The sequence below is a fragment of the Phycicoccus sp. Root563 genome, assembly GCF_001427915.1.
Taxonomy (GTDB): domain Bacteria; phylum Actinomycetota; class Actinomycetes; order Actinomycetales; family Dermatophilaceae; genus Pedococcus.
In genome coordinates this window covers 2,496,589-2,609,027 of record NZ_LMGM01000001.1, presented here as the reverse complement: position 1 = coordinate 2,609,027, position 112,439 = coordinate 2,496,589, and the positions used below count along the sequence as shown (strand labels likewise).

Genomic DNA, 112,439 nt, shown 5'->3' with positions numbered 1-112,439 from the left:
TGGAACGCACGCCGCGGCAACATCCGTGCGCACGCGGGCAACATGATCGGGACCTACGCCGGGCTGTGGGGCGCCTTCATCGGCGTCGTCGCCGTGCCGAGTCGCTTGGTGCCACAGGCCTTCCAGTCCAACTGGCTGGCGATGTCAGGCCTCACCCTCGCCATCGTGGCGGTGGGCCTGGCCCTCGTCGCGCTGGTGACCCGGCTGCTCGCTCAGGTCGGCGTGCCGTCGACGACGCGCGAGCCCGCGGCGATCTGACGCAACGGCGACAGCCACGCGAACCCCGCCGCCAGCACCCCCACGGACACGAGCGTCACCATCGCCGGCTGCACGGCCGTCGCAGCCGCCAGCGCACCACCGGCGATCGACCCGATGGTCCACCCGACACCCCACGACAGCATCCGGCCGGCGGTGTTGACGCGGCCGAGGAGGTGCTCGGGGGTCACCTGCATGCGGTAGGTCATCGAGGTGATGAGCACCAGCTGGTAGGCGACTCCCCAGACCACCATCCCGACGCAGGCCAGCACCCAGTTCGGGGCGAGCGCGGTCGCGATCCCCGCCACCGCCGACACCGGTATGGCGCTGAGGGTCACCCGCGCGACCCGGTACCGCCGCAGGAGCGGCGGGACGAGGGCAGAGGCGAGGATGCCGCCGAGCCCCCACACGGCGAAGACGAGGCCGAACCGCCACCCCGAGGTGCCGATGTGGAGCACCTGGTCGGCCCACGGCACGAACAGCGCGACGAACCCGGCGCCGCCGATCGACTGGAGCATGCCGACGACGGTCTGCGACCGCACGCCCTCGTGGTGCCAGAGGAACCGGACCCCCTCGCGCACGTCGCGCAGGACCACGGCGGGTCGCAACGGGTCGAGGTGCTCGCGCGCCGAGGACAGGGCCCGCCGGATGGATCGCACCAGCAGGGCCGAGACGGCGAACGTGATGGCGTCGACGACGAGGAGCGTCGACGGGTGGACCACCGCCAGCGCCAGCCCCACTCCGGCCGGGACAGCCAGGTCGAGGACGCCACCGATCCCCCAGATCGCGGCGTTCGCGTCGCCCACGCGCTCGCGACCGACCAGGACCGGCAGGGCACCGAAGTTGGCACCGTCGAAGAACGTGAAGAGGCACTGCGCCACGAACCCCGCCACGAGCACGTGCGGGACGGTGAGGACGTCGAGGAAGTGCGCCACCGGGACCGAGCCGATCACCACGACGTTGGCGAGGTCGGCGGCGACCATGACGCGCTGACGGTTCCAGCGGTCGCTGAGGGCGCCGGCGAACAAGCCGATCAGCAGGTAGGGCAACGCATCCAGCGTCGCCGTGAGGGCGGTCAGGGCAGCCGAACCCGTGAGCCGGTAGACGAGCACCGGCATGACGACGACCGTGATGAGCGACCCGCTGAGGGAGACGATGCGNNCCCCAGCCAGTACCGACGGAAGTCCCGGTCGTCGAGCAACCGCTGTGGCGGGCCTGCGGCTCCGGCCACGTCGTCGGTCATGCGGTGGAGTCTGCCTCAGGTGGCCGACGGCGGCGTCATCGCCGCCACGGGAGCGGGCGCGGAGACGGGGTCCTGCCGGTGCGCGCGCAGGTGCAGCCCGGCATCGAGCGCGGTCTTGAGGGCGATGAGCAGGATGCCCGGCAGCACGGATGGTCCCGCGGCCGCGGTGTCGAGCGGGCTGCCCGGGACCAGGGACACCGACCCATCGGTGGAGAGCGGGCCCATGACCAGGAAGAAACTGCCGATGACGGCGAGGTGCAGCACGAAGATCCGGCCATAGGGCTGCTTCATGGTCGCCATCAACCCGTTCGCCCTGCGCTCACCCCGGGCGAACCAGTGGATCGCGGTCGACAGACCGTGGCTCAGGAACAGCACGAGGAAGACGAGGGTGAAGCTGCGGACACTGCCGCTGATGCCGCTGCGGTGGGCCAGCACGAACGTGAAGACGCCGTGCACGACCGTGAACAGGCCGTAGTGCACGACGAAGAACCCGGCCACGAAGACCCGGGCGACGCTCCCGGCCAGCTGGACCGGGCGGCCGTTGACGTGGGCCGTGACCGTGCGCGGGTCGGTCAGCGCCTGGCCGGCACCGGACCCGGCGACCACGTCGGTCCCCTGGGCCGTCAGGAGCTTGACGACCTGCCAGATCCCCACGGCCACGTTCTCCAGCCAGTAGGTGACCAGCACGTCACCGGCTCCCCAGGCGCCCGTGAGCAGGGCCACGAGCGGGAACAGGTTGGCCCCGACGAGCATCACCAGCGTGAGGACCCGCGCCGTGCGCGCGGGCATGGTCCCGACCAGAACGGCCAGGGCCTGCAGCCCCAGCACCCGCAACAGCACTCCCACGCCAAGCCCCCTCACCCTGTGTCGCCGGGAGGCTAGCGCGGGCACCGTGCCTGCGCCCCCGGTTCCGGCTCAAGCCCATCCGTTCGACCGGGTCGATGTGGGCGCCCGGTTCCCCGGAGGGTTCACGTCGACCCGCGGGGTGGGACGACGGCGACGGGGTCAGCCGACGGCGGCCGCCGCGGCGCGACCTGCGACGCGGCCCGAGAAGATGCACCCACCCAGGAAGGTGCCCTCGAGCGCCCGGTAACCGTGCATCCCCCCGCCACCGAACCCGGCGACCTCGCCGGCGGCATACAGGCCGGGCACGGGCTCACCCGACGCGGACAGGACCCGCGCCGAGAGGTCGGTCTCGAGGCCGCCCAGGGTCTTGCGGGTGAGGATGTTGAGGCGGACCGCGATGAGCGGGCCGGCCTTCAGGTCGAGGATCCTGTGCGGGGCGGCGGTGCGGATCAGCTTGTCCCCACGGTAGTTTCGCGCGCCGTGGATGGCGGTGAGCTGCGCGTCCTTGCTGAAGTCGTTGTCGACCTGGCGGTCGCGGGCGACGACCTGGCGCTCGATGTGAGCGGCGTCGAGGGGGGCGTGGGGGGTGAGGGCGTTCATCCTGGCGACGAGCTCGCCGATCGTGTCGGCAGTGACGAAGTCGGCACCCCGGTCGAGGAACGCCCGAACGGGTGCGGGCATGTCGGCGCGCGCCCTGCCGAGGACGTCCTTCACCGACTTCCCCGTGAGGTCGGGGTTCTGCTCCGAGCCCGAGAGCGCGAACTCCTTGCCGATGATCCGCGCCGTGAGGATGAACCAGCTGTGGTCGTGCCCGGTCTGCCGCAGGTGCGCGAGCGTCCCCAACGTGTCGAACCCGGGGAACAGCGGTGCCGGCAGCCGGTCACCGTTGCCGTCGAACCACAGCGAGCTCGGCCCGGGAAGGATGCGGATGGCGTGGTCCGGCCAGATGGGGTCGAAGTTCTCGATGCCCTCGACGTAGTGCCACATGCGGTCGCGGTTCACCAGGCGCGCGCCGGCCGCCTCCGTGATGGCCAGCATCCGCCCGTCGACGTAGGCCGGGACCCCCGTGAGCATGTGGGCCGGGGGTTCGCCGAGCCGTTCGGGCCAGTTGGCGCGGACGAGGTCGTGGTTGGCGCCGATGCCCCCGCTGGTGACGACGACCGCCTGCGCCGAGAGGGCGAACCCGCCCACGGACTCGCGCGAGGTGGGGCGTCCGCGCTCCGCGCCGTCGTCGGCGAGCAGGGTGCCCCGGACCCCCGTCACGGCGCCGTCGTGCGTGACCAGCTCGTCGACCCGGTGGCGGGGACGCAGCTGCACGCGCCCGCCGGCGACGTGCTCACGTACCCTCCGCTCGAACGGCTCGACGACCCCGGGGCCGGTCCCCCACGTGATGTGGAACCGCGGGACCGAGTTGCCGTGGCCCGTGGCGGTGCCGTCACCGCGCTCGGCCCAGCCGACCACGGGGAACCACCGCATCCCCTGCTGGTGCAGCCACGAGCGCTTCTCCCCCGCGGCGAAGTCGACGTAGGCCTCGGCCCACCGCACCGGCCAGCGGTCCTGGTCCTCGAGCCGGTCGAACCCCGCCGAACCCATCCAGTCCTGCAGCGCGAGGTCGGCGGAGTCCTTGATCCCCATCCGGCGCTGCTCCGGGCTGTCCACGAAGAACAACCCGCCGAACGACCAGAACGCCTGCCCGCCGAGGTTGACCGCACTCTCCTGGTCGACCACCACGACCCGCCGACCGGCATCGGCGAGCTCTGCGGTGGCGACGAGCCCGGCCAGTCCGGCCCCGACCACGATGACGTCAGCGTCCATGCCGGCCAAACTACGCGTCGGTAACGACGCCCGTCACCCGAACGCGTCCCTCGACCACGGCGAACCTCGCGTCGGCCAGCGTCCCGACGACGGCATCGGCGATGAGGTCGGCGGGCGCCGTGGTCGTGGTGACGGCCAGGGTGGCGCAGCCGGCCGCCCGGGCCGCCTCCAGACCGCCGGGGGCGTCCTCGACCACGAGGCAGTCACGCGGGTCGACACCGAGGAGCCGGGCGGCCAGGAGGAACGGATCGGGGTGGGGCTTCCCCTGCCGCACGTCGCTGGCCGTGACGACCACCCTCGGGGCCGGCAGGCCGGTCGCCGCGATGCGGGCATCGGCCAGCGGCCGGGTGCACGAGGTGGCGATGGCGCACAGGTCCGCACCCGTGAGGGTCGCGAGCGCGTCGAGCGTCCCGGGCAGGACGGTGATGCCGTCGGTGTCGGCCGTCTCGATCGCCTCGATCCGGTCCACGGCGGCGTCCACGCGGTCGGCGGGCAGCAGCTTCTCGGCGATCCCCCGGGCCGGGACACCGTGGAACCCGACCAGTCGCGCCGGGTCCACGCCCTCCTCCTCGGCCCAGCGCAGCCAGCTGCGGATGACCACCGGGATCGAGTCGATCAGGGTCCCGTCCATGTCGAACAGCACGGCGGCGAAGTCTCGCCCGTCCAGCGTTCCCAAGGTTCCCGGCATACCGACCAGCGTAGGCAGCGCGTCGTGGCGGCGACGACCCGGTTACGGTGAGGAGGTGAGCCCGCCCGCCGAACGCCCACGACGCAGGCGGCGTGTGCCCCTTCCCCTGCTGCGGACCGGCGGCATCCTGGCGCTCGTCCTGGGTTCGATCCTCGGAGGCGTCGCGGCCACGACGCTGTTCCCCACCTCGGTCGACACGCTCAACTACGGCGCCGACCTGCGGCTGTCGGCCAACCCGGCGGACCTCGGCACGATCCAGTCCCCGACGGTGTTCGGTGACATCCACCTCGACTTCGCCGGCCCCGTCCCCGCCCCCGGGGTCATCGCCGAGGTGCAGGTGAAGGAGCACATCACCGACCTCCTGGCCCGTCCCAACATCTCCATCAGCTCGCTGCAGCCCGGCCCCCTGGAGCTCGAACGCGCCGCACGGGACGCCGGCATCGGGCTGGCCCTGCGCTTCGCCGGCGGAGCCCTCGCGGTCACCCTGCTCGCCCTCGCCGCGTATGCCGCGTGGGCCCGACGGCGCCCGCGCGCCAGTCGGCTCGGGGTCGCCGCGGCGTGCTGGGTGGTCGCCTGCGCGGTGACGTTCGCGAGCATCGGCCTCGGGTACCGGCCCGAGCGGCTCGACCGGTTCACCACCACGGGCATCCTCGGTGCCGTCCAGCGCAACGCCGACCTGCTCGCCGGGGTCGAGACCCGCGCGGAGCAGACGACGCCGTACCTGAAGAACCTGCTGGCGCTCTCGGCCGCCCTCCAGGACAAGTACTCGCCGCAGGTGCTGGGCAAGCCGGTCGCCGCCCGGCTGCTCCTCGTCTCCGACATCCACGGCGCCAACCAGTACCCGCTGATGAAGACGATCGTCGCGGAGGAGGACGTCGACGCGGTCATCGACGCCGGCGACCTCGTCAACTTCGGCACCCTCGCCGAGGCGCAGGCAGCGGGAGTCCTCGACGGCATCCGTTCGCTCGGTGTGCCGTACGTCTTCGTCAAGGGCAACCACGACGCCCGGGCATCCAGCGACATCGAGCTGCTGCGCGCGCTGGCGAAGATCCCGAACGTCGTCCTGCTGGAGCCCGATGACGACAGCTACACGGTCCAGAGCATCGGCGGGGTGCGCATCGCGGGGTTCAACGACCCGCGCTGGTTCGGCGACGACAACCGGGACAACGCCGCCAAGCAGAAGGCGCCGGCGGCTCGCTTCGCGGCCGCCATGCAGGACCTGGCCCCGCCGGACGTGCTCGTCGCCCACGAGCCTGGCGCCGTCGACGCGATCGACCAGAAGTCCGGCGTCAAGGTCCACGGGCACATGCACGTCGACCAGCTCGAGGGCAACACGATCGGGGTCGGCACCTTCACCGGCGGCGGCGCCTTCAGCCACTTCCTCCAGGCGGCCAAGGACGAGGAGCTGACGGGCCAGCCGTCGGCGTTCGACATCGCCGCCTTCGGGGAGGACTGTCGCCTGAACTCCCTGACCCGGTACCAGTTCCGCAACGTCATCGAGGGCCGTCCGGCGTACGACGACGTCACCCTCATCAACGGCTCACGTATCGAGTCGACCCTCCCTCCGGTCCCGACCCCAGTCGGGACGGGCCCCACCTCCACCCCGACGGCGCCACGGACCTGCTCCGCCGACCTCCCGCCGACGACTGAACGGGTCGCGGCTCCCCCGCGTTGACCGGCCATGGCGACCACCGAGAGCATCGTCCCCATCCTGCGCGTGGCCGATGCGGCCGCTGCCCTGCCGTGGTGGGAGCGCCTCGGCTTCGCGCACGTGCACTCGCACCGCTTCGCCGACGGCATGCCGGTGTTCATGACGATCCGTCGCGGCGACCTGCACGTGTTCCTCTCCGAGCACCTCGGGGACGCCGTTCCCGGAGGTCTCGTCTACCTGTGGGTCACGGACGTCGACGCGGTGGCACGGGAGTTCGGCACGCAAGTCGAGGACAACCCGTGGGGACGTGACACCGAGGTCGTCGACCCGGACGGCAACCGGGTCCGCGTGGGGCAGCGCGCCTAGGGTGCGTCGTCCACGCCGGGGATGCGCAGGGCCCCCACGGTGTAGGCGTAGGCCGACGACGGTGCCGACGCCCGGCAGGTCAACCGCTCCGGTGGGCTGACGGTCCGGGCGACGTCGGCCTGCACCAGCACCGGCAGCCGGCCGGTGCCGAGGACGGTGACGCGGAACGACTCGTCGCCGAGCTCCTCGCAGAGGGCGTCACGGACGTCACCCAACCCTGCGGGTCCGTAGTCGGTGAGGACCGCTCCGAGGGCGGCCTGCACCGCGGGTGGGTGGGTGGACACCCCGCGGAAGTGGTGCGGGGTCACGGTTCCCCGCAGGTGCGCCTCCACGACCCGCAGGGCCGACGTGGCGTCGAGGTTGCCGTAGTACGCCCCGTCCGGCAGCAGGAGCACGTTCGGCGCGAAGCGGTCCCCGCCGATGTGCGAGCACTCCCAGGTGCGGTCGGCCCACCGTTGCGCCAGGGCGGCGACGACGGGTCGCCCACGGACCGCGCAGCACAGGTCGTGTCGCCCGTGGGTGCAGACGAGGACCAGGGGCGGCGTCGAGCCCGCCCGGGCGGTCGGCGGCGGCTCGGGACCGGAGCGCATCACCTCGGCCGCGCCGAGGAGGTCCTCCGGATGGCGCCAGCTGCCCCACTGCTGGGTGCCGTCCCGGTCGACGACGACCCAGGAACGCACCTCCCGGTGCGGCCGCCGGCCGGGGCGACGGATGAGCAGCGCCCGCCCCCGGACCGCGAGGGCGGCATCGTGCAGGGCGCGGCCGACCGGCCCCTCGAGCCCCGGGCTGCTGAAGGCCGCCGGGAGCCACGGCCCGTCGTGCTCGACGAGCAGCCACCGCAGTGCCGGTGCCGCGGACGCCGACAGGGAGTCGCCCCTGACCCGGGCCTCGGTGGCGCAGTGCGGGGGCGTCGTCACGCCGGGACGGCGATGCCGGCGATGACCAGCCGACGGGCCAGGTCCACGCCGAGCAGCGACGCCGTCGCCCCACCCTCGTCGAGGAACGCCCGCACCCGGTCGACCTCGCCCGGCTCGATCCGCAGCGTGGCCGCGCGACTGGTCAGCACGGCATACCCCTCATGGAGGGTGAAGTCGGCCTCGAGGTGGGGCCGCATCCGCAGGGCGGTCTGCTCGTCGAGGTCCTGGGCCAGCGCGTGCTGGGCCAGCGGGCCGAGGGGCGCCGCCCGCTGGGCGCCGCGCAGGGTGGCCGACAGCGCGGCGGACAGGTCCGTGGCGTCCAGCTCCGCGACGGCCCGCTGTATGGCGGCTCGCACGAGCTCCACGTCGGCGGCCCGCGCGGCGGGGTCGGCGAGAGGGGTGCCGAGCGGAAGCGACGCGCGGACGGCCGGGTCCTGCGCCGCCCTGGACAGGGCGGCCTTGAGCATCTCGTCGGCGAGGTGGTGACGGGTCCAGGAGTGCACCCCGACGGTCAGGTGGGTGCTCACCCCACCCAGGGCAGTGGCCGAGTGGAGGTAGCCGCGCGGGAGGTAGAGGCAGTCACCGGGTTCGAGCGTGGTCTCGATCATGGGGACCTCGCGCGCGGCCTCCTCGACGGCGGCTCGGCGGTCGGTCCACGGCTGGTGGCGCAGGGGGCTGTCGAGGACGGGCCGGCGGATCCGCCACCGCTTGGTCCCGGAGACCTGCAGGACGAACACGTCGTGGACGTCGTAGTGGTCGCTGAACCCGGTGTTCTGCGGCGGGGTGACGTAGGCGTTGACCTGGGTCGGGTGGCCCAGGTCGGCCGCCAGCTGCTGGGCGAACTCGACGACCGGCCCCCACGTCCGGTGCAACCCCTGCAGCACGAGGGTCGCGCCGTCTGCGAACTGCCGCAGCACGAGGTCGTCGCTGGCCTGGTCGGCGATCGCGGCGCCGGTGCCGCCGCCCCGGGTGAAGGCGCGGTCGTTCAGGGTCGAGCCCTCCTTGGCCATCCGCAGGAACGGCGTCCGCAGACCGCGCGTGGAGATGAGCTCGTCGACCGCAGCCTCGGAGAAGAGGTCGTCGAACGGCAGCGGCAGGTCTCGGGCCCGAGTGAGGAGGGGCTCGGCCCCCCAGTGCTCAGCGGCGAAGGTGTCCGCGTCGATCGCGACGATTCGGCGCAGGGCAGGGTGCCCGCTCGGCGGAGCGGGCACCCTGCTGCTGGTCGTCGCTGTCACAGGTCGAAGTGGCTCGGTGGACCGGGCCGCCTAGCTCGCGCCGCCGTCGGCACCACCGTCCTGGCCACCGGCGTTGGCGCCACCGTCGGCCGGGCCCTCGCCAGCGCCGCCATCGGCACCACCGTCAGCGCCACCGTCGGCACCGCCATCAGCGCCACCGTCGGCGCCACCGTCGTGGCCGCCCGCGTTCGCGCCACCGTCGGCCGGGCCCTCGCCCGCGCCGCCGTCCGCGCCGCCATCGGCACCGCCGTCGTGGCCTCCGGCGTTCGCACCGCCGTCAGCCGGGCCTTCGGTCTCCGTGGGGTCGAGAGGGGTCTCGCTCATCGCTGTTCTCCCTTGTCTGTCGGGGCCGGCCTGGGGCCAGGCCGCGCGGTCGGCGACACTCGCCGCCCTCACCTTCCTATTGCACTTCGCGGGTCGGCGCCACTGCTGGAGCGACATCCGCGCAGGTCAGGGGGTGGTTCGCAGTCCGGCCACCCGGCACAGGGCGGCGAAACCGTCGGACGTTCCGCGCCAGTGACGTCGCAGCTCGTCCAGACCCACGGTCCGGACCACCGAGCGCAGGGTCCACACGACCACGACCACGTCATCGGCATACCCGATGACGGGGAGGAAGTCGGGCACGAGGTCGAACGGCATCGCGAGGTAGGCCAGCAGCAGCCCGAGGCGCACCCGGACACCACGCGGCTGGACCGGGTCGGCGGCGACGTCACGCACCAGGCGCAGGAGGTCGGGCAGCAGTCGCACCGACTCGCCCAGCAACGAACCCCGAGGGCGGACCGCGACGAGCGCGACGAGCAGGGCGAGCCAGGTGACGACCAGGCCCGCCGCGACTCCGACCAGCAGTTCACGCCACACGTCGACGAGTCTGTCAGGGCCGCTCCCCCTGCGCCGAGGGGCCTTTGTCTCGGTCAGAGGGCGGTAAGGAGTTGGCAAGGGTTCAGCGCCGAACCGCCACAAAGCACCCACCCCGCCTACTGTGCGGAGCACCGTTCCAGTGGACCAGGGAGTGTCAATGGCGATGACCCGGACGTTCGGCGCGATCACGGCCCTGGTGGCCGGCACGGCGCTCACGTTGTCAGCAGCACCCGCGAATGCCGCGGGATCCTATGTCGCACTAGGCGACTCGTACTCCTCGGGCACGGGGACCCGCACCTACATCAACGACGGGACCTCGTGCCAGCGGTCGGTCTACGCCTACCCGTCGCTGGTCTCGGCCAGCAAGGGCCTGACGCTGAACTTCCGCGCCTGCTCGGGGGCCACGGTCGCCGACGTCACCAGCACCCAGCTCAGTGCACTCTCCGCGTCCACGACCCAGGTGAGCATCTCGGTGGGCGGCAACGACGCCGGGTTCGCCGACGTCCTGACCGAGTGCGCCCAGCCCGGGTGGGCCAGCGACTGCAACGGCGCGATCGACGGCGCGCAGTCGATCATCAACGGCACCATCCCCAGCCGGCTGGCAACGCTCTACTCCTCGATCCGGTCCAAGGCGCCGAACGCCAAGGTCGTCGTGGTCGGGTACCCGCGCATCTTCATGGGCGAGGACTGCAACGCGTTCACGTGGTTCTCCCCGGCCGAGGAGTCACGGCTCAACTCCACCGCCGACCTGCTCAACAGCAAGATCTCGTCCGCCGCGTCGGCCCGGGGGTTCAGCTTCGTCAACCCCACGAGCCGCTTCACCGGCCACGCCGTCTGCGACTCGGTCGAGTGGCTGAACGGCCTGTCCAACCCCATCAGCGACAGCTACCACCCGAACGTCGCCGGCCACCGCGACGGGTACGCCCCGCTCGTCAGCACTCCTCTGACAGGGAGTGGCCTCAAGGTCTCTGCGGCAGACCTGCGCACTGCCCGGGCGAGTAGCAGCCACCTGGCCGACCAGCAGCGCCGTTACGCCGCAGCCGATTCCACGATCGCGCCCGAGGTCGTCCGCATCCCCGACCTGGGCTCGCCGGCGATCAGGGCTGCAGCGCAGCGCGCCGGGGTCGACCTGTCGAGCCGGGCCAGCATCGACGCAGCGGACCGCGCCTGGTCCGCGCGCCAGGCGAAGGCGTTCGCCGCCCGCTGACCGACCCACGCCGTCCCGACCCGACACAACCGACCCGACCCGACACGGCAAGACGCCGGTTGTGCGGCATCCCGCGGGACGACGACCCGAGGTATGCCGCGCAACCGGCGTCTTGCGTGCAGGCGAGGTTCAGGCGCGACCGTGGGCGGCGCGGCTGCGACGGCTCAGGGAGTCGACGATCACGGCGAGCAGCAGGACGCCACCGGTGATCATGTAGCGCTCCGGCGAACCGAGGTTGACCAGGCTGAGGCCGTTCGAGATCGACTGGATCACGAGGATCCCCAGCAGCGCCGAGTAGGCCGTGCCACGACCACCGAAGAGGCTCGTGCCACCGATGACGGCTGCGGCGATGGCGTTGAGGTTGGTGTCCACACCGCCGCTGCCCTGGTTGGCCGAGGCGAGTCGACCGGCGGCCAGGAGGCCACCCAGCGCGGCCAGCGTCGAGCAGAACACGAACACCGTCACGTAGATCCGGCGCACGTTGATGCCGGCCCGCCGAGCAGCCTCGACGTTGCCGCCGATGGCGAGCACCGAACGGCCCCAACGGGTTCGGCGGATGACGAAGTCGAAGACGACGACCAGCGCGACGAACAGCAGGAACATGTAGGAGACGCCGCGGTCGCGGTTGAGCACGTACACCGGGATGCCGAGCAGCACGAGCAGGGCGACGGCGCGGACGGCCAGGGCGACCACCGGGGTCGTGGACAGGCCGGCAGCGGTCCGGCGCTGGTTGGCGCGCAGCCGCGTCGCGACGTACACGGCGACCACGACGAGGACGAGGACGTAGGCGACGGCGTCCGACAGGAAGCTCGCCTGCGCGAACTTCACGAGCCCGGAGTCGAACGGGATGTTGATCGACCCCTCCTTGCCCAGCACCTTGAGCTGCAGGCCGAGGAAGGCGAGCAGGCCGGCCAGGGTGATGACGAAGCTGGGCACACCGAACCGGGTGTACAGCAGTCCGTACACCGCACCGATGACGGCGCCGGAGGCCAGGGCGGCGAGGATGGCCAGGGGCAGCGACCAGCCGTGGCCGACGAAGCCGACCGCGAGGATCGCCGCGGACAGGCCGCTCATCGAGCCGACGGACAGGTCGATCTCGCCGAGCAGCAGCACGAGCACGATGCCGAGCGCGATGGTCCCGGTGGCTGCACTCTGCTGCGTGAGGTTGACCAGGTTGCGGCTGGAGAGGAAGGCGTCGTTGGCCAGCTGGAACACGCCCCAGATGACGATGAGGCCGACGACGACGGGCAGCGACCCGAGGTCACCGCTGCGCAGCCGGGACAGGAACGCCCGGAGGAATCCGGACACCCCCTGCGAGGCGATGAGGCGCTCGTCCTGCAGGTCCGCGGGAAGGGCCGCGGTCGTGTCGGCGGACTGCGCCTCGGGCGTGGGGGTGGGCGCGCTCATGACTGCTCCTCCGAGGTGGACGGGGTGCCGTCCGGGGTGGTGGCCGGGCTGGACTCGCGGCGGGCGGCCCGCTGGGAGACGGCGTTGGTCGTCGCGCCGGTGATCGCGGCGATGATCTCCTGGCTGGTCGTCTGGCTCACGGCGAAGGTGCCGTTGTTCCGGCCGAGGCGCAGCACGCTGACGCGGTCGGCGACGGCCATGACGTCGGACATGTTGTGGCTGATGAGGATGACGCCGAGACCGTTCTCGCGCAGCCGTTCCACGAGGTTCAGCACCTCTGCGGTCTGGGCGACACCGAGCGCGGCCGTCGGCTCGTCGAGCATGACCACCTTCGGCGCACCGAGCAGCGACCGCGCGATGGCCACGGTCTGTCGTTGGCCACCGGAGAGGCTCGCGACGGGGATGCGGACCGACGGGATCTTCGCGCTGAGCTGGCGCAGCAGCCGCCAGGACTCCTGCTCCATGGTCACCTCGTCGAGGGCGCGGCCCGTGTAGAGCTCGCGGCCGAGGAAGAGGTTGGCCACGACGTCGAGGTTGTCGCAGAGCGCGAGGTCCTGGAACACCGTGGCGATGCCGAGGTGCTGGGCCTCCGCCGGGCTGCTGACCGTGGCCTGCTTCCCGTCGAACGTCATCGTGCCGCCGTCCGGGGTGTACACCCCGGCGATGGTCTTGACGAGGGTGGACTTGCCGGCGCCGTTGTCACCCACGAGGGCGACCACCTCTCCGGCGTGGACGTCGAAGTCGATGTCCTTCAGCGCCTGCACGGCACCGAAGCGCTTGCTGACACCGGTCAGCGACAGCACTGCTGTCGTCGCCGGGGAGAGAGTCGCGGTCATGTCAGTCCTCCGGTGGTTCTCGAGGGGGTCACGGCCCGAGTCTGGGGGGCCGGGTGTGCCTGCGGGTGGGAACGCGCCGGTCGGCGCGTTCCCACCCGTGGACGGAGCTCGTCAGCTGATGCCGGCAGCGGTGCACGCCGCGGCGAACGAACCGGCGCAGATGTCGGCGACCTTGTAGACGTTGTCCTTGACGATGGTGTCCTTGATCGTGTCCTTGGTGACGGCGATCGGGTCGAGGATCGTCGAGGGCACGCCCTCGGTGTCGGTCGTCGAGGCCGGCTTCTGCTTGTTGGCCAGGGCGATCGCGGCCTTGGCGGCAGCCTCGGCCTCCGGCGGGATCGGCTTGTAGATGGTCATGGCCTGGTCACCAGCGAGGATCCGCTGGATGGCGGCGATCTCGGAGTCCTGACCGGTCACGGGCGGCAGGGGCTTCACGCCGCCGGCCTTGAGGGCGGCGATGGCGCCACCGCCGGTGCCGTCGTTGGCCGCGTACACGCCGACGAGGTTGCCCTTGACCGCGGAGATCTGGCCCTCCATCCACGCCTGCGCCTTGTCGGGGCTCCAGTCCGGGGTGTCGTACTCGGCCGCGACCTTGTAGCCGCTGGAGTCGATGACGCTGTGGGCGCCCTTCTTGAAGCTGGCGGCGTTCGGGTCGGTCGGCGAGCCGTTGATCATGACCAGGTCGCCGGAGGTCTTGCCGTCCTTCTTGAGGATGTCGACCAGGGTCTGGGCCTGGAGCTTGCCGACGCTCTCGTTGTCGAAGGAGACGTAGTAGTCGACGCCGGAGATGAAGCGGTCGTAGGCCACGACCGGGACACCCTGGCCCTTGGCGCTGGCGGCGATGGCCGCTGCGGCCTTGCCGTCCACCGGGTCGAGCACGAGGACGTTGGCGCCCTGCGTCAGCGCGGCCTCGGCCTGCTGCTGCTGCTTGCTCGCGTCCTGGTCGGCGTTGCTGTAGATGATCGAGCAGTCGGCGCAGTCCTTCTTGACGGCTGCCTCGAACAGGGGACGGTCGAAGGTCTCGTAGCGCGTGGTCTTGGACTCGGGCAGCAGGAAGGCGATCTTCTTGGCCTTGGCGCCACCGCCGCTCGAGGACGAGCCGCCGGAGGAGTCGTCACCGCTGCCACAGGCAGCGATCGTTGCGAGGCCGAGGCCAGCCACGAGAGCGGCCCCGGCGAGACGAACGGAACGGGTGGGCATAGCTGAACTCCCTTGGTCAGACACCGGCATCCACTCTGGTGCGGGCTTGGGTCGAGTTAAGCGCCGTCACCCGCTTGGCGTCAAGAGTTGAATTCAAGAAATAGACGCGGCACCGACGAGGACACCCTCGTTGGCCGGCAGCAGGGCGGCGGCCGAGACCAGGGCACCGACCACGTCGGCGTCCGTGTCGAGCTCGCCGAGCACGACCTCGACGGACGCTGCGGCACTCGGTATGGCGCACCGCTCGAGGGAGGCGCGCAGGGGTCCGGTGATGATCGTCCCCACCTTCGCCAGCTGCCCGCCGAGCACGACGACCTCGGGGTTGACGAGGTTGACGACGCCAGCCACGGCCACCCCCAGGTGGCGTCCGGCGTCCTCGAGGACGCGCCGGCAGCCGGGGTCGCCGTCGAGCGCCCGGTGGATGACGTCGCGCAGGCTGAGCGGGCCGTGCGAGGCGGCCAGCACCTCGAGCAGGCCCCGCGAACCGATGTAGGTCTCCAAGCAGCCGCGGTTGCCGCAGCGGCACACCGGGCCGTTCTCGTCGATGGTCATGTGGCCGATCTCGCCCGCCGTGCCGGCAGCCCCGCGGAAGATCTCACCGTCGAGGATGAGCCCTGCGCCGACGCCGTGCGAGAGCTTGATGTAGACCGCGTGCTGAACCCCTTGCAGCACACCACACCTCAGCTCACCGAGGGCAGCGAGGTTGGAGGTGTTGTCGACGATCACCGGGGCGTGGAGGCGACCCGCCATCTCGTCGGCGACGGCCACCCCGCGCCAGCCGGGCAGGATGCTCTCGCTGCCCACCTGGCCGGAGATGCGGTCGACCGGAGCGGGGATCCCGATCCCGACGGCGCGCACGTCAGCCATCGTCTTGCCGGCCTTCTCGACCAGGTCGAGCAGCAGGCGGGAGGCCCGCTCCATACCCTCGTCCGCGGCGTGGTCGGCAGGCAGCGGCATGCGCTGGCGGCCCACGATGTCGCGCGGCCCGGTGCCGATCGCCACCCGCACGTCACGGTCGCCGAAGGCGATCGCGGCGAGCAGGGTGTTGCCGGTGGCCAGCGACACGAGGACCGCCCGCCGGCCGTTGCGGATGCTCGGCTCGAGCTCGACCGCCCCCGCCGTGTCGAGGTCCCGCACGAGGTTGGACACGGTGGCCGGGCTGAGGCCGGTGAACCCCGCGATCTCGACCTGCGTCATCGCCCCCTGGTCGCGCAGCGCCTCGAGGACACGCAGACGGTTGGCTTCACGCAGGGACGCCTGCGAGCCGGGAGCCGCCTGTGATGGATTCACGGCTTAAACATAAAGGGACAGATGCTCGAATGGGTAGACCCGAACCGACCCCGGGGTTCAGGCCGTCCTGACGGTGTCGTCGACAGCATCGGTCGTGTCGGTGACACCAGCGCCGACACCAGCGCCGACAGCGGCGGCGGCGCCGACCGTGAGGCCGTGGCCGAACGCGAAGAGCGGGTCCTCGAACCCGGGCACGTCCTCGCCGTGCCGGCGGACGTCCTCCATCGAGCGCGGGAGGTCGAACGGGAGCCGGCCCTGCGGGGCCACGGCCCCGGTCAGGGCGTCGAGCAGGGCGGTGTCGCTCGAGCCGTAGCTGCCGACCACCGCCGCCGCGAACGGCAGCAGCGGCGTGACGATGGCCGGCCGGTCCAGGATGACGTCCACGACCAGCGGGCAGTGGGCCGCGATGCGCGCCAGCCGGGCGACCAGACCGGGCGGGAACTCCAGCGAGCCCTGGTGGAACCACGACTCCAGGAACAGGTCGCTGCGCGCGTCGAACGGCGCGTGCAGCCGCACGACCGCGACGTCGGCGCCCTCAGGACTGGCCGCGGGCACCCCGACGGCCTCGATGGCCGTGGTGGACACGTTCTCGGCGTAGATGCGCGCGCCGGTGGCCAGCGGGAGCGGTGCCTCGAGGGCGTCCGTGCCGTTCTGGAGGACGGTGACCGACCGCGCCTGGGCGGCGTGCCCGGCGGCCCGGAAGTCGGCTCGGCCCACGGTGCGGGCAGCCAGCTCCTCGTCGACGTAGGGGTCGTCGAACAGGCCGAGCCGGAACTTCACGGCGAGCAGGCGGCGGGCCGACTCGTCGATGCGCTCCTCGGTCACCCGGCCCTCCTTGACGAGGTCGAGGAGGAGGTCGACGCACTCCTCGCCACCGAACTGGTCCGCCCCCGCGTGGAGGATGAGCTCCATCCGGCCGTGGGGGTCGAGGTGCTCGACACCCCAGGCGCGCGCCGGCAGGACCTGGTCACCGACGTGGTTGTCGTTGACGAGCTCCCAGTCGGTGACGACGACGCCGTCGTAACCGAGCTTCTCGCGCAGCAGGCCGGTGACGATCTGGCGGTTGTAGCCGAAGCCGACCTCCTCGATCTGCTCGCCGTCGATCTCGAGCCCGACGGGCATGCCGTAGTAGGGCATGATCCCGGCGGTGCCCGCCTCGATCATCGGCGGGAACGGCTTGAGGTGGTCGGCGAAGCGACCGCCCGGGTAGACCTGCTCGCGGCCGTAGGGGAAGTGCGCGTCCTCGCCGTCCTTCTGCGGGCCGCCGCCGGGGAAGTGCTTGCTGGTGCAGGCGATGCTGTCGGGACCCAACGAATCCCCTTGAAAGCCAAGGAGGTACGCGACGCCCAGCTCGGTCACCAGGTCAGGGTCCTGGCCGAACGTGCCGGCCTGCCGGGCCCAGCGCGGCTCGGTCGCGAGGTCGAGCGTCGGGTGCAGGGCGGCCCTGATCCCGACCGCGCGGTACTCCTGCCGGGCGACGTCGCCGAACTCGCGCACGGCGTCGACGTCGCGCAGCGCCGCGAGCCCGAGCGGCTCCGGCCACTGGGAGAACGCCTTGGCGCTGAAGGAGACCCCGGAGTTCTCGATGAAGGCGTGGCGCGGGTCCGTGGAGACCGTCACGGGTATGCCGTGCGGCGTCTGCTCGGCCAGGGCCTGGAGTGCGTTGTGCCACCGGGCCGCCAGGCGCGCGTCCTCGAGGTGGTGCACGTTGAAGTGCGTGAGGTGCTTGGTCAGCACGACCTCGCTCGTGGGGGACTTGCTGATCGCCCCGGGCGATTCGAGGACCGTGCCGTCGGCACCGGCCTCGATCACCGTCTGGAACATCAGGCCCACCTTCTCCTGCAGGGACAGCCTGCCGAGCAGGTCCTCCACCCGCTGCTCGACGGGGAGACGGGGGTCCTCGAAGGGGTCCATCCGGCCGTTGCCGTTGAGGTCGCGGTACTCGACACCATCGGGTGAGGTCTGGCGGGCCGGCTGCATGGAGGGTCCTCTCGAGGGGTCTGCGTCGTGTTCGTGGAGGGGGTGCGTGGCCGGGGCGGGGGGAACCCCGACCACGCACGTCTCTGGGGTGGTGCCGGTCAGGCGATGCCGGCGCCGAACTCCTCCGCGCCGATGACCGGGCGCAGTCGGCGCTCGACGTCACGGGTGCTGAACGCACGACGGATCACGTTGTCCGCCAACACGTTGCCGATGGCACCCATGATCATCGCCTGGTCGAGCGAGAGGTACCGGCGGGCGATCGTGCCGGAGTGCACGGCGACGGCGTCGAAGAAGCCGCCCTTGCCGTAGGCCTTGAGCTCGTCCTCGATCTTAGCGAGGTTGGTGAACGCCTGCCGGGGCTCGTGCATCATCGCGAGGAACGAGGCGTGCGGCGTGACGACACCGTCGCCGAACTTCGGCGTGGGGTTGGTCCCGGCGCGGCACTCGCCGAAGCCGACGTCGACGTTGGTCTTCTCCTTGTCGGAGAAGTAGCCCTCGGGGTTCATGCCGAGCCGGTCGACGCCGTACTCGCGGTACCCGGCGAAGGGGTCGCTGGCGGGCGAGAAGCCCCAGTAGCCGTAGCCGGCCTCGTCGAGGCCGTGCTCGCGCTGGGCGCGCACGTGCAACGGGTGGTTGAGGCCCCAGCTGCGCGGGGCCCAGCTCGCCTCGGGGACGAAGACGTCGGGCATGAGCTCCTCGAACATCGAGCCACCCCAGCCGGGGACGATGTGCATCCCGCGGTAGGTGTAGGCGCCCTCGTAGACGTCGACACCGAGGTAGGTGCGGTTCTCGCCGACCGGCTGCGACTCGGGCCAGGCCCAGTCGCAGGTCGCCGGGAAGGTGCGCCACATCGCGAAGTAGTGGTTGGCCGGGACCTGCCCCGTGAGGATGCCGAGGTAGCTCGTGATGCGGGTCTCGGACACGGTCGTGTCGTAGTGGTGGTTCGTCAGCCAGACGTCGGGGCCGACGCCGATGTGGTTGCCGTAGAAGCCGTCGGTCCGGTTCGGGGGCTGCACGACGAAGAACCCGCCGTGCATCAGGCCCGGCTTCCGTGAGGCGTTGGTGTCGTAGAAGCTGTCCCAGCGCATCCGACCGAAGAGCTTCTTCGCCAGGGGCGCGGAGCCGGGGTCGGCGGTCATGACGACCTTGAGCGCGGCACCGAGCCAGCCGTTGTCGACGCTCGAGAGGAACGGGTCCACCCGGTCGCCCGTGCCGGGCCAGGACGTCAGCTTGGCGCCGGTCGCCTCGTCGTACCAGTTGTAGTACATGCCACTCGGCTCGTGGTGCTCCATGCGGAGCAGGGTCGACAGCGTCTGGCGCAGCCGACGGGTGCACTCGCCGCGCGAGATGATGCCGAGGTCGCGGGCCACGACGGCCGACCACAGGTAGCCACCGATGTTCGTCGGCGACGTGTAGCCGGAGCGGTCAGCGGCGGTGAGGCCCTCGTTGATGTTGTCGGCCGGGAGGCCGGTCTTCGGGTCGGTCATGGCCACGAGGCTGTGCCAGGTGTCCTTGGCCCAGCGCCGGACGCGGTCCTTCTGCACGCCGGCGCCGGCAGCGCCACCGAGCACCACGGGTGCGGCGGCTGCAGCAGCCGGAGCGGCCGAGGCGCGCTGGGTGGTCAGGCCCACGGCCGCGGCGGCGGTCGCGCCGACGAGCAGCTGGCGACGGCTGGGTGCGACGCGGCCGGCGGCGGAGAGGGCGGAGGCCGCCGAGTCCGGTATGACGAGCGGTGACTGGGTGGGTACGTGGAGCTGGGGCATGGGTGAGACTCCTTTGTCGGGATCGGTCACGTGGTGCCGTGCTGGTGGCGCGGTGGCGCCGGGATCACTTGATGCCGGTGGTGGCGATGCCCTCGATGAACTTGCGCTGGAAGGCGAGGAACACCGCGAGGACGGGGATGACGACCACGGTCGCGCCGGCGAGGAGCAGGCCGTAGTTCGTGCTGTTCTGGCCCTTGGAGTAGAGCGCCAGCGCGACGGGAAGGGTGTAGGTCTTCTCGGACTGCGCCACCACCAGCGGCCACAGGAAGTTGTTCCAGCTGCCGAGGAAGGTGAGGATCCCGAGGGTCGCGAGGGCCGGTCCGCACAGGGGCAGGATGATCCGCGCGAAGATGCGCAGCTCACCGGCACCGTCCACGCGCCCGGCGTCGAGCAGGTCACGCGGGAGCCCCGAGATGAACTGCCGCATGAGGAACACGCCGAACGGGCTGACGAGGAAGGGCAGGATCAGGCCGGGCAGCGTGTCGATGAGGCCGGCGTTCGCCACGAGGACGAACAACGGCACGAACGTCACGACGCCGGGGATCATCAGCGTCGCCATGACGATGCTGAACAGCGCCTTCTTGCCCTTGAAGTCGAGCATGGCGAGGGCGTAGCCGAGCATCGAGCAGAACAGCAGGTTGCCGGCGGTGACCGCCACGGCCACGACGATGGAGTTGGTGAAGTACGTGCCGAAGTCGAGTCGGGAGAACAGCTGCGTGTAGTTGTCCAGGGACGCGGAGTGCGGCCACCAGGTCGGGGGCGTCTGGCGCAGCTCACCCTCGCTCTTGAAGCTGCCGAGCACCATCCAGGCGAACGGTGCGACGACGGCGACGAGGCAGAGGCTGAGGATGCCGTAGAGCCACCAGCGGCTGGACTGCTTGCTGCCCGCCATCGTCGCGTTGGTGCCGACGGGTTCGGTGGGCCGCGGGGTACGGCCGAACCGGCCGCGGGTGGACTTCGGGGCGGGGACCGGCGTCGTGGCCTTGTCCGTGGTCGTGGTCATGGCGATCAGTCCTTCTCGCGCAGCAGTCGGAACTGGATGGCGGTGACGACCGCGATGACGATGAAGATGATGTAGCTCAGCGACGCGGCATACCCGTAGTTGCCGAAGCCGAACTGCTTGTAGGTGTACATCGACATCGAGATCGTGCTGTTCAGCGGGCCACCGTTGGTCATCACGAAGGGCTCCTCGAAGAACTGGAGGTAGCCGATGCCCGTGGTGACGGAGACGAACAGGATGGTGGGTCGAAGCATCGGGAGCGTGATGTGCCGGAACCGCTGCCACGCACCGGCGCCGTCGATCGCGGCTGCCTCGTGCAGCATCCACGGCACGGCCTGGAGGCCGGCCAGGAAGATGATCATCGCGGTGCCGAAGTTGCGCCACGACGCCATGAGGATCAGGGCGGGCATCGACCAGTTCGGGTCACCGAGCCAGTTCGGGCCGTTGATGCCGAACCAGCCGAGCACGGTGTTGATCAGCCCGGAGTCCTCCTGCAGCAGGAAGCGCCAGACCACGGCCACGGCGACGATCGAGGTGATGACCGGGAGGTAGAAGCCGAGGCGGAAGACCGAGCGCAGCTTGGTGATCCCGCGGTCGAGGACCACGGCGGCGGCCAGCGCCATCGTCAGGGTCAGGGGGACCCCGACGAGGACGAAGTAGGCGGTGTTGCGGGCGGCCTGGAGGAACTGGTCGTCCGAGAGCGCCTTGGTGAAGTTGTCCAGGCCCACGATGTCGACGGCGAACGGGGTCTTGAGGTCCCGGGCCCGCGTGTCCGTGATGCTCATGAACAGGGACTGGATGACCGGCCACACCGTGAAGGTGAGGAACAGGAGGCAGAACGGCAGGGCGAGGATCCAGGCGGCCCGGCCCTCACCGAACGCGCCACCCCTGCGCGACTTCGCGGTCCCCCCGCGGGGCGGCCGACCGGTCGGGTCGGCCTCCCCGCGAGTGGTGACCTCTGATGTGGCGGCCATGACTACTGACCGGTCCCGATGGACTCAGCCTGCGACTGGACGGACTTCAGCGAGGCGCTGGTGTCGGCGTCCTGCTTGGTGATCTTCTCGAGCTCGGTGTCGAACTGTGCGACGACCTGCTCCCACGTCGCGAACGACGGCGGGGCCTGGGCGGTCTTGAGCTGCTCACCGAAGACGGCCAGCTTCTTGTCGGCGGCGATGGACGGGTCCTGCCACGCGCTCTGCACGGACGGCAGGTCGGTCGACTGGGTGTACCACTTGGCCTGGGTCTTCGGGTCGGCCAGGAACTGGGTGAACTTCCAGGCGGTGTCGCGCTGCTTGGAGTTCTTGAAGACGACGAAGTCCGAGCCGCCGACGAAGGACGAGGAGGTCTTCTTCGTGGGCATGGGGGCCACGGCGTACTTGTCCTTGAAGCCGGCGCCGCCGACCTTCTCGACCGCGGACATCATCCACGGGCCGGAGATGAACATCGGGACCTTGCCGCTGGCGAAGTCGGGCTCGGTGGTCGGGGTCGCCGGGGCGGCCTTGTCCGAGATGCCCTCGTCGAAGTAGCTCTTGTAGTAGTCGACGGCTTCCTTGATCTCCGGGGAGTCGAAGTTGTAGCCCTTGCCGCCGTCCTTGGTGAGGTCGGCGCCGTTGGACCAGGCGAACGGCATCACGGTCTGCCAGGAGCCGGTGCCGCCGGCCTGCAGGCCGATGCCCCACTTGGCGCCGGCCTTGGTCTGCATGCCCTTGGCCATCGCCTTGAGCTCTTCCCAGGTCTTGGGGGCCTCGGTGAAGCCGGCCTTCTTGGCGAGGTCGGTGCGGTAGTAGACCAGGCGCGTCTCGACGTACCACGGGATGCCGTACGAGGTGTCGCCCACCTTGGTGGTGTTCTGGGCACCCTCGAAGAACTGCGAGGTGTCGATCGACTTGGGCGTCGGGTCGAGCGCCCCGAGACCGGCGAACTCACCCATCCACGTGGTGCCGACCATGGCTGCGTCGGGCGTCTTGCCCGCCGTGATGGCGGTGGTGAACTTGTCGTGCGCCGCGTCCCACGGGATGGCGGTGACGTTGACCTTGGCGCCCGGGTTGGCGGCCTCGAAGTCCTTGGCCAGGGCCGGGAGCTTCTCGCCCTCGGCGCCCATGGCCCAGACCGTGATCGTGCCCGTGGCCTTGCCGGAGCTGATGTCCTTGCCGGTCTCGGCGGCGGCGCTGCCGCCGCTGTCACGGCCGCACGCGGTCAGCGTGAGGGCGGCGGCGGTCATGGTGGCGACCGCGATCGCAGAGGTGCGTCTCATCGGGGTGTCTCTCTTTCATCGGGGTGAGGGGGACGGACGGGAAGGCAGTGGCGTGCGCCGATGGGGCGTCACGCGGGGCGCCCTAGGGCTGGGCGCGGACGGCCACCGGAGGCGGCGGGCAGCCGCAGGAGGCGCGGATGACCAGGTGGGTCGGGATGATCTGGGCGCCGCGGGGGGCGGCCGAGCCGGTGATGCGCTCGTGGAGGAGGTCGGAGGCGCGGGCGCCGAGCTCGCGCACCGGCTGGCGGACCGTCGTGAGCCCGGGCTCGACGTAGCGAGCGGTCATCACGTCGTCCCAGCCCACGACCGCGACGTCCTCAGGGACGCGCAGCACGCTGCCGCGCAGCCGCACCATGACGGCGAGGGCGAGCTCGTCGTTGGCACAGACGAGGGCATCGGCCTCGAGGTCACCGCGCAGCAGGCGGTCGGCGAGGGCGGTGCCGTCGTCCTCGCGCAGCGCCACGGGCACGGCCTCCGCCGCCACGATCCCGGCCGCGGCGTGGGCGGCGACGAACCCGGCATACCGGTCGCGGATGTCGGGACCGGACGCGGGGTCACCGACGAACAGGACGCGACGGCGACCGTGGCGCAGGACGTGCTCGGTGATCTCGCGGGCGCTGGAGGTGTTCTCCGAGCGGACCGTGTCGACGTCGGCGCTCTCGTCACCGGCGATGAGGACGACCGGCTTGCTGCCACCGAGGGCCGTCACCGTCTCGTCGGGGATCGCGGACGAGCCGAGCATCGCGAGGCCGTCGACGCGGGTCGCCAGCTTCCGCACGGCTCGGGGCAGGTCGGCCTTGCCCTCGGCGAGCATCAGGACGACGCTCTGCCCGAGCTCGGCGGCACGGTACTCGAAGCCCATGAGGAGCTCGGAGTAGTAGGGACCGGAGAGCTCGGGGAGGACGAGGCCATGGGCCTCGTGGTGCCGCACGGCGAGGCTCCGGGCGGCAGCCAGTGGCACGTAGCGCAGCTCCTCGGCGGCCTCGAGCACCCGCTTGCGGGTCTTCTCGGAGACGGCCTGGGAGCCCTGCAGCACGCGGGACACCGAGGCGATCGAGACGCCGGCGCGCTCGGCGACGGAGTAGATCGTCGCCCCCGCGGGGTGTCTCGTCGGGTGTCCCGAACTGGTGGCCATCAGGCTGCCTTCCTCGTTGAAAGCGCTTACAAATCTGTTTCGACCATGCCAGAGGACAGGGCGACTGCGCAAGGCCCCGGGCGTGTCGGGACGCCCTGACGGCCCGGCGCCGACCTCGCCTCCTGAGCAGCTGGGGACGCGGAGGTCAGTCGGCCAGGAGGCTGTCGGCGAGCTCGTGGTCGACGACGAGGCCCTGGACGAGGCGGCCCTCGAGGGCGGCCCGGACCGCGGCGCCCTTGGCCCGGCCGGAGGCCACCGCGATGACCTCCGGTATGCCGCTCAGGGCTTCCGCGTCGATGGTGATCAGGCGCGCAGCGACCTTGGGGCGCAAGGGTTTTCCGTCTGCATCGAAGAAGATGCCGGCCAGCTCGCCGACCACCCCGCGACTCGCGAGGTCGAGCTGCTCGGCAGCGTCGAGCAGGTCGTGGATGGTGGACCCGCCAGCGCTCCAGTGCCCGATCCCGACGACCGCCTTGGTCACCGCCGAGGCCCGCGCCAAACCCTCCGCGACGGCGGGTTGGCGGCGCAGGGCGTCGGCGCTGGCCTTGGTGTCGAGGACGAACGGCGCGTAGAAGACACGGGCTTTCCCACCCCCGAGACGAGCCGCCCGCCGCACGATGTCGACGGCGCTGCTGTCGAAGTCCGGCAGCGCGATCGCCCCCGTCAGCTGCACCACCTCGACCCGCGGCAGTGACGTCAGGGCGCCCACCATGGCGTGCACGTTGCGCGACCACGGCAGCCCCAGGACGTCGTCCTCGACGAGCACCTCCGACAGGAGGTCGGCCGCGGCCTTTCCCAGCTGCTGCCGGACCGCGCCCGGGTCGGCGTCGGCGGTGTCCACGACGACGGCGTGGGCGAGGCCGAAGCGCTCCTGCAGGCGGGCGGAGGCATCCACGTCGAGCGAGCCCTGGCGGACGATCTCGATCCGCACCAGGCCGCGGTCGCGGGCCGACTCGAGCAGCCGGGCGACCTTGAAGCGACTGATCCCGAGCTCGTCGGCGATCTCCACCTTCGACCGGTGGTGCAGGTAGTGGCGGCGGGCCACGGCAGCGAGCAGCACCAGCTCGGCGGGTCCGTCCTGCGCCATGTCGCCCATCCTCACCGTTGACAGGTACCGGGTGCGTCGATTTACTCAAGGTACTCGTTTGGGCATCATTGCGCTCATATGAGCGCGAGTCAAACGAGAGCCGTCAAAGGCGACGGAGGAGGACGCGTGCGTAGTCGAAACTCCCGGGCCGCGCTGGTCGCATCAGCGATCGGCCTGGCCCTCAGCCTCTCGGCGTGTGCCGGGTGGGGCGGCGGCGGAGTCGGCGGCGGTGGGGCGGACAGCATCAACGTGCTGATGGTCAACAACCCGCAGATGGTCGACCTGCAGAAGCTCACCGCCGACAACTTCACGAAGAAGACCGGGATCCGGGTCAACTACACCGTGCTCCCCGAGAACGACGTCCGCGACAAGATCAGCCAGGAGTTCTCCAGCCAGGCCGGCCAGTACGACGTCGCCTCCCTGAGCAACTTCGAGATCCCGATCTACGCCAAGGCCAAGTGGATCGCGCCCCTGGACGAGTACCTCGCCAAGGACACGGCCTTCGACCAGGGCGACATCCTCAAGCCGATGACCACCTCGTTGTCCAGCGACGGCAAGGTCTACGGCGAGCCCTTCTACGGCGAGTCGTCCTTCCTCATGTACCGCAAGGACGTGTTGGAGAAGAAGGGCATCACCATGCCGGCCAAACCGACCTGGCAGGAGGTCGCCGACATCGCCGCCAAGGTCGACGGCGCCGAGCCGGGCATGAAGGGCATCTGCCTGCGCGGGCAGCCCGGCTGGGGCCAGATCTTCGCTCCCCTCACCACGGTGGTCAACACCTTCGGCGGGACGTGGTTCGAGAAGAACTGGACCCCCGGTGTGAGCTCCCCCGAGTTCAAGCAGGCCGTCCAGTTCTACGTCGACCTCGTCCGCGCCCACGGGGAGAAGGGCGCGCCGCAGGCGGGCTTCACCGAGTGCCTCAACAACCTCGTCCAGGGCAACGTGGCCATGTGGTACGACGCCACCTCGGCCGCCGGCTCCCTCGAGGCGGACGACTCGCCCACCAAGGGCAAGTTCGGCTACGCCCCCGCCCCCGTGGTCAAGACCGACAGCGCCGGGTGGCTCTACGCCTGGTCGTGGTCCATCCAGCAGGCCAGCACCAAGAAGGACAACGCCTGGAAGTTCATCTCCTGGGCGAGCAGCAAGGAGTACGAGGAGCTCGTGGGCTCCCAGCTCGGCTGGACCAAGGTGCCTGCCGGCAAGCGGGCCTCCACCTACGAGAACGCCGACTACCTCAAGGTCGCGTCGGCCTTCGCCGAGCCGACCAGGTCCGCCATCGAGGCCGCCGACCCGGAGAACCCGGGAGCCCAGCCGCGACCGGCGATCGGGATCCAGTTCGTCGACATACCCGAGTTCCCGGACCTCGGCACGCAGGTCAGCCAGGACGTGAGCTCGGCGATCGCCGGAAAGATCACCGTCAACGAGGCCCTCGACAAGGGCCAACAGCTCGCCGAGGACGTCGCCGAGCGCTACCAGTCGAGGGGGCAGTGATGTCGTCGAGCACCGCAACGAGACCGCCGACCGAGCAGGTCCGCAACCCCGAGCCCAGCAAGGCCCTGCGCCGTTCGGGCGACTGGGCGCGCAGGGCGCCACTGCTGCCGGCCCTGATCTTCGTGATCGTCATGACGCAGCTGCCCTTCGTGGCGACCCTGGTCATCTCGTTCATGAACTGGAACGCCTACTACCCGGACGAGCGCGGCTTCACCGGGTTCGACAACTTCGCCCGCGTCTTCACCGACACCAACACGCGCCAGGCCGTGTTCGTCACGATCCTGCTCACCGTCTCCGTCGTTCTGGTCAGCCTGGTGCTGGGACTCGGCATCGCGCTCCTGCTGGACCGCAAGTTCCGGGGCCAGGGCATCGTCCGCACGATGATGATCACGCCGTTCCTCATCGTCCCCGTGGCCGCGGCACTGCTGTGGAAGCACGCGCTCTACAACCCGGAGTACGGACTGTTCAACGGGCTGCTCAAGACCGTGTTCGGGGACAACGCCCCCCAGCCGGACTGGATCACCAACAACCCGCTCATCGCGATCATCGCGGCGCTCGTCTGGCAGTGGACGCCGTTCATGATGCTCATCCTGCTCGCCGGCCTGCAGAGCCGGCCGCTGGACGTCGTCGAGGCCGCCCGCATCGACGGCGCGGGAGCCTGGCAGATCTTCCGCTCGATGACCCTGCCGCACCTGCGCCAGTACATCGAGCTGTCGGGTCTGCTCGGCGCCATCTACGTGGTGCAGAACTTCGACCACGTCTTCACCATCACCAGCGGTGGTCTGGGCACGGCCAACCTGCCGTACTTCATCTACCAGACCTTCTACACCGCCCAGGACTACGGGCGGGCCTCCGCGGCCGGCGTCGTCGTGGTGATCGGCACGATCCTCATCGCGACCGCAGCCCTGCGCACCGCGTTCAGCCTGTTCAAGGAGGAGTCCTGATGAGCACCACCACCTCGAGCACCGGGACCTCGGACCCGGGGACGTCCTCCGGCACGCCGCGCCATACCGAGGTCCGGCACGCGAAGCCGCCACGCTCCGGGATCCTGCTGTCCGGCGCAGCCTGGGTGATCGGGTTCCTGTTCGCCCTCCCCGTCCTGTGGATGGTCCTCACGTCGTTCCACAACGAGAACGACGCCGCCAAGAACCCCCCTGACGTGTTCGCGCCGTTGTCCCTCGACGGTTACCGCTCCTTCTTCGACGCAGGACCCTGGCCGCCCCTGCTCAACTCCCTCACGGCGAGCATCCTGTCGACGGCGCTGGTGCTCCTGCTCGCCTTCCCGGCGGCCTACGCCCTGTCGATCCGTCCGGTGAAGAAGTGGACGGACGTGCTGTTCTTCTTCCTCTCCACCAAGATGCTGCCGATCGTGGCCGGCATCCTCCCGCTCTACCTCTTCGCGCAGAAGGTGGGCCTGCTCGACAACATCTGGTGGCTGATCCTGCTCTACACCTCGATGAACCTGCCGATCGCGATCTGGATGCTGCGCTCGTTCCTCGCCGAGGTGCCGGTGGAGATGCTCGAGGCGGCCTCGGTCGACGGGGCGTCCCTCACCCGGACGCTCAAGGACATCGTCGCCCCGGTGGTCATGCCGGGGATCGCCTCGGCAGCACTGATCTGCTTCATCTTCAGCTGGAACGAGCTGCTCCTGGCCCGCGTGCTGACCAGCACGGTGGCGGGAACGGCGCCGGTGTTCTTGACTGGGTTCGTGACCAGTCAGGGCCTGTTCCTCGCCAAGGTCTGCGCAGCGTCGTTCGTGGTGTCGCTCCCGGTGCTGGCCGCCGGGTTCGCCGCGCAGGACAAGCTCGTGCAGGGCCTGTCGATGGGGGCCGTCAAGTAATGGGGACCACGCCCGTCCGGCTCGCCGAGGCCCACCTCGGCGAGCTGGACCCCCGGGTGGCCCGCCCGGCCTACGACCGGTCGCAGGTGACGGCGGGCATCGTCCACTTCGGCGTGGGCGGGTTCCACCGCGCCCACCAGGCGATGTACCTCGACGCCCTGATGAACGACGGCGAGGCCCTGGACTGGGGGTTGTGCGGGGTTGGGGCGCTCCCCCACGACCGCCGCATCATCGACACGCTCAAGGCCCAGGACGGCCTCTACACGCTCGTCGTCAAGCACCCGGACGGTCGGCGCGAGCCCCGGGTCATCGGGTCGGTGGTGGAGCTCCTGTTCGCCCCCGACGACCCGCAGGCCGTGGTCGACCGGCTCGTCGACGAACGCACCCGAATCGTGTCGCTGACCATCACGGAGGGCGGCTACCTCGTCAACCAGGTGACGGGGGAGTTCGACGCCGATGACCCGTCGATCCAGGCCGACCTGGTCGACGGCGCCGTCCCCAGCACGGTCTTCGGCTACCTCACGGCTGCCCTCGCCCGGCGCCGGGACGAGGGGCGCGCGCCGTTCACCGTGATGAGCTGCGACAACCTCCCCGACAACGGCGACGTGGCCCGGCGGATGATCTGCGCGTTCGCGCGGCTCAAGGACCCGGGCCTCGCCGACTGGATGGAGACCGAGGTCGCTTTCCCCAACTGCATGGTCGACCGGATCACGCCGGTCACCGCTCCCGAGGACATCGAGCGGCTGCGCGAGGAGTTCGGCGTCCAGGACGACTGGCCCGTCGTGTGCGAGCCCTTCACCCAGTGGGCGCTCGAGGACCGGTTCGGGCAGGGGCGCCCCCCGTTCGAGGACGCCGGCGTGCAGATGGTCGAGGACGTCGTGCCGTACGAGCTGATGAAGCTGCGGCTGCTCAACGCCAGCCACCAGGCGCTGTGCTACCTCGGCCACCTCGCCGGCTACCGCTACGCCCACGAGGTCTGCCAGGACCCGTTGTTCGCCGGCTTCCTGCTCGCCTACATGGAGCGCGAGGGCAGCCCGACCCTGCCGCCGGTGCCCGACGTCGACCTCGACGCCTACCGCCACGAGCTCGTCGCGCGGTTCGCCAACCCCGAGGTGCGCGACACGCTGGCGAGGCTCTGCGCGGAGTCCTCCGACCGCATACCGAAGTGGCTCGTGCCGGTCATCCGGGCGAACCTGCGCGACGGCGGCGAAATCGAGAGGTCCGCGCTCGTGGTGGCGTCGTGGGCGAGGTACGCCGAGGGGCGCGACGAGCAGGGGAAGCCGATCGAGGTCGTGGACCGGCTCAAGGACCGCGTCATGGCCGCGGCCGCGAGACAGGGCGAGGACCCGCTGGCGTTCATCCGGGACCGCGACCTGTTCGGGGACCTCGCCGAGGACGAACGCTTCGCCACGGCGTACACCGCTGCGCTGGAACGCTTGCACGACGTCGGCGCACGGGCAACGCTGGAGGCCCGAGCGGGCGACGACGCCCGACCGGTTCCCACCGCGTGACCTGTCTCGACACCCTCGAACCGACGTTGGAGAACTCCTGATGCGTGCTGCCGTCCTCAACCGTCCCGGCGTGGTCGAGGTGGTGCAGCGACCCGACCCGACCCCTGCGGCGGACGAGGTCCTGGTGCGCGTCCACGCGGTCGGCGTCTGCGGGTCCGACACCCACTACTTCGACCACGGCCGGATCGGGCGGTTCGTCGTGGAGTCACCGCTCGTCCTCGGCCACGAGACGTCCGGTGTGGTCGAGGCGGTCGGTGCCGACGTGGACCCCTCACGGGTCGGCCAGCGGGTCTCCCTCGAGCCCGGGGTGCCGTGCCGGGCGTGCGAGCAGTGCCTCGCCGGGCGCTACAACCTGTGCCCCGACATGGTCTTCCACGCCACTCCCCCGGTCGACGGGTCGCTGGCGGAGCTGGTGGCGATCCACCACGCCTTCGCCCACCCTGTCCCGGACCACGTGAGCGACGAGGCCGCAGCCCTGCTCGAACCGCTGTCCGTCGGCGTCTGGGCCTGCCTCAAGGGCGGGGTCGGTCCGGGTTCCCGCGTCCTGGTCACCGGGGCCGGCCCGATCGGCCTGGTCTGCGTCCAGGTGGCCAGGGCGTCCGGCGCGAGCGAGATCGTCGTCGCCGACCTCAACCCGGACCGCCTCGCGGTCGCGAGGCAGCTGGGTGCCACCCGCACCATCAGCTCGGGGTCGGAGTCCGTCGCCGACGGGTATGCCGCGGGGCCGGCTCCCGAGGTCCTGCTCGAGTGCTCGGGGCACCCCGGCGCCACGGCGGACGGCATCCGCGCCCTGGCCCCCGCGGGCCGTGCGGTCCTCGTCGGCATGGGCGGCGACGAGATCACCCTGCCGCTGTCGACGATCCAGGAGCGCGAGCTCGTCGTGACCGGGACGTTCCGCTACGCCGGCACCTGGCCGACCGCCATCGCCTTGGCAGCCTCCGGGCAGGTGGACCTCGAACGCCTCGTCACCGGCAGGTTCGCGCTCGAGGACACCGCTGCCGCCCTGACCGCCGCCCGCGACACCGCGGGTGCCATCAAGTCGGTCATCGACCCGCGGCCGACGGCCCGGTCCGCCGCCGACCCCGCCGAGGCCGCAGGTGGCCCGCGTGGCTGACGGCGGACGCACCCTCGTCGCCGGGGTCGACTCCTCGACGCAGTCCACCAAGGTCGTCGTCTGCGACGCCGCGACCGGGGAAATCGTCCGCTCCGGGCGTGCACCCCACCCGGACGGGACCTCCATCCACCCCGACCGGTGGTGGGAGGCCTTCACGGCCGCCACGGCCGACGGGCTGCTGGACGACGTGGCGGCGATCGCCGTCGGGGGTCAGCAGCACGGCATGTGCGCACTCGACGAGTCGGGGGCAGTGGTGCGAGATGCGTTGCTGTGGAACGACACCCGCTCGGCCCAGGCTGCTCGAGACCTCACCGACGAGCTGGGCGGGGCGCAGGAGTGGGTGCGACGCACCGGCTTGGCCCTGGTGCCCAGCTTCACCGTGACCAAGGTCCGCTGGCTGGCCGACAACGAACCGGAGAACGCCGCACGCGTCCACGACGTCGTCCTCCCGCACGACTGGCTGACCGCCCAGATCCTCAAGCAGGGCAACGGTTTCGAGCGCTACACCACCGACCGCGGGGACGCGTCCGGCACCGGCTACTTCTCCAGCACCTCCGACTCGTACCTGTCCGACCTGCAGGAGCTCGCCCTCGGACGGGTCTTCGGTGTCCCGGCGGTGCTGGGTCCGCACGAGGTCGCGGGTCGCACCGACAGCGGGATGGTGGTCGGTCCCGGCACGGGCGACAACGCCGGCGCGGCCCTGGGCCTGGGCCTGCGCACGGGTGACGTCGTGGTGTCGCTCGGCACGAGCGGAGCGGTCTTCGCGGACGCCGACCGGCCGGTGGCCGACCCCAACGGGCTCATCGCCTCCTTCGCGAGCGCCTCGGGCGGCCACCTGCCCCTGATGGCCACGCTCAACGCGGCCCGGGTGCTCACGGCCGCCGCCCAGCTGCTCGACACCGACCTGCAGGGCCTGGATCGGCTTGCCCTCGCCGCCGAGCCGGGGGCGGGGGGCCTGACCCTGCTGCCGTACCTCGACGGCGAGCGCAGCCCGAGCCTCCCGGACGCCACCGGCACCCTGGCCGGTCTGACCCGCTCGAACGCCACCCCCGAGAACCTCGCCCGGGCCGCTGTCGAGGGCATGCTCGCCAACCTCGTCGCCGGGGTGTCCGACGTGCGCAGGCTCGGCCTGCCGGTCGAGCGCATCGTGCTGATCGGTGGCGCCTCGGCCTCCGGCGCCGTCCGGGCGGTGGCCCCCGGCCTGTTCGGGGTGCCGGTGGCCATCCCCGAGCCGGGCGAGTACGTCGGCCTCGGCGCCGCCCGTCAGGCTGCGTGGGTGCTCGCGGGTAGGGAGCGTCCCCCCGCCTGGGAGGTCCGGTACGAGACGACGCTCGAGCCGCCGGCCGGTGACGAAGGAGCCGCGGTCCTGGAGCGCTACGCCGCGCTGCTGGCGACGGTGCACGGCGCCTGAGCCGTCGCGCCCTGCTCGCCGGTCCCGCGGTGCAGGCCGGCACCGCGGCCACGGGTCCTGCGCGCCAGCTGCTCGGCAGCGACGAGCACCACGAGCGCTCCGACGGTCAGGGCCGCCCCGTCCCAGAGGGTGGAGGTGTAGCCCAGCCCTGCGGTGATGGTCACGCCGCCCAGCCAGGCACCGGCGGCGTTCCCCACGTTGAAGGCCGCGATGTTGGCCCCGCTGGCCAGGGTCGGTGCCGAGCCGGCATACGTCATGATCCGCATCTGCAGCCCCGGGACGGTGGCGAACCCGAACGTGCCCATGAGCACCAGGCTGACCACGGCCATGACCGGGGACGACGCGGTCGCGGCGAACACGCCCATGACGAGGGCGAGCGCCCCGAGCACCACGGTGAGGGTGACCGGGACCGACCTGTCGGCCGCGCGGCCACCGGCCCAGTTGCCGGCGAACAGCCCCAGCCCGAACAGGACCAGCAACCACGGCACGGTCGCCGAGGCGAACCCGCTGACCTGCGTGAGCGTGTAGGCGATGTAGGTGAACGCCCCGAACATCCCACCGAACCCGAGGACGGTCACCAGCAGCGACAGCCAGACCTGCCCGGACCGGAACGCCCCGAGCTCGTGGCGCAGGCCGGGCTCGTCGGCGGAGACCGGCTGGGAGGGGACGAGCGTCGCCATGCCGACCAGGGCGATGACACCGATCACGGTGATGGCCCAGAACGTCGAGCGCCACCCCAGCTGCTGTCCGAGCAGGGTGCCGAGCGGGACGCCCAGGACGTTGGCGGTCGTCAGGCCCGCGAACATCATCGCGATCGCACCGGCCTTCTTCTCCGGCGCGACGAGACCGGCGGCGACGACCGCACCGATGCCGAAGAAGGCGCCGTGGGTCAGGGCGGCCAGGATGCGGCCGAGCAGCATCACCTCGTAGGTTCCCGCGAGCGCGGAGACGAGGTTGCCGGCGATGAACAGCACCATCAGGGCGGTGAGCACGTGCTTGCGGTTGAAGCGGGTGACGGCGGCGGTGAGGCCGATCGCGCCGACCGCGACGGACAGGGCGTAGCCGGAGATGAGCCAGCCGGCGGTGGCCTCGTCGACGGCGAAGTCGGTTGCCACCTCCGGGAGCAGCCCGGCGATGACGAACTCGGTGAGTCCGATGCCGAAGCCGCCGAGGGCGAGGGCCAGGAGGGCGATGGGCATGGGTGCGGGTCCTTTGGGTCGGGGAGAGGGCGTGCCATGGCGGTGCTGACATCGCGGACTGGTATGCCGCGTGTGCAACTACCAGCGCATGCACCAAGTTAGTTGCACACGCGCGTTATTGCAAAAGCGGGTTACGATGGACGCATGGGAATCGCCGACGACGCCGTCGAGGTCCGCGCCCAGGGCTGGCGCACGCTGGCCGCCCTGCACGGCCACATCGAGGGCGCCCTGGAGCGGGAGCTGACCACGACGCACGCGCTGTCCGTCGTGGAGTTCACCGTGCTCGACGCGCTGTCGCGCCAGGACGGGTGGCACATGCGGATGTCGCAGCTGGCCCGAGCCGCAGCACTGTCCAACAGCGCCACCACCCGCCTCGTCAACCGCCTCGAGGACCGCGGGCTGATCACGCGCATCCTGTGCGCCGACGACCGACGGGGGATCTACACCGAGCTCACCCCGGCCGGGTCCGCCCTGTTGGACGACGCCCGGCCGACGCACCACCGGGTGCTCGAGCAGGCCCTGGAGTCGGCCGCCGAGGTGCCCGAGCTCGCTCCGCTCGTCGACTCGCTCCACCGCCTGCCCAGCACCGTCGGCGCCTGAGCAGCCAAACCCCTTGCCGCGTCGCGCGGCACGCGGTGAGGATGGCGGCCATGAGCTACCCACCCCCGCTCTACGACGGCGAGACCGGTGAGGTCAGTGCGACCGTGCGCGCGACGGACTCCGGGCCGGAGCTGACCTACCCCAACGGCAACCGCGTGCACTACCTCTCGACGGGGGCGTCCACCGGCGGGCTCTTCGGGCTCTACCGCTGGGAGTTCGCGCCCGGGGGCAGCGGACCCGGTGCCCACTTCCACCGCACCCTGACCGAGTCCTTCTACATCCTCTCCGGCGAGGTGACGATCTACGACGGGACCGCCTGGCGGGTCACCCGCCCCGGCGACTACCTCCACGTCCCGGCGGGTGGGTTGCACGGCTTCCGGAACGAGTCCGGCGCCGAGGCGTCGATGCTGCTGCACTTCGCGCCCGGAGCCCCGCGCGAGGCCTACTTCGAGGGCCTGGCCCGGGTCGCGGCCGGCGAGACGATGACCGAGGCCGAGCGGGACGAGTTCATGCGCCACCACGACAACCACTGGGTCGAGGACTGACCGACCCGGTCAGGCCGACGAAGGCGCCTCGAGCAGGGCGGACAGCTGCAGCCGCAGGGCCAGCCGCACGACCGGGTCGTCGAGGTCGAGCCCGGCGAGGTCGGCGATGCGGTTCATCCGGTAGCGCAGCGTGTTGGGGTGCACGTGGATCGACCGGGCGGCCCGTCCCGGCGCCCCCGGGTGGTCCAGCCATGCGGCGAGCGTCAGCAGGTGGTCGCTGGAGTGCTCACGGTCATGGTCCGCGAGCACCGCGAGCGGCCCGAGGACGTCGCCGTCCCTCAGCGACGCGCAGGCCCGGGCCACGGTCACCCGGGCCCAGACGTCCTCGTGGACCGTCGACGCCGTGGCCGCGTCGGTCGAGGGACCGACGACTCGCTCGACCTCCAGGGCCTCGGCCTTGGAGCGCTCGAGCTCCGCGACGGCGTGCGCCGGCCGGCCCGCTCGGGCCGTCAGCTCCAGGGACTCCCCCCGGGCCCGGTCGACCACGGCCGTGAGCCACCCCCAGGTCCCCGGCACCAGGGGGTCGTCGCTGTCGCGCACCACGGCATACGCCCGGCCGTCGAGGTCGGCGAGCAGCGGCTGGTTCCAGGCGTGCCGACGGGACACCGACTCCCAGAGGTCGAGCAGGCGCGCAGCGCCGCCCTCACCGCCGAGGCAGACCACCCGCCACGGACCCGGAGGCAGCCACGAGTCGGCGCCCACGGTGCTGCCGGACAGGACGCCGCGCAGGCGGTCGGCCGCGACCCGACGGGAGAGGTCCGCCTGCGCCCGCAGGCGCAGGAGGTGGAGGGCGACCACCGACGACGTCTGGACCAGCTCGGCGACGAGGTCGGCCGGGGGGCGCTCCTCGACCACGGCCCAGATCGACCCCAACCACTCACCACCGGCACGGACGGGCACGACGAGCCGGGGCAGCAGTCCGTTCGGGTCGGCAGGCACGAAGACGGGCTCGTCCGAGCGGGCGAGCCGGCGGAAGACACCGCGGGCCCGCAGGCTCGCCAGCACCTCGTCGGGCACCCGGCGCCCGACGATCGTGGAGACGCGGGCGGGGTCGGTCATGTCCTGGCGCGAGGAGTAGGCCAGGACCCGGGACTGGGCGTCCTCGATGGTCACGGGGGCGTCGACCAGGGCCGCGGCGGCGTCGGCGAGTGCGAAGAGGTCGTCCTGCACCGGCGCGTCCCCGCGGCGGTCGCCCGCAGTGGTCGAGGCCCGGTCGATGACGCCCCGGAGCAACCACACGACGTGCGCCCACGACGCCTGCTCGGCCAGCCCCACGAGCGCCAGGCCGGCACGCCGCGCCCGGTCACGGACCTGACGGCGGGCGGCGAGGTTGCGGCGCAGGACGAGGCCGCCCGCCCCGGCCGCCGACGCGGCGTCGACCAGCGCGACCGCCGCCTCCACCGTCTCGACCCCCACGCCGAGCACCAGGTCGCCGGGCTGGCCGACGACCCCGTGCCCGGGCTCGGCGATGGTGAGGTCGTCCACCTCGCCATGGGAGGGGTCGACCCCCAGGGTGAGGAGACCGGCCAGCGTGGCGGTGAGGTCGGCGATGCTGAGCACGCCTCCACTGTCCCATGCCGTTGTGCCCGCAGCACAAGATCGGCCCAAGGATCTGTGCCGCTCACCCAGTGCGAGGGCACCCCGCCGGCACGAGCATCGATGCATGGCCTCCTCTCGCCCCGTCACCGCAGCCGGTCTCCCCGTCCCCCAGCGCGTCGCCGTCGTCGGCGCGGGCATGGTCGGCCTGTCCACCGCCTGGTTCCTCCAGGAGCACGGCGTGGAGGTGACCGTCCTCGACCGCGAGGGTGTTGCCGCCGGGTCGTCGTGGGGCAACGCCGGCTGGCTGACGCCGGGCATCGCGACGCCGCTGCCCGAGCCCGCGGTCCTCAAGTACGGCATCCGCGCCGTCCTGTCGCCGTCCTCGCCGGTCTACGTGCCGCCGAGCGCCGACCCCAAGTTCCTCAAGTTCGTCACCGGCTTCACGAAGAACTCGACGATGAAGGCCTGGAAGAAGGCCATGGGCTCGCTCGTGCCTGTCAACGACCTGTCGCTGGAGAGCTTCGACCTGCTCAAGGCCGGCGGCGTGCAGGCCGACACCCGCGAGGCGAAGTCCTTCCTCGCGTCGTACCGCACCGAGGCCGAGCGGGTGACCCTGCTCGAGGAGATCGAGCACATCCACGCAGCGGGTCAGGCCATCGAGTTCGAGGCGCTCACCGGCGACCAGGCCCGTGCCATCGAGCCAAGCCTCTCCGACGAGATCGGCGCGGCCATCCTGCTCAAGGGCCAGCGCTTCGTCGACCCCGGTTCCTACGTCCACGCGCTCGCCGACTCGGTGCGGGCCCGCGGCGGCAAGATCATGGACGCCGCCACGGTCGCCGACATCCGCGACACGGGCAACGGCGTCGTCGTGACGACGGCCGAGGGCTCGGTCGAGGAGTTCGACGCAGCGGTCCTGGCGACCGGCGCGTGGCTCGGCAAGCTCGCCCGCAAGTTCGGCGTCAAGAACGTCGTCCAGGCCGGCCGCGGGTACTCCTTCTCCGTCGAGATCGACCACGTTCCCAACGGCCCGGTCTACTTCCCGGCCCAGCGCGTCGCCTGCACGCCCATCGGCGACCGCCTGCGCGTCGCGGGGATGATGGAGTTCCGCAAGCCCGAGGCCGCCCTCGACCAGCGCCGCATCCAGGCCATCGCCGACGCTGCCCGCCCGCTGCTGCGCGGCGCCAACCTCGACGACCGCCAGGACGAGTGGGTCGGCTCGCGCCCCTGCACCGTCGACGGCCTGCCGCTCATCGGCGCCACCAAGTCGCCGCGCGTCTTCGCCGCCGGCGGCCACGGCATGTGGGGCATCACCCTGGGCCCGGTCACCGGCCGCCTGCTCGCCCAGGCCATGGTCACCGGCAAGCAGGTCGACCAGCTCCGCCCGTTCGACCCCATGCGCTGAGTCCCGGCCACGCACCACCCACGCTTCCGCGAAACGCCGGTTGCGCGGCACACCTCGGGTTGTCGTCCCGCGGATTGCCCCGCAACCGGCGTTTCGTCGTGTCGGGCCGAGCCCGTGGGAGCATGTGGCCCGTTGCAGAAATACCATAGGGGGGTATGGTGTGGGGCATGAGCATGAGCGACGGTCACCCGGGCTACCACTCCGAGAAGGCGAACCACCTCAAGCGGTTGCGCCGCATCGAGGGACAGGTCCGAGGGCTCCAGCGCATGGTCGAGGAGGACCAGTACTGCATCGACATCCTCACCCAGGTGTCGGCGGCCACGAAGGCGCTGCAGTCGTTCTCGCTCGAGCTGCTCGAGGAGCACCTGTCGCACTGCGTCGTCGACGCCGCCAGGAAGGGCGGGCCGGAGGCGCAGGAGAAGGTGCGCGAGGCGTCCGACGCCATCGCCCGCCTCGTCCGCTCCTGACCCCAGCGCGGCCCCGCGCCGCCCATCCCCACCCCATCCCGATCCCGAGGAGAACCCCATGAGCACCCAGACCTTCGACGTCGTCGGCATGACCTGCGGCCACTGCGCCAGCGCCGTCACCGAGGAGCTCAAGGCCCTCGACGGGGTCAACGACGTGCAGGTCGCCCTCGTCGCCGGCGGGACGTCCGCAGTGACGGTCGCGGCCGACCGCGAGCTCACCCCGGCTGAGGTGACGTCCGCCCTCGACGAGGCGGGCGACTACAGCCTGGCGCAGTGAACACGGCGACCCGGGTCGGCGCGTTCGGCGCGGGACTCGCGATCGTGTTCGCGGCGGCACTGGGCGCCGGTCGCCTCGTCGGCCCGTTCGACACCGCCACCGCGCCGGCGGCCCACGCCGACATGGCGGGCGACCACGGGACCGACGACCATGGCAGCGAACACGGCTCGTCGACGACCGCGGTGACGCCGGTCGGGTTGAGCGCCACCGACCGGGGGTACCGCCTCGTCCCGGATGCCACGACCGTCGCGCCCACCACGAACGCCCGGGTGACCTTCCGGATCCTCGGCCCCGACGGGCAGCCGGTCACCCACTTCACCACCGCGCACGAGAAGCAGCTCCACCTCATCGTCGTGCGCCGCGACCTGTCCGGGTTCCAGCACGTGCACCCGACGATGGCCGCCGACGGCACCTGGTCGGTCACCGTCGACCTGAGCCGGCCGGGACAGTGGCGCCTGCTCGCCGACTTCGACCCCGCGGGCGTCACCCCCGGCCTCGTGCTGGGCACCGACCTCGCCGTCCCCGGCCGCTACGCACCGGTGGCCCTCCCCGAGCCGGCCCCGACGACCTCGGTGGGCGACTTCACGCTGCGGACCGTGGGCAACCTCTCCCCGGGCAGGAGCCAGCCGGTGGCCTTCACGATCGCGCGGACCGCCGGTGGGCCGCTCGCGCTCGAGCCGTACCTGGGTGCCGGTGGGCACCTCGTGGTGCTGCGCGAGGGCGACCTCGCCTACGCGCACGCCCACGCGTCCACCGACCCCACCCCGGTGGCCGGTGGCGCTGCCGCGCTCGGCTTCCAGGTCGAGGCACCCGGGCCGGGCCGCTACCGGATGTTCCTTGACTTCAAGGTCGCTGGCGCCGTCCACACCGCCGCCTTCACCCTCGACGCCGCAGGAGCGACACCGTGACCGACACGACCAACGCCCCCACGAGCGCCGTCGACCTCGTCATCGGCGGTATGACGTGCGCCTCCTGCGCGACGCGGATCGAGAAGAAGCTCAACAAGATCGACGGCGTCACGGCCACCGTCAACTACAGCACCGAGAAGGCCAGGGTCACCTTCCCCGACACCGTCACCGCGGCCGACCTCGTCGCCACCGTCGAGAAGACCGGCTACACCGCCGAGCTCCCCCCGGAGCCGACGGTCGGGGCCGAGGCGGGCGACCCGCCACACCCCGACGTCGATCAGACCGCGGCGCTGAGGCAACGCCTGCTCGTGTCGGTGCTCCTGGCGGTGCCGGTCGTCGCGCTGGCGATGGTGCCGGCGTGGCAGTTCCGCTACTGGCAGTGGGCCTCCCTCGTGCTCGCTGCCCCCGTCGTCGTGTGGGGCGGGCTCCCCTTCCACCGCGCGGCCTGGACCAACCTGCGTCACGGCGCGACCACGATGGACACCCTCGTCTCGGTCGGGACGATGGCCGCGTTCGGGTGGTCGCTGTACGCGTTGTTCCTCGGGACCGCGGGCGAGCCGGGCATGACGCACCCGTTCAGCTTCGCCATCGAACGCACCGACGGCGCGGGCAACATCTACCTCGAGGCGGCGGCGGGTGTGACCGCGTTCCTCCTCGCCGGACGGTATGCGGAGGCGCGCGCCAAGCGTCGCTCCGGCGCTGCCCTGCGGGCGCTGCTGGAGATGGGCGCCAAGGACGTCTCGGTGCTCCGCGGTCAGGGCCAGGCGGCCACCGAGGTGCGGGTCCCGGTGTCGGAGCTCGTGGTCGGGACGCGGTTCGTCGTGCGCCCCGGCGAGAAGGTCGCCACCGACGGCGAGGTCGAGGAGGGCACCTCCGCCGTCGACGCGTCGATGGTCACCGGCGAGTCCGTACCCGTGGAGGTCGGGCCGGGCAGCCGCGTGGTCGGCGCCACCGTCAACGCCGGCGGACGGCTCGTCGTCCGGGCGACCCGCGTCGGTGCCGACACCCAGCTGGCCCAGATGGCTCGTCTCGTCGAGGACGCCCAGAACGGCAAGGCCCAGGTGCAGCGGCTCGCCGACCGGGTGTCCGGGGTGTTCGTCCCGGTCGTCATCGTGCTGGCCGTCGCGACACTGGGTTTCTGGGTGGGGACCGGGGCGGGGTGGAGCGCTGCCTTCACGGCCGCGGTCGCCGTCCTCATCATCGCCTGCCCGTGCGCCCTCGGGCTGGCGACGCCGACCGCCCTCATGGTCGGCACGGGCCGCGGCGCCCAGCTCGGCATCCTCATCAAGGGACCCGAGGTGCTGGAGTCCACCCGTCGCGTCGACACGGTCGTGCTCGACAAGACGGGCACCGTGACCACCGGGCGCATGACGCTCGACGAGGTCGTTCCCGCGACCGGCGAGGACGCAGCCGAGGTGCTGCGCCTGGCCGGCGCGCTCGAGGACGCCTCCGAGCACCCGGTGGCACGAGCCGTGGCCGCCGCGGCCCGGCAGGTCCTCGACGCGACGGGCGGGGCGTTGCCCGGCGTCGAGGACTTCGCCAACGAGCAGGGGCTCGGGGTCCGGGGCCAGGTCGAGGGCCGGGTGGTCCTCGTGGGCCGTCCGCGGCTGCTGGCCGACTGGTCGGTGGCGGTGCCCACCGAGCTCACCGACGCCCTGGCCGCGGCCCACGCCCGGGGGGCGACGGCGGTCGTCGTCGCCTGGGACGGCCGGGCCCGGGGAGTGGTCACGGTCGCCGACACCGTCAAGGAGGGTTCGGTCGAAGCGGTGGCCGAGCTGCGCCGGCTCGGGCTCACCCCGGTCCTGCTCACCGGCGACAACGAGGGCGCGGCCAGGCACGTCGCCGAGCTGGTCGGCATCGACGACGTGCACGCCGAGGTCCTGCCCCAGGACAAGGTCGAGGTCGTCAGGGGGTTGCAGGACCAGGGTCGCGTCGTGGCCATGGTCGGCGACGGCGTCAACGACGCGGCTGCCCTGGCCCAGGCCGACCTCGGGCTGGCGATGGGTACCGGTACCGACGTGGCGATCGAGGCGAGCGACCTCACCCTCGTGCGGGGAGACCTGCGGGTCGCCGCCGACGCGATCCGCCTGGCCCGGCGGACGTTGTCGACGATCCGCGGCAACCTCTTCTGGGCGTTCGCCTACAACGTCGCCGCGATCCCGTTGGCGGCTGCCGGACTGCTCAGCCCGATGTTCGCGGGTGGGGCGATGGCGCTGTCGTCGGTCTTCGTCGTCACGAACAGCCTGCGCCTGCGCACCTTCCGCTGACCGGTCACCGCGTGGTGGCGTGGGCGACGCAGGTGCGGGCCGTCGGGCGCGCCTCGAGCCGGGCCTGCGGTATGGCGTCGCCGCACCGCTCGCAGATGCCGTACGTCCCGTCGTCGAGGCGGGCCTCGGCTGCAGCGATCTCGCGCAGGTGCGCCACCGCGGACGCGGCGAGGGCACTGGTCTGGGCCCGTTCGAACGCGATGGTCGCCCCCTCGGGGTCGTGCTCGTCGTCGGCGTTCGACCCCTCCGAGGCCTCGACGATGAGGGCGACGTCGGCCTCGAGGTCGCCGAGCCGGGCGAGCGTCGACTCCCGGTCGGCGGCGAGCAGCATGCGCGTCGTCGCGGCGCGAGCGTCGGAGGTCATCGCCCCAGCCTAGGAACCCCGTCCGACAACCCTGCCCACGACGGTGCACCCTGCCCGTGGAACGGCGTGGGCAGGGTGCACCTTCGTGGGCTGGGCGCGGCGGCCGGTCAGGCGGCGAGGGCGGACCGGCGACGCAGCGACCAGGCCAGCATCGACAGCCCGCCCACGGGGATCTCCATGCCGAACGTGAACGCCCGGTAGAGCAGCACGCCCGCGGCGGACATCGTCGGGTCGACCCCGAGCGTCACGAGCACCCCGGTCATCCCGATCTCGACCACCCCGGTGGCGCCGGGAGTGATGACGACCATAGACAGGATCCGCTCGACCGCGAACGCCGCCAGCACCACGGCCGGGCTCACCGCCGTGCCGAGCACCCGCAGGGACAGCCACAGCAACCCGGCCTGCAGCACCGCATAACCGACCTTGCCCAGCGCCATCCGCCACCATCCCGAGGCGACGAGTGCGGCACTGTCACGGCGGAAGGCGGCGGCCCGGACGGCATACCCCTCGGTCGGAGGGGTGAGGAACCGGACCCGGGCGCTCACCCGGTCGGCCAGCCGCCCGAGGAACGTCACGGCACGGTCGTCCCGCGCCAGCAGCCAGAGGGCGACGACGACGGCGGTGAGCAGCCCGAGGCCCACGTAGGCCGCTGTGCCCACCGCCCCGCCGGTCTCCACGCCTGCGGCGGCGAGCCAGAGGAGGGCGACGCCGGGGAGGGCGAGCTTGAGGGCCGTGTCGAAGAGATTGGTGACCAGGGCCCAGCGGGCGAACACCGGGGAGGCGAACCCCCACGAGCGGGCCATCCGCCAGTTGGCGACGGTGCCGGCGGCCCCGCCCAGGGGCAGGAGGTTGGAGACGAAGCTGCCGGTGAGGTTGAGCAGCAGGGCCCGGCGGTGCGAGAGGCCCGGCATGGCCGCCGTGAGGGCGGGCGTGTGCACCCAGAGGCCGACCAGCCAGACCACGGTGAGGAGCAGCAGGTGGGCCAGGGACAGCGACGCGAGCGCGTGGGCGATGTCGGCCCACTCGGCACCGGCCACCTTGGGGAGCGCCAGCGCGAGGATCCCGGTCGNCCCCCCCGCCGCGACCGCCCCCCGGCGCACGGCGGGCGGTCTGGTCCCGCGGGGTCGCACGCCGCACGGGGGCGGTCGTCGCCGGCGGCGGGAGCAGTCCGAGGTGGAGGGCCATGGCTGGACTCTGGCGGTCCGGGGGGTGGCGCCGCATCGGGGCTCGTACCCAGATCGACCCCCACTGTGACCAGCCCACTCAGGGTCGACCCCGAGTCGACGACAGGCCCGGTCGGGCTAGTGCACGTGGTCCATCCAGTCGGGGGGGACGGCGCCGGCCGGTCCGGGCACGGGCTGCTCGAGCGGGTGGTGCTGGGGGTCCGCGAGCTGCGGGCCGGTGAACCCTGCCTCGGAGCGGAAGTCCCAGAACCAGTCCTCGCCCGGTTCGAACGACCGGATCACCGGGTGGCCGGTGGCCGCGAAGTGGTGGCTGGCGTGCTGGCTCGGTGAGCTGTCGCAGCACCCGATGTGGCCGCACCCGGCACAGCGACGCAGGTGCACCCACCAACCGCCGGCGGCCAGGCACTCGACACAGCCGGTGCCGCTCGGGGTGGCAGCGGGATCGATCCCGTCGGGCGCGGAACCGTCGGGGGACGTCTCGTCGGGGGTGGGTGCCATCGAAGACCTCCTGGCCGGGCCGGGTGGGTCGCGGTCACGGCCCGTCCGTCACGCTACTGCGGCCCGCCGCACTCGGCAGGGTGGTGGGGTCGCCGACGACCTACCGTTGAGGGCATGTCCCCGTTCAGCGGCCACCCCGAGCCCGATCCGGTCGGCCCCGGCCAGGAGTCCGTCTGGGCCTACCCCCGTCCGCCGCGCGTCGAGCCGTCCTCCGAGTCGGTCGAGGTGTGGGTCGGTGGCGAGCGCATCGCGCTCGCGACGCGGTCGTGGCGGGTCCTGGAGACGAGCCATCCACCGACGTACTACCTGCCGCGCGAGGCCTTCGTCGACGGCGCCCTGCGTCCGGCCGAGGGGTCGTCGTACTGCGAGTGGAAGGGCATGGCGTCCTACCTGGACCTCCTCGGCGGTGGCCGGGTCGCGCCCCGCGCGGGGTGGTTCTACCCGACCCCGACCCGGGGGTTCGAGGTGCTCGCGGGGGCGGTGGCCGTGATGCCCGGGGCGGTCGACCGCTGCGTCGTCGACGACGAGGTCGTCCGCCCCCAGGAGGGGGGCTTCTACGGCGGTTGGATCACCGACCGTGTCGTCGGTCCGTTCAAGGGACGGCCGGGCAGCTGGGGCTGGTGACCACGCGACCAGCGCGGGTGCTGCCTCAGCCGTCGATCCTCGCCCGGAGCCGGTCGACCGCCTCCTGAGCCGTATGGCGCGCCGCCTCGGCCGCCTTGCGGGCCCGCACCGCGTCGGTCACGGCCTCGAGCGCGCGCTCGTCGGCCTCTCGCGCCTTGGCCAGCTGGCGTTCGACGACGGCGATGCGGTCCCTCGTGTCGTCGGCGTGCTCGCGGGCGCGTGCCACCGCGTCCTCGGCCGCGGCGTGGGCCGCACCGGCCGCCTCCAGCTCTGCCTCGGCCCGCGCCAACGACTCGGCCGCGCCGGCACCGTCCTCGGTCTCGTCGTCGGCCTCGCCGCTCGCATCGGTGTCCCCGGCGGCGGTGGTGTCCTCGCCGTCCGGGCCGGTTCCACGCCCGGCGGTGGCACCGGCGCCGGGGGCGTTGCGCACCACCGACAAGATCGATCCGGAGGAGGTGCGCACGACCGCCTCGGACAGGTCGACCTCGCCGAACCCGCTGTAGGACAACGCCCTCGTGAGCTGCCCCGACGTCACGGCAGCGGAGGCCTCCTCGTCCGCGAGGGCGGCGATGACCGTGCCACGGACGTCGTCCTGGGCCGCTGCCGACAACGTCCGTCCGGCGTCCGACACGAGGGCGGCCGCCGCCGCGACGAAGCCGGTGACGACACGGTCGCGCTCGGGTCGCAGGGAGGTCAGGGTCGCGGTGTCGAGGCGGGCCTGCGCCCCCCTCATGCGGACCCCGAGGTCGACGAGCTCCTCGACGAGGTCGGGGTCCTCCCGGGCGAGCAGGTTGACCGCCCACGCAGCCATGCTCGGCTTGCGCAGCGCGCCGATCGCCTTGGCCCCCACGGTGTCCCCGTCGGCCCTGGCCGCGGCGGTGAGCTCTTTCCGGACGGCCATGAAGTCCGTGGGGCTGGCGGCGTAGACCGAGCGCAAGGCCGCCGCGAGGTGCGCGGAGGCGTCCTCGGTGAGGTCGTCGGAGGAGTGCGAGTCGGGCACGACGGTGACGCTACGCCATACCTCCGGACGCCGGCCGGGCACGACGACGCCGGCGGGCACGACGACGCCGGCGGGCACGACGTCGAGGCAGATCGCCCGCGGCGGACCGATGACTTCCGCCGCCCTCGCCGGTCCAATGGTCGAGGGCGGGCACCGGGCCTGCCGGGACACCAGGAGCCAGCCATGCCTCGCCAGTACCCGTGCCTGTGGTTCGACACCGACGCCGAAGCCGCCGCCGAGTTCTACACCTCGGTCTTCCCGAACTCGCGGGTCGGCACCATCGCCCGCTACCCGGCCGGCTCCGGCGAGCGCGAGGGACAGGTGCTCACCGTCGCCTTCGAGCTCGACGGCGTCCCCTACCTCGCCCTCAACGGCGGCCCCGAGTTCACGTTCAGCGAGGCCATCTCGATCACCATCGAGGTCAAGGACCAGCAGGAGCTCGACCGCTACTGGGAGGCGTTGCTCGCCGACGGTGGCGAGGAGAGCATGTGCGGCTGGCTCAAGGACAGGTTCGGGTTGTCGTGGCAGGTGGTCCCGGAGAACTGGGACGAGATCGCCAGCGGTGACCCCGAGCGCGCCGGCAAGGTGTTCGGCGCGATGATGACGATGAAGCGGCTGGACATCGCCGCGCTCGAGGCGGCCGGCAACAGCTGATCCCGGCGCGCGCACCCCCGCGACCCACGCCACCAGCGGACCGCGGATGGCGGACGGCGGATGGCGGACGGCGGACGGCGCTAGTCGGCCGTGCTCAGGTGGACCATGGCGTCGTAGAGCTGCGCGTCCGTCATCGGCGGTTCGGGCAGGGGGTGGGCGCGATCGGCGCGGTAGGCGTCGAGCATGAGGTGGAGGTGTCGTCGCCACGCCTGCGGAGCGGTCGTCCGCGTGGCGTCGATCATCCGGCCGTTCGACCAGATCAGGTTGACGATGTCGGCCTGCGTGATGTCGGGGCGCGCCTCACCCGCGTCCTGGGCGCGGGTGAGCACGTCCTCGATGTGCTGGCACATCTCGTCGTGGATGCGCTCGGTCTCGGCGTTGCCGGGGAAGCGGCGCGAGAGGAAGTCGTTGAACCCCCGGTCACCGGCCTGCACCCGGAACAGGTTCTCCAGGTAGTAGGCGAACCCGTCCCAGGGGTCGTCGATCTCCAGGGCCGCGGTGGCACCGTCGAGGAACTCCCGGAGCCGGGGCTCGAGCGCCGCCATGAGCAGGTCCAGCCGCGTGGGGAAGTGGCGGTACAGCGTGCCGATGGCGACGCCGGCGTCCCGGGCGATCTGTTCCAGGGAGGCGTCCACGCCACGCTCGGCGAACTCGCGACGGGCGGCGGCGATGAGGCGGTCGTGACTCTCCTGGGCGTCGCGACGTCGGGCCGGACGCGCCTGGTCGACGTCGGTGGAGCTCACGTGGCCAACGTACCCCGGAATAACCTGAGGCACCCCTCCGGTTGTAGCCCATAACCGGAGGGGTGCCTCAGCTTGGCGCTCCGACGGACCACGGATCCGGACCCACCAAGGAGCACCACGACATGACCAGCATCAGCATCATCGGCTCGGGCAACATGGCCGCCGCGATCGGCACGCGCGCGGCGAGGCACGGACACACCGTCGAGATCATGGCCCGCGACAGCGCCAGGGCACAGGCCCTCGCAGAGCAGATCGGCAACGGGGCCACCGTCGGCTCGTATGGCGCACGACCGGCCGGTGACATCGTCGTCGTCGCCGTCCTCTTCGCCGGAGCGGTGGACGTGGTCCGGCACTACGGCGAGGCGCTGGCCGGCAAGGTCCTCGTCGACATCACGAACCCCTTCAACGCCGACGCGAGCGGGCTGGCGACCACGGCCGGCCACTCGGTGTCCGAGCAGATGGCCGCCGTCGCCCCCGAGGGCGCGCACGTGGTCAAGGCCTTCAACACCATCTTCGGCGGGGTCCTGGCCGCCGACGAGCCGGTGGACCTGCTGTTCGCCGGGGACGGCGCCGAGGCCAGGAGCGCCGTCGCCGCCTTCCTCGAGAGCCTGGGACTGCGACCCCGCGATGCAGGGGAGCTCGACATGGCGCACGCCCTCGAGTGGGCCGGCCTCATGCTGGTGGGAGTCGCCCGCAACGGTGGCGGCTTCGACATCGCCCTCGGGGCCGGCACGCCCTGAGCTCCTCGCGGACGCGCCGCCTCGACCTCCCCGCAGAGGGAGTCCTAGGCGGCGCGGCCGGCGCCTAGCTCGCGGGTGATGCCCTCGACCGTCTCGTCGCCGAGCTTCTCGAACACCCGCTGCATCAAGGGCTCGGCCAGCTTGGCGATGCCGTTGAAGACGATGTGGGCGTGGTAGGTGACCTTGGAGCCTGACCCGTCGGGCTCGACGGTGATGTCGTCGGTGGAGGTTGCCGTCTTGTTCGTCCCCTTGAGGACCACGTGGTCGGGCTCGAGGGTGGTCAGCACGTAGTCGAGCTCGGTCTCGCGGCCCAGGACCTTCGAGGTGTTCTTCCACGTCGACCCGACCTGCACCGGCCCGCTGCCGACCCGCTCGCACCGCACCGTCCCGGGGTCCCAGGCGACGGCGTTGGAGAAGTCGCTGAGGTAGGCCACGACCTCCTGGGGAGAACGGGGGACGGAGAACATGCGGATGACATCGACCATGGTTCGACGCTAACCCGGATGAAACCCCGGTGCCCTGTCGAAGCCCCGCCGCTACGGTGGCGAAGATGGACGCAGCGCCCCGGTCGACCCACCTGGCCGAGCGGATCCGCCGCGAGTTCGGCGTGGACGTGGACCGGCTGGTGCCCGTCGGTCTGGGCGGCGACACCGGCGCCGACCTCGTGCGCGTGGTGGCCACCGACGGCAGCGAGTACGCGGCGAAGACCAGTCGCGGCCCCCAGCCCGGGCTCGCGGTCGCGGCCCTCCTCGCGGGTCGCGGCGTGCCCGGCGTCCCGGGCCCGGTGCCCACCCGGGACGGCACCCTGGTCTCGGTCGCGCACGACGACGGATCGAGGCTCAGCCTCGTGCCCTGGGTGCACGGCCGCCGGGTCCTCGACACCGGTATGGCGCCGCGCGAGTGGGTGCTCCTCGGCGAGCTCCTCGGCCGGCTGCACACCGTCCCCCTGTCCCCGAGCGCACCAGGACCCGGGTCGGCGCTCGCCAGCGTGCCGGTCGAGGACCATGACCCGCGTCGGGTGGTGGCGCAGGCCACGGGCTTCGGCGAAGTGGTCCGCCGCGCTGCGCTCGACGGTCCCGGCGACCCGGTCGTCGTCGAGGTTGTCGAGCTCTGGGACACCCACGGTCCGCGGGTCCTGGCCGTCGCCCACAGGGCCACCGAGCTGGCCGCCTCCCCCGCGTGGACCAACGCCCTCCGCGTCCTCTGCCACGGCGACCCGCACCACGGCAACCTGCTCGTCGACGGGAGCGGCCAGGTCCACCTGGTCGACTGGGACGACGCGGTGCTCGCGCCGAGGGAGGCGGACCTGATGTTCGTCGTGGGCGGCGTCTTCTCCCACGCGCCCATCACCGACGAACAGGTCCGGTGGTTCTTCCAGGGGTACTCACCCGTGACGGGGACCGTACCCGGCGACCTGGACGGTGACCTGTTGACCTACCTGCGCTGCGTGCGCAGCCTGGTCGACGTCCTCGACCTGCTCGAGCACGCCCTGGCCGTCGGCACCCATCCCGTGCCTGATCGGCAGGAGTCCGTCCGGTACGCCCGGGGAACCCTCGGGCCGGGCGGACTCCTGCCGCTCGCCCTGGGCTGACTCCGGAGCGGCCGGGGTCGCCGCGCGAGGGACGACCCTGCCGCTCTGGGACGATGGGCGGGTGAAATCCCACGACCAGCTCACCGACCTCCCGCCGGACTGGTCGACGCGGGTGCCCTCCTCCACCGACGTCCCTGCACTGGTGCGCCTCGTCGCCCGCCACCACGAGGCGACACGGGGGGCCAGCTCGGTGGACGAGACCACCGTGGCCCTCGAGGTCGCCGGTCACGCCTCGTGGACCCGGCGCCAGCTGCTGGTCGTCGACGAGCAGGGCGAGGTGCGCGCCTGGGTCCGGGTGCACGACCGGGCTGCCGGACGCACCGTCGTCGACCTCACGGTGGACCCAGGGGTCGAGGAACGCCACGCGGTGGCGGCCGCATTGTTCGCGTGGTCGGAGCAGACGGCCCTCGACATCGCCGGCCAACGGGGCCTCGCCGGCACGCAGCTGGACTCCGGCCGCCACGTCGGCGACGACGACCAGGCACGCTGGCTGGCCGCGGCGGCATACACGAAGGTCCGGACCTGGCTGCAGATGTCGCGGCCCGTCGCGGCGGCGGAGGCCGGGGAGGGCGTCCTGTCCGCGCCGAAGGAGGGGGTGACGGTGCGACGCGTCGCCACCCACGAGAACGGCCTGCCCGTGGCAGGGGACCTGCAGACGGTGCACCAGATGCTCGAGGAGTCGTTCGCCGACCACTTCAACTCCTACCGCGAGAGCTTCCCCGAGTTCGTCCAGCGGCTCCGCGAGGACCCCGGGCACCGCTGGGACCACTGGTGGATCGCGGAGGTGGAGACGGACGGGGTCGTCCTGCCCGGTGGGGCGATCGTCAGCTCGGTGCTGTCGGCCGACGCGAGTGGCGTGGAGGGGAGCTACATCGACTACATCGGGGTGCATCGTCGGTCCCGAGGGCGCGGGGTGGCGAAGGCGTTGCTGCACACCGTGATCCGCGATGCTGCCGAACGTGGGCGCAACCGCGTCAACCTCGAGGTGGATGCGGACTCCCCCACCGGGGCCGACGGGCTCTACGTCTCGATGGGCTGGGAGACGAGCTACCGCACGGAGTCCTGGCACCGCGACGTCACGCTTGCCGACTGACCCACCGTCGACGAGGTCGGAGGGAGGCGCGCAGTCAGGCAGCCAGCCCCATGAGACGGGCCCCGTTGTGCCACAACACCTTGCGCATCCAGTCGTCCCCGAACCCGAGACGGTCCAACGCCTCGATCTGGTGCGCGTACGGGTACGGGATCTGGGGGAAGTCCGAGCCCAGGACGACCTTGTCGCCCAGGGCGGCAAGGCGGGGCAGGTAGTCGTCCGGCATCGGGGCGAAGCGGTTGGTGAAGTCTGTGCCGACCATCGTCGTGTCGAGGTGGACCCGGTCGTGGTTCTCGGCGAGGTCGGCGAACGCGTGGTACTCCGACATGCCCAGGTGCGCGATGACCAGCGCGAGGTCCGGGTGCCTGCGCAGGAGCTCGGCCACGGCCCCCGGACCGGTGAACTCCCCTGCCAGGGGGGCCGACCCGGCGTGGAGCACGATCGGGACACCCGCCTCGGCGAGCACGCCCCAGGCGTCGTCGAGGAGCGGGTCGAGCGGGCTGAACCGGCCGACCTGCACGTGCAGCTTGAACAGCCTCGCACCGGCCGCCAGGGCAGACCGCACCTCGTCCGCCGCACCCGGCTCGGGGAAGAAGGTCGCGCTGTGGACGGCGTCCGGGACCCGCTCGGCGAACTCCGTGCCCCACGCGTTGAGCCACGCCGCCATCCCGGTCCTGTGGGCATAGTTGAGGGCCGGGATCCCCTTCAGCCCCAGGGAACGCAGGGCCTGCAGTCGGCCCGGCTCGTCCTGGCGGTAGGTGATCGGCCACGGCGTGCCGTAGTGCTCCTCGGCGTGGTCGAAGTAGTCCCAGACCTTGCGCAGCATGGGGTCCGGCATGAAGTGCACGTGGATGTCGGCCAGACCGGGCAGGCCCAGCGCGCGCCAGTAGGCAGGGACGTCCTCGTCACGGGTGGGCGCGGTGGGGGCCTCGGTCACCCGCCCACCGTACGAGCCGCCGGCGGCAGCAGCGCGGCGTCCCCCTCGGACCAGCGCCGGGGGTCGGGGCCGAGCGCCTCGAGCAGGCGCAGCTGCCGAGCACACCACGGCGACACGGCGCGCAGGCCGAACCGCACCTCCTCGCAGACCTCGTGCCACCCCACCCACGTGGCCTCGTGCACCTCGCTCGCATCGAGCCGCAACCGCTCTCCGGGTGCCAGCCACGCGGCATACACGGGGCAGAGCTCGTGCTCGACGACACCATCCATCTCCGCGCGGTAGCCGAACCCGGGCAGCACGAGACGGACACCGGTGACGATGGCACCGAGCTCCTGGAGCGCGCGACGGCGCACCGCTTCGGCGAGGTCCTCGCCGGGCGCCGGGTGACCGCAGACGGAGTTCGTCCAGATGCCGGGGAAGGTGGGCTTGTCGAGGGCGCGCCGGGTCAGCAGGAGGTGCCCGTCGCTGCCGAAGACGTAGGCGGAGAAGGCCAGGTGCAGGGGCGTGTCGGCGGTGTGGACGGTGGCCTTCGGGGCGGTCCCGACGGCCCGGCCCTCGTCGTCCAGCAGGACGACGAGCTCCTCCATCGTCGAGTCCGTGGTCGACGTCGGTCGGGACGCGCCCGTGGTCATCGCACCCTCCCGAGCTCGTGCACGGCCCCGACGAAGACCGGCCGCAGCGCCGCGGCGGCAGGGACGATCGCCCGCCGCACCCAGGCCGGACGCGTCGCCTGGACGAGTCCCTGCGTGAGCACCGTGTAGCGCCAGCTCGCTCGTCGCCAGCCGCGTTCGTACTGCTGCGGGTCCCTCGCGCAGACGGCGGCCACCGCTTCGGCCGCCTGGGCGATGCCCAACGAGATCCCTTCTCCCGTCAGGGCGTCCACGTAGCCGCTCGCGTCCCCCACGAGGAGCACGCGGCCCGCGACGCGTCGGCGGGACCGCTGGCGCAGGGGGCCGGCACCGCGCAGGTCGCTGCCGTAGCCGGTGGCGCCGCCGAGGCGTTCCAAGAGGGCGGGGAACTGCTCGAGGAGCGCGTCGTACCCGGCTCGGCTGCGGGTCAGCAGCGCGACCCCGACCAGGTCCGGCGCCACCGGGGTGACGTACGCCTCGGCCGTCGGCCCCCAGTGCACCTCGACGTGGTCGGACCACGGGGCGATGGCGTGGTGGCGGCGCAGCCCGAACCTCGCCGGTCCACGTGCCGGGGCGTCGAGACCGAGGGCGCGACGCACCGGTGAGTGCAGCCCGTCCGCCGCGAGGACGTATGCCGCCCGGACCGGCTCCCCCGCACGGCCCCCCTCGCGGGTGGCGACGGTGACCGCGTCGCCGTCCTGGGCGAGGTCGCCAGCGGCCACCCGTCGGACCTCGACCCCGGCCTCGTGCACGGCGTCGTCGAGGGCGGCGTGGAGCGTCGTCCGGCGGACGCCACGACCCGCGCCGTCACGGAAGTCGGCCTGGGCCTGGCGTTTACCTGCGAGGTAGCGGATCCCCGTGAGCGGCAGCCCCTGCGGGTCCACCCCGAGCGAGGCGAGCGCGGCGACCGCACCCGGCATCAGCCCCTCGCCGCAGGCCTTGTCGATGGGTCCGCAACGGGGCTCCAGCACCATGACGGACCGTCCGTGACGAGCCGCCTGGAGGGCTGCCGCGAGCCCCACGGGGCCGCCCCCGATGACGGCGACGTCGACCTCGGCCGTCATGGCGTGCCCACCGCCACGTCGAGGTCCGCGAGGGCGCGCTCCTCGGCGCGCAACCGCACGGTCAGCAACGCTGCGTTGGCGATCGTGAACACGACTGCCGTGACCCAGGCCGTGTGGACCAGCGGCAGCGCGACTCCCTCGACGACGACGGCGACGTAGTTGGGGTGGGAGAAGAAGCGGTACGGACCGCCCGTCACCCGCCCGGCGCCCGGCACGACGATGACGCGGGTGTTCCACTGGTGGCCGAGGGTCCGGATGCACCACCACCGCAACGCCTGGCAGGCGGCGACCACCACGAGCATCGGCCAGCCCAGGGCGGCGTGGAACGGGCGGTCCGCGACGAGCACCTCGACCAGGGCCCCCACGAGCAGCGCCGAGTGCAGCACCACCATGACCGGGTAGTGGCCGAACCCGGTCTCCCGCCCGCCGCGGGCGAAGGCCCAGGCGGCGTTCCGCTTGGAGACGACCAGCTCGGCGAGCCGCTCGAGGCTGACGACGAGGACGAGTGCGACGAAGAGGGCGACGGACACCGGTCAGGCCCCCGGGGCGTGCAGGAGGACCATCTCGAGGCAGAACCCCGGGCCCATCGCGAGCAGCAGCCCATGGGTGCCGGGCGCGGGCGGACGGTCGCGCAGCGTGTCGGCGAGCACGTGCAGGACCGACGCCGACGAGAGGTTGCCGATGCGGGCCAGGCTGTCCCACGTCATCCCGAGCGCGTCGCGGTCGACCTCCAGGGCCTCCTGCATCGCCTCGAGCACCTTGGGCCCACCCGGGTGGGCCACCCACCAGCCGATGTCCGCACGGGTCAACCCCTGGTCGGCGAGGAACCCGTCGACGTCCTCGCGCAGGTTCTCCCTGACGAGGTCGGGCACCTCGACACCCAGGACGATGCGCAGACCGCTGGCCCCGACGTCCCACCCCATGGCGCGCTCGGTGTCGGCATACATCCGGCTGCGGGTGGCGAGCACCCGCGGTCCGGACGCGGACCCGTGGTCGGCGCCCACCATGACCACGGCCGCGGCCCCGTCGCCGAACAGGCCGCTCGCCACGAGGTTGGCCATCGAGGTGTCGTCGCGCTGGACGGTGAGGCTGCAGAGCTCCGTGGACACGAGGACGGCCACCTCGCCGGGGTGGCCCAGCAGGTAGTCGTGGACCCGTGCGACCCCGGCAGCCCCGGCGACGCAGCCCAAACCCACCAGGGGGACGCGCTTGACGTCGGCCCGCAGCCCGATGCGCGCGGCGATCCGCGCCTCGACCGAGGGGACGGCCAACCCGGTGATGGTCGCGGAGACCACCAGGTCGACGTCCCGCACGGTGAGACCCGCCGCCGCCAGCGCCTCCTCGACCGCCTCCGAACCCAGGTCGACGGCGACGCGGATGAACTCGTCGTTGGAGGCGCCGAAGTCCTTGAGCTCGGGGTAGCGCTCCAGCGGGAGGGCCAGGTGCCGGAACTCGACGCCTGCGTTGCCGTGGACCCGTTGCAGGAGAGGCAGGTTCGGCTTGTGGGGAGCAAGGACCTCGGCGAAGACCTCGGTGACCTCGCTCTGGGGGTAGCGGTGCTCCGGGAGCGTGCCGCGGACGGAGAGGAGGTGGCTCACCTCCACAGCCTAGGCACGGCCGGCCCGGGAGCGCGCCCTCGGCGCCATACCGCTCCTCGCACCTACGCTGCGGGGTATGGGTGAGGGCACCGACGGACCGGCGGCACCGTCCGCCGCGCGGCCCCGACCGGGCCCGCACCGCCTGCTCGCGATCCTCGCGGCGGCCCACCCCGCACCCGCCCTCGCGGTCACCGTCCTGACCGCCCTGCTCGCCGTGGCTGCCGGGCACTCCTTCGGCTCCGGCCTCCTCGTCGTGGCCGCGGTCGCGACCGGGCAGCTCGGGATCGGGTGGTCCAACGACCTCATCGACGCCGACCGCGACCGCCGGGTCGGCCGGACGGACAAGCCCGTCGCCACCGGCGCCGCGTCGGAGGCCGTGGTTCGCAGCGCCATCGCGGTGTCCCTCGTCGCGTGCGTGGTGCTCTCCCTCGCGTGCGGCTGGCGTTCGGGGTCGGTGCACCTGGCGCTCGGGGTCGCCTCCGGGTGGGCCTACAACCTCGGCCTCAAGCGCACGGCCTGGTCGGCGGTCCCGTATGCGGTCGCCTTCGGCGCGCTGCCCGCGGTCGTCAGCCTCGCCCTCCCAACCCCGTCCTGGCCACCGGCCTGGATGGTCGCCACCGGCGCAGTCCTGGGGGTGGGCGCGCACCTGCTCAACGCCCTCCCCGACCTCGCGGACGACGCGGCGACCGGTGTGCGAGGGCTCCCCCAGCGGCTGGGGGCAGGCGTCGTGCGGGTCGTGGCACCGCTGGTGCTGCTCGCAGGCTCCGCGGTCGCCGTGCTCGGCCCGCCGGGTCCGGTGCCACTGTCCGCAGCCGTCGCCGGAGGGCTCTGCGTCGCGCTGGCCGCGGTCGCAGTGGGCGGACGGGGACGGGTCCCGTTCCTCGCCTCGATCGCCATCGCGCTCGTCGACGTCGTCAGCCTCGTCCTGCGCGCCTGACGGCGCGGCCTCAGATGGGTTCGAGCAGCCGCTGGAGGAAGGTCTTGGTCCGGGGGTGCTGGGGGTTCGCGATGACGTCCTGCGGCGGACCCTGCTCCACGATCAGGCCGCCGTCGATGAAGAGCACCTGGTCGGCGACCTGCTGCGCGAACCTCAGCTCGTGCGTCACCACCACCATGGTCAGGCCCTCTCCGGCGAGGGCCTTCATCACGCCGAGGACGTCGCCGACGAGCTCGGGGTCGAGCGCGGAGGTGGGTTCGTCGAAGAGCACGAGGTCGGGCCGCATCGCCAGTGCCCGGGCGATCCCGACGCGCTGCTGCTGACCGCCCGAGAGCTGGAAGGGGTACTTGTCGGCGTGGTCGGCCAAGCCCACCTTGTCGAGGAGCCGGCGAGCCCGCTCCGTCGCCTCGGCGCCGGGTTCGTGCTGGACGACGACCGGGCCCTCGGTGACGTTCTCGAGCGCGGTCTTGTGCGGGAAGAGGTGGTGGGCCTGGAAGACCATGCCGCTGTGGCGACGCAGCGCCATGAGCTCGGCCCGCTGCGCTCGGGGCAGGCGGCCGCGGGCACCGGGGTTGATGCCGGCGAAGTCGACGGTGGTGTCGCCGATCCGGACGATCCCCTTGTCGGGCACCTCGAGGGCGTTCAGGGCGCGCAGCAGCGTGGTCTTGCCGGAGCCGGACGGTCCGATGACGCAGGTGACGGTGCCCGGGTCGACGGTGAACGACACGTCCTCGATGACGACGTTGTCGCCGAAGGACTTGCGCAGGTGCTCGACCTCGACGAGGTGGGTGCTGGGAGAGGTGCTCATGCGGCCACGAACCTGTTCAGTCGGGTCTCGGTGCGGGACTGGACGAAGGACAGCACGAGGCAGATGACCCAGTAGTAGACAGCCGCCATGCCGAACAGTGCGAGGAACTCGAAGCTCGGGGCCGCCGCGAGCCGGGCCTGCTGGAACAGCTCGGTCACGAGGATGACCGCGGCGAGCGAGGTGTCCTTGACCAACGAGATCAGGGTGTTGGACAACGGCGGGACCGCAGTCCTCGCAGCCTGCGGCAGGATGATCCGCCGCAGGGTGGTGGCGTAGTCCATGCCGACGGTGGACGCAGCCTCCCACTGCCCCTTGGGCAGGCTCTCGACGGAGGAGCGGACGATCTCCGCGGCATACCCACCGACGTTGACGCTGAAGGCGATCACCGCTGCGAGGAACGGCTCGATCTTCACCCCGAGCTGGGGCAGGGCGTAGAAGATGAGGAAGAGCTGCACCAGCAGCGGCGTCCCGCGGATGAACGAGATGTAGAGCCGGGCGATCCCCGACACCACGGGCTGCTTGGACATCCGCATCAGGCCGACCGCCAGCGCGATCACCATGCCGATGGCGAAGCTGATCGCGGTGAGCGGGATGGTCTTGGTGAGGGCCGCGCGCGCCATCGGCCAGGCGTTGTCCTTCATCACCTGCAGGGTGCTGGTCTGCTTGCGCTCGGCACCGAAGTACTTGGCGTAGATCTTGTCGAGCGTGCCGTCGGCCTTGAGGTCGGCGATGGCCTTGTTGAGCTGGGGAAGGTAGCCCGAGCCCTTCCTCGCCGCGAGGACCGACCTGCTGACGTCGTCGGTCTCGGCGACGACCTTCACCCCCGCGTCCTTCTTGGTGGCGAGGTAGTTGCGGATGGCCAGCTTGTCGTTGACCAGGGCATCGACGCGCCCCTGCTCGAGGTTGTCGATCGCGAGCGCCATGTCGTCGACCGGCACGACCGTCGCCCCGGCCTTCTTGGCGACCTCGGCCCAGTTGCTCGTGATGTTCTGCGCCGACCGCTTCCCCTTGAGGTCGGCGATGGTCTTGATCCGGGTCTCGTCCTTGCGGACGACCAGGACGCCGGTGGTCTCGACGTAGGGGTCGCTGAGGTCGTACCGCGCGTTGCGTTCCTCGTTGAAGGTGATCTGGTTGGCGACGACGTCGAACCGGCCGGCCTCCAGGGCCGCGAACATCGAGGTGAAGGGTGTCTCGACGTACTCGACCTTCACCCCGAGGTGCTTGCCGATGGCGTTCATGACGTCGACGTCGTAGCCGGTCAGGCCGCTGCCCGTCCCGCCGTGGTAGCTGAACGGTGGGTAGACGCCCTCCGTCCCGACCTTGATGGTCGGCGGGAGCCCAGCCGCCCGGGCGGCACCGAGTGGGTCCATCTCGCCACCCGTGCTGGTGCTCGAGGCCGGGGCTGCGGACGACGGCACCGCCACGCAGAGCAGTCCCAGCAGGACCACGAACAGGGCGGAGGCGGCGCGTTTCACCCTGTCACCGTATCCACGCACCGGAGTAGCGTCGCGCCATGGCGCCGTTCGAGACGGTCGAGGCCTACCTCTCCGCGCTGTCCGGGCCGAGCCGGGACGCGGTGGAGCGGCTGCGCGCCACGATCCTGGCGGAGCTCCCGGGTGCCGAGGAGAGGATCAGCTACGGCATCCCCGCCTTCTTCGTGGACGGTCGGGTCGCGATGTACGTCGCCGGGTGGAAGGGACACGTGAGCGTCTACCCGATCCCCGAGGGTGACGAGGCGTATGCCGCCGAGACCGCCCCCTACGTCGCGGGGCGGGGCACGCTGAAGTTCCCGTTGTCGGCCCCGCTGCCGCTCGAGCTCGTCGCACGGACGGCCCGGCTGCACCTCAACCGCGTCCGAGGGACGGGGCAGCCTGCAGGGTGACGCGGTGGCCGGTCATCCACTCCTGGGACCTGTCGGTGACCGCGTACCTGAAGACGACCCGCATCATCGCCTCGAGGGGCACGCGACCCACCCGACCGGAGATCTTCGCGCTGCTGGACCGCGCCCCGACCTTGACGATCTTCTCGACGCGGGCCCTGCGCCGGGCCTCGAAGCGGGCGAACCCCTCCGGCACCGAACCGGCATCCCGCAACGATGCGGCGAGCTCGACGGCATCCTCCAGGGCCATCGAGGCACCCTGACCGGAGCTGGGCGACGGCGCGTGCAGGGCGTCCCCCACCAGGGCGATCCGTCCGCGGTGCCACGTGGGCACGTGCGGCAGGTCGTAGGTGTTGTCACCGGCGAGCTCCAGCTCTCCTGCCTCGATCAGGGCCCGCGCCGGGCCTGCGTCGTCCTCCGCGAGCCGGGCCAGCCGGTCCCGCCACTCCTCGGGGGTGGTGCCGGCCCGCTCGGCGGGCGCGATCTCCGGCCGGGGCACGTTGACGAACCACACGACGTCGCCCGCCGGTGTCGGGTGCGCCCCGAAGAACGACCGCCGCCCGAACACGAAGTGCCACGACTCCGGAGCCAGCTCGGACGCGAGCGCGGTGCCGCGGGTGATGCCCCCGAAGTTGGTGAGTCCGACGTACCGTGCGCCCGGCGCCCCTGGGTCGACGGCTCGGCGCACGGTGGAGTGCACGCCGTCGGCGCCGACCACGAGGTCGGCCGACAGCTCGCTCCCGTCGGCCAGGGTGGCGACCGCGGCGCCTGCATCCGTGGCCACGGAGACGACCCTGGCGCCCTGACGTACCTCGATCCCCCGCGACCGGGCCTCGTCACCCAGCAGCCGGCCGAGGTGCGAACGCTTCATGGTCAGGGCGGGCGTGCCGTCGGCCAGCGGCGTGCCGGCGGTGACGCGGCCCAGCAGCTTCCCCGTCGCGCCGAACATGAGGTTGGTGCGGGTGCTGCTGCCGATGCCCCGCGCGAGCTCCAGGGTGCCGATCGCCTCCAGGGCGCTGAGTCCGTTGGGAGCGACCGTGAAGTACGAACCCACCTGGTCGCCCGCCCCGCGGGACTCCAGGTGGGACTCCAGGACGAGCGCGTCGATGCCGACCTGCTGCAGGGCCAGGGCGGTGGCGGGTCCGGCGATGCCGCCACCGACGACGAGAGCCTTCACGGTGATAGCCTTTCTTACGACAATCAGATAGTTCGATAATCGAAAGGATTGCACGCATGGCACGACGACGTCAACAGGTCGTGGACGACCTCGGTCGGGCGATGCAGCACTACCAGCGCAGCGTCGCGGCCTTCGACGACGCCGTCGGGCGGCAGCTCGGGCTCGGCCCGGCCGACCTGCGCTGCCTCGACGTGCTCGTGGAGGGACCTCGGACCGCGGGCGAGCTCAGCGTGGCGACAGGGCTCAAGCCGGCGGCCACCACGGCGCTGCTCGATCGGCTGGCCGCCAAGGGGTACGTGCAGCGAGAGCCGAGCCCGACCGACCGACGCAAGATCCTCGTGGCGATGACCGAGGAAGGGATGCGTCGCACCTGGGCGGCCTACGGGCCCATGGTCGAGGAGGGTCAGCAGGGGTTGGCGAGCTTCACGGTGGCCGAGCTGGAGCGGCTGCGCGCCCTGCTCGACGGCTTCACCGAGGTGACCGATCGCCACCGGGAGCGGGTCGCTGCGACCGCACCGCCCGCGGGAGCCACAGCGCGCACGCCGTCCGCATCGGCGAGCGGACCCCGGTCAGGCGCCTGAGTCCTCGCCACCCGCGGCGCCCGGGTCCTCGCCACCGGCCGAGCCGGCGATGTTGACCATCCACGCCGTCCCGAAGCGGTCGGTGAGCATGCCGAACTCGTCGCCCCACATCTGCTTCGCGAGCGGCATCGTCACGGTGCCGCCGTCGCTGAGCTTGTCCCAGTAGCCACGCAGCTCGTCGGCGTCGTCGCCGCTGATGCTGACCGTGATCGACGAGCCCGAGTCGCGCTCCATCCCCTCGGGCACGTCGCTGGCCATCAGCGTGAAGCCGGCGTCGGTCACGAGCTGGGCGTGCATGATCTTGTCCTTGTCGGGGCCGTCCGCCGCGCCGTACTCGCCGAAGGTGTTCATCGTCAGGGTGCCGCCGAAGGCGTCGTGGTAGAACTCCATCGCCTCACGGGCGCGGTTGTCGAAGCCGAGGTAGGGGTTGAGCGTCGAGGCCATCAGGTGCTCCCAGGGGTGGTCGGGACCGGCCGACCGGCGCGGCCGAGGGTGATGCCCCGGACGATAGACCCGGGCGCCGACAGCGTCATCACCCTTTCTGCGGGCCTCCCGCACCCTTTCTGCGGGCCTCCGCACCCTTTCTGCGGGCCTCCCGCGCGCCCCCGACTCAGGCGCGCAGCTTGTCCAGACGAGCCCGCAGCGACGCCTCCCGGTGGGCGTTGCCGTGCAGCCCGAGGTAACGGGCGCCGAACACCGCGAGCAGGGCGTCGTCCAGCCGACGCACGGCCCCGGCCGGGTAGCGGTAGCCCATCCGCGCGTCGATGGCCGGTGCGTCGATCGACTGGAGCAGCCCGGCGAGCTCCTCGAGCGAGGTGATCCCGAGCTCGAGCAGCAACCCGGAGATCCAGGCGTAGTGGTCGGTGCGTGACCAGCCGGCATCGGTGAACTGGCCGCCGAGGAAGGTCGCGAGGTCGGAGGCGCTGATGCGCGGGTCGCTGTCGTCGGCCGGGAGGGCGTGCTCACCCATGGTCGCCTGCAACCGGTGCCGGATCTCGGAGAACTCACGGTCGGCGAGCTCGAGCAGGCCCGCGGCCAGGGTGAACCGTCGGTCGAGGTCGCTGACGTGCTCCTCGGGGATGGTGCCCTTGTAGCGGATGTCGTGCTCGAACTCGGCCCAGGCGTGCTGGAGGATCGTCCGCACCTGCACGGACGCGCTGAACCCCTTCAGCGAGTCGTACTGCGCCGGCGCACCCTTGATCCGGTCGATCGCCACGAGCAGGTGCCGGCTCGCGTAGCCGAACCGTCCCTGTCGCGCCGTCTCCTGCCCGAGGTCGCGGTCGTCGAGGACGCTGAGCTGGTCGGAGAGCAGGTCGGCGACGGCAGTGACGTCGTCACGCAGGTAGGTCACCACCCGGACCCCCACCTGGTCGGTGATCTGCTCGATCGGGTCCCCGTAGAGCGGGTCGCCGTCGGGGCCCGTGCGGGCCGCCTTGCCCGCGAACGAGGCGACGCTCTTGGCCCGGCCGGTCACCGACACGTAGTTGATGCCGGCGTCGTCGAGCAGCGCCGTCACCATGGCGACGTACCCGTCACTGGCCTCCTGCACCTGACCGTGCACGGCGGCATACCGCTGCACGGCGTCACGGATGCGCTCCTGGTCCTCACTCACGGACCCCACCCTGCCGTATGCCGCGCTGCGGCGGGCTCAGTGACCGGTGCGGCCGTCGATCCGCTCACGCAGCAGGTCGGCGTGGCCGCAGTGCCGCGCGTACTCCTCGATGAGGTGCACGAGCAGCTCCCGCAGGGAGATGGGGTCGCGGGTCGGGTGGGTGCTCATGAGCTCGAGCGAGGCGGCCTGCGCGACGAACTCCTCGGCGTGGGCGACCTCCCGTCGCCAGCACTCCCACGCCTCGGCCACGACCTCGGGATCGGCGACCGCGCCGTCGAAGTCGGCGTCGACGACCTCGCTGGTGCCGTAGAGGCGCGGGATCTCGTTGCCCTCCATGGTGATCCGGAACCAGATGTGCTCGACCTTTGCGAGGTGCCGCAGCAGACCGAGGAGCGACAAGGAGGACGGTTCTACCGAACGGGTCGCCAGCTGCTCCGCCGTCAGGTCTTCGCACAGTCGCGCGAAGGTGAGCCGGAAGTGGCCGAGGTACTCCACGAGCACCTCCCGCTCACTGGCGGGCGCGGGGCTCTGGGAGTCGTTCGACGGGGAGGTCATGGCGCAGAGCATGCCAAAGCCGGAATCAACGGGGTCGCCAGACGGTTGACGCGGGCATGACGACATGGGGTTTCATCGGCAGTGGCAACATCGGCAGCACCGTCGCACGGCTGGCCCTCGCGGCCGGCCACGAGGTCGTGATGAGCAACAGCCGCGGGCCGGAGACGCTCGCCGACCTCGTCACCGAGCTCGGCCCGGGTGCACGGGCCGCGACGGCGGCAGAGGCTGCGAAGGCCGGGGACGTGGTCGTCGTGACCATCCCCCTCAAGAACTACCGCGACATCCCGGTCGACGAGCTCGCCGGCAAGGTCGTCATCGACACCCTCAACTACTACCCGCAGCGTGACGGGCAGGTCGCCGAGCTCGAAGACGAGTCGACCACGACGTCCGAGCTGGTCCAGGCGCACTTGCCCACGTCCCACGTGGTCAAGGGTTTCAACAACATCTACTTCGAGCACCTCCGGGCCCTGGCCCGCCCCGCCGGCTCCCTTGAGCGCAGCGCCCTCGCGATCGCCGGGGACGACGCCGACGCCAAGGCCACCGTGACGCGGCTGTTCGACGAGATCGGCTACGACACCCTGGACCTCGGCCCCCTCGCCGAGGGCTGGCGCACGCAGCGCGACACCGCGGCCTACGCCGTGATGTATGCCGCGGACCCCACCGACTGGTCGAAGGGGCCGGCGCCCGTGGACGCCTCCGTGCTCGCCGACCGTGCAGCTGCGGCGAAGCGGTACCGCGACAGCTGACCCGGTCCGGCCGACGGGCCGGCGGCTACCCTCGGTGAGCGTGCGCCCCACCCTCGCGATCGTCGTCGCCGGCCTGCTGCTGGCTGCCTGCTCCTCGCAGCCACCCGGCCGCGCGGCCGGCACGGGCTCCGCCGCCTCCTCGGGGGCCACCACCGCCACGTCACCGGGGACCACCGCGGCCAGCCCGACCACGTCCACGACCGCCGCGACCAAGCGACCCTCGACCGCCACGGCCACGAAGACCGCGCGGTCCACTCCCTCGACCCCCGAGGCCGCCACGCCGACGCCGTCGCGTTCCACGGCCGGCGGCCCCGCCAGACCCGCGGGCCTGGTGGGCGACACCCGCAACGCCCTGGCGTTCGCCCCGCTGTCCGATCCGGGCGACGTCACCGTCGAGGGCTCGGTCCCGAGCTGGAAGGCCTGGTCGACGTCCAAGGTGCTGGTCGTGGCGGCCTTCCTCGACACGGTCTGCGACGGCGACCCCGGCAGGGCCACCGCCCAGCAGCGCCGATGGATCTCTGCCGCCCTGACCGCCTCCGACGCGGACGCGGTCGTGGCGCTGCGCAACGAGATCCCCGGCAGCCCCGGCGCCGCGATCACCGGCGTCCTGCGCTCGGTCGGCGACACCCGCACCGTCGCCCCGGACACCTCGCAGGGCGGGATGCAGTGGACGATCCGTGAGCAGGTGCGGTTCATGGCCGCGCTGGCGAACGGCCGTGTGGTGTCCCGCGCCTCGAGCAGCTACCTGCTCTCGTCCATGCGTCCGATCAGCGCGCACCGGTGGGGGCTGGGCACCATCGGCGCGGGGGCGTTCAAGGGTGGCTGGCTCCGCCCCGACACCGTGACCCGCCAGATGGGGATCTACGACGGTTATGCCGTCGCGATCATCACCGACCACGTGGGCCCGGCGGTGGTCCAGACCGATGGCGACTCCGCGCACGTGCAGCAGATGAACCGGCTGGCGACCATCCTCAAGGCCCGTCTCGCCCGGGAGTAGCGAGAGCTGGCGCCGGCGACCGCGGCCGGCGCGACGTCAGGCCCGCGCGAACCAGGCGTCGAGGCCGTCGAGCAGGCGGGCGACGTCGTCGTCGTCCGTGTACGACGCCAACCCGATCCGCAGCGCACCCGCGTCCCCGAGGCCCAGGGCCCGGGACGCCTCTAGGGCGTAGAAGTTGCTGGCCGGGACGTTCACCCCGCGGTCGGCGAGGAAGCGATAGATCGCGGAGCTGTCGTGCCCGTCGAACCCCACCAGCAGGGTCGGGGTGCGGTGGGCGGCACGGGAGTAGAGGGTGGCTCCGGGCAGCTCGGCCAGGGCGGCCTCGATGCGCCCGCGCAGCTCGAGCTCGTGCGCCTCGACCGCGGCCAGGGAGCGCACCAGCCGTTCCCGGCGGGAGGCGTCGGACCCGGTGCCCGGCACCAGGTCGGCCATGAAGTCGATCGCAGCGGCGGTGCCGGCCATGAGCTCGTAGGGCAGCGTCCCCAGCTCGAACCGTTCGGGCACCGCGTCGGACGACGGCGCGAGCTTGTCGGGCTGCAGGGTCTCGAGGAACGCCGGGTCGGCCGCGAACGCCCCGCAGTGCGGCCCGAAGAACTTGTAGGGCGAGCAGGCCACGACGTCGGCACCGGACCCGACGAGGTCGACGCTCGCGTGGGCGGCGAGATGGACGGCGTCGACGAACAGCAGCGCACCGTGGTCGTGGGCGATCCCGGCGATCGCGGGCAGGTCCGGGCGGGTGCCGATGAGGTTGGAGGCACCGGTCACCGCGACCAGCCTGGTCCGGTCCGTCACCACGTCCGCGAACGCCTGCGGGTCCAGCTCGCCGGTCTCCGGGTCGAACTCCGCCCACCGGACCGTCGCGCCGACAGCCTGGGCGGCGAGCACCCACGGACGGATGTTCGCGTCGTGGTCGAGCCGGCTGACGACGACCTCGTCGCCCGGCCCCCAGTCCTTGGCCAGCGTGCGCGACAGGTCGAACGTCAGTGCCGTCATGCTCCGCCCGAACACCACCCCACCGGGCTGGGCCCCCAGCAGGTCCGCGAGCGCGGAGCGGGCGGCGAGCACGTGGGAGTCGGAGTTCTGCTCCGCCCTCGTGACGCTGCCACGGGTCGACATCGGGGCGGTCATCGTCGACGCCACGGCTTCGGCCACGACCGTCGGGATCTGAGAGCCACCGGGGCCGTCGAAGTGCGCGGCGCCACCGTCCAGGGCCGGGAACTGGGCGCGGAGGGCGACGACGTCGAGGACGGCGGGGGCAACGGCGGGTGCGGTCGGCGGCATACCCAGCACTGTGCCATCCCCGCGCGGGCAGGGTCGCGTCAGACCGTCCACGCGCGCCGGGCGTCGGAGTCCCAGCGCCGCAGTGACACGGCCTCGCCCACCAGCTCCGGCACCCCACCACGCTCGCGACCCAACGTCCCCAGCGCGGTCGCCACCTCCTCGGCGGGTATGCCGCGGGCGAGCGTCACGTGCGGCACCCACCTCCCCGGGACGGTGTGGGGCGAGGGGTCGGCGGCACCGGCGACCGCGGACCATACGGCGGTGTGGAGGTCCAGCAGGGCGCGGTCGGTGACGACGAGGCGGGCCAGCACGACGCGGCGGCCACCGAACAGCACCGGCGCGCCGAGCCGCACGGGGACCGGGATCCCCGCCGCCACTGCGGTCAGGAGCTCCTCCGCCGCACCGGGGAACGCGCCGGCGACGGCGACGGAGACGTGCGGCGCGTTGGTCTCGCCGCGGTGGTCGGCCTGGCTGGGCAGCCCCGCCGTGGACAGGGCCGCCCACTCGGCGCGGACCGCGGCATCGGTGGCCGGGTCCAGGAGGAGCTCGACGGACTGCACGACCCCATCCTCGCCGCCGGGGTGACGTACGGCACGCCCGCAGCACGGACTGGCGCCTGTCGCCGCGAGTTCACCGTGCGGCGGGAATCAGTCGCCGGTCACCACGGTTGCCGTCTTTGTTGAACTTTTGACGATCGACTTCGAGGAGATTGCATGTCCAAGGCATTCGAGAACGCCCAGGTCGGCCCGTGGACGCTGCCGCAGCGCTTCGTGATGGCTCCGCTCACCCGCAACCGTGCCGGTGAGGGTGGCGTTCCCACCGACCTCAACGTCGAGTACTACCGCCAGCGCGCCAGCGCCGGCCTCATCATCACCGAGGGCACCCAGCCCTCCGCCGTCGGCCAGGGCTACCTCGACACCCCCGGCATCCACAGCGACGAGCAGGTCGCCGGCTGGGCCAAGGTGACCGAGGCCGTGCACGCCGAGGGCGGTCGCATCTTCATCCAGCTCATGCACGTCGGACGCATCGCCCACCCCGACAACAAGGGTGGCCTCGAGTCCGTGGCCCCGAGCGCGATCGCGGCGCCCGGGAAGATGGTCACCGCCACCGGCCAGGTCGACCAGCCGACGCCTCGGGCCCTGGAGACCGACGAGATCCCCGGGATCGTCGCCGACTTCGTGCACGCGGCCCGCCAGGCCGTGGCCGCCGGCGCCGACGGTGTCGAGGTCCACTCGGCCAACGGCTACCTGCTCCACCAGTTCCTCGCGCCGAGCAGCAACACCCGCACCGACGGGTACGGCGGCTCCCCCGAGAACCGTGCGCGCCTGTCGATCGAGGTCACCCGCGCCGTCGCCGAGGCGATCGGCGCCGAGCGCGTCGGGATCCGGATCTCCCCGGCGCACAACATCCAGGGTGTCCTCGAGGAGGACGCGGCCGACACCACGGCGACGTACGACGCGCTCGTCTCGGGCATCGCCGACCTGGGTCTGGCCTACCTGAGCATCCTGGCCGCCCCCGACTCCGACCTGCTGCGTGACCTGCGCAAGCGGTTCGACGGCCCGGTCATGATCAACACCGGTTTCGGTGACGTGACGACGCTGGACTCCGTCGAGGGCCTGCTGGAGCGCGACCTCGGTGACCTCGTCGCCGTGGGCCGCCCGTTCCTGGCCAACCCCGACCTGCCCAAGCGCTGGCGCGAGGGCATCGAGCTCAACGAGCCGAACCCCGACACCTTCTACGGCGGCGGCGCCGAGGGCTACACCGACTACCCGGCCGCCTGACCTCCGGCGCCACCGACCCGGCGCCGGACCAGGGCCTGCTCCGCCGTCCAGCGAGCTGTGCCCACCGGAGTGCGCCCTGCCCATGACGTTCCATGGGCAGGGCGCACTTTCATGGGCGCAGTGGATCCCTAGGGTGGGCGGATGGCGCTCGCACGGTTCAAGGACCTCTGCCTCGACGTGCAGGACGAGGCCCGGCAGGTCGCGTTCTGGACGGCGGCCCTCGGCCTGCGGCGCCGGGCCGACCGGACGGACCCGACGGTCCTGCTCGGCGAGACGGCGCACCACAGCCTGTGGCTCAACACCGTGCCCGAGCCGAAGACCGTCAAGAACCGCGTGCACCTCGACGTCGACACCGAGTCCGTGGCCGCGCTCGAGGCCCTGGGTGCGACCGTCCTGGTCCCGGCCACCCGGGAGCAGGGCTGGACGATCATGGCCGACCCGGAGGGTGGTGAGTTCTGCGCGTTCGTCCGGACCCCGGAGCGACTGAGCGGCTACCGCCTGTACGAGGTCGTGGTGGACTGCGCGGATCCCGGCCGGATGGCGCGCTGGTGGGGTGAGGTCCTCGGGCTCCCCGTCGGCAGCGACCAGGAGCACGACTGGTGGTGGCTCGACGCGGGGCCGGACGCCGCCCTGCCGTTCGAGAGCCTGGTGTTCGTGCCGGTGCCCGAGCCGCGGACGGGCAAGAACCGCGTGCACTGGGACGTCGACACCCCCAGCATCGAGGCCCTCGTCGCCGCCGGGGCGCGGGTCCTCGAGGAGCGTCCCGACTGGACGGTCCTGGCCGACCCCGAGGGAAACGTGTTCTGCGCGTTCGTCGAGCCGCCGCCGAACGCGTCGGGCGGCCGCGGGCCACGGGTCACCAGTCCCTGAGCAGGACGCCCCCACGGGTGTCGGTCGCGCAGGGCCGGACGTAGCGTGGAGCAATGACCCAGACCGAACGCCCCGGCACCCTCGGCGAGCTCGTCGCCACCGGCTACACCCACCGCAGCGTGAAGGCGGAGCTCCGCGAGAACCTGCTGGAGCGACTGCGTTCCGGGGAGACTGCGTTCCCGGGCATCGTCGGCTTCGACGACACCGTCCTGCCCGAGCTGGAGAGCGCCCTGCTGGCCGGCCACGACCTCGTCCTGCTCGGCGAGCGCGGCCAGGGCAAGACCCGGCTGATGCGCACCCTCGGCCAGCTGCTCGACGAGTGGGCCCCCGAGGTCGCGGGCTGCGAGATCCACGACGACCCGACCGTTCCGGTGTGCACCCGCTGCCTCAACCTCAAGGCCGACCTCGGGGACGACCTCCCGGTGGTGTGGCGGCACCGGGACGAGCGCTACACCGAGAAGCTGGCCACGCCCGACACCAGCGTCGGGGACCTCGTCGGCGACGTCGACCCGGTCAAGGTCGCCCAGGGCCGCACCCTCGGTGACCCCGAGACGGTCCACTACGGCCTCGTCCCCCGTGCCAACCGCGGCATCTTCGGCCTCAACGAGCTGCCCGACCTCGCCGAACGCATCCAGGTGGCCATGTTCAACGTCCTCGAGGAGCGGGACATCCAGATCCGCGGGTACTCCCTGCGCCTGCCCCTCGACCTGCTGCTCGTGGCCACCGCCAACCCCGAGGACTACACGAACCGCGGACGCATCATCACCCCGCTCAAGGACCGCTTCGGGGCCGAGATCCGCACGCACTACCAGGAGGAGGTCGCCGACGAGGTCCGCCTGATCCAGCAGGAGGCCGAGACCGTCGCCGACGTGCCCGAGCACCTCGTCGAGGTGCTGGCGCGGTTCACCCGCGGGTTGCGTGAGTCCTCGGCGGTCGACCAGCGGTCGGGCGTCTCGGCGCGCTTCTCGATCGCGGCGGCCGAGAGCGTGAGCGCCTCGGCCCTGCGGCGCGCGGCTCGCTCCGGCGAGTCCGAGGCCGTGGCCCGGATCTGCGACGTGCCCACCGTGGTGCCGACGCTGCTCGGCAAGGTGGAGTTCGAGATGGGCGAGGAGGGACGCGAGCGCGACGTGCTCGACCACCTCCTGCGGCTCGCGACAGCCGAGACGTTCCGGGCACGGCTGCAGGGCCTGGACCTGTCGGGGTTCACCGAGCGGTTCGCCGAGGGCGAGGTCGTCGAGACCGGCGAGCTCGTCCCCGCGGCCGACCTGCTCGCCCAGATCGGGACCACCCCGGGCCTGTCCAAGGTGCTCGACCGGCTCGGCCACGGCGACGACGCCGGCCCGGGCCAGGTCGCTGCCGCTGTCGAGTTCGTCCTCGAGGGACTGCACCTCACCCGGCGCCTCGACAAGGACACCGTGGCCGGCCGCACGGTCTACGGGGCCTGATCGTGCCCGGCAGCGGTCACCACGGCGACCGGTTCCGCTACGGCCCGTGGCAGGGTGGGGCCGATCCGCTGGCCCCGCCGTTCGACGTGCGGGAGGCCCTCGACGAGATCGGCCGCGACGTCCTCGCGGGGGGCTCCGCCCGAGAGGCCCTGCGCGACCTGCTGCGGCGCGGGATGGACGGGCGACGCGGGCTCGACGAGCTCGCCGACCGCATACGGCGGGCTCGGGACGCGGCCCGGCGCAAGGGTGACCTGTCAGGCACGCTCGACCAGGTCCGGGCGGCCCTCGACCAGGCCCTCGCTGCCGAGCGCGACACCCTCGCCGGGCAGGACACCGACGACGCGCGCCTCGCCGAGATGGACCTCGCCACGCTGCCCGACGACGCGGCCGGTCAGGTGCGGGCGCTCGCCTCGCACGAGTGGCACTCCCCCGAGGCGAAGGCGATCTACGACTCGATCGCCCAGATGCTGCAGCGCGAGGTGATGGACGCGCAGTTCGCCGGGATGGCGCGGGCGCTGTCCGACCCGGACCCGGAGGCGATGGCGGCGGTCCGGGACATGCTCGCCGACCTCAACCGGCTGCTCGCCTCGCACGCCCGGGGCGAGGACACGACCGACGCGTTCCGGCAGTTCATGGACAAGCACGGCGAGCTGTTCCCTGAGGACCCGCAGGACGTCGACGAGCTGATCGACGCCCTCGCCCGGCGACAGGCCGCTGCGGCCCGGATGATGGCCTCGCTCACCCCGGAGCAGCGCGAGCAGCTCGGCCAGCTCATGAGCGACGCCCTCGCCGACGCCGACCTGGCCTCGGAGATGGCACAGCTGGGCGACAACCTGCGCGCCCTGCGACCCGGGCTCGACCGCGGCAGCCCCGTCGGGATGCGCCCCGGTGGTGAGCCCCTGGGCTACAGCGCGGCCGTCGAGGCGGTCGCCGAGCTCGCCGACCTCGAGTCACTCATGGAGCAGATCGGCCAGGGCTACGGCGGGTCGAGCCTGGACGACATCGACGTCGAACGCCTCGAGCAGCACCTCGGCGCCGATGCCGCCCGCGACCTCGAGGCGTTGCGGCAGCTGGAGCGCGAGCTCGAGCGCCAGGGGTACGTCAGCCAGGGCGACGACGGTCTGCGGCTCACCCCGCGCGCCGTGCGTCGGCTCGGGGAGACGGCGTTGAAGAAGGTGTTCGAGGGGCTGTCCGCCGACGGCCACGGCGACCACGACGACCGCCGCACCGGCCACGCCGACGAACCCACCGGCCTGACGAGGGCCTGGGAGTTCGGCGACGAGCAGCCGCTCGACGTCCCGCGCACGGTCGCGAACGCCTTGCGCCGCACCGGTATCCAGCCGGGCCAGGTGAGCCTCGACGTGGCCGACTTCGAGGTGGTCGAGACCGAGCGCCGCACCACGGCGGCGGTCGCCCTCTGCGTGGACATGTCGTTCTCGATGGTCAACGAAGGCCGTTGGGGGCCGATGAAGCAAACGGCGCTGGCGTTGTCGCACCTGGTGCAGACGCGGTTCCGGCAGGACGCGCTGCAGATCATCGGGTTCAACATCGCCGCCAGGCGCCTCACCCCCGTTCAGCTCGCCGATGCCGAGCCGGAGTGGGTGCAGGGCACCAACCTCCAGCACGCACTCATGCTCGCCTCCCGTCACCTGCGCCGGCACCCGCAGGCGCAACCGGTGGTGCTCGTCGTCACCGACGGCGAGCCGACGGCGCACCTCGGGGACGGCGGCATACCGGAGTTCCAGTGGCCGACGACGAACGCGACCCTGCGCGCCACGGTCGCCCAGGTCGACGAGCTGCGGCGGGCCGGGGCCGCGCTCAACGTGTTCATGCTCGGCGAGGACCCGGGGCTGGCGCGGTTCGTCGACGCCATCGCGCGGCGAGCCGGCGGGCGGGTGTTCACCCCCAGCGTCGACCGGCTCGGCGAGTACGTCGTCAGCGACTACCTCCAGGCCCGCAAGGGGCGTCGCGCTGCCGGCTGACTGGCCCGGGAACAACCACACCTCGCCGTGCGCTGGCACGGTGAGCAGCACCCCGCCCCACCCGCCCCCCCGCCCGACCCACACGAGAGGCCACGCATGAGCCGCTGGACCGCTGACCAGATGCCCGACCTCACCGGACGGCGCGCCCTCGTCACCGGCGCCAACTCCGGGATCGGGCTGGTCGAGGCGCGCGAGCTGGCCCGCCACGGCGCCGACGTCGTCATGGCAGTCCGCAACACGTCCTCCGGCGAGGAGGGCGCCCGACGGATCCGCGCCACCGGGGCGAGGGGGCGCGTCACCGTCGAGTCGCTCGACCTGGCCTCCCAGGCGTCGGTCCACGCGTTCGCCGACCGGTTCGACGGGCCGCTCGACCTGCTCGTCAACAACGCCGGAGTCATGGCCCCGCCGCGGCGACGGGAGACCGAGGACGGCTTCGAGCTGCAGTTCGGCACCAACCACCTGGGCCACTTCGCCCTGACCGGCCTGCTCCTGCCGCACCTCCTCGAGTCCTCGGCCCCGCGGGTCACGACGGTCTCGTCGATCGCGCACCACGCCGGCGACGGCATGGTCTGCGAGGGCAACCCCAGCGAGGGCTACGACCCGCAGTCGTCGTACGGCCGCTCCAAGCTCGCCAACCTGCTCTTCGCGACCGAGCTGCAGCGGCGCGCCACGGCGGCCGGGTCGACGCTCACCTCCACGGCTGCGCACCCCGGCGTCTCCGCCACCAACCTCGTGGCCAGCAAGGACGGCATGGGCGCCATACCGGTGGTCGGCACGATCGCCCAGTGGGGCGTGAAGCTCGCGTTCCCCGGTCCGGACAAGGGCGCCGAAGGGATCCTCTACGCGGCGACCGTGGCCGGGCCAGGGTCCTACTCGGGCCCGACCGGGTTCCGCGAGACCCGCGGCCCGGTGGGTGAGGCCCGGCGCAGCCAGTGGGCGCGCGACGAGACGCTGTCCGGCCTGCTGTGGGGGCGCAGCGAGGAGCTCACGGGCGTGCGGTTCACCTTCTGAGCGGCTCGGCGGCTCGGCAGCTCGGCCCGGCGGCTCGGACCGGGCACGTCCCCGCGCCCACACCCACGCTCCACTCTCGATGAGCGCGAAGTGTCGGAATGCTCCGTCTGTTCCGACAGTTCGCGCTCACTCAGGTATGGCGCCCGCATCGGAACCCGTCGCGGTGGGCGGGCGTTGGCTGTCGAGAGGCCGATGTCGCCGCCCGTGGGTAGCGTCGGGACGGCCCAGCCGACCCCACCACCGGGGCTGACGACGAGAGCGAGCCGATGGCCCAGCGACACCGCGACCACCTGCCCGAGGACTTCAGCGAGCGCAGCCTGAGCGAGGACGTCCGCTCCGGGTTGACCAGCAGCCCCAAGACGCTGCCGCCGAAATGGTTCTACGACAAGGTCGGCAGCGAGCTCTACGAGGAGATCACCCGGCTGCCGGAGTACTACCCCTTCGCCGTGGAGCGGGAGATCCTCATGGCCCGCGCCCCGGAGATCGTGTCCGCTGCGGGGAGCCACCACCTCATCGAGCTGGGCTCCGGCTCCTCGGAGAAGACGCGGGCCCTCATCGAGGCCGTGCTGGCCTCCACCCCGGACGGCGAGCAGGCGGCATACCGGGCGATCGACGTCAGCGAGAGCGCCCTGCGCGCCGCTGCCGAGGACCTGGCCCTGCGGTACCCCGCGCTCGAGCTCGAGTCGGTGAGGGCCGACTTCGAGCACGGCCTGGCCGAGGCCCTGGCCGTCGACGAGGGCGACCGCACCGGTGGCCGCTTGGTGATCTTCCTGGGTGGCACCATCGGCAACCAGAACCCGCAGCAGCGGCAACGGTTCCTCGCCACCCTGCACGGGGCGCTGGAGCCGGGCGACGCGTTCCTGCTCGGTGCCGACCTGGTGAAGTCGCCCGACGTGCTCGTGCCGGCGTACGACGACGCCGCCGGGGTGACGGCGGCGTTCAACCTCAACGTCCTCGAGGTGGTCAACGGTCGCCTCGGCGCCGACTTCGACCCCCGGGACTTCCGCCACGTCGCCGTGTGGGATGCCGAGAACGCCTGGATCGAGATGCGTCTCGAGGCAGTGCGCGACGTGCACGTCCGGATCGCCGACCTCGACCTCGAGGTGGACTTCGCGGCAGGCGAGCAGCTGCGCACCGAGATCTCGGCCAAGTTCACCCGCGAGCGCCTGGCTGCGGAGTTCGAGGCGGCCGGGTTCGACGCCGCCGGGTGGTGGACGGACGACGCCGGCCGGTTCAGCGTGTCGCTCTGGACGGTCGCGGCGCGGGCGCTGACGTGACCGACCGCATCGTCGAGCTCATCAACCAGATCGGTGAGCTGGGGGTCGGCCTGCTGATCCTGCTCGAGACCGTCATCCCCCCGATCCCGTCCGAGGTCGTGCTGCCGTTCGCCGGGTTCGCCGCCGCGGCGGGTCATCTCAACCCCTACCTCGCGTGGGCTGCCGCCACCGTCGGGTCGCTGCTCGGCGCCTACGTCCTCTACTGGCTCGGCGTAGCCCTGAGCTACGAACGCCTGCACCACCTCGCGGGCAGGCCGTGGTTCCTCCTCTTCGGCCAGCGCGACCTCGACCGCGGTCAACGGTTCTTCGAGGCACGCGGCGAGGTCGTCGTGCTCGTGGGCCGCTGCATCCCCTTCGTCCGCTCGGTGGTCTCGGTGCCGGCCGGGCTCACGCGGATGTCGTTCCTGCGGTTCAGCCTGCTCACCGCCCTCGGCAGCGGGGTCTGGAACGCCGTCTTCATCTACGCGGGCTACCGCCTCGGCGACGACTACGCGGCCGTGGAGCGCTACCTCGCCCCCGTGAGCAAGGCCGTCGTCGCGATCGTCCTCGTCGTCCTCGTCTGGCTCGTGGCCCGCCGCCTGCGCGAGCGCCGTATGGCGCGTGCGCGAGAGACCGTGGGTGCCGGCTCCCGCGAGGCCGGCTGAGACGACGGGCACCGCGCGCTCGGCAGGGGTCGCTACCCTCGCCGGTGTGGGGGACCTCCAGATCGACCGGGCGCAGGCGCGTCGGATCGCCGTGCGCGCCCAGATGCTCGACCTCCCCCGACCCGGTGACCTCGTCGAGGTCGTGCAGCAGCTGAGCCTCCTGCAGATCGACCCCGCGGCACCGATCGCCCCGAGTGCCGAGCTCGTGCTCTGGAGCCGGCTCGGGGCGGCCTACCGCTCGGCGGACCTGCAGCAGGCGCTCGAGACGCGGACGCTGGTGGAGTTCAACGGCATGGTCCGCCCTGTCGAGGACCTGCCCGCGCACCTCGCCGGCGCCGAGGACTGGCCACGGGACTGGGAACAGGCCCGGGGATGGCTGCGGGCCAACGACCCGTTCCGGCAGGACGTGCTCAACCGGCTCGAGGACCACGGGCCCCTGCTGTCCAAGGAGATCCCCGACACGAGCCTGGTGTCGTGGCCGTCGTCGGGGTGGACCAACGACCGCAACGTGACGCAGATGCTGGAGTTCCTCGTCATGCGGGCCGAGGTGGCGGTCAGCGGCCGGAGGGGACGGCAGCGGGTCTTCGACCTCGCTGAGCGCGTCTACCCGGACCAGCCGGCGATGACCGTGGACGAGGCGAGGCGCCATCGAGACGAGCGCCGCCTGACCTCCCTCGGCATCGCGAGGGCCAAGGGGACGAAGATGCCCAGCGAGCCGGTCGACGTCGGTGAGGCGGGTCTCGCCGTGACGGTCGACGGAGTCGACGGACGGTGGCGGGTCGACCCCGTGGCGCTGGAACGCGACGAGACGACGCCGTTCCGTGGACGGGCGGCCCTGCTGTCGCCGTACGACCGACTGGTCTACGACCGGTCGAGGGCGCAGGACCTGTTCGGCTTCGAGTACGTCCTCGAGGTCTACAAGCCGGCCTCGAAGCGGCGTTGGGGCTACTACGCGCTGCCGATCCTGTTCGGGGACAGGCTGATCGGCAAGCTCGACGCCAAGGCCGAACGCAAGGAAGGCATCCTCGAGGTGCACGCGGTCCACCAGGACGTGACGTTCACCGACGAGATGACGACGGCGGTGGAGGCCGAGATCGACGCCCTCGCCGACTGGCTCGGGCTGGCGAGGCTGCGATGACGAACCGGGACGAGGCGCGCCGCCTGGCCGACCAGCTGCTCGAGCAGGCCGGGGCGCTACGGGACGGCGTCGCCATCGGCGACGAATCCCGGGTGGCCGCCGCCCTCGCCGCCACGGGGTCCTCGTTGCAGCGCCTCGCTCGACACCTCGGCGTGGAGCTCGCTCCTCCCGCAGACGATGCTGCCCCGGTCGCACCACCCACGGGGCCGACCCCGTTGCCACCACTGGAGGTCACCGTCCCGGTCCTGGGCGTCGACGCCTGCACGGCCGGGTGGGTCGGCGCGATCCTCGAGCCGGGCGCGCCCCGTCCCCGCATCGCGGTCGCCGGGACGATCGCTGGTCTCGTCGAGACGGTGCGGCAGTCGCTGGGCATCCAGGTCGTCGGCATCGACATCCCCATCGGGTTGCCCGACGACAGCACCCGTCAGGCTGATGCGTTGGCCCGCAAGGTGTTGAAGGGCAAGGCCTCCTCGGTGTTCACCACGCTGACCAGGGCCGCCTACGCGGCCGGGTCGCGATCCGAGGCCGACACGGTGAACCGGTCGCTGTCCGGCCAGGGTGTGGGCGCGCAGGCCTTCGCGCTGCGGCCCAAGATCCTCGAGGTCGACACCTGGCTCCGCAGCCGACCCACCGTCATGGTGCTCGAGGTCCATCCGGAGCTGTCCTACGCGACGATGGCGGGAGCCCCCCTGCTCGACAACAAGAAGACCGACGAGGGACGCCGGGCCCGGCTCGCCGCCCTGTCCGCGGCCGGGCTCGCCTCGCCCTCGGTCCTGTCCGGACCCGGGTATGCCGCCGACGACGTCCTCGACGCCTGCGCCGTCGCGTGGACCGCAGCGCGTAGGGCCGCGAACCTGGCCACCCCGCTCCCGGACCCGCCCGAGGTCTTCAGCGACGGCATACCGGCAGCGATCTGGGCCTGACCCGGCACCCGGACCGGGCGCCGCAAGGCCTCCCCAGAACGGGGGCTTGACCTTGACGCAGCGTCAGGGTTGCACCCTCGTGGCATGACCACGACACACGCCATCGAGATCGTGGGGCTCACCAAGTCCTACGGCGACCACGACGTGCTCAACGGCGTCGACCTCCGGGTCGGTGCCGGGAGCATCCACGCCCTCCTCGGTTCCAACGGGGCTGGCAAGACCACCGCGGTGAAGATCCTCTCCACCCTCCTGCGCCCGGACGGCGGGACCGCCACCGTCAACGGGTACGACGTGGCAGCGCAGCCCCAGGAGGTCCGCGCCTCGATCAGCCTCACCGGGCAGTTCGCGGCCGTCGACGAGGTCCTCACCGGTCGGGAGAACCTCGTCCTCATCGCCGAGCTGCGGCGGCAGCCTGCACCGGGCGCCGTCGCCGACGGCCTGCTCGCGAGGTTCGACCTGACCGACGCGGGCGGGAAGCGGGTGGCCACGTACTCGGGCGGCATGCGGCGACGCCTCGACATCGCGATGAGCCTCATCGGTGACCCGCCGGTGCTGTTCCTCGACGAACCGACCACCGGCCTCGACCCCCAGTCGCGGCTCGAGGTCTGGGCGACCGTCCGCGAGCTCGCAGGGCGGGGCACGACCGTGCTGCTGACCACCCAGTACCTGGACGAGGCCGAGCAGCTCGCGGACCGCATCGCGGTGCTGCACGAGGGCCGCATCATCGCCGACGGCACGCTCGCCGACCTCAAGCAGCTGCTCCCGCCGACCACGGTCGAGTACGTCGAGAAGCAGCCCACCCTCGAAGACATCTTCCTCGCGATCGTCGGCCACGGCGGCGCCCACCACGAAGGAGCCACCCGATGACCACCGTCGGCCACGACACGACCGTGCTGCTCAAGCGGTCCCTGCGCCACGTCCTGCGCAGCCCAGACACCATCATCACGACGGCGATCACCCCGATCGCGATGCTGCTGCTGTTCGTCTACGTCTTCGGCGGTGCGATCGACGTCGGCGACCAGAGCTACGTCGACTACCTCCTGCCGGGCATCCTGCTCGTCACCGTCGCGTCAGGGATCGCGTACACCGCGTTCCGCCTGTTCACCGACGTGTCGGGCGGGATCGTCGAGCGCTTCCAGTCCATGCCGATCGCGCGGTCGGCCGTGCTGTGGAGCCACGTGCTCACCTCCGTGGTGGCGAACCTGACCTCGCTCGTGCTCGTCGTCGCCGTCGCCCTCGTGATGGGATTCCGTTCCGGCGCAGGGGTTCTCGCCTGGCTCGGCGTGCTCGCCATCATGGTCCTGTTCACCCTGGCCCTGACCTGGCTCGCCGTGATCCCCGGCCTCACGGCCAGGTCGGTCGACGGGGTGAGCGGGTTCTCCTACCCGCTGATCTTCCTGCCCTTCATCAGCTCTGCCTTCGTCCCCACCGCCGGGATGCCGGGACCGGTGCGCTGGTTCGCCGAGCACCAGCCGGTCACCTCGATCGTGGACACGATCCGTCGCCTGTTCGCCGAGCAGCCGGTGGGCAGCGACGTGTGGGTCGCGCTGGCCTGGTGCGTCGGGCTGCTCGTCGTCGCGTACCTGCTCGCCATGCGCACCTACCGCGCCAAGGTCGCCTGACCACGCCAAGGTCGCCTGACCACGCGCCATACCGGGAGGGAAGCCCGCGTGAGCACCTGCGAACCTCGCACAATGAACCCATGCTGACCATCAGCCAGATCGCGTCGTACGCCGGGGTGTCCGTGCGCACGGTCCGTCACTACCACGCCAAGGGGCTGCTCCCCGAGCCCGAACGCGACCACTCCGGCTACCGCCGGTACGACGCGGCGGCGGTCGTCGAGCTCGTGCGGATCCGCACGCTCGCCGAGGCCGGGGTACCGCTGTCACGGGTGCACGAGCTGCTCGACGCCGGGGAGTCGGAGTTCGCGGCGGCGGTCGAGGACATCGACCGCCGCCTGCGCGCCGAGATCCGCGAGCGCCAGCACCATCGTGAGCGGATCGCCAAGCTCGCGGCCGGCGACAGCCTGGCGCTCCCGCCGGAGGTCGTCGCGTACCTGGACCGGCTCCGCGGCGTGGGCGTCTCCGAGCTCATGGTGGAGGCCGAGCGGGACGCCTGGATCCTCGTGGCTGCCCAGCTGCCGGACCGAATGCCTTACTACATGGACGTCAAGAGCCAGCAGCTCGAGGACCCGAACGTCACCCAGCTGTACCGCGAGCTCGCCGAGATCGTGCAGTGGCCCGCCGACGACCCTCGGCTGGACACCGTCGGGGACCGCCTCGCCGCCCAGTTCGAGGCGGTGCCGGCGACCAGCTGGGACGAGGAGGCCCTGCCCGCCGACCTGGCCAGCCTGCTGGACGCGGTCTTCCTGTCCTCCGTCCCCGGCGCCCGGCGGATCCTCGACCGGCTCGAGCACCACGGGTGGACCGGCTGGACCAACATCCACCGCATCGAACCGCTGGACTGACACCCACCGCCGAGCGGTGGTCCCTGCGTGAACACGCAGGGCCCACCGCGGAGGACGACCTCCGCCGGCGGTCAGGTCAGACGGCGGGCCGCGGAGCCTCGGGACCCGCGCCGTAGAAGCCGGCCGGGGTGGAACCCTTCGGCGACGGCCCGTGCTCGTTGTCCGGGACGCTGTCCTTGACGAGGAAGACGATCAGGACGACGGCACCGATGAGCGGGATCAGGCCGATGAGGATCCACCAACCGCTGCGGCCGCCGTCGTGCAGGCGACGGACGGTCACGGCCAGCGACGGGAGGAACAGGCCGAGGGCCACGATGAGGGCGATCGGTCCGGTCGACCCGCTCTTGGTGTCGAACAGCCCCGAGTCGAGCAGCCGGGCTACCGCCGAGACGATCACCTCGAACAGGACGTACCACCAGTACTCGCTGCGACGGGCGCGCCCGCTGAACACCACGTACTTGCGAAGCACGGTGCTGACAGAGGTCTTGAAGTCCATGGTTCCCCCACTGGTGACGTGTGCCCGGCCCCCTGGCGGGGCCGGCCCCTGCACGGTCCGGAGCATCCGGCTCCCGTGGCGCTCGACCACGTGACCGCGGTCAGTATGGCGCGTCGAAGGCGTCCGCGGACGGCACTCGCCCAACACCTCGGCACCCGGACAGCCTCGGCGCCCCGCCCGCGGACCGGCCGCCGACCGCCGGCTGACCTCGCCGCGAACGCGTCGACGACGGTCGTGCCACGACCGGATGGTCACGCACCGGTCTCCCGCCGGTCACGTGAGGATCTCAGCGGACACGAACCGTCATCGGTCCGGTCACGTCCCGATAACCACCACTGCCGCGCGGACCCTGCCCTCCTACCTTCGGTCCCACGCACATCCGGGGGACGACGCAGGGGGAACACCATGGGAGCAACGAAGCACCGCAGGCACTACTCGTATGCTGCCGCGGCGGCACTGGTCGCCCTGACCGTGACCGCCTGCGGGGGCGGCGGCGGGAGCGACCGGAGCGGCGTCCAGTCGGTCCAACCCGGCCCGAACGGAGCCCGCGAGTCCCAGACGGGGCAGCCGCTCCCCCTCCCGGACATGGCGCCCAGCCACGACTTCCGGATGACCGACCCGGCGACCGACGCGCTGTCCACGTTCGCGCTCGACATCGACACCGGGTCGTACACCCGCTTCCGCGACGCGGTGAACCAGGGCAGCCGGGTGGTCCCCGGCGAGGTGCGCACCGAGGAGTTCGTGAACTACTTCCAGCAGGGCTACGAAGCGCCTCGCGACGGACTCGGCATCAGCATCGACGCCGCCGCGCTGCCGTTCCGCGACGGCCACCGCCTCGTCCGGGTCGGGATCAGCAGCCCTCGCCCCGAATCACGCCCGGACGTTGACCTCGTCCTCGTCGTGGACTGCTCCGGATCGATGGACGAGGCGGGCAAGATGGAGACGACGAAGGTCGTCCTGAGGACCGCCACCGCGGCACTGGGAGCCACGGATCGCGTTGCCATGGTGTGCTATTCGACCCGGGCTGCCGTTGCCCTCGCTCCGACACCCGCCTCCAACCGGGACGCCATCGACCGGGCCATCGATGGGCTGTACCCCGACGCCAGCACCAACGCGGCGGCCGGGCTCACGCTGGGGTACGACCTGGCCCGCTCGATGCACACCGAGGGCCGGATGTCCCGCGTCGTCCTCGTCAGTGACGGCGTGGCCAACGTCGGCGACACCAGCGCCAGCGGGATCCTCGAGCGCATCAGCACGCAGGCACGCGCCGGCACCAGCCTCATCTCGGTCGGGGTCGGCATCCAGGACTACAACGACCAGCTGCTCGAGCAGCTCGCCGATCGCGGTGACGGCTGGCACGTCTACGTGGACACGGCCGCCGAGGCGCAACGGGTGTTCGCCACCGGCCTGACCGGATCGCTCGTGGTCGCGGCCAAGAACGCGAAGGCCCAGGTCGAGTTCGACCCGCAGGCGGTCAAGGGGTACCGGCTGCTGGGATACGAGAACCGCGCCGTCGCTGACGAGAACTTCCGCAACGACGCGGTCGACGGCGGCGAGGTGTTCGCCGGCCACACCACCACGGCGTTGTACGACGTGGAGCTGCGCGGCGGCGTGCGGAACGCGGCGTTCGTCAAGGCGACGGTCCGGTACCTCGACGCGAGCGAGCGACCTGTCGAGCGCACCGGGTCCCTGCGCGACAGCGAGTGCGCCGACACCGTCGACCAGGCTTCTCTCCGGCTGCGGCAGGACCTCGTCGTCGCGCTGCTGACGGACCGGCTCATGGAGGGCCCGTGGTCGCAGTGGACCTCCGCCTCCGACCTGCGTGAGCTCGCGGCGACGCTGCCCGCCGCGGTGGACGAGGACCGTGACGTCGCCGAGCTGGCGCGCCTGGTCGACAAGGTCACCACCTGAGTCATCACCGGACCGGCCGTCACCGTCGCAGTCGCGGAAGGTGACGGCCGGCCGTGCCGGCTACGTGATCCAGCGGATGCGCGAATGCGGTCGATCCGGTTTGCTGGAACAGCGCGGGTGACAGGGGGATGGACGTTGGGTGCTCGCAGGGGACCAGGGTGACGGGGTCGGTCGACCACGGGTCCGCGCTGGGCGAGTACCGCCTCAAGCCGAACTGGCTGGCGGTCTCGGCGGCCCTCGGAGTGTTCACCGCCGGCATCTCGATCGCCACGGGAATCAGGACCGACAACCGGTTCTCCGTGATCGCGTGGTCGCTGTCCGGCGTGTTCTGGATCGGGCTCTTCTTCGTCGCTCGTCGCAACCAGACCGTGGTGGACACGGACGGTGTGCGCGCCTGGCGCGCCTACCGCTGGGTCGGAGTCTCCTGGGAGCAGCTCGAGCGCATGTCCACGGGGAAGTCCTTGCCCCTGCAGCCGCGCGTGGTGCACATCCACTGGGCCAGGGACCGGTCCCTCGCCACGGACGTTCCCGTAGAGCTTCTGGGCGTTCTCGAGGCGTATGCCGCCGAGCGGAACGAGTCGTCAGCATGAGCTTGGCCGAACGCCGCGACGCCGTCGGGACGCACCAGCTGCCTCGACGCGTGCTGCAGATCGCCCTGACCCTCCTCTGCGTCTCGGCCATCGTTCTCGCGGCCGGAGCGGCCTGGGGTTTTCACCGGGGCGGCCACCCCTGGTGGCTGCTCGCCGAGATGCTGGCCGTGCTGACCTGGATGCTCCTGTTCACCTCGCTCCTGCACTCACGAACCGTCGTCGAGGCGTCGGGGCTCAGGATCCGCTCCGGATGGCGGTGGCGCCAGGTCTCCTGGGGAGAGATCGACTCGTTCGCCAGCACCACCGGCGGGCTGGCGTCCCCCGAGATCGTGACCCTCCGCACCACCAGCGGCAGGAAGGTCATGACGCAGATCCCGTCCCGGTTGCTGCCCGAGCTCGAGAGCTATGCAACGGAACACGGCTTCCACGGGAGCTGAGTCCACCCACCGTCGGCCGCGGAGCCGCGGACGAGCGGCGCCGCACGCGGGTGACCCGTGGCGCCATACCGCGACGGGCCCGGACGCACGCCACAGGAAGCGGTGCGTCCGAGCCCGTCATGGGTTCGAGGTGGGTTCTGGGTGGAGAGGTCAGGCAGCGATCGCGGAGATGTCGAACTCCAGCGCGACCTTCTCCGAGACGAGGACGCCACCGGTCTCGAGGGCGGCGTTGAAGGACAGGCCCCAGTCGGAGCGGTTGATCGTGGTCGAGCCCTCGAAGCCCACGCGCACGTTGCCGTAGGGGTCCTTGGCCGAGCCGGTCTCCTCGAAGACGATGGTGACGGGGCGCGTCACGTCGTTGATCGTGAGGTCGCCGGTGATGGACCACTCGGCGCCGTCACGGGCGACGTCGGTGCTGGTGAACGTGAGGTTCTCGTGCTTCTCGACGTCGAAGAAGTCGGCCGTCTTGAGGTGACCGTCGCGCTGCTCCTGGCCGGTGGTGACGCTGGCGGCCTTGATCGTGACGTCGACCTTGGAGTTGGCCGGGACGGCGGTGTCGATGACCGCAGTGCCCTCGAACTGGTCGAACTGGCCGCGGACCTTGGTGACCATGGCGTGGCGGGCGGAGAAGCCGATCCGGCTGTGGGTGGGGTCCAGGGCGTACGCGCCGGAGATGTCGTCGAGCAGCTGCGAGTCGGGGGTGGAGGCGGCGGGGGCGTCGATGACGGCGGTGGAGGACTTGCGGGAGAACAGGGCCATGGGAGGTTCCTTCGGGGGTGGTGATGTAGGTTGTTGAATGTTCAACCACACCTCACCGCGGTTCATTCCCGCCGACCGCGGGTCCCGCCGAGGACTAGAAGTTCTGGGCCATGTTGGCGAACCGGGCGTAGTGACCCTGGAACGCCAGCACCATGTCCTTGGTCGGACCGTTTCGGTGCTTGGCCACGATCACGTCGACCTCGCCCTCACGGCCCTCGAGCTTGGGCTCGCGGTGCAGCAGGATGACCATGTCGGCGTCCTGCTCGATGGAGCCGGACTCACGCAGGTCCGACATCGCGGGCCGCTTGTCGGCGCGCTGCTCCGAACCACGGTTCAGCTGCGAGATCGCGATCACCGGGACCTCGAGCTCCTTCGCGAGCAGCTTGAGCGCACGGGAGAACTCGGAGACCTCCTGCTGACGCGACTCGACCTTCTTGCCCGAGCTCATCAGCTGGAGGTAGTCGATCACGACTAGCTTGAGGTTGTGCTGCTGCTTGAGCCGGCGGCACTTCGCGCGGATCTCCATGAGCGACATGTTGGGTGAGTCGTCGATGAACAGCGGCGAGTCGGAGATCTGGCCCATGATGCGTGCCAGCTTCTTCCAGCCGGCGTCGCCGATGGTGCCCTTGCGCAGGTCCTGCAGCTGGATCTGCGCCTCGGCCGACAGGCAGCGCATGGTGATCTCGCTGCGGCTCATCTCCAGGGAGAAGATGGCGGTGGCCTGCTTGTGCTTGATGGCAGCCGAGCGCGCGATGTCCAGGCCCATCGTCGACTTTCCGACGGCGGGTCGGGCGGCCAGGACGATCATCTGGCCCGGGTGCAGGCCGTGGGTCAGCTCGTCGAGCTCGATGAACCCGGTGGGCACGCCGATCATCTCGCTGGCGTCGCGCCCGGCGGCGACCTCGATCTCGTTGAGGGTGTCCTCGAGGACGTCACCGAGGGCGACGTAGTCCTCACCGCCACGCTTGTCGGCCACGGCGTAGACCTCGGCCTGCGCGGCGTTGACGATGTCCTCGACGTCGCCGTTGCCCTGCTGGTACCCGAGCTGCACGATCCGCGTGCCCGCTTCGACCAGCCGGCGCAGCACCGCCCGCTCGCTGACGATCTCGGCGTAGTAGCCGGCGTTGGCGGCGGTGGGGACGGCCTGGATCAGGGTGTGCAGGTAGGCCTGCCCGCCGATCCGCTGCAGGTCGCCGCGCTTGGTCAGCTCGTCGGAGACGGTGATGGCGTCGGCCGGCTCACCCCGGCCGTAGAGGTCGAGGATCGCGTCGTAGATCAGCTCGTGGGCGGGACGGTAGAAGTCCGTGCCGCGGAGCCCCTCGACGCAGTCGGCGATGGCGTCCTTGGACAGGAGCATGCCGCCGAGGACCGACTGCTCGGCGTGCAGGTCCTGCGGGGGCACCCGGTCGTCGGACTGCGGTGGCCCGTCGCCGCCTGCGCTGAAGGCGCTGGTGCTCAGCTCCGCAAGAGACACTCTGCCAACTCCCTGAACCACGAACGAGAACGAAGAACACCGGTGTGGTTCGAGTAGACCACGGGCCGCCGACAACACCTGCCGACGCGCTCGACGGACCCTTCCGGACCGCGACCGCCTCACCGTAGGGTGGCGTTCACCGCACACTCAAACCGGCCCTGTGGAGAGGGTGTGGACAACGTGTGCGCAACTCCCGGGGTGCTTGTGCACAGTCGGGGGATAACCCTGTGGATTTCCGCGACGCAGCGTTTCGCACACGCCCCTGACCTGCACGGACGTCGTCCACGGGGTGTGGACCGCAGAAACTTCCGGGCGTGTCCGTCAGATGTCCGGCAGGTGCACAGGGCTTGACTTCCGCGCCACCGGACCCGTCCGGGGGCTGCGCTCCGCGGCATGCCGGACGTAGCCTGCCGCCATGTGCCGAAACATCCGCCAGCTGCACAACTTCGAGCCCCCGGCGACGTCCGACGAGGTCCGCGCCGCGGCCCTCCAGTACGTCCGCAAGGTGAGCGGCAGCACCAAACCCAGCCAGGCCAACCAGGCCGCGTTCGACGAGGCCGTGGAGGAGATCGCGCACGCCACCGCGCACCTGCTCCAGCACCTCACCACGACGGCGCCGCCCAAGGACCGCGAGACCGAGGCCGTCAAGGCGCGGGCCCGGGCCCAGGCGAGGTATGGCGCGGCCTGACCGCCTGAGTGAGGGCCCGTCCACGCCCTGACTGACCCGGTGGCGACACGGGGGTTTGCCCGGCACACCCGGCAGGAATAACCACTGGGGCGCCGAGCAACCGCCGTCCTATCGTGGCGCGATGAGTTCTGGGGAGCACTCCGGTCTACCCCCACGAACCCAGCGACCACGACGGAACACGAAGGACCTCCCATGACTGAAGCCACCGCCCTGAGCGGCCCGGACACCACCGTCGAGCCCGGCGGCCGACCAGCCGTCAACACCACCGCGGTCCTGCGGATCCTCGTGCTCGCGACGTTCATCGTCATCCTCAACGAGACGATCATGGTCAACGCGATCCCCCGCCTGATGCGCGACTTCGCGGTCCCGGCGACGAGCGCGCAGTGGTTGTCCACGGCGTTCATGCTGACCATGGCCGTCGTCATCCCGGTCACCGGCTGGTTCCTCCAGCGGGTCACCACGCGCAGCGCCTACACGCTGGCGATGGGCCTGTTCCTCACCGGGACCGCGCTCGCCGCGGTGGCACCGACGTTCTCGATCCTGTTGGGCGCCAGGGTGATCCAGGCCAGCGGCACCGCCGTGATGATGCCGCTGCTCATGACGACGATGCTGACCCTCGTGGCCCCCCAGGACCGCGGCAAGGTCATGGGCAACGTCACCCTCGTCATGTCGGTCGCGCCGGCCCTCGGCCCGGCCGTGTCGGGCGTCCTGCTGCAGCTCGGGTCGTGGCGGCTCATCTTCGCCGTCGTCCTGCCGGTCGCCGGCCTCATCACCGTCCTCGGGCTGCGCGAGCTCGTCAACATCGCCGAGCCGCAGCCGTCCCGCATCGACGGCCTGAGCGTGGCCCTGTCCGCCGTGGGCTTCGGCGCCCTGGTCTACGGCCTGAGTGGCCTCGGCGAGGGGTCGCACAGCACCGCGGCGATCCCGCCCGCGCTCACCACGGCGATCGGCGTCGTCTCCCTGGCCGCGTTCGCCCGACGCCAGGTGCGCCTGCAGCGGGGCCCCGGGCCGCTGCTCGACCTGCGCACCCTGACCTTCGCCCCGTTCGCCATCGCCCTCGGCCTGATGTGCGTGTCCTTCATGGCCCTCATGGGCGCGATGATCCTGCTGCCGCTCTACCTCCAGGACGTCAAGGGCCTCTCGACGCTGACCACCGGCCTGCTCCTCATGCCCGGCGGGCTGACGATGGGCCTGCTCGGTCCGGTGGTCGGTCGGGCCTACGACCGTTACGGCGCAACGCGCCTCGTCGTCCCCGGCACCGTCGTCATGGCGCTCTGCCTCGTGGCGTTGACGCAGGTCGGTGTCGACACCCCCGCCGTCCTCGTGCTCGCGGACCACGTGGTGCTGAGCGCGGCCCTGGCGATGATCTTCACGCCGGTGTTCACCTCCGGGCTGTCGGTCCTCCCGCCCCACCTGTACGCCCACGGCAGCGCGGTGCTGGGCTCGCTCCAGCAGGTCGCCGCGGCTGCCGGCACCGCGGTGGTCATCAGCGTGATGGCCGGCCGCACCGCCGCCGCGGCTGCCGACGGCGCCTCCGGGACGACGGCCCTGGCCACCGGCGCGCAGTGGGGGTTCGGTGTCGGGGCCGTGCTCGCGGTGGTCGCGGTCGTCATCGCGTTCTTCGTCCGCACCCCCGCCACCGAGGTCCACGGGGGCGGCGACGCCCACTCCCCCGAGCTGTCCGAGGTCGCGCCTACCGTGGAGCGGTGACCACCGCCCCCGTCGTCGCGGCGGTGCGGTCCGAGCTCGCCCGGGCGGGTGACCCCGGCCGCGCCGCCGCGCAGCAGGCCTACATGAAGTCGGCGATGCCCTACCGCGGCATCACCGCGCCGGAGCTCAAGGCCCTGCTGCGTCCCCTGCTCGCCGACCCGGCCCTCCAGCTCCCCGACCGGAGGGAGTGGGAGGCCGCGGTCCGCGAGCTCTGGGACGGCGCCACCCACCGCGAGGAGCGGTATGCCGCGACGGCCCTCACCGGCCACCGCGCCTACCGCCGGTGGCAGGACCCGGACACCCTCGAGCTCTACCGCCACCTCGTCACCACGGGCGCCTGGTGGGACCACGTCGACGAGGTCGCCAGCCAGCGGGTCGGGCCGATCCTGCTGTCCCACCGCGAGGAGGTCACCCCGGTGGTCCTGGACTGGTCGCAGGACGACGACCTGTGGCTGCGCCGCACCGCGGTCATCAGCCAGCTGACGTTCCGGGAGAAGACCGACCTCGGCCTGCTGCGTGCGGTGATCGAGGCCAACCTCGACGACACCAGCTTCTGGCTCCGCAAGGCGATCGGCTGGGCACTGCGCCAGCACGCGCGCACGGACCCGGACTGGGTGCGGGCCGTGGTCGACGAGTACGGCGAGCGCCTTTCTGCTCTCAGCCGGCGTGAGGCCCTGAAGCACCTCTGACCGACACGGCCCGGGCTCCCGGGTCTGCGGCCACCCCCCGCAGGAGCGGGACCGCCACCGCGAGGGCGGCCAGGGACGCGGCGGCCGCGACGAGGAAGGCGGCGCCGATCGATCCGCCGTCCGAGAGCGCTCCGGCGGCGAACGCACCGACCGAGCTGCCTGCCAGGAACGCACTGATCAACCACGCGAACGCCTCGGTCGTCGTACCGGCCGGGGCGAGCCGGTCGACGACCTGGAAGACGCAGGTGAGGGTGAGGGGCAGACCCAGTCCGCTGAGGACGGTGAGCACCGCCATCACCGGCGGCTCCCCGGGCTTCCAGGCCAGGGCGGCATACGTCACGACGAGGGTGAGCAGCCCGAGCGGGAGGTCTCGCAACGGATCCCGGTGCGGGGCCCGGCCGCTGTAGGCGAGGCCGCCGGCGAGGGCGCCGAGGGCGTTCGCCGCGACCAGCCACGACGCCCAGCCGGGCGCCGAGACCGACTCGGCGTAGGCGACGAGCGCGACGGCGGGGACACCGATGGTGAGACCGACGAGGAGCACCGCGACGTAGAGGACGCACAACCGTGGCGACCGCAGCGGCCCCAGCCAGTGCCGCTCCTCGCGGACCGGGACCCACTCGCGGGAGACCCGGGACGCGGTGAACCACACGGTGCCGGCGACACCGACCACGGCCGCGGCGAGCAAACCACCGCCAGCACCGAACCCCTGGGCGAGCAGGACGACGAGCGGGCCCAGGACGAACACGAGCTCCTGGGCGGCGGCATCGACGGCGAAGGCCGCCGGCACCTCACGGGCGGGGAGCACCGAGGGCCACAGGGTGCGCAGCGCCGGTTCGAGCGGCGGGGTCATCAGCCCGGCCACGAGCGCGACCAGGAGGCCGAGCGAGCCTGGAGCGAACGGCACCACCGCCAGCGCCACCGACGAGACGACGCCGCCGAGCACGAGGGTGCCGCGCTGCCCTCGCACGTCCATCACGCGCGACAGCACGGGACCTCCGACGCAGGCGCCGAGCGAGTAGGCGGCGGTGAGCAGCCCGGCCCGGGCGAAGTCGGCGCCGCTCTCGCGGGTGAACAGGACGAGGGCCAGCGGCACCATGCCGGTGGGCAGCCGTCCGGCCAGGGCGGAGAAGAGCAGGCGCGAGACGTGCGGGCGGCCGAGCAGCTGGGTCGGACCCACGCGGTGGCGCGGGTCAGCCACCGAAGGGCCAGCCCGGCTGCATACCGGGCTCACGCCCCGGCTCGATGTAGTGCTCGAACCCGAAGAAGGCCAGGAAGTACTCCTCGGGCATGCCGAGCATGCCCTCGATGTCGGTCGCCTGGCTGGCGTGCGCCTCGAGCGCGGCCCGCCGCTCGGCGAGGAAGTCGGTCACGTCGACGCGCCAGTGGATCTCGGCCTCGGGGGTGCCGAGCGGGTTGCCGTCGTCCATGTCGCTGTCCGGGTCGAAGCTCTTGTCGCCCTGACCGGCGGCGACGGCGGCCTGGTGGAAGGAGCGCATCTGGTCACGGTTCATCGTGGACTCGAGCAGGCGCGGCCTGCTGGCCGCGAGCTCGGCGGCGCGGTGGACGACGGCGTGGACGCGGACGTGGTCGGGGTGGCCGTAGCCGCCGTGCCAGTCGTAGCCGACGAGGATGTCGGCGCCCTCCTCGTCGAGGATGGCGGCCAGCCGTCCGGCAGCCTCGTCGAGGTCGGCGGAGTGGAACGCACCGTCGTGGGTGTTCTGCTCCCAGCCGGTCATGCCGGAGTCGCGGTAGCCCAGCCAGGCGACCCGCTGCACGCCGAGGACCGCAGCCGACGCCTCGGCCTCGCGGCGGCGCCAGTCGGTGAGCGTCTCGCCGTCGGGCAGCCCCGCCTTCGGCAGCTCGCCGTGCTCACCCCCGGTCGCGAAGACCGCGACGACGCGACTGCCCTCCGCGCTCGCGCGGGCCATGGCTCCCGAGGTCTGGGACGCCTCGTCGTCGGGGTGGGCGTGGAGGAACACGATCGTCGGCACGGGACCATCCTGCCCTCCGGGACCGACATCCACGGACGTTCGCGACCACCTCTCGACAGCGCGCCGATCCCGTGAAATAGTTAAATGCAACTATTTGGCCGAGCGCTCAAGGAAGAGTGACCACCCATGACCACCACCTCCGCCCCCAGCACGGGCCGCGACGACGCGGCATACCTCGAGCTCGTGGGCCGGCTCGACCTGGCCACCAAGGTGCGCCTGCTCACCGGCGCCACGTCGTTCACCCTGCACGGTGAGGAGTCGATCGGGCTGGCCCCGATGGCGTTCTCCGACGGGCCGACCGGGGTGCGTGGGCTGAAGTTCACCGGTGGCGACCACGTCGCCCTGTTCCCGAGCGCCACGGTCCTCGCCAGTGCGTGGAGCGAGGAGACGGCGCACGAGGTGGGCGAGATGCTCGCCGAGGAGGCGGAGCGCCAGCAGATCCACGTCGTCCTCGGGCCGACGATCAACCTGCACCGGACCCCGCTCGGCGGACGCCTCTTCGAGGCCTACTCCGAGGACCCGCTGCTCACCGGCAGGCTCGCGGCCGCCTACGTGCGCGGTATGCAGGGGCGTGGGATCGGCGCGTGCCTCAAGCACCTCGTGGCCAACGAGTCCGAGACCCTGCGCAACTACATGAACTCCGTAGTCAGCGAGACGGCCCTGCGCGAGGTCTACCTGCTGCCGTTCGAGATCGCGGTCCAGGACGCCGACGCCTGGTCGATCATGGCGGCCTACAACGACGTCAACGGAGTCGCCGCCACCGAGCAGGACCACGTCAACAACGCCGTCGTCAAGGGCGAGTGGGGCTGGGACGGGCTGCTCATGTCCGACTGGTTCGCCACGAAGACCTCCGCGCCTGCGGCGCTGGGCGGGCTCGACCTCGTCATGCCCGGTCCCGACGGCCCCTGGGGCGAGGCGCTGGTCGCCGACGTCGAGTCCGGCGCCGTCGACGAGTCCGTCATCGACGCGCACGTCGTGCGCCTGCTGCGCCTCGCCGAGCGCGTCGGAGCCCTCGGGTCGCCGGACGAGCGGCGGGTGTGGCCGGCCGAGTCGCTGGCCCCGGACGCGCCCGCACGGCGTGAGCAGCTACGCCGGCTGGCGACCGACGGCATGGTCGTGCTGCGCAACGAGGACGGCGTCCTGCCGCTCGCAGCAACGGGATCCGTCGCCCTCATCGGCCGGCACGGCGTCGACACAATCTGCATGGGCGGCGGTTCGGCGACGGTCAACCCGCCGTACCAGGTGTCCATCGCCGACGGCCTCGAGGCCGCGATCGGCGACCGCCTGACGGTCGTCGACGGGGTCGAGGTGCGCGACCGCGCCGTGGTCGCCGAGGCGAACGCCATCACCGACCCCGAGACCGGCCAGCCCGGTCTGCGGGTCGCCTACCTCGACGCCGACGGGGTCGTCATGTCGAGCGAGCACAGCAGCGTCTCGTCCGTCGTCACGGGCTGGGACGACGTCCTGCCCCGCCCCACCGACAAGGTCGTGCTGACAGCCCGGCTGACGGGTTCGGGTCCGGTGCGCCTCGGGGTCCTCGGCAGCGGCACCTGGACGGTCGACCTCGACGGTGAGCGGGTCGGCTCCGTGGACCTGGTCGCCGAGGGGTTCGACCCCGGCGAGTCGATGCTCAAGCCGCCGGTGTGGACCGTCGACACCGACGCGACCACGACCGTGGATGACGAGGGTTCGCGCGAGGGCGCGCTCGTCACGGCCACCGTGACGGTCGTGCGGTCCGAGCCGCAGCCCGGCCCGGACGGCAAGCTCAGCACCCTGTCCCACATCATCGCCTCGGGCATGGGCATGAAGGGCCTGGTCGTCTCGCCGGTCCCGGCCGACGCGTCCGAGGTGCTCGAGTCCGCCACCACCGCGGCAGCCGATGCCGACCTGGCCGTCGTGGTCGTCGGCCTCACCGAGGAGCAGGAGACCGAGGCGACCGACAAGTCGACCCTCGCCCTGCCCGGCGAGCAGGACGCGATGGTCTCCGCCGTCGCCGCTGCCGCCCGGCGGACCGTCGTCGTCGTGAACGCCTCCACGCCGGTCCTCATGCCGTGGTTCGACGAGGTCGACGCCGTGCTGGTCGTCGGCCTGCCCGGGCAGGAGGGTGGTCACGCGGTCGCCGACGCCCTGCTCGGGGTGCGCGAGCCCGCCGGTCGCCTGGTCACCTCCTGGCCGGCCGCCGACGAGGCGGCCCCGGCGTGGGAGGTCGTCCCCGACGGACTGACCCTGGAGTACACCGACGGCACCTTCGTCGGCTACCGCGGGTTCGCCGCCGGCCACGCCCCTGCCCCGGCCCACTGGCTCGGCGCCGGCCACGGGTATGGCGCGTGGACCTACCCGTCCGCCCGCCTGGTCGACGGCGGGTCCGGGGCGGCTCCCTCCGTCGAGGTGACGGTGGCGAACAGCTCGGTCCACGACTCCCGCGAGGTGGTTCAGGTCTACCTGCGTCCCGACACCGACGACCAGCCGGTGCGCCTCGTCGGGTTCGCGCCGGTGCAGGTCGCCGCCGGGGCAGAGGCCACCGTCACGGTCGGCACCGACGCCCGGCTGTGGCGCCGCTGGGACGAGTCGGCGAACGCCTGGGGCGAGCCGCTCAGCGGCGGCACCCTGCTCGTCGCGCGCGGTCTCGGCGACGTGCAGGCCGAGCTGCCCCTGGCCTGACGGCCGCCAGCCGCCGGGTCGATGTGGACACGCCGGGATTCCCCGGCGCGGACACATCGACCCGGCGGTGGGTGGTGGGCGGTGCTCAGGAGCAGGGGAAGGAGGAGGAGCGGGTGAGCACACGGCATACAGTCGGGGGCATGTCAGCCACGTCGGACCGGGCCGCCCCCCGCCGCGGCCGGGGCCGTCCGCGGGGCACCGGCACCGGGCAGACTCGCGAGCGCATCGTGGCGGCAGCGGCAGAGCTGTTCGCCGAGCGCGGGTTCCACGCGACGCCGATGACGAGCATCGCCGAAGCAGCCGGGTTGAGCCAGACCGGGCTGCTGCACCACTTCCCCGCGAAGGAGGAGCTGCTCGCAGCGGTCCTGGAGCAGCGCGACCTGCGCGACCTGGAGACGCTCGCCGCGACGCACGACCGTCCGCCGCGCGGCTGGCAGGTGTGGGACGACATGGTCACCCTCGTCGGGCTCAACAGCGAGCGCGAGGGGTTCGTGCGGTTGTTCACCAGCCTGGCCGGCGAAGCGGTGGACCCCGCGCACCCCGGTCACGGCTGGCTCGGCGCGCACCACGGCGCCGCGGTCGAGGCGCTCGCCCACGCCCTGCGCGAGGCGGCGCACGACGGCGCGGCCGACGAGGACATCCCTGCGGAGCAGCTCGCCCGTCAGGCGGTGGCCCTGATGGACGGCCTGCAGCTGCAGTGGTTGATGCGCCCGGACGAGGTGGACATGGCCGCCGACTTCGCGGGCTGGGTCGAGACCGTCCGGCACCGCTGGGCCCGCTAGGGCGCAGGGGCGAGGACCCAGAGGACCTCGCAGGCCTCCTCGGCCGAGGCGTTGCGCCAGGTGTGCGGCGCCCTGCCCGGGAAGGTCATCGTGTCGCCCGGGCCGAGGTCCTCCTCGCCGGTCTCGAGGACGACGGTGAGGTGGCCGGCGACGACGTACGCGCACTCGACCTCGCAGTCGAGCGTGTAGAGGTCGGCGCCACCGTTGCCGCCGGGGTCGATCCGGGCGTGGATGATCTCAAGCGCCTGCTGGGTGCCGGGTGTGATGAGCTCCTCGTGGGCACCGGTGCCACCGAAGTTGATCGGGCGCCCCTGCCCCGCCCGGATCACCGCGGACTCCGGCGGGTCGAACAGCTCGCCGACGCGCAGGCCCAGGACGTCGCACACGGTGACGAGGGACGCGACCGACGGCGAGACGTCGTCGCGTTCCAACCGGCTGACGAACCCCTTGGTCAGCCCGGCCGACTCGGCGACCTGGGCGATGGTGAGGCTGCGCGCCTGACGGGCCGCGCGCAGCCGCGCGCCGATGCGGACCTGGGTGTCCGGTCGCTCGCGGGGAGCGCGGGACACCGGCGTCCGAGTCGTCATGGCGCCAGTTCTACAGCAACCGCCCTGACCGGTGCCCCGTCGGCTGCCTCGAGCCGGATGGGCAGCACGGAGACGAACGGGTCGTCGAAGTCGATGTCGCCGAGGCCGCGGAGGTTCTCGATGATCACGCCGCCGAGGTCGGCGATGAGGTGGTGGCAGGGGAACCCCACGCCCGGGTGCTCGTCGTCCGGGGTCTCGTCGAGGTTGAGGGCGTCGAGCCCGATGGTGCGCACCCCGAGGTCGAGCAGCCGGCGGCAGGCGTCGGCGTCGAGGTAGGGGTTCTCGAAGTACTTCGGCGTGCCGTAGTGCTCGTCCCAGCCCGTGTGCAGGAGCACGATCGAGCCCGGTCGGATGAGGTCGGCCACCGGCGCGACGTGGTCCCACGTCACGACCCCGCGCGGACCGACACCGGTGGCGTCGACGACGACCCCGGGACCGGCGAAGAGGGTGAGGTCGAGCTCGTCGATGCGCAGGCCCTTCTCCTCGAAGTGGTACGGCGCGTCGACGTGGGTGCCGGTCTGCGACCCGAGGTGGACGTCGAGCAGGTTGAAGCCGTCGCGCTCGATCGTGCTGTGCACGGTCAGGGCCGGCTCCGGGTCACCGGGGTAGATCACCGTCCCGGGACCGACGGGCACCGACAGGTCGACGATCCGGAGAACTCTCATGGTGAACAACTATTGCATTGCAGTAAACCCCGGCGCTAGCGTTCCCGCCGATGCCCCACCCCTCGGGAGCACCCCGGAGTCCTGGAAGGGATCGCCGCATGAGCACCACGAACGCCCCCACCGCACCCACACCGCGTCCGAAGGTCACCGACGTCGAGCAGCACGGGATCGACACGATCCCCGACGCCGACCGCACCTCGCGCCCGCTCGACCTGTTCCGGATCCAGTTCGGCGGCGCCAACACCTTCGCCACCGTCCTGCTCGGCACCTTCCCGATCGCCCTCGGCCTGTCCTTCTGGCAGGCGGTCGGAGCCACCCTCGCCGGCGTCGTGGTCGGCGCCCTGTTCCTCATGCCGATGGGCCTGTTCGGGCCGCTGACCGGCACGAACAACGCCGTCTCCTCCGGCGCCCACTTCGGCGTGCGCGGCCGGATCGTCGGCTCGTTCCTGTCGCTGCTCACCGCCATCGCGTTCTACTCGATCTCGGTGTGGGTCAGCGGCGACGCGCTCGTCGGCGCCCTGGGACGGCTCTTCGGCGTCCCCGACTCGGACCTCCTGCGCGGCACGGTCTACGCGATCCTCGGCGCGATCGTCATCGTGGTCGTCGTCTACGGGTTCCAGTTCATGTTGCTGGTCAACAAGATCGTGGTCGTCGGCAACACGGTGCTGATCCTCCTGGCGGTCTTTGCGTACGCCTCGGTGTTCGACCCGTCGTTCGACCCCGGCCCCAGCGCCTACGCCCTCGGCTCGTTCTGGCCGACCTTCGTCCTGTCCGCGCTGATCGTCATGGGCAACCCCGTGTCGTTCGGGGCGTTCCTCGGGGACTGGTCGCGCTACATACCGGCGGCGACGTCACGCAAGTCGTTGCTGGGAGCCACGTTCGGCGCGCAGCTGATGACCCTCATCCCCTTCATCTTCGGTGTCGCGACCGCGACCCTCGTGGCCGGCGAGACCGACTACATCGTGGCGCTGATCAAGATCTCCCCGATCTGGTACGCCGTGCTCCTCATGGTGGTCGCGTTCCTCGGTGGGCTCTCGACCGGCGTCACCTCGCTGTACGGCACGGGCCTGGACTTCTCGTCGGTCTTCCCGCGGCTGAGCCGGGTGCAGGCGTCGCTGTTCATCGGCGTGATCGCGTTCGTCTTCATCCTCGTGGGGCGCCTGGCCTTCGACCTCATCGCCAGCGTCAACGCCTTCATCGGCGCGATCGTCATCTGCACGACGCCGTGGATGGTCATCATGACGATCGGGTTCGTCGTGCGCCGTGGCCACTACCGGCCCGCCGACGTCCAGGTGTTCAACCTCGGCATGCGTGGTGGCGCCTACTGGTTCCACGGCGGGGTGAACTGGCGTGGCATGGTCGCGTGGATCCCGGGCGCGGTCGCCGGCCTGATGTTCGCCAACTACCCGCCGCTGATCGAGGGCCCGTTCCGCAACGCCGTCGGGGGTGGGATCGACATCAGCCTCCCGGTCGCGATCGGTGTGGCCGCCGTGATCTACGTCGTCCTCCTGTATGTCGTGCCGGAACCCCGCTACGTCTTCGGCCCGCAGGGTCCGCGCTGGGTCCCCGCTGCCGAGGGTGCCGAGCCGCCGGTGGTCGCCGACGAGTCCGCCTCTCAGCACCGCAAGGCCCGTCGCGGCCACACCATGGACGAGTCCGTCGCGGCCGAGCTGGAGGCGCGCGTCGATGGCTGACCAGTCCCACCAGCAGGCGCTCCCCCGGATCACCGACGGCGGCCGGGTCGGCCAGGTCGACGCCACCGTGGTCCCGAGGTTCGCCGGTCCGGCGACCTTCGCGCGGCTCCCCCGCATCGACGAGGTGTCCGACGTCGACGTCGCGGTGCTCGGTGTCCCGTTCGACGCGGGGGTGTCCTACCGGCCGGGGGCGCGCTTCGGACCGGCGCACATCCGTGAGTCCTCGCGGCTGCTGCGGCCCTACAACCCGGCCCAGGACGTCTCACCCTTCGCGGCCCAGCAGGTGGTCGACGCCGGCGACCTCGGGGTCAACCCGTTCTCGATCGAGGAGGCCGTCGACACGATCGAGGCCGGCGCCAGGTCGGTCCTGGAGCGGGCCGGACGGGTTCTCACCCTCGGGGGCGACCACACGATCACGCTGCCGCTGCTGCGTGCGCACGCGGCAGCCCACGGCCCGATCGCCGTGGTGCACTTCGACGCCCACCTCGACACCTGGGACACCTACTTCGGCGCCCGCTACACCCACGGGACACCGTTCCGCCGAGCGTCCGAGGAGGGCCTGCTCGACAAGGAGGCCTGCCTGCACGTGGGCTCACGAGGGCCGCTGTACTCCGCCCAGGACCTCGACGACGACGCCACCCTCGGCTTCGCCATCGTGCCCAGCGTCGAGATGGACGACCTCGGCGCCCGGGGCGTCATCGAGCGCATCCGCGACCGGGTCGGGGACCGGCCCGTCTACGCCTCCATCGACATCGACGTCCTCGACCCCGGGTTCGCCCCGGGCACCGGCACCCCGGAGACCGGTGGCCTCACCGGGCGCGAGCTGCTGGCCATCCTGCGCAGCTTCTCCGGGCTCAACCTCGTCGGTGCCGATGTCGTCGAGGTCGCCCCCGCCTACGACCACGCCGAGGTCACCGGCATCGCCGCGTCGCACGTCGCCTACGAGCTGCTCAGCGCCATGGCTCCCCGGACGACACCCACCACCTCAAGCACCGACGAAGGGCCCGCCCGATGAGCACCACCCCCGGACTCGCGCAGGAGGTCGAGCGCGAGGTCCTCGCGGCGGCCGACGCCCTGGTGCGGGCGTTCGCCAGCGGCGACAGCGCCGCATACTTCGCGTGCTTCGCGCCCGACGCGACATTCGTCTTCCACACGACGCCGCAGCGGCTCGGGTCGCGCGCGGCGTACGAGGCCCTCTGGGAGCAGTGGGTCACCGAGGACGGGTTCACGGTCGTGTCCTGCGCCTCGACGAACCCGGTCGTGCAGGTGCTGGGCGCCGACGCCGCGGTCTTCGCCCACGACGTGGCCACCGTGCTCGAGGTCGGCGGCGGCCGCGAGGAGCTGGCCGAGCGCGAGACCATCGTGTTCACGCGGCGCGACGAGGTCTGGATGGCGGTCCACGAACACCTCTCCCCCGTGCCTTTGGTCCAATAGGCCGGGTGAGCAGGGATCGCGCGGCCTCGGGAGGGAGCGTCGGCGACCCCGCCCAGGGCCGCGAGATCCTGCGCCTGGCCGTCCCGGCGTTCCTCGCGCTCGTCGCCGAACCCATGTTCCTGCTCGCTGACTCGGCGATCATCGGGCACCTCGGCACGGCGCAGCTGGCCGGCCTCGGGGTCGCCAGCGCGACCCTGCTGACCGCGGCGAACCTCTTCGTGTTCCTCGCCTACGGCACCACCTCGATCGTCGCGCGCCAGCTCGGTGCGGGCAGCGAGCGGGGCGCGCTGGAGGCCGGGATCGACGGCACCTGGCTCGCCATCGGCCTCGGTGCGCTGACGTCGCTCGCCGTGGCGCTGGGGGCCGAACCCCTGTGTCGGCTCTTCGGCGCCTCCGACGCGGCCGTGGGTTTCGCCACCACGTACCTGCGCATCTCGGCCCTGGGCATCCCGGCGATGCTCGTCGCCCTCGCTGCGACCGGTGTCCTCCGCGGGCTGCAGGACACCAGGACCCCCCTGGTGGCCTCGGCGGTGGGATTCAGCGTCAACATCGCGCTCAACCTGCTGTTCGTCTACGGGTTCGGCTGGGGCATCGCCGGGTCCGCGTGGGGCACCGTCCTCGCCCAGACCGGTATGGCGCTGGGCCTGGTCACCGTGATGGTGCGCCACGCGCGTCGTGCCGGGGCCGTGCTGCACGCCCATCCCGGTCGGGTGCTGCGGGCCGCCGTGACCGGGGTGCCATTGCTGGTGCGCACCCTGGCGCTGCGTTCCATCCTGCTCGTGACGACGTGGGTGGCAGCCGGTCTCGGCGACGTCCCCCTGGCCGCCCACCAGGTCGCTGCGACCGTCTGGTCGTTCCTCGTGTTCGCCCTCGACGCCCTCGCGATCGCCGCACAGGCGCTGACGGGGAAGGCCCTCGGAGCGGGTGACGTCCGAGGCGCGCGGGCCGCGACCTCGACCATGATCCGGTGGGGCGTCTGGGGTGGAGTGGTCCTCGGGGTCGCCCTGCTGTGCGTGCACACCGTCGTGCCGGCTGCCTTCACGTCGGACCCTGCGGTCCGCTCGGCCCTCGCCGCAGCCCTGGTCGTCGTCGCGATCGGCCAGCCCCTGTCCGGGTACGTGTTCGTCATCGACGGGGTCCTCATCGGCGCCGGCGACGGTCGGTGGCTGGCCCGGGCGATGGTGGCGACCCTGGTGCTCTACCTGCCGCTGATCCTGGCGGTCCACCTCGGCGGCGACCGACTGCTCCAACGCGGTGTGCCGTTCGCCCTGGGGGCGCTGTGGGTCGCGTTCACGGGGTTCATGGCCATCCGCGCGGTGTTCTTCAGGTACCGGATCCGCAGCGACGCCTGGATGGTGACCGGCGCGGCCCGCTGAGGATCGACGCAGATCCGCGCCCGGCGCCATACCCCTGCGCCGGTCGAGGTATTCGGCTACCCGGATAGGGCCGCCGAATACCTCGAACCGGGGCTGCCGCGGCGGATGGGCAGCGGTCAGCCGATGCGGGTCGCGGCCTCGCGGCGGGGGTCGCCGGCCGCGACGAGGTCGCCGTCGGCACCCCGGGCCGCCGCACCCACCCCACCGAAGAACATCGAGAGCGGACCGTGCGCGAATGCGGGCAGCCCCATGGCCTGCACGGCGGCACTGATGGCGGCGTCGTCCTCGTGGTCGACGCGGGTGCTGCCGTCGTCGAGGATGCGGACGTGCGCGCGCGGGGCGTCGATGGCCTCCTGGAGCGAGTCGCCGTGGTGGCAGTACCGTCCGAGCACCTGCATGAGCGCGGTCGTGATCCGGTCGGCGCCCGGGCTGCCGATCGCCAGCGCCGCGCCAGCCCCCGAGCGTGCCACGGAAGGCGCCATGTTGGACGCGAGCCTCGTGCCCGGGGTGAGGGCGTGCAGGCCCAGGCGGTTGAGCTCGGGTTCGCCGAGGCAGTTGTTGAGCATCATCCCAGTGCCGGGAACCGTTGCGCCCGAACCGTATCCGCTCGAGGCCGTGATCGCGCAGACGGTCCCGTCGCTGTCGACGGCCGAGACGTTCGCCGTCGACGAGGAGGTGGGCAGGCCGGCGAGCCCATGGCGTTCGACCAGGTCGAGCAGCGCGTACCCGTCCTCCTCGAGGTCCGTCGACAGGTCGTGCACCGAGTGTCGGTAGGCGAGCACCCGGCGCTGCACGTCGATGACCTGCTCCCAGTCCCAACGGTCGGCGCCCAGCTCGCGCAGCATCACCGCGAGCATCGGGCCACCGACGGACGGTGGTGGGTTCGTGGCGACGTCCCAGTCACCCAGCCGCATCCGCAGCGGCGCACGGACCACGGCCCGGTAGGCCGCGAGGTCGGCTGCCGTGACGAGGCCACCGCGCGCCGCGCTGTCGTCGGCGATCCGTGCGGCCAGCCCCCCGGTGTAGAGGTCGGACGGACCGCGCTCGCCGATCAGCTCCAGCGTGGCGGCGAGGTCGGGGTTGGTGACGATCTCGCCTGCCGCGAACGGAGACCCGTCAGCCCGCTTGACCAGGGGTGCGGTGTGCTCGTCCCAGCCGAAGACGCTGTCCCCGGTGATCGCGAGGTAGCTCGCCGCCGCGCCACCGATGGCGTACCCGTCGCGGGCGGTGGCCACGCTCGGTGCGAGGACGTCCGCCCAGCGCGCCCGCCCGTGGCGCTCGTGCGCCATACCGAGGGCGGCGAAGGCCCCGGGCGTCGCCACGGAACCGTGGCCGGCGTAGAGGGTGAGGCCACCGCCGTAGGAGGTGGAGATCTCGCGCAGGCCGGTGCCGAACCGCTCGGTGGGCAGGCCGCGGCCGGGCATCTCGACGTTCCCGTCGATGACCTCGGGCTCGCCACCGGCCGGCCAGATGCTCACGAACGCGCCACCGAGCATCGAGACGATCCCCGGCTCGGTCGACATGGCGGCGACGATCGCGGCGATCGCGGCGTCGACGGCGTTGCCGCCGGCGCGGACGGCGGCCACCCCCGCCTCGGCCGACACCGGTCCGGTGCCTGCGACCGCCACACGCCTGTCCATGCGCCCGATTCTGCCCCGCCGCCGCACCCCACGCGCGATCTGACCACGTCCCGGCCCGGTCGTCGTGGACGCGTCGACGGGGACCCGTGCGCCGCCCGTTAGGGTCCGAGGGTGATCGAGGCGCTGCTGCTCGTCGTCGCGGCCCTCGTGGTCGGCTACTCGAAGACCTCGATCGGCGGCCTGGGGAGCATCGCCATCGCGATCTTCGCGAACGTCATGCCGGCCCGCGAGTCGACGGCCGCCATCCTGCTGCTGCTCATCACCGGCGATGTGGTCGCCGTCTGGAAGTACCGCCAGCACGCGGACTGGGCGCTGCTGCGCCGGCTGGTCCCGAGCGTGCTGCCGGGCCTGGCCCTCGGGGCGGCCTTCCTCGCGGTGGTCGACGACACGGTGCTGCGACGGTCCATCGGCGTCCTGCTGCTCGCGATGGCGGCGCTGCAGCTCCTGCTCCAGTGGCGCTCGCCCGACACCTCCGTCATCGCCCGTTCGCGACCCGCGGCGCTCGGCACCGGCCTGGCGGCCGGCTTCACGACGATGACGGCCAACGCGGCCGGCTCGGTGATGACGCTCTACCTCGTGGCGCGCGGCGTGGAGAAGAGCCGGTTCCTCGGGACGGGGGCGCTGTTCTTCTTCGGGGTCAACCTCTGCAAGATCCCGTTCAGCGCCGGGCTCGGTCTCTTCAGCGTGGGCACGCTGCAGCGGACGGCGCTGCTCATCCCGTTCGTCCTGCTCGGGACCTGGGCGGGGCTGCACACCGCCCGACGACTGAGCCAGGCGAGGTTCGAGCAGGCCGTGCTGGCCGCGACCGTGGTGTCGGCGATCGCCCTCGTCGTGCGCTGAACCTCACTCCCCCTGCGGCCCGACCAGGGGGCGTTGCCGCTTCTTGTGCTCCACGTATGCCGCGTGGGCCTCCTGCGTCGAGGCCAGGTCGGACTCGGCGCTGACCGGGACGTCCCACCAGCTCTCGCTGCTGGGTGAGTGCACGGTGGGGTCGGTCTCGACGTGGATCACGACCGGGCCACCGTGCGCGGGGGCAGCCTTGGCCTCCTTGACCGCCTGCTCGAGCTCGGCACGCGAGTGCACCTCGATGACGTGGGCGCCCAGGCTACGGGCGCTCGCGGCGAGGTCCACGGGCAGCGGGGCACCGTCGAGCCGTCCCGAGCCCTCGTCCCGGTAGCGGTAGCTCGTGCCGTACCGCTGGGACCCGAGCGACTCCGACAGTGAGCCGATGGAGTGGAAGCCGTGGTTCTGCACGAGCACGACGACCACCTTGACGCGCTCCTGGACCGCGGTCACCAGCTCGGTCGGCATCATCAGGTAGCCACCGTCCCCGACCATGGCGAAGACGTCGCGGGTCGGGTCGGCCAGTCGGATACCGATGGAGGCAGGTACCTCGTAGCCCATGCAGGAGTAGCCGTACTCGACGTGGTAGCCCTTGCGGTCGCGCACCCGCCACAGCTTGTGCAGGTCGCCGGGCAAGGACCCGGCCGCGCACAGCACCACGTCGCGCGGGTCGGTCTGCTCGTTGACCACACCGAGCACCTCGGACTGGGTGAGCAGCCCCGGCTCCAGGGCGTCGGTCACCTCGGCCGGAGGGGCGTATGCGGCGGAGACCTGCTCGTCCCACGCCTGCCAGAGCGTGGCCTGGCGTTCGCGGTAGGCGGCGTCCACGGCATACCCGTCCAGGGCCGCGGTCAGGGCGGTCAGGGCCTCACGCGCGTCGGCGACCACCGGCAGTCCGGACTGCTTGCCGGCGTCGAACCGTGCCACGTTGATGTTGACGAACCGGACTCCCTCGTCCTGGAACGCCGTTCGCGAAGCGGTGGTGAAGTCGCTCCAGCGGGTGCCGATCCCGATGACGACGTCGGCCTCTGCCGCAAGGGCGTTGGCCGCCGTCGTCCCGGTGGACCCGATGGCACCCATGAGCTGCGGGTGCCCGTGCACGAGGGAACCCTTCCCGGCCTGGGTCTCCCCCACGGGGATGCCGGTGGCGTCGCAGAAGGCGCGCAGCGCGTCCTCCGCCCCCGAGTAGTGCACGCCGCCGCCGGCGACGACGAACGGCCTTGCCGCAGAACGGATTAGCGCGACCGCGTCGGCGACGTCCACCGCTTCGGGGAGGGGTCGGGCGACCCGCCAGACGCGTTCGGCGAAGAGCTCCTCGGGCCAGTCGAACGCCTCGGCCTGAACGTCCTGCGGCAGGGCGATCGTGACCGCCCCGGTCGCCGAGGGGTCGGTCAGCACCCGCATGGCCGCGAGCAGCGCGGACGGCAGCTGTTCGGGACGGTTGACCCGGTCGAAGAAGGCCGAGAGGGGCCGGAACGCGTCGTTGACGGTGACGTCCGCGGCATACGGCTGCTCGAGCTCCTGCAGCACCGGGGCCGACACCCGTGTCGCGAAGGTGCCCGACGGCAGCAGCAGCACCGGGATCCGGTTGATCGTCGCCAGCGCCGCGCCCGTGAGCATGTTGGTCGAGCCAGGTCCGACGGAGGCGGTGCAGGCCCAGGTCTGGAGCCGGTCCTTCTGGCGGGCGTAGCCGACGGCCGTGTGCACCATCGCCTGCTCGTTGCGGGCCAGGACGTAGGGCAGGTGCTGGTCGTGCTCGGCGGAGTCGTCGCCGAGCTCGCCCTGCAGGAGCGCCTGCCCGATCCCTGCGACGTTGCCGTGCCCGAAGATCCCGAAGCAGCCGGCGAACAGCTTCTGCCGCTCACCGTCACGCTCGCTCCACTGCTGGCCGAGGAACCGCACCACGGCCTGGGCGACGGTCAGCTGGATGGTGGCGCTCATCGGGTCCCTCCCAAGGGCAGTCGCGGGTCGACGTCCAGACCTTCCCAGGTCTGGCGCACCCAGCCGTGGGCCGGGTCGTCACAGATCAGCCAGGCGCGCTCGTCGCCGGGTCCGGCCATGACGTTCAGGTAGTAGAGGTCGTAGCCAGGAGCCGCCATCGCCGGGCCGTGCCAGCCGTGGGGCACGAGGACGACGTCACCGGTCCGGACCTCGGCGAGCACGTCGATCGGGCGCTCGTCGGTGCCGTAGACCCGTTGGTAGCCAACAGGATCGGCGCCCTCGGTAGCTGGGGAGCCGGCGGCCACCTGCACCTCGAAGTAGTAGATCTCCTCGAGCTCGGTCTCGACGCCCTCGCGCTCCTCGTCGTGCTTGTGCGGCGGGTACGAGCTCCAGTTGCCTGCCGGGGTGATGACCTCGCACGCGATGATCGAGTCGGCGTCGAGGACGCCGGGGATCCCGAAGTTGCGCACCTCGCGGCTCGCCGTGCCTGCTCCCCGGAGCTCGACCGGAACGTCGGCTGCCGGGACGTGCCGGAACGACGAGGTCGGCTCTCCCGACGCGCGCGCAGCGCAGACCGCCACCCGGGCGGGACCGTCGTGGGCGAGGACCGTCAGGCCCCGGCCGCGGGCGACGTAGGCGACGTCGGTGGGGCCGGCGAAGACCGAGGCCCTGCCGGAGAGGACCGCCTCGTCCTGCTCCGACGAGACGGTGACCGTTCCCGACAGTGGGACCACCACGTGCTCCCACTCGTCGGGCGCGACCTCGCGACGTTCCCCTGCAGCCAGCCGCCCGGCATAGAGACCGGTGTGCTGCCAGCCGTCGACCGCCTCGTCGACGGCGACCTCCCAGCCGCGGTCCGCGATGGTGCCGAGGGGGTGCACCCAGCGGGCGTTGTCGTTCACTGGCCCACCCCGTGTACGAGCTCCGCGGCGATGTCCACGGCAGCGGCCACGTCGCCGTCCGGGGGGTAGAGCAGGGCGCGCCCGACGACGAGCCCGCGCACCGGGGGCAGGTCGAGGGCCCTGCCCCACGCGGCGTACGTGTCGTGGGGGTCCCCGACGGGGTCGCCGCCCAGCAGCAGCGTCGGCAGGGTGGTCGCGTCCATGACGCGCGGCAGGTCGTCGACGACCGGGAGCTTGAGCCAGGTGTGCGCGCTCGACGCGCCCAGGGCCGAGGCGACGTGGATGGACGTGATCACCGAGTCGGGGTCGAGGAGGTTGACGACGCGACCGTCCCGGCGCTGTGACAGGAACGGCTCCACCATGGCCATCAGCCCCAGCTCGGCCAGCTCGGTCACCGCGCGGGCACTGGACTCCAGGGTGGCCACCGTGCCCGGGTCGTCGAACGCGATCCGCGTGAGCATCTTGCCGCCGTCGAGCCCGAGCGCGGCCAGGTCGCTGGCGCGGTAGGCGGTGAAGCGGTCGTCCAGCTCGAAGGAGGAGCCCTGCAGGCCACCGCGATTCATCGAGCCGACGACGACCTTGCCCTCCAGGGCGCCGAGGAGGAGCAGGTCGTCGAGGATGTCGGGCGTACCGAGGACGCCGTCGACACCGGGTCGCGACAACGCGGTGACGAGTCGTTCGAGCAGGTCCGTCCGGCTGGCCATGGCCCGGGGCTGGTCACGCACCCCGAGGGCGGCGCGCGCAGGGTGGTCGGCGGCGACGAGCAGCATCCGGCCGTCCCGGCGGACGACCTGGCGCAGGCGACGGTTCTCCCACTCCTCACCGATGCGGTGCGGCTCGCGAGCCCTCACCTCGGTGAGGTCGGCGACGTTGATCCGGGACCTGGTCACGACCGGCTCCCCGCTTCGGCACGGGTGCCGGGCCCGGAGTTCGCACGTTCGGGTGCGGAGCGCGCACCCGCGAGGAGCGCCTCGACCTCGGCCGTCGTGGGCATGGCCGTGGAGCACTCCAGCTTGGACGCGACCACGGCACCGGCGACGTTCGCGAACTCCAGGACCCGTCGCAGGTCCCAGCCCTCCAGCAGCCCGAGGCACAGGGCGCCTCCGAAGGCGTCCCCGGCACCGAGCCCGTTGACCACCTCGACGGGGAACGGTGGCACCTCGACGCGTTCCTCCCGTGTCGCCGCGAGGACGCCCTTGGGTCCCTGCTTCACCACGGCGAGCTCGACACCGCGCTCGAGCAGGGCGTCCGCCGCGCGCTGCGGGTCGGTCTCCCCGACGGCGACCTCGCACTCCTCGCGGTTGCCGACGGCCACGGTGACGTGGTCGAGGGCGCGCGCCACCTCGGCGCTGGCCTCCTCGGGACGCGGCCAGAACATCGGCCGGTAGTCGAGGTCCAGGACCGTGTGCCGGCGTCGACCGCGGGCGGCCCAGGCGGCGAAGTGCGCCTCGCGGCTCGGCTCCTGCGACAACCCCGTCACCGTCGCCCAGAACACGCGGGCGTCCCGGATCGCCTGCAGGGGCAGCTCGTCGGCCTGGATCATCAGGTCGGGCGCCGTCGGGTAACGGTAGAAGTAGAGCGGGAAGTCGTCCGGCGGGTGCACCTCGCAGAACGTCACCGGGGTCGGCGGTCCGGTCACGGCCGAGACGAACCTGTCGTCCACGCCGAACTCCCGCAGCGCCCTGTGGATGTAGCTCCCGAACGGGTCGCTGCCGGTGCGGGTCAGCAGGGCGGTGCGCAGCCCGTGCCGTGCCGTGGCCACCGAGACGTTGGTGGCACTCCCACCGAGGAACTTCTGGAACGTCTCGACGTCCTCGAGCCCCACGCCGTGCTGCAGCGGATAGATGTCCACCCCCGTGCGGCCCACCGCCACGACGTCGTATGGCGTGTGGTCACCGGCGTCGGCCCCGCCGCCACCGGTCACCGGACCGTCCACCGCCATCTCAGGCTCCTTCCTCGGGGGCGAACGCCTCGGCCACCTCGAGCAGGTGGGCCAGGCTCGTGCGCACCGCGCCGACCGGCCCACCGGGGCCGGGGTCGTCCGGCAGGATGGTGTCCTGCTCGAGGACGTACCAGCCGTCATACCCCTGGGCCTCGAGCGCGCCGACGATCGCGGCGATGTCGACGTCACCCTCGCCGAGGGGGACGTACATCCCACCGGCGACCGCCTCGGTGTACGTGGCCTCCCCGGACTGGACCTGTCGCGCCCAGTCGAGCCGGACGTCCTTGAGGTGCACGTGGGCGATGCGGTCGGGGGACTCGACGGCGACCGCGACGGGGTCGCCGCCACCGATGAGCAGGTGACCGGTGTCGAGGCAAAGCCCGATCGTGCTGCCGGCCAGGACCCGTGCGGTCTCCTCGCCGCTCTCGATCATCGTGCCGACGTGCGGGTGCAGGGTGGCCGTCAGGCCGTGCGCAGCCGCGGCGGTGCTGATGCGGTCGAGGTTGCGCAGCAGCGCGGTCCACGCGGTGTCGTCGAGGACCGGTCGCTCGTCGTAGCCGTCCAGGCCGGACGCGGCCGCGAGGACCACGGTCGACGCGCCGGCCCGGACGAGGGCCTCCATGGCGGGCTCGACGTCGGGCAGCGGGTCGTGCGAGGGGTCGTGCAGGACGACGGGCACGAACTGGCCCACCGCGTGCAACCCGTGGGCGCTCAGCGTCCGGGTCCGCTCGTCGAGGTCCTCGGGCAGGAACCCGTCCGGGCCGAACTCCGTCGCCGCCAGGCCCACCTCGGACATCTGGGTCAGCACCGTGTCGGCGTCGTACTGCCAGCCCCAGCCCGGCACCTCGCACACCCCCCACGAGATCGGCGCGCCCGCGACCCGCTGCCGCACCGGTCGACGGGCGCCGCTGCCTGTCTGCACCACGGCGCTCACAGCGACTCCACCTCGTCGAGGCGGACCACGCGACCCTCACGGCGGGACAGGTCGCAGGCCTCCGCGATCCGGAACGCCTGGAGCGCGTCGGCGACCGTGCAGGGCGACGGGATCGCTCCGCGGGCGACCTCGGCGAAGGCCGTCAGCTCCGCGCGGTACGCCGGCAGGAACCGGTCCATGAAGGAGACGTGCACCGGACCCGGCGGGAAGCTGACGCCGGGTTCGACCGACCGCAGGGCCAGCGAGTCGTCCAGTCCGACCGCGACGCTGCCCTTGCTGCCGACGACCTCGAGGCGGACGTCGTGGCCCTGGCCGGTGTAGCGCGACGAGGACACCTGGGCGATGGTGCCGTCGTCGAGGGTGAGGATCGCGGCCGCGGTGTCGACGTCGCCCGCCTCCGAGAAGAACGACTCCCCCTTGTTCGACCCCGTCGCGAAGACCGAGACCACCTCGCGCCCGGTGACGAACCGGATGATGTCGAAGTCGTGCACGTTGCAGTCGCGGAAGATCCCACCGCTGGTCGGGATGTATGCCGCGTGCGGCGGGGCATGGTCGCCGGTCACCGCGCGCAGCGTGTGCAGGAAGCCCAGCTCACCACCGGCGACCGCCTCGGCGGCAGCCCGGTAGCCGGCGTCGAAGCGACGCTGGAAGCCGATGTGCACGGGGACGTCTGCACTCGCCGCGAGCTTGGCCAGCTCGAGGCTCTCGGCGAGGGTGCCCGCCACCGGCTTCTCGCAGAACGTCGGCACGCCGGCCTCGATGCCGGCGCGGATCAGGGACGCGTGCGCGTTGGTCGCCGCTGCGATGACGAACCCGTCGACGCCCTCGGCGAGCAGTGCCTCGGGCGAGTCGGCCCAGGCCACACCGAGCTTCTCGGCCACGGCCCGTCCGGCGTCGGCGTTGACGTCGGTGACGACCAGGTCGTCGACCACGGGGAGGGCGGTGAGGGTCTCGGCGTGGAAGGCGCCGATGCGTCCGACGCCGGCAAGGCCGATGCGCATGACTGCTCCGTTCAGGGCGGGCTCGGGAAGTGCGACGTCACAGCCTGACAAGGGCCCGACAGAGTGTCAAGCAATTGTCCTGACATTCTCATGTCCTCTTGTTCGGGTCACCGACGCACTACGCTGACGGCCATGGTGAAGCAGATCGGCGTCCGGATCGACCGGGCCTCCCCCGTGCCGCTCTACCACCAGCTCGCCCAACAGCTCTCCGCCGCGATCACCAGCGGTGACCTCCAACCCGGCGACCCCTTCGAGAACGAGGTCGCCCTCGGCGAACGGCTCGGGCTGTCCCGCCCCACGGTGCGCCGCGCGTTCCAGGAGCTCGTCTCCCAAGGCCTCCTCGTCCGACGTCGCGGCCTGGGCACGACCGTCGCGAACCGCAAGGTGCACCGCCGGGCCGAGCTCACCAGCCTCTGGGACGACCTCGCGCGCGCCGGGGACACCCCGACGACCTCGGTGCTGTCGCACGAGCTGGTGCAGGACGAGGTCGCGGCTGCCGCCCTGGACCTGCCGCCCGACACCGTCCTGCTGTGCATCCAGCGACTGCGCAGCGCGGGCACGACGCCCCTGGCCGTGATGCGCAACTGGCTCCCCCCGACGGTCGGCGAGATCGACCGCGAGCAGCTCGAGAGCGACGGCCTCTACGCGGTCCTGCGCGAACGCGGCATACGGCCGGTCGTCGCGCACCAGAACATCGGTGCACGGATGCCCACGGCCGCCGAGCGGCGACACCTGCGGATCCGGGGCACCGAGCCCGTGCTCACCATGACGCGCAGCGCCTTCGACGCCGCGGGCAAGGCCGTCGAGTACGGCGACCACTGCTACAAGGCGTCGAGCTACAGCATCGACGTCATGGTCGACGAACGCTGACCCACCCGGGGGGGGTTCGACGGGTGGGTCAGCGGACTACTTGGTCGTCAGGCGGATCGCGAAGTCCCCGCCGGAGCCGTCCGACGTCGCGGTGATCCCGAGGGCCGACAGGTGGTCGACGACCGAGGTGGTGGCCGGCTTCGCGGTGCCGAGGTCGTCCTTGAACTGCGAGGCGAGACCGGCGATGTCGACGTAGACGGCGACCTGCGCCGACTCGGGGTCCTCGATCGCGTCCTTGAACGCCGGCATGTCACCGAGGCCGTGGGTCGTGGAGACCTCCTGGCCGTAGTCGTCGGAGAGCGAGACGACGGTGCCACCGCCGGCCGGGTGCACGGTCGCCGGGCCGCCGCCGGCCAGGCCCGTCGCCGCACCGACGACCTTGCGCAGGACGTCCGCGTCACCGTCGCCGACGATCGCGAGCCGGGGCCCCTTGCCGGGCTCCATTCCGCCGAAGACGACCGTGAACTGGCTGCCGAGCGCGGCCGCCACGTCCTTCGGGACGGAGATGCCGAGGGTCTTCTGCACGTCCGCGAGGCCGGCGGCGTACTGCTTGTCACCGACCGACGCCTTGATCGTCGCCTGCAGCTGGGGCCACGCGGCCGTGAAGCCGTCTCCGGCCCCGCCGACGCTGACGGCGGCCAGGGTGTTCCAGGGCAGGGTGGCGATCGCGCCGGCGTTGCCCGCCGGGGTGGCCTGTCCCTTGGCCCCGTTGACGTGCCCGGCCAGCTCGAGGTTGGGGCCGTCGAAGCGCAGCGCCATCACCGTCCGGCCGGCGTCGGCCGGCTTCACGACCGGAACCCTGGACCCGGTGAGGGCGGAGGTCCGGCTGATCAGCTCGCCGGCCTTGGCCGAGTCGACCCAGGCCGTCACGACACCGTCGTCACCGAGGTCGCCGAGATCCTCGCGGAAGGTGGCGGCATCGGCCAGCGGCGCACGTGTCGCGTCCGCGACGACCTTGTCGAGGCTCGTGGTGGTGGTCCCGCCCGTGCAGACCGCGAAGGCCTGCAGGACGCGGCACTGACCCCCGAGACCAGCAGCCAGCGCGGGCAGGTGGCGCTCGGCGGCGTCGACGTCGGTGACGGCCAGCACCAGGACCGGCGCCGCCCCCTCGTCGGCCGCGGCGTCGGGGACGAACCCGACCCCGAGCCGCTGGCCGAGCCAGGGCGCGACGTCCTTGGCGTAGTCGACCTTGCCGAGCCTGCCCTGCTTCTGGACGGCCTCGAACGCGATCTTGCGCAGGTCGGAGCCGGCGCCGAGCTGCTTGGCGGCGTCGGGGAAGGAGCGCAGGAACCGCAGGGCGTCGACCTTCTGGGACGCGGAGGGGTCGAGGTCGACCTTGACGAAGGCCACGGTGCTCGACGGCAGCACGGACTCCGGCTGCGGGCCGGGGTCGGTCAGGGCGTTGAAGGCGAAGAAACCGCCGGTCCCGAGCGCCACGACGCCCAGGACGGCACCGACGAGTGCGAGCATCCGGCCGCGCTGGCGACCCCGCCCGTTGGCCTGCATGAGCGCGACGAGCTCCTCGGTGCCGGCGCCACGGAGCTCCGGGCGCTCGTCACCGGTCGGAGTCGCCGACGACCCCGACGACGGCGACGTCGTTCCTGACATCGAACTCGACATGACGATCCCCCACACGGTGCTTCACGGGCCCTCCTGCAGGGCCTTCCGCCGGAGCATAGGAAGCCCATGGACCGGCTGGGCCGCGAACCACGGCGCTACCAACCGAACGGACGAGAGCGCCGAACCGGACAGGCCGCCGCCGGACGCGACGAAGGGCCCGCTCCACCAGGAGCGGGCCCTTCGAGGTGTGGCGTGGATCAGCCGGCGACGACGTCGAGCTTCACCGTGGCCTGCACCTCGGGGTGCAGGCGCACGAGCGCCTCGTGCGTGCCGACCAGCTTGATCGGGGTGCCGATCTCGATCTTGCGACGGTCCAGCTCCGGGCCGCCGGCAGCCTTGACGGCCGCGGCGATGTCGGTGGTGGACACGGCGCCGAAGAGGCGGCCGCCGGCGCCCGCGTGGGCGACGACCTTGACGGCCTTGTTCTCGAGGTTGCCCTTGATCGACTTGGCCTCCTCGAGGGTCTTGACGGCGCGGACCTCACGGCCCTTGCTGATCGCCTCGACCTGCTTCTGCCCGCCCTTGGTCCACGCGGTGGCCAGGCCACGGCGGAACAGGAAGTTACGGGCGTAGCCGTCCTTGACGTCGACGACGTCGCCAGGGTTGCCGAGGCTCGAGACCTCGTGCGTGAGAATCACCTTCATAACTGACTTCTCCTCTGGTTTCGCCGGCTCAGCGGGACGAGCTGGAGTAGGGCAGGAGCGCCATCTCGCGGGCGTTCTTGACCGCGGTGGCGATGAGTCGCTGCTCCTGGACGGACACACCGGTCACCCGGCGAGCGCGGATCTTGCCGCGGTCGGAGATGAACTTGCGCAGCAGCGCGGTGTCCTTGTAGTCGATGTTCTCGACCTTCGCCGCCTTCAGCGGGTTGGCCTTCTTCTTGGGCTTGCGCACAACGGGCTTGGCCATCGTGGTGCTCTCCTTCTGCGAAGTGTCTTCGCGGATGAGCCCTGGTCTCCCAGGGATGGTGTTCTTCGAGTTGGTCCTGCCGGGCCGAGGTCAGTCGACCGGGCAGTGGTGGGTATGGCGCGTGGTGAGCTCCGTGCGGAGCGCACCGGCGCGGCACACCCGGGTGATCTGTACCGAACCGGTCAGCGGTGCCGGATCAGAACGGGGGCTCGTCGTAGGACGGCGCGCCGCCGCCCCACCCGCCACCGGCCTGGCCGCCGCCCTGGGGCGCCGCCTGCGGGGAGGACTGCTGGCCACCGGACGGGCCGGTCGCCCACGGGTCCTCCTGCTGACCGCCGCCACCCTGACCGCCGCCGCCGGAGAAGCCTCCGCCGCCGCCGGTGCCGCGCTGGGTGCGGTTGACCTTCGCCGTGGCGTACCGCAGCGAGGGGCCGACCTCGTCGACCTCCATCTCGACGACGGTGCGCTTCTCGCCCTCCTTGGTCTCGTACGAACGAGACTTCAGGCGGCCGGAGACGATGACGCGCGTGCCCCGCTGGAGGGACTCGGCCACGTTCTCCGCGGCGTCACGCCACACCGAGCAGCGCATGAACAGCGTCTCGCCGTCCTTCCACTCGTTGGACTGCCGGTCGAACTGCCGCGGCGTGGAGGCCACGGTGAAGTTCGCGACGGCAGCACCCGAGGGGGTGAAGCGCAGCTCGGGGTCGCCGGTGATGTTGCCGATGACGGTGATGATCGTGTCGCCAGCCATGAAGCGGGTCCCCTGTTCGGTAGGTCAGGTCGTGGTGGAACGGGTGGTGCAGGAACAGATCGGTGCGGCTCAGGCGCCGGGGCGCAGGAGCTTGGTGCGCATGACCGACTCGTTGAGGCCGAGCTGGCGGTCCAGCTCCTTGGCCGTGGCCGGCTCCGCGGTGAAGTTGACGACGGCGTAGATGCCCTCGGCCTTCTTCTTGATCTCGAACGCCAAACGACGACGGCCCCAGATGTCGACGTTGTCGACGGTGCCCTTGTCCTTGGTGATCACGGTGAGGAACTTGTCGAGCGACGGAGCGACGGTGCGGTCGTCCAGCTCGGGGTCGAGGATGACCATGAGTTCGTACTGACGCATGCTGATAACCCGCCTCCTTTGGTCTGTGCGGTCACGGTCTCTCCGTGACAGGAGGGTTGCAGTGCGATCCCCCTTGGACTCACCAGTCGGAGAGCCTCGGGGGAACTGGACAAGAGTACCGGGACGCGGCGACATCGCCGAATCACTTGTCCACAGGCTCCGCCCCCGACCCCGACCCCCAGGCGCAAAGCGGGGGTGTCGCGGCGACACGGGACTTATTTGTGCCCTGTATGCCGTGCAACCCCCGCTTTGCGTGGGTCGGTGGGTCCGGTGGGTCGGGTGGGTCGGCTCAGGCGAGGCGGACGAGGAACCGGTCGGTCGCCCCGGCGAACTCACCCTCGAGCTCGTCAGCCT

111 protein-coding genes and 1 pseudogene (1 of these 112 running past the window's edge) are annotated in these 112,439 nt (G+C 72.0%); 53 read left to right on the top strand and 59 right to left on the bottom strand.

Features of this window, described 5'->3' with window-relative positions:
- A protein-coding gene (locus tag ASD62_RS12365) for a DUF2306 domain-containing protein (RefSeq protein WP_056916218.1) crosses the window boundary here: on the top strand, window positions 1-258 show its 3' end. The gene continues 258 nt to the left of window position 1, outside the view; only the last 258 of its 516 coding nucleotides appear in the window; its start codon lies off the left edge, out of view; it ends in the stop codon at window positions 256-258.
- Here the strand turns inward: ASD62_RS12365 and ASD62_RS21005 are convergent.
- From ASD62_RS21005 to ASD62_RS12345, 4 genes are all read right to left on the bottom strand, one after another.
- Window positions 213-1,412 carry an MFS transporter gene (locus ASD62_RS21005; RefSeq protein WP_369818818.1) on the bottom strand — a complete coding sequence of 400 codons (1,200 nt, stop codon included), beginning with the start codon at window positions 1,410-1,412 and terminating at the stop codon, window positions 213-215. The genes ASD62_RS12365 and ASD62_RS21005 overlap by 46 nt on opposite strands.
- Window positions 1,413-1,513: 101 nt before the next feature.
- Entirely contained in the window at window positions 1,514-2,344 is an 831-nt protein-coding gene (locus ASD62_RS12355) for a DUF6498-containing protein (RefSeq protein WP_157581453.1), read from the bottom strand.
- A gap of 159 nt (window positions 2,345-2,503) precedes the next feature.
- Window positions 2,504-4,159 (bottom strand): FAD-binding dehydrogenase, encoded by a 1,656-nt coding sequence (locus ASD62_RS12350; protein WP_056917362.1) that lies wholly within the window; start codon window positions 4,157-4,159, stop codon window positions 2,504-2,506.
- Window positions 4,160-4,169: 10 nt separating this feature from the next.
- A complete protein-coding gene (locus ASD62_RS12345) occupies window positions 4,170-4,847 on the bottom strand; it encodes an HAD-IA family hydrolase (RefSeq protein ID WP_056916215.1) in 678 nt (225 codons plus the stop codon).
- A 94-nt stretch (window positions 4,848-4,941) separates the two neighbouring features.
- Between ASD62_RS12345 and ASD62_RS12340 the strand changes: the two genes are divergently transcribed.
- Both ASD62_RS12340 and ASD62_RS12335 read left to right on the top strand, forming a co-directional pair.
- Complete coding sequence (locus tag ASD62_RS12340) at window positions 4,942-6,522, top strand: metallophosphoesterase (RefSeq protein WP_056916214.1); 1,581 nt, start codon at window positions 4,942-4,944, stop codon at window positions 6,520-6,522.
- A gap of 6 nt (window positions 6,523-6,528) precedes the next feature.
- The gene (locus ASD62_RS12335; RefSeq protein WP_056916213.1) at window positions 6,529-6,864 is read left to right on the top strand and encodes a glyoxalase superfamily protein; all 336 of its coding nucleotides are present in this window, start codon (window positions 6,529-6,531) and stop codon (window positions 6,862-6,864) included.
- On the opposite strand, the gene ASD62_RS12330 is transcribed toward ASD62_RS12335, so the two are convergent.
- The 4 genes from ASD62_RS12330 to ASD62_RS12315 form a co-directional block, all read right to left on the bottom strand.
- The gene (locus ASD62_RS12330) at window positions 6,861-7,781 is read right to left on the bottom strand and encodes a sucrase ferredoxin (protein WP_056916212.1); all 921 of its coding nucleotides are present in this window, start codon (window positions 7,779-7,781) and stop codon (window positions 6,861-6,863) included. The genes ASD62_RS12335 and ASD62_RS12330 overlap by 4 nt on opposite strands.
- The gene (locus tag ASD62_RS12325) at window positions 7,778-9,016 is read right to left on the bottom strand and encodes a JmjC domain-containing protein (protein ID WP_082580773.1); all 1,239 of its coding nucleotides are present in this window, start codon (window positions 9,014-9,016) and stop codon (window positions 7,778-7,780) included. The genes ASD62_RS12330 and ASD62_RS12325 overlap by 4 nt, the downstream gene beginning before the upstream one ends.
- A 30-nt stretch (window positions 9,017-9,046) precedes the next feature.
- A complete protein-coding gene (locus ASD62_RS12320) occupies window positions 9,047-9,340 on the bottom strand; it encodes a hypothetical protein (RefSeq protein WP_056916211.1) in 294 nt (97 codons plus the stop codon).
- 126 nt (window positions 9,341-9,466) lie between these two features.
- Window positions 9,467-9,874, bottom strand: a complete 408-nt coding sequence (locus ASD62_RS12315) for a YkvA family protein (protein WP_056916210.1) — start codon at window positions 9,872-9,874, stop codon at window positions 9,467-9,469.
- Between the two features lie 157 nt (window positions 9,875-10,031).
- On the opposite strand from ASD62_RS12315, the gene ASD62_RS12310 reads away from it, so the two are divergent.
- The gene (locus ASD62_RS12310; protein ID WP_056916209.1) at window positions 10,032-11,081 is read left to right on the top strand and encodes an SGNH/GDSL hydrolase family protein; all 1,050 of its coding nucleotides are present in this window, start codon (window positions 10,032-10,034) and stop codon (window positions 11,079-11,081) included.
- Window positions 11,082-11,210: 129 nt separating this feature from the next.
- Here the strand turns inward: ASD62_RS12310 and ASD62_RS12305 are convergent, their stop codons facing one another.
- The 11 genes from ASD62_RS12305 to ASD62_RS12255 form a co-directional block, all read right to left on the bottom strand.
- Window positions 11,211-12,488, bottom strand: coding sequence for a sugar ABC transporter permease (locus tag ASD62_RS12305; RefSeq protein WP_056916208.1), 1,278 nt, complete (start codon window positions 12,486-12,488; stop codon window positions 11,211-11,213).
- The gene (locus tag ASD62_RS12300) at window positions 12,485-13,324 is read right to left on the bottom strand and encodes an ATP-binding cassette domain-containing protein (RefSeq protein WP_056916207.1); all 840 of its coding nucleotides are present in this window, start codon (window positions 13,322-13,324) and stop codon (window positions 12,485-12,487) included. The genes ASD62_RS12305 and ASD62_RS12300 overlap by 4 nt, the downstream gene beginning before the upstream one ends.
- 111 nt (window positions 13,325-13,435) lie before the next feature.
- Complete coding sequence (locus ASD62_RS12295) at window positions 13,436-14,524, bottom strand: sugar ABC transporter substrate-binding protein (RefSeq protein WP_056916206.1); 1,089 nt, start codon at window positions 14,522-14,524, stop codon at window positions 13,436-13,438.
- Window positions 14,525-14,617: 93 nt separating this feature from the next.
- Window positions 14,618-15,814 (bottom strand): ROK family transcriptional regulator, encoded by a 1,197-nt coding sequence (locus tag ASD62_RS12290; RefSeq protein WP_056916205.1) that lies wholly within the window; start codon window positions 15,812-15,814, stop codon window positions 14,618-14,620.
- 57 nt (window positions 15,815-15,871) lie between these two features.
- On the bottom strand, window positions 15,872-17,794 hold the full coding sequence (locus ASD62_RS12285; RefSeq protein WP_082580769.1) for a glycoside hydrolase family 3 protein: 1,923 nt from the start codon (window positions 17,792-17,794) through the stop codon (window positions 15,872-15,874).
- 98 nt (window positions 17,795-17,892) lie between these two features.
- The gene (locus ASD62_RS12280; RefSeq protein WP_082553224.1) at window positions 17,893-19,557 is read right to left on the bottom strand and encodes a glucoamylase family protein; all 1,665 of its coding nucleotides are present in this window, start codon (window positions 19,555-19,557) and stop codon (window positions 17,893-17,895) included.
- A gap of 64 nt (window positions 19,558-19,621) precedes the next feature.
- Complete coding sequence (locus ASD62_RS12275) at window positions 19,622-20,560, bottom strand: carbohydrate ABC transporter permease (protein WP_082553225.1); 939 nt, start codon at window positions 20,558-20,560, stop codon at window positions 19,622-19,624.
- Window positions 20,561-20,565: 5 nt separating this feature from the next.
- Window positions 20,566-21,531 (bottom strand): carbohydrate ABC transporter permease, encoded by a 966-nt coding sequence (locus ASD62_RS12270; protein ID WP_082553226.1) that lies wholly within the window; start codon window positions 21,529-21,531, stop codon window positions 20,566-20,568.
- Between the two features lie 2 nt (window positions 21,532-21,533).
- Window positions 21,534-22,811: a sugar ABC transporter substrate-binding protein gene (locus ASD62_RS12265; protein WP_056916204.1), complete on the bottom strand. Its 1,278-nt coding sequence runs from the start codon at window positions 22,809-22,811 to the stop codon at window positions 21,534-21,536.
- Window positions 22,812-22,893: 82 nt separating this feature from the next.
- A complete protein-coding gene (locus tag ASD62_RS12260) occupies window positions 22,894-23,946 on the bottom strand; it encodes a LacI family DNA-binding transcriptional regulator (protein WP_056916203.1) in 1,053 nt (350 codons plus the stop codon).
- Between the two features lie 145 nt (window positions 23,947-24,091).
- On the bottom strand, window positions 24,092-25,033 hold the full coding sequence (locus ASD62_RS12255) for a sugar-binding transcriptional regulator (RefSeq protein WP_162254764.1): 942 nt from the start codon (window positions 25,031-25,033) through the stop codon (window positions 24,092-24,094).
- 126 nt (window positions 25,034-25,159) lie between these two features.
- Here ASD62_RS12255 and ASD62_RS12250 point away from each other — a divergent pair, with 126 nt between their 5' ends.
- Genes ASD62_RS12250 through ASD62_RS12225 form a run of 6 tightly spaced genes read left to right on the top strand, consistent with a single transcriptional unit; the run spans window position 25,160 to window position 32,400 of the window.
- Window positions 25,160-26,524, top strand: a complete 1,365-nt coding sequence (locus tag ASD62_RS12250; protein WP_056916201.1) for a sugar ABC transporter substrate-binding protein — start codon at window positions 25,160-25,162, stop codon at window positions 26,522-26,524.
- Window positions 26,524-27,468: a carbohydrate ABC transporter permease gene (locus ASD62_RS12245; RefSeq protein ID WP_056916200.1), complete on the top strand. Its 945-nt coding sequence runs from the start codon at window positions 26,524-26,526 to the stop codon at window positions 27,466-27,468. The genes ASD62_RS12250 and ASD62_RS12245 overlap by 1 nt, the downstream gene beginning before the upstream one ends.
- Window positions 27,468-28,364, top strand: coding sequence for a carbohydrate ABC transporter permease (locus ASD62_RS12240; protein ID WP_082580765.1), 897 nt, complete (start codon window positions 27,468-27,470; stop codon window positions 28,362-28,364). The genes ASD62_RS12245 and ASD62_RS12240 overlap by 1 nt, the downstream gene beginning before the upstream one ends.
- Entirely contained in the window at window positions 28,364-29,875 is a 1,512-nt protein-coding gene (locus ASD62_RS12235; protein ID WP_056916199.1) for a mannitol dehydrogenase family protein, read from the top strand. The genes ASD62_RS12240 and ASD62_RS12235 overlap by 1 nt, the downstream gene beginning before the upstream one ends.
- Window positions 29,876-29,915: 40 nt before the next feature.
- Window positions 29,916-30,989, top strand: coding sequence for an NAD(P)-dependent alcohol dehydrogenase (locus tag ASD62_RS12230; protein WP_056916198.1), 1,074 nt, complete (start codon window positions 29,916-29,918; stop codon window positions 30,987-30,989).
- A complete protein-coding gene (locus ASD62_RS12225; protein WP_056916197.1) occupies window positions 30,982-32,400 on the top strand; it encodes a xylulokinase in 1,419 nt (472 codons plus the stop codon). The genes ASD62_RS12230 and ASD62_RS12225 overlap by 8 nt, the downstream gene beginning before the upstream one ends.
- Here ASD62_RS12225 and ASD62_RS12220 read toward each other — a convergent pair.
- The gene (locus tag ASD62_RS12220; RefSeq protein ID WP_082580764.1) at window positions 32,364-33,599 is read right to left on the bottom strand and encodes an MFS transporter; all 1,236 of its coding nucleotides are present in this window, start codon (window positions 33,597-33,599) and stop codon (window positions 32,364-32,366) included. The genes ASD62_RS12225 and ASD62_RS12220 overlap by 37 nt on opposite strands.
- A gap of 144 nt (window positions 33,600-33,743) precedes the next feature.
- Here ASD62_RS12220 and ASD62_RS12215 point away from each other — a divergent pair, with 144 nt between their 5' ends.
- Both ASD62_RS12215 and ASD62_RS12210 read left to right on the top strand, forming a co-directional pair.
- Window positions 33,744-34,199 (top strand): MarR family winged helix-turn-helix transcriptional regulator, encoded by a 456-nt coding sequence (locus tag ASD62_RS12215; RefSeq protein WP_056916196.1) that lies wholly within the window; start codon window positions 33,744-33,746, stop codon window positions 34,197-34,199.
- Between the two features lie 50 nt (window positions 34,200-34,249).
- Window positions 34,250-34,744 carry a cupin domain-containing protein gene (locus ASD62_RS12210; RefSeq protein WP_056916195.1) on the top strand — a complete coding sequence of 165 codons (495 nt, stop codon included), beginning with the start codon at window positions 34,250-34,252 and terminating at the stop codon, window positions 34,742-34,744.
- Window positions 34,745-34,753: 9 nt separating this feature from the next.
- On the opposite strand, the gene ASD62_RS12205 is transcribed toward ASD62_RS12210, so the two are convergent.
- On the bottom strand, window positions 34,754-36,304 hold the full coding sequence (locus ASD62_RS12205) for a CdaR family transcriptional regulator (RefSeq protein WP_056916194.1): 1,551 nt from the start codon (window positions 36,302-36,304) through the stop codon (window positions 34,754-34,756).
- Between the two features lie 103 nt (window positions 36,305-36,407).
- Here ASD62_RS12205 and ASD62_RS12200 point away from each other — a divergent pair, with 103 nt between their 5' ends.
- The 5 genes from ASD62_RS12200 (at window position 36,408) to ASD62_RS12180 (ending at window position 41,604) form a co-directional block, all read left to right on the top strand.
- On the top strand, window positions 36,408-37,685 hold the full coding sequence (locus ASD62_RS12200) for an FAD-binding oxidoreductase (RefSeq protein WP_056916193.1): 1,278 nt from the start codon (window positions 36,408-36,410) through the stop codon (window positions 37,683-37,685).
- 173 nt (window positions 37,686-37,858) lie between these two features.
- A complete protein-coding gene (locus ASD62_RS12195) occupies window positions 37,859-38,152 on the top strand; it encodes a metal-sensitive transcriptional regulator (protein WP_304438306.1) in 294 nt (97 codons plus the stop codon).
- A gap of 58 nt (window positions 38,153-38,210) precedes the next feature.
- Window positions 38,211-38,429: a heavy-metal-associated domain-containing protein gene (locus tag ASD62_RS12190; protein WP_056916191.1), complete on the top strand. Its 219-nt coding sequence runs from the start codon at window positions 38,211-38,213 to the stop codon at window positions 38,427-38,429.
- Window positions 38,426-39,337 carry a hypothetical protein gene (locus ASD62_RS12185; protein ID WP_056916190.1) on the top strand — a complete coding sequence of 304 codons (912 nt, stop codon included), beginning with the start codon at window positions 38,426-38,428 and terminating at the stop codon, window positions 39,335-39,337. Before ASD62_RS12190 ends, ASD62_RS12185 begins: the two co-directional genes overlap by 4 nt.
- 50 nt (window positions 39,338-39,387) lie before the next feature.
- Entirely contained in the window at window positions 39,388-41,604 is a 2,217-nt protein-coding gene (locus tag ASD62_RS12180) for a cation-translocating P-type ATPase (RefSeq protein ID WP_157581603.1), read from the top strand.
- 4 nt (window positions 41,605-41,608) lie between these two features.
- Here ASD62_RS12180 and ASD62_RS12175 read toward each other — a convergent pair whose 3' ends face one another.
- From ASD62_RS12175 to ASD62_RS12165, 3 genes are all read right to left on the bottom strand, one after another.
- Complete coding sequence (locus tag ASD62_RS12175) at window positions 41,609-41,968, bottom strand: TraR/DksA C4-type zinc finger protein (RefSeq protein ID WP_056916188.1); 360 nt, start codon at window positions 41,966-41,968, stop codon at window positions 41,609-41,611.
- Window positions 41,969-42,075: 107 nt separating this feature from the next.
- A complete protein-coding gene (locus ASD62_RS21000; RefSeq protein ID WP_369818817.1) occupies window positions 42,076-43,029 on the bottom strand; it encodes a YbhN family protein in 954 nt (317 codons plus the stop codon).
- A gap of 240 nt (window positions 43,030-43,269) precedes the next feature.
- Window positions 43,270-43,650, bottom strand: a complete 381-nt coding sequence (locus ASD62_RS12165) for a UBP-type zinc finger domain-containing protein (protein WP_056916186.1) — start codon at window positions 43,648-43,650, stop codon at window positions 43,270-43,272.
- Window positions 43,651-43,764: 114 nt separating this feature from the next.
- Between ASD62_RS12165 and ASD62_RS12160 the strand changes: the two genes are divergently transcribed.
- Complete coding sequence (locus ASD62_RS12160) at window positions 43,765-44,274, top strand: DUF427 domain-containing protein (protein ID WP_056916185.1); 510 nt, start codon at window positions 43,765-43,767, stop codon at window positions 44,272-44,274.
- Between the two features lie 25 nt (window positions 44,275-44,299).
- On the opposite strand, the gene ASD62_RS12155 is transcribed toward ASD62_RS12160, so the two are convergent.
- Entirely contained in the window at window positions 44,300-45,274 is a 975-nt protein-coding gene (locus ASD62_RS12155; RefSeq protein WP_157581451.1) for a hypothetical protein, read from the bottom strand.
- 183 nt (window positions 45,275-45,457) lie between these two features.
- On the opposite strand from ASD62_RS12155, the gene ASD62_RS12150 reads away from it, so the two are divergent.
- Entirely contained in the window at window positions 45,458-45,928 is a 471-nt protein-coding gene (locus ASD62_RS12150) for a VOC family protein (protein ID WP_056916183.1), read from the top strand.
- Between the two features lie 80 nt (window positions 45,929-46,008).
- On the opposite strand, the gene ASD62_RS12145 is transcribed toward ASD62_RS12150, so the two are convergent.
- Window positions 46,009-46,671, bottom strand: a complete 663-nt coding sequence (locus ASD62_RS12145) for a TetR/AcrR family transcriptional regulator (RefSeq protein WP_056916182.1) — start codon at window positions 46,669-46,671, stop codon at window positions 46,009-46,011.
- 122 nt (window positions 46,672-46,793) lie between these two features.
- Between ASD62_RS12145 and ASD62_RS12140 the strand changes: the two genes are divergently transcribed.
- On the top strand, window positions 46,794-47,411 hold the full coding sequence (locus tag ASD62_RS12140) for an NADPH-dependent F420 reductase (RefSeq protein WP_056916181.1): 618 nt from the start codon (window positions 46,794-46,796) through the stop codon (window positions 47,409-47,411).
- 44 nt (window positions 47,412-47,455) lie between these two features.
- Here the strand turns inward: ASD62_RS12140 and ASD62_RS12135 are convergent, their stop codons facing one another.
- On the bottom strand, window positions 47,456-47,896 hold the full coding sequence (locus tag ASD62_RS12135) for an SRPBCC family protein (RefSeq protein ID WP_056916180.1): 441 nt from the start codon (window positions 47,894-47,896) through the stop codon (window positions 47,456-47,458).
- 65 nt (window positions 47,897-47,961) lie between these two features.
- Here ASD62_RS12135 and ASD62_RS12130 point away from each other — a divergent pair, with 65 nt between their 5' ends.
- Entirely contained in the window at window positions 47,962-49,002 is a 1,041-nt protein-coding gene (locus ASD62_RS12130) for a phosphotransferase (RefSeq protein ID WP_056916179.1), read from the top strand.
- A gap of 61 nt (window positions 49,003-49,063) precedes the next feature.
- A complete protein-coding gene (locus ASD62_RS12125; RefSeq protein ID WP_056916178.1) occupies window positions 49,064-50,095 on the top strand; it encodes a GNAT family N-acetyltransferase in 1,032 nt (343 codons plus the stop codon).
- Between the two features lie 34 nt (window positions 50,096-50,129).
- On the opposite strand, the gene ASD62_RS12120 is transcribed toward ASD62_RS12125, so the two are convergent.
- The 5 genes from ASD62_RS12120 to ASD62_RS12100 are packed head-to-tail and all read right to left on the bottom strand — an operon-like array spanning window position 50,130 to window position 54,320.
- On the bottom strand, window positions 50,130-51,029 hold the full coding sequence (locus tag ASD62_RS12120; protein ID WP_056916177.1) for an amidohydrolase family protein: 900 nt from the start codon (window positions 51,027-51,029) through the stop codon (window positions 50,130-50,132).
- Window positions 51,026-51,661, bottom strand: coding sequence for an isopentenyl-diphosphate Delta-isomerase (gene idi / locus ASD62_RS12115; RefSeq protein ID WP_235529204.1), 636 nt, complete (start codon window positions 51,659-51,661; stop codon window positions 51,026-51,028). Before idi ends, ASD62_RS12120 begins: the two co-directional genes overlap by 4 nt.
- Window positions 51,658-52,722 carry an NAD(P)/FAD-dependent oxidoreductase gene (locus ASD62_RS12110; protein ID WP_056916176.1) on the bottom strand — a complete coding sequence of 355 codons (1,065 nt, stop codon included), beginning with the start codon at window positions 52,720-52,722 and terminating at the stop codon, window positions 51,658-51,660. Before ASD62_RS12110 ends, idi begins: the two co-directional genes overlap by 4 nt.
- Window positions 52,719-53,252 carry an isoprenylcysteine carboxyl methyltransferase family protein gene (locus ASD62_RS12105; RefSeq protein WP_056916175.1) on the bottom strand — a complete coding sequence of 178 codons (534 nt, stop codon included), beginning with the start codon at window positions 53,250-53,252 and terminating at the stop codon, window positions 52,719-52,721. The genes ASD62_RS12110 and ASD62_RS12105 overlap by 4 nt, the downstream gene beginning before the upstream one ends.
- 3 nt (window positions 53,253-53,255) lie before the next feature.
- The gene (locus tag ASD62_RS12100) at window positions 53,256-54,320 is read right to left on the bottom strand and encodes a type III polyketide synthase (protein ID WP_056917355.1); all 1,065 of its coding nucleotides are present in this window, start codon (window positions 54,318-54,320) and stop codon (window positions 53,256-53,258) included.
- Window positions 54,321-54,396: 76 nt separating this feature from the next.
- Between ASD62_RS12100 and ASD62_RS12095 the strand changes: the two genes are divergently transcribed.
- Window positions 54,397-55,257: a UbiA family prenyltransferase gene (locus ASD62_RS12095; protein ID WP_082553232.1), complete on the top strand. Its 861-nt coding sequence runs from the start codon at window positions 54,397-54,399 to the stop codon at window positions 55,255-55,257.
- A 10-nt stretch (window positions 55,258-55,267) separates the two neighbouring features.
- Here ASD62_RS12095 and ASD62_RS12090 read toward each other — a convergent pair whose 3' ends face one another.
- Together ASD62_RS12090 and ASD62_RS20995 are read right to left on the bottom strand one after the other, a co-directional pair.
- A complete protein-coding gene (locus ASD62_RS12090) occupies window positions 55,268-56,065 on the bottom strand; it encodes an amino acid ABC transporter ATP-binding protein (protein ID WP_056916174.1) in 798 nt (265 codons plus the stop codon).
- Window positions 56,062-57,540 carry an ABC transporter substrate-binding protein/permease gene (locus ASD62_RS20995; protein ID WP_369818798.1) on the bottom strand — a complete coding sequence of 493 codons (1,479 nt, stop codon included), beginning with the start codon at window positions 57,538-57,540 and terminating at the stop codon, window positions 56,062-56,064. Before ASD62_RS20995 ends, ASD62_RS12090 begins: the two co-directional genes overlap by 4 nt.
- Window positions 57,541-57,578: 38 nt before the next feature.
- Here ASD62_RS20995 and ASD62_RS12080 point away from each other — a divergent pair, with 38 nt between their 5' ends.
- Window positions 57,579-57,947 (top strand): iron chaperone, encoded by a 369-nt coding sequence (locus ASD62_RS12080; protein WP_056916173.1) that lies wholly within the window; start codon window positions 57,579-57,581, stop codon window positions 57,945-57,947.
- On the opposite strand, the gene ASD62_RS12075 is transcribed toward ASD62_RS12080, so the two are convergent.
- Complete coding sequence (locus ASD62_RS12075; protein ID WP_056916172.1) at window positions 57,910-59,121, bottom strand: FAD-dependent monooxygenase; 1,212 nt, start codon at window positions 59,119-59,121, stop codon at window positions 57,910-57,912. The genes ASD62_RS12080 and ASD62_RS12075 overlap by 38 nt on opposite strands.
- A gap of 56 nt (window positions 59,122-59,177) precedes the next feature.
- Between ASD62_RS12075 and ASD62_RS12070 the strand changes: the two genes are divergently transcribed.
- A complete protein-coding gene (locus ASD62_RS12070; RefSeq protein ID WP_056916171.1) occupies window positions 59,178-59,702 on the top strand; it encodes a MarR family winged helix-turn-helix transcriptional regulator in 525 nt (174 codons plus the stop codon).
- On the opposite strand, the gene ASD62_RS12065 is transcribed toward ASD62_RS12070, so the two are convergent.
- The 3 genes from ASD62_RS12065 to ASD62_RS12055 form a co-directional block, all read right to left on the bottom strand.
- A complete protein-coding gene (locus ASD62_RS12065; protein ID WP_056916170.1) occupies window positions 59,691-60,146 on the bottom strand; it encodes a VOC family protein in 456 nt (151 codons plus the stop codon). The two genes, ASD62_RS12070 and ASD62_RS12065, sit on opposite strands and share 12 nt — an antisense overlap.
- 166 nt (window positions 60,147-60,312) lie before the next feature.
- A complete protein-coding gene (locus tag ASD62_RS12060; protein WP_056916169.1) occupies window positions 60,313-61,314 on the bottom strand; it encodes a GTP pyrophosphokinase family protein in 1,002 nt (333 codons plus the stop codon).
- Window positions 61,315-61,350: 36 nt separating this feature from the next.
- Window positions 61,351-61,869, bottom strand: a complete 519-nt coding sequence (locus ASD62_RS12055; protein ID WP_082581003.1) for a DinB family protein — start codon at window positions 61,867-61,869, stop codon at window positions 61,351-61,353.
- 26 nt (window positions 61,870-61,895) lie between these two features.
- Between ASD62_RS12055 and ASD62_RS12050 the strand changes: the two are divergent.
- Window positions 61,896-62,615: pseudogene (locus tag ASD62_RS12050) on the top strand (NADPH-dependent F420 reductase); the annotation flags it as partial.
- A 40-nt stretch (window positions 62,616-62,655) separates the two neighbouring features.
- The gene (locus ASD62_RS12045; RefSeq protein ID WP_157581449.1) at window positions 62,656-63,612 is read left to right on the top strand and encodes a hypothetical protein; all 957 of its coding nucleotides are present in this window, start codon (window positions 62,656-62,658) and stop codon (window positions 63,610-63,612) included.
- Window positions 63,613-63,648: 36 nt separating this feature from the next.
- Here the strand turns inward: ASD62_RS12045 and ASD62_RS12040 are convergent, their stop codons facing one another.
- Window positions 63,649-64,893, bottom strand: a complete 1,245-nt coding sequence (locus ASD62_RS12040; RefSeq protein WP_056916165.1) for a cysteine desulfurase-like protein — start codon at window positions 64,891-64,893, stop codon at window positions 63,649-63,651.
- A gap of 38 nt (window positions 64,894-64,931) precedes the next feature.
- Entirely contained in the window at window positions 64,932-65,453 is a 522-nt protein-coding gene (locus ASD62_RS12035) for a 2'-5' RNA ligase family protein (protein ID WP_056916164.1), read from the bottom strand.
- Between the two features lie 153 nt (window positions 65,454-65,606).
- Here ASD62_RS12035 and ASD62_RS12030 point away from each other — a divergent pair, with 153 nt between their 5' ends.
- The 12 genes from ASD62_RS12030 to ASD62_RS11975 all read left to right on the top strand — a co-directional run bounded on the left by ASD62_RS12030 (window position 65,607) and on the right by ASD62_RS11975 (window position 78,431).
- Entirely contained in the window at window positions 65,607-66,674 is a 1,068-nt protein-coding gene (locus ASD62_RS12030; protein WP_056916163.1) for an alkene reductase, read from the top strand.
- A gap of 141 nt (window positions 66,675-66,815) precedes the next feature.
- Window positions 66,816-67,544: a VOC family protein gene (locus tag ASD62_RS12025; RefSeq protein ID WP_056916162.1), complete on the top strand. Its 729-nt coding sequence runs from the start codon at window positions 66,816-66,818 to the stop codon at window positions 67,542-67,544.
- A 53-nt stretch (window positions 67,545-67,597) separates the two neighbouring features.
- On the top strand, window positions 67,598-68,989 hold the full coding sequence (locus tag ASD62_RS12020) for a sigma 54-interacting transcriptional regulator (protein WP_056916161.1): 1,392 nt from the start codon (window positions 67,598-67,600) through the stop codon (window positions 68,987-68,989).
- Between the two features lie 2 nt (window positions 68,990-68,991).
- Window positions 68,992-70,971, top strand: a complete 1,980-nt coding sequence (locus tag ASD62_RS12015; RefSeq protein WP_056916160.1) for a VWA domain-containing protein — start codon at window positions 68,992-68,994, stop codon at window positions 70,969-70,971.
- Between the two features lie 96 nt (window positions 70,972-71,067).
- Window positions 71,068-71,982, top strand: coding sequence for an oxidoreductase (locus ASD62_RS12010; RefSeq protein ID WP_056916159.1), 915 nt, complete (start codon window positions 71,068-71,070; stop codon window positions 71,980-71,982).
- A 266-nt stretch (window positions 71,983-72,248) separates the two neighbouring features.
- Window positions 72,249-73,259: an L-histidine N(alpha)-methyltransferase gene (gene egtD / locus ASD62_RS12005; protein WP_056916158.1), complete on the top strand. Its 1,011-nt coding sequence runs from the start codon at window positions 72,249-72,251 to the stop codon at window positions 73,257-73,259.
- Window positions 73,256-73,903 (top strand): DedA family protein, encoded by a 648-nt coding sequence (locus tag ASD62_RS12000; RefSeq protein ID WP_200956882.1) that lies wholly within the window; start codon window positions 73,256-73,258, stop codon window positions 73,901-73,903. Before egtD ends, ASD62_RS12000 begins: the two co-directional genes overlap by 4 nt.
- 46 nt (window positions 73,904-73,949) lie before the next feature.
- Window positions 73,950-75,041 (top strand): DNA glycosylase AlkZ-like family protein, encoded by a 1,092-nt coding sequence (locus ASD62_RS11995; protein ID WP_235529205.1) that lies wholly within the window; start codon window positions 73,950-73,952, stop codon window positions 75,039-75,041.
- On the top strand, window positions 75,038-75,964 hold the full coding sequence (locus tag ASD62_RS11990) for a DUF429 domain-containing protein (RefSeq protein WP_056916157.1): 927 nt from the start codon (window positions 75,038-75,040) through the stop codon (window positions 75,962-75,964). Before ASD62_RS11995 ends, ASD62_RS11990 begins: the two co-directional genes overlap by 4 nt.
- An 84-nt stretch (window positions 75,965-76,048) precedes the next feature.
- Window positions 76,049-76,831, top strand: a complete 783-nt coding sequence (locus ASD62_RS11985) for an ABC transporter ATP-binding protein (protein WP_056916156.1) — start codon at window positions 76,049-76,051, stop codon at window positions 76,829-76,831.
- Window positions 76,828-77,586, top strand: coding sequence for an ABC transporter permease (locus tag ASD62_RS11980; protein WP_056916155.1), 759 nt, complete (start codon window positions 76,828-76,830; stop codon window positions 77,584-77,586). The genes ASD62_RS11985 and ASD62_RS11980 overlap by 4 nt, the downstream gene beginning before the upstream one ends.
- Before the next feature lie 80 nt (window positions 77,587-77,666).
- Window positions 77,667-78,431 carry a MerR family transcriptional regulator gene (locus ASD62_RS11975; protein WP_056916154.1) on the top strand — a complete coding sequence of 255 codons (765 nt, stop codon included), beginning with the start codon at window positions 77,667-77,669 and terminating at the stop codon, window positions 78,429-78,431.
- 76 nt (window positions 78,432-78,507) lie between these two features.
- Here the strand turns inward: ASD62_RS11975 and ASD62_RS11970 are convergent, their stop codons facing one another.
- Window positions 78,508-78,927, bottom strand: coding sequence for a DUF805 domain-containing protein (locus ASD62_RS11970; protein WP_056916153.1), 420 nt, complete (start codon window positions 78,925-78,927; stop codon window positions 78,508-78,510).
- A gap of 405 nt (window positions 78,928-79,332) precedes the next feature.
- On the opposite strand from ASD62_RS11970, the gene ASD62_RS11965 reads away from it, so the two are divergent.
- The 3 genes from ASD62_RS11965 to ASD62_RS11955 all read left to right on the top strand — a co-directional run bounded on the left by ASD62_RS11965 (window position 79,333) and on the right by ASD62_RS11955 (window position 81,865).
- A complete protein-coding gene (locus tag ASD62_RS11965; protein WP_056916152.1) occupies window positions 79,333-80,838 on the top strand; it encodes a von Willebrand factor type A domain-containing protein in 1,506 nt (501 codons plus the stop codon).
- A 158-nt stretch (window positions 80,839-80,996) separates the two neighbouring features.
- A complete protein-coding gene (locus ASD62_RS11960; protein WP_056916151.1) occupies window positions 80,997-81,428 on the top strand; it encodes a hypothetical protein in 432 nt (143 codons plus the stop codon).
- Window positions 81,425-81,865 carry a hypothetical protein gene (locus tag ASD62_RS11955; RefSeq protein ID WP_056916150.1) on the top strand — a complete coding sequence of 147 codons (441 nt, stop codon included), beginning with the start codon at window positions 81,425-81,427 and terminating at the stop codon, window positions 81,863-81,865. The genes ASD62_RS11960 and ASD62_RS11955 overlap by 4 nt, the downstream gene beginning before the upstream one ends.
- A gap of 150 nt (window positions 81,866-82,015) precedes the next feature.
- Here ASD62_RS11955 and ASD62_RS11950 read toward each other — a convergent pair whose 3' ends face one another.
- Both ASD62_RS11950 and dnaB read right to left on the bottom strand, forming a co-directional pair.
- The gene (locus ASD62_RS11950) at window positions 82,016-82,624 is read right to left on the bottom strand and encodes a YceI family protein (RefSeq protein ID WP_056916149.1); all 609 of its coding nucleotides are present in this window, start codon (window positions 82,622-82,624) and stop codon (window positions 82,016-82,018) included.
- A 94-nt stretch (window positions 82,625-82,718) separates the two neighbouring features.
- Window positions 82,719-84,083, bottom strand: a complete 1,365-nt coding sequence (gene dnaB, locus ASD62_RS11945; protein ID WP_056917350.1) for a replicative DNA helicase — start codon at window positions 84,081-84,083, stop codon at window positions 82,719-82,721.
- Window positions 84,084-84,513: 430 nt separating this feature from the next.
- On the opposite strand from dnaB, the gene ASD62_RS11940 reads away from it, so the two are divergent.
- The 3 genes from ASD62_RS11940 to ASD62_RS11930 all read left to right on the top strand — a co-directional run bounded on the left by ASD62_RS11940 (window position 84,514) and on the right by ASD62_RS11930 (window position 87,185).
- On the top strand, window positions 84,514-84,786 hold the full coding sequence (locus ASD62_RS11940) for a DUF2277 domain-containing protein (protein ID WP_056916148.1): 273 nt from the start codon (window positions 84,514-84,516) through the stop codon (window positions 84,784-84,786).
- 192 nt (window positions 84,787-84,978) lie between these two features.
- Window positions 84,979-86,496, top strand: coding sequence for a DHA2 family efflux MFS transporter permease subunit (locus ASD62_RS11935; protein ID WP_082580759.1), 1,518 nt, complete (start codon window positions 84,979-84,981; stop codon window positions 86,494-86,496).
- Entirely contained in the window at window positions 86,493-87,185 is a 693-nt protein-coding gene (locus ASD62_RS11930; protein ID WP_056916147.1) for a DNA alkylation repair protein, read from the top strand. Before ASD62_RS11935 ends, ASD62_RS11930 begins: the two co-directional genes overlap by 4 nt.
- Here the strand turns inward: ASD62_RS11930 and ASD62_RS11925 are convergent.
- Both ASD62_RS11925 and ASD62_RS11920 read right to left on the bottom strand, forming a co-directional pair.
- Window positions 87,154-88,383, bottom strand: a complete 1,230-nt coding sequence (locus tag ASD62_RS11925) for an MFS transporter (RefSeq protein ID WP_056916146.1) — start codon at window positions 88,381-88,383, stop codon at window positions 87,154-87,156. The genes ASD62_RS11930 and ASD62_RS11925 overlap by 32 nt on opposite strands.
- Window positions 88,376-89,176, bottom strand: coding sequence for a PIG-L family deacetylase (locus tag ASD62_RS11920; RefSeq protein WP_056916145.1), 801 nt, complete (start codon window positions 89,174-89,176; stop codon window positions 88,376-88,378). The genes ASD62_RS11925 and ASD62_RS11920 overlap by 8 nt, the downstream gene beginning before the upstream one ends.
- A 126-nt stretch (window positions 89,177-89,302) precedes the next feature.
- Here ASD62_RS11920 and ASD62_RS11915 point away from each other — a divergent pair, with 126 nt between their 5' ends.
- Both ASD62_RS11915 and ASD62_RS11910 read left to right on the top strand, forming a co-directional pair.
- Complete coding sequence (locus tag ASD62_RS11915) at window positions 89,303-91,837, top strand: beta-glucosidase (RefSeq protein WP_056916144.1); 2,535 nt, start codon at window positions 89,303-89,305, stop codon at window positions 91,835-91,837.
- A 140-nt stretch (window positions 91,838-91,977) separates the two neighbouring features.
- Window positions 91,978-92,619 carry a TetR/AcrR family transcriptional regulator gene (locus ASD62_RS11910; RefSeq protein ID WP_056916143.1) on the top strand — a complete coding sequence of 214 codons (642 nt, stop codon included), beginning with the start codon at window positions 91,978-91,980 and terminating at the stop codon, window positions 92,617-92,619.
- Here the strand turns inward: ASD62_RS11910 and ASD62_RS11905 are convergent.
- Entirely contained in the window at window positions 92,616-93,206 is a 591-nt protein-coding gene (locus ASD62_RS11905; RefSeq protein ID WP_056916142.1) for a helix-turn-helix domain-containing protein, read from the bottom strand. The two genes, ASD62_RS11910 and ASD62_RS11905, sit on opposite strands and share 4 nt — an antisense overlap.
- Window positions 93,203-93,871 carry a cyclase family protein gene (locus ASD62_RS11900; protein ID WP_056916141.1) on the bottom strand — a complete coding sequence of 223 codons (669 nt, stop codon included), beginning with the start codon at window positions 93,869-93,871 and terminating at the stop codon, window positions 93,203-93,205. The genes ASD62_RS11905 and ASD62_RS11900 overlap by 4 nt, the downstream gene beginning before the upstream one ends.
- Window positions 93,872-93,969: 98 nt before the next feature.
- Between ASD62_RS11900 and ASD62_RS11895 the strand changes: the two genes are divergently transcribed.
- Genes ASD62_RS11895 through ASD62_RS11880 form a run of 4 tightly spaced genes read left to right on the top strand, consistent with a single transcriptional unit; the run spans window position 93,970 to window position 98,375 of the window.
- A complete protein-coding gene (locus ASD62_RS11895) occupies window positions 93,970-95,565 on the top strand; it encodes a cytosine permease (RefSeq protein ID WP_082580758.1) in 1,596 nt (531 codons plus the stop codon).
- Window positions 95,558-96,580: an agmatinase gene (gene speB, locus ASD62_RS11890; RefSeq protein WP_056916140.1), complete on the top strand. Its 1,023-nt coding sequence runs from the start codon at window positions 95,558-95,560 to the stop codon at window positions 96,578-96,580. The genes ASD62_RS11895 and speB overlap by 8 nt, the downstream gene beginning before the upstream one ends.
- Complete coding sequence (locus ASD62_RS11885) at window positions 96,577-96,999, top strand: SgcJ/EcaC family oxidoreductase (protein ID WP_056916139.1); 423 nt, start codon at window positions 96,577-96,579, stop codon at window positions 96,997-96,999. The genes speB and ASD62_RS11885 overlap by 4 nt, the downstream gene beginning before the upstream one ends.
- Window positions 97,000-97,004: 5 nt before the next feature.
- The gene (locus tag ASD62_RS11880; protein WP_235530692.1) at window positions 97,005-98,375 is read left to right on the top strand and encodes an MATE family efflux transporter; all 1,371 of its coding nucleotides are present in this window, start codon (window positions 97,005-97,007) and stop codon (window positions 98,373-98,375) included.
- Between the two features lie 116 nt (window positions 98,376-98,491).
- Here the strand turns inward: ASD62_RS11880 and ASD62_RS11875 are convergent, their stop codons facing one another.
- Window positions 98,492-100,015, bottom strand: coding sequence for a gamma-glutamyltransferase (locus tag ASD62_RS11875; RefSeq protein ID WP_056916138.1), 1,524 nt, complete (start codon window positions 100,013-100,015; stop codon window positions 98,492-98,494).
- Between the two features lie 111 nt (window positions 100,016-100,126).
- Here ASD62_RS11875 and ASD62_RS11870 point away from each other — a divergent pair, with 111 nt between their 5' ends.
- On the top strand, window positions 100,127-100,855 hold the full coding sequence (locus ASD62_RS11870) for a sulfite exporter TauE/SafE family protein (protein WP_056916137.1): 729 nt from the start codon (window positions 100,127-100,129) through the stop codon (window positions 100,853-100,855).
- A gap of 3 nt (window positions 100,856-100,858) precedes the next feature.
- On the opposite strand, the gene iolD is transcribed toward ASD62_RS11870, so the two are convergent.
- The 6 genes from iolD to ASD62_RS11840 are packed head-to-tail and all read right to left on the bottom strand — an operon-like array spanning window position 100,859 to window position 107,578.
- Window positions 100,859-102,799, bottom strand: a complete 1,941-nt coding sequence (iolD, locus tag ASD62_RS11865) for a 3D-(3,5/4)-trihydroxycyclohexane-1,2-dione acylhydrolase (decyclizing) (RefSeq protein ID WP_056916136.1) — start codon at window positions 102,797-102,799, stop codon at window positions 100,859-100,861.
- Window positions 102,796-103,701 carry a 5-deoxy-glucuronate isomerase gene (iolB, locus tag ASD62_RS11860; protein ID WP_056916135.1) on the bottom strand — a complete coding sequence of 302 codons (906 nt, stop codon included), beginning with the start codon at window positions 103,699-103,701 and terminating at the stop codon, window positions 102,796-102,798. Before iolB ends, iolD begins: the two co-directional genes overlap by 4 nt.
- A complete protein-coding gene (locus ASD62_RS11855) occupies window positions 103,698-104,591 on the bottom strand; it encodes a class I fructose-bisphosphate aldolase (RefSeq protein ID WP_056916134.1) in 894 nt (297 codons plus the stop codon). The genes iolB and ASD62_RS11855 overlap by 4 nt, the downstream gene beginning before the upstream one ends.
- Window positions 104,588-105,643 (bottom strand): 5-dehydro-2-deoxygluconokinase, encoded by a 1,056-nt coding sequence (gene iolC, locus ASD62_RS11850; RefSeq protein WP_056916133.1) that lies wholly within the window; start codon window positions 105,641-105,643, stop codon window positions 104,588-104,590. The genes ASD62_RS11855 and iolC overlap by 4 nt, the downstream gene beginning before the upstream one ends.
- A gap of 1 nt (window position 105,644) precedes the next feature.
- Window positions 105,645-106,577, bottom strand: coding sequence for a TIM barrel protein (locus tag ASD62_RS11845; protein WP_235530691.1), 933 nt, complete (start codon window positions 106,575-106,577; stop codon window positions 105,645-105,647).
- Window positions 106,574-107,578, bottom strand: coding sequence for a Gfo/Idh/MocA family oxidoreductase (locus ASD62_RS11840; protein WP_056916132.1), 1,005 nt, complete (start codon window positions 107,576-107,578; stop codon window positions 106,574-106,576). Before ASD62_RS11840 ends, ASD62_RS11845 begins: the two co-directional genes overlap by 4 nt.
- A 132-nt stretch (window positions 107,579-107,710) precedes the next feature.
- Between ASD62_RS11840 and ASD62_RS11835 the strand changes: the two genes are divergently transcribed.
- Window positions 107,711-108,448, top strand: a complete 738-nt coding sequence (locus ASD62_RS11835; protein ID WP_056916131.1) for a GntR family transcriptional regulator — start codon at window positions 107,711-107,713, stop codon at window positions 108,446-108,448.
- Window positions 108,449-108,484: 36 nt separating this feature from the next.
- On the opposite strand, the gene ASD62_RS11830 is transcribed toward ASD62_RS11835, so the two are convergent.
- The 5 genes from ASD62_RS11830 to rpsF all read right to left on the bottom strand — a co-directional run bounded on the left by ASD62_RS11830 (window position 108,485) and on the right by rpsF (window position 112,085).
- A complete protein-coding gene (locus tag ASD62_RS11830; protein ID WP_157581448.1) occupies window positions 108,485-110,068 on the bottom strand; it encodes a DUF3352 domain-containing protein in 1,584 nt (527 codons plus the stop codon).
- 197 nt (window positions 110,069-110,265) lie between these two features.
- Window positions 110,266-110,712, bottom strand: a complete 447-nt coding sequence (gene rplI / locus ASD62_RS11825; protein WP_056916129.1) for a 50S ribosomal protein L9 — start codon at window positions 110,710-110,712, stop codon at window positions 110,266-110,268.
- A gap of 28 nt (window positions 110,713-110,740) precedes the next feature.
- Window positions 110,741-110,977 carry a 30S ribosomal protein S18 gene (gene rpsR, locus ASD62_RS11820; RefSeq protein WP_056884210.1) on the bottom strand — a complete coding sequence of 79 codons (237 nt, stop codon included), beginning with the start codon at window positions 110,975-110,977 and terminating at the stop codon, window positions 110,741-110,743.
- Window positions 110,978-111,173: 196 nt separating this feature from the next.
- Window positions 111,174-111,728, bottom strand: coding sequence for a single-stranded DNA-binding protein (locus ASD62_RS11815; protein WP_056916128.1), 555 nt, complete (start codon window positions 111,726-111,728; stop codon window positions 111,174-111,176).
- A 69-nt stretch (window positions 111,729-111,797) separates the two neighbouring features.
- A complete protein-coding gene (gene rpsF, locus ASD62_RS20330; RefSeq protein ID WP_056884208.1) occupies window positions 111,798-112,085 on the bottom strand; it encodes a 30S ribosomal protein S6 in 288 nt (95 codons plus the stop codon).
- Between the last annotated feature and the right edge of the window lie 354 nt (window positions 112,086-112,439).

Coding starts and splice junctions, on each gene's coding strand:
- ASD62_RS12350 (WP_056917362.1), bottom strand. CDS start 4,159: ATGGACGCTGACGTCATCGTGGTCGGGGCCGGACTGGCCGGGCTCGTC.
- ASD62_RS12345 (WP_056916215.1), bottom strand. CDS start 4,847: ATGCCGGGAACCTTGGGAACGCTGGACGGGCGAGACTTCGCCGCCGTG.
- ASD62_RS12335 (WP_056916213.1), top strand. CDS start 6,529: ATGGCGACCACCGAGAGCATCGTCCCCATCCTGCGCGTGGCCGATGCG.
- ASD62_RS12320 (WP_056916211.1), bottom strand. CDS start 9,340: ATGAGCGAGACCCCTCTCGACCCCACGGAGACCGAAGGCCCGGCTGAC.
- ASD62_RS12310 (WP_056916209.1), top strand. CDS start 10,032: ATGGCGATGACCCGGACGTTCGGCGCGATCACGGCCCTGGTGGCCGGC.
- ASD62_RS12305 (WP_056916208.1), bottom strand. CDS start 12,488: ATGAGCGCGCCCACCCCCACGCCCGAGGCGCAGTCCGCCGACACGACC.
- ASD62_RS12300 (WP_056916207.1), bottom strand. CDS start 13,324: ATGACCGCGACTCTCTCCCCGGCGACGACAGCAGTGCTGTCGCTGACC.
- ASD62_RS12295 (WP_056916206.1), bottom strand. CDS start 14,524: ATGCCCACCCGTTCCGTTCGTCTCGCCGGGGCCGCTCTCGTGGCTGGC.
- ASD62_RS12285 (WP_082580769.1), bottom strand. CDS start 17,794: ATGCAGCCGGCCCGCCAGACCTCACCCGATGGTGTCGAGTACCGCGAC.
- ASD62_RS12280 (WP_082553224.1), bottom strand. CDS start 19,557: ATGCCCCAGCTCCACGTACCCACCCAGTCACCGCTCGTCATACCGGAC.
- ASD62_RS12275 (WP_082553225.1), bottom strand. CDS start 20,560: ATGACCACGACCACGGACAAGGCCACGACGCCGGTCCCCGCCCCGAAG.
- ASD62_RS12270 (WP_082553226.1), bottom strand. CDS start 21,531: ATGGCCGCCACATCAGAGGTCACCACTCGCGGGGAGGCCGACCCGACC.
- ASD62_RS12265 (WP_056916204.1), bottom strand. CDS start 22,811: ATGAGACGCACCTCTGCGATCGCGGTCGCCACCATGACCGCCGCCGCC.
- ASD62_RS12260 (WP_056916203.1), bottom strand. CDS start 23,946: ATGGCCACCAGTTCGGGACACCCGACGAGACACCCCGCGGGGGCGACG.
- ASD62_RS12255 (WP_162254764.1), bottom strand. CDS start 25,033: ATGGCGCAGGACGGACCCGCCGAGCTGGTGCTGCTCGCTGCCGTGGCC.
- ASD62_RS12245 (WP_056916200.1), top strand. CDS start 26,524: ATGTCGTCGAGCACCGCAACGAGACCGCCGACCGAGCAGGTCCGCAAC.
- ASD62_RS12240 (WP_082580765.1), top strand. CDS start 27,468: ATGAGCACCACCACCTCGAGCACCGGGACCTCGGACCCGGGGACGTCC.
- ASD62_RS12235 (WP_056916199.1), top strand. CDS start 28,364: ATGGGGACCACGCCCGTCCGGCTCGCCGAGGCCCACCTCGGCGAGCTG.
- ASD62_RS12230 (WP_056916198.1), top strand. CDS start 29,916: ATGCGTGCTGCCGTCCTCAACCGTCCCGGCGTGGTCGAGGTGGTGCAG.
- ASD62_RS12220 (WP_082580764.1), bottom strand. CDS start 33,599: ATGCCCATCGCCCTCCTGGCCCTCGCCCTCGGCGGCTTCGGCATCGGA.
- ASD62_RS12215 (WP_056916196.1), top strand. CDS start 33,744: ATGGGAATCGCCGACGACGCCGTCGAGGTCCGCGCCCAGGGCTGGCGC.
- ASD62_RS12210 (WP_056916195.1), top strand. CDS start 34,250: ATGAGCTACCCACCCCCGCTCTACGACGGCGAGACCGGTGAGGTCAGT.
- ASD62_RS12200 (WP_056916193.1), top strand. CDS start 36,408: ATGGCCTCCTCTCGCCCCGTCACCGCAGCCGGTCTCCCCGTCCCCCAG.
- ASD62_RS12195 (WP_304438306.1), top strand. CDS start 37,859: ATGAGCGACGGTCACCCGGGCTACCACTCCGAGAAGGCGAACCACCTC.
- ASD62_RS12190 (WP_056916191.1), top strand. CDS start 38,211: ATGAGCACCCAGACCTTCGACGTCGTCGGCATGACCTGCGGCCACTGC.
- ASD62_RS12180 (WP_157581603.1), top strand. CDS start 39,388: ATGACGTGCGCCTCCTGCGCGACGCGGATCGAGAAGAAGCTCAACAAG.
- ASD62_RS12175 (WP_056916188.1), bottom strand. CDS start 41,968: ATGACCTCCGACGCTCGCGCCGCGACGACGCGCATGCTGCTCGCCGCC.
- ASD62_RS12165 (WP_056916186.1), bottom strand. CDS start 43,650: ATGGCACCCACCCCCGACGAGACGTCCCCCGACGGTTCCGCGCCCGAC.
- ASD62_RS12160 (WP_056916185.1), top strand. CDS start 43,765: ATGTCCCCGTTCAGCGGCCACCCCGAGCCCGATCCGGTCGGCCCCGGC.
- ASD62_RS12150 (WP_056916183.1), top strand. CDS start 45,458: ATGCCTCGCCAGTACCCGTGCCTGTGGTTCGACACCGACGCCGAAGCC.
- ASD62_RS12140 (WP_056916181.1), top strand. CDS start 46,794: ATGACCAGCATCAGCATCATCGGCTCGGGCAACATGGCCGCCGCGATC.
- ASD62_RS12135 (WP_056916180.1), bottom strand. CDS start 47,896: ATGGTCGATGTCATCCGCATGTTCTCCGTCCCCCGTTCTCCCCAGGAG.
- ASD62_RS12130 (WP_056916179.1), top strand. CDS start 47,962: ATGGACGCAGCGCCCCGGTCGACCCACCTGGCCGAGCGGATCCGCCGC.
- idi (WP_235529204.1), bottom strand. CDS start 51,661: ATGACCACGGGCGCGTCCCGACCGACGTCGACCACGGACTCGACGATG.
- ASD62_RS12110 (WP_056916176.1), bottom strand. CDS start 52,722: ATGACGGCCGAGGTCGACGTCGCCGTCATCGGGGGCGGCCCCGTGGGG.
- ASD62_RS12095 (WP_082553232.1), top strand. CDS start 54,397: ATGGGTGAGGGCACCGACGGACCGGCGGCACCGTCCGCCGCGCGGCCC.
- ASD62_RS12090 (WP_056916174.1), bottom strand. CDS start 56,065: ATGAGCACCTCTCCCAGCACCCACCTCGTCGAGGTCGAGCACCTGCGC.
- ASD62_RS12080 (WP_056916173.1), top strand. CDS start 57,579: ATGGCGCCGTTCGAGACGGTCGAGGCCTACCTCTCCGCGCTGTCCGGG.
- ASD62_RS12070 (WP_056916171.1), top strand. CDS start 59,178: ATGGCACGACGACGTCAACAGGTCGTGGACGACCTCGGTCGGGCGATG.
- ASD62_RS12065 (WP_056916170.1), bottom strand. CDS start 60,146: ATGGCCTCGACGCTCAACCCCTACCTCGGCTTCGACAACCGCGCCCGT.
- ASD62_RS12055 (WP_082581003.1), bottom strand. CDS start 61,869: ATGACCTCCCCGTCGAACGACTCCCAGAGCCCCGCGCCCGCCAGTGAG.
- ASD62_RS12040 (WP_056916165.1), bottom strand. CDS start 64,893: ATGCCGCCGACCGCACCCGCCGTTGCCCCCGCCGTCCTCGACGTCGTC.
- ASD62_RS12030 (WP_056916163.1), top strand. CDS start 65,607: ATGTCCAAGGCATTCGAGAACGCCCAGGTCGGCCCGTGGACGCTGCCG.
- ASD62_RS12025 (WP_056916162.1), top strand. CDS start 66,816: ATGGCGCTCGCACGGTTCAAGGACCTCTGCCTCGACGTGCAGGACGAG.
- ASD62_RS12020 (WP_056916161.1), top strand. CDS start 67,598: ATGACCCAGACCGAACGCCCCGGCACCCTCGGCGAGCTCGTCGCCACC.
- ASD62_RS12010 (WP_056916159.1), top strand. CDS start 71,068: ATGAGCCGCTGGACCGCTGACCAGATGCCCGACCTCACCGGACGGCGC.
- egtD (WP_056916158.1), top strand. CDS start 72,249: ATGGCCCAGCGACACCGCGACCACCTGCCCGAGGACTTCAGCGAGCGC.
- ASD62_RS11990 (WP_056916157.1), top strand. CDS start 75,038: ATGACGAACCGGGACGAGGCGCGCCGCCTGGCCGACCAGCTGCTCGAG.
- ASD62_RS11985 (WP_056916156.1), top strand. CDS start 76,049: ATGACCACGACACACGCCATCGAGATCGTGGGGCTCACCAAGTCCTAC.
- ASD62_RS11980 (WP_056916155.1), top strand. CDS start 76,828: ATGACCACCGTCGGCCACGACACGACCGTGCTGCTCAAGCGGTCCCTG.
- ASD62_RS11975 (WP_056916154.1), top strand. CDS start 77,667: ATGCTGACCATCAGCCAGATCGCGTCGTACGCCGGGGTGTCCGTGCGC.
- ASD62_RS11970 (WP_056916153.1), bottom strand. CDS start 78,927: ATGGACTTCAAGACCTCTGTCAGCACCGTGCTTCGCAAGTACGTGGTG.
- ASD62_RS11965 (WP_056916152.1), top strand. CDS start 79,333: ATGGGAGCAACGAAGCACCGCAGGCACTACTCGTATGCTGCCGCGGCG.
- ASD62_RS11955 (WP_056916150.1), top strand. CDS start 81,425: ATGAGCTTGGCCGAACGCCGCGACGCCGTCGGGACGCACCAGCTGCCT.
- ASD62_RS11950 (WP_056916149.1), bottom strand. CDS start 82,624: ATGGCCCTGTTCTCCCGCAAGTCCTCCACCGCCGTCATCGACGCCCCC.
- ASD62_RS11940 (WP_056916148.1), top strand. CDS start 84,514: ATGTGCCGAAACATCCGCCAGCTGCACAACTTCGAGCCCCCGGCGACG.
- ASD62_RS11935 (WP_082580759.1), top strand. CDS start 84,979: ATGACTGAAGCCACCGCCCTGAGCGGCCCGGACACCACCGTCGAGCCC.
- ASD62_RS11915 (WP_056916144.1), top strand. CDS start 89,303: ATGACCACCACCTCCGCCCCCAGCACGGGCCGCGACGACGCGGCATAC.
- ASD62_RS11910 (WP_056916143.1), top strand. CDS start 91,978: ATGTCAGCCACGTCGGACCGGGCCGCCCCCCGCCGCGGCCGGGGCCGT.
- ASD62_RS11905 (WP_056916142.1), bottom strand. CDS start 93,206: ATGACGACTCGGACGCCGGTGTCCCGCGCTCCCCGCGAGCGACCGGAC.
- ASD62_RS11900 (WP_056916141.1), bottom strand. CDS start 93,871: ATGAGAGTTCTCCGGATCGTCGACCTGTCGGTGCCCGTCGGTCCCGGG.
- ASD62_RS11895 (WP_082580758.1), top strand. CDS start 93,970: ATGAGCACCACGAACGCCCCCACCGCACCCACACCGCGTCCGAAGGTC.
- speB (WP_056916140.1), top strand. CDS start 95,558: ATGGCTGACCAGTCCCACCAGCAGGCGCTCCCCCGGATCACCGACGGC.
- ASD62_RS11885 (WP_056916139.1), top strand. CDS start 96,577: ATGAGCACCACCCCCGGACTCGCGCAGGAGGTCGAGCGCGAGGTCCTC.
- ASD62_RS11875 (WP_056916138.1), bottom strand. CDS start 100,015: ATGGACAGGCGTGTGGCGGTCGCAGGCACCGGACCGGTGTCGGCCGAG.
- iolD (WP_056916136.1), bottom strand. CDS start 102,799: ATGAGCGCCACCATCCAGCTGACCGTCGCCCAGGCCGTGGTGCGGTTC.
- iolC (WP_056916133.1), bottom strand. CDS start 105,643: ATGGCGGTGGACGGTCCGGTGACCGGTGGCGGCGGGGCCGACGCCGGT.
- ASD62_RS11840 (WP_056916132.1), bottom strand. CDS start 107,578: ATGCGCATCGGCCTTGCCGGCGTCGGACGCATCGGCGCCTTCCACGCC.
- ASD62_RS11835 (WP_056916131.1), top strand. CDS start 107,711: ATGGTGAAGCAGATCGGCGTCCGGATCGACCGGGCCTCCCCCGTGCCG.
- ASD62_RS11830 (WP_157581448.1), bottom strand. CDS start 110,068: ATGTCGAGTTCGATGTCAGGAACGACGTCGCCGTCGTCGGGGTCGTCG.
- rplI (WP_056916129.1), bottom strand. CDS start 110,712: ATGAAGGTGATTCTCACGCACGAGGTCTCGAGCCTCGGCAACCCTGGC.
- rpsR (WP_056884210.1), bottom strand. CDS start 110,977: ATGGCCAAGCCCGTTGTGCGCAAGCCCAAGAAGAAGGCCAACCCGCTG.
- ASD62_RS11815 (WP_056916128.1), bottom strand. CDS start 111,728: ATGGCTGGCGACACGATCATCACCGTCATCGGCAACATCACCGGCGAC.
- rpsF (WP_056884208.1), bottom strand. CDS start 112,085: ATGCGTCAGTACGAACTCATGGTCATCCTCGACCCCGAGCTGGACGAC.